The organism is Streptacidiphilus cavernicola (assembly GCF_042510955.1).
In the GTDB taxonomy this organism is placed as follows: Bacteria; Actinomycetota; Actinomycetes; order Streptomycetales; family Streptomycetaceae; genus Streptacidiphilus; species Streptacidiphilus cavernicola.
Window position 1 is genome coordinate 1 of record NZ_JBHFAB010000028.1, and the last position, 106,469, is coordinate 106,469.

The 106,469-nt window shown below is 72.2% G+C and carries 95 protein-coding genes and 1 rRNA gene; 37 read left to right on the plus strand and 59 right to left on the minus strand.

Features of this window, described 5'->3' with window-relative positions:
• From ACEZDE_RS28625 to ACEZDE_RS28645, 5 genes are all read right to left on the minus strand, one after another.
• Positions 1-80, minus strand: a 16S ribosomal RNA gene (locus tag ACEZDE_RS28625); the annotation flags it as partial.
• A gap of 438 nt (positions 81-518) precedes the next feature.
• A complete protein-coding gene (locus ACEZDE_RS28630) occupies positions 519-2,123 on the minus strand; it encodes a hypothetical protein (RefSeq protein WP_380542082.1) in 1,605 nt (534 codons plus the stop codon).
• A gap of 151 nt (positions 2,124-2,274) precedes the next feature.
• A complete protein-coding gene (locus ACEZDE_RS28635; protein ID WP_380542355.1) occupies positions 2,275-3,339 on the minus strand; it encodes a threonine aldolase family protein in 1,065 nt (354 codons plus the stop codon).
• The gene (locus ACEZDE_RS28640) at positions 3,336-4,082 is read right to left on the minus strand and encodes an SDR family NAD(P)-dependent oxidoreductase (RefSeq protein ID WP_380542085.1); all 747 of its coding nucleotides are present in this window, start codon (positions 4,080-4,082) and stop codon (positions 3,336-3,338) included. Before ACEZDE_RS28640 ends, ACEZDE_RS28635 begins: the two co-directional genes overlap by 4 nt.
• Entirely contained in the window at positions 4,079-5,518 is a 1,440-nt protein-coding gene (locus ACEZDE_RS28645; protein WP_380542088.1) for a DUF6421 family protein, read from the minus strand. Before ACEZDE_RS28645 ends, ACEZDE_RS28640 begins: the two co-directional genes overlap by 4 nt.
• 255 nt (positions 5,519-5,773) lie before the next feature.
• On the opposite strand from ACEZDE_RS28645, the gene ACEZDE_RS28650 reads away from it, so the two are divergent.
• The 3 genes from ACEZDE_RS28650 to ACEZDE_RS28660 are packed head-to-tail and all read left to right on the plus strand — an operon-like array spanning position 5,774 to position 8,312.
• Positions 5,774-6,679 (plus strand): ABC transporter substrate-binding protein, encoded by a 906-nt coding sequence (locus tag ACEZDE_RS28650; RefSeq protein ID WP_380542091.1) that lies wholly within the window; start codon positions 5,774-5,776, stop codon positions 6,677-6,679.
• On the plus strand, positions 6,676-7,551 hold the full coding sequence (locus ACEZDE_RS28655) for an amino acid ABC transporter permease (RefSeq protein WP_380542094.1): 876 nt from the start codon (positions 6,676-6,678) through the stop codon (positions 7,549-7,551). Before ACEZDE_RS28650 ends, ACEZDE_RS28655 begins: the two co-directional genes overlap by 4 nt.
• Positions 7,548-8,312, plus strand: coding sequence for an amino acid ABC transporter ATP-binding protein (locus ACEZDE_RS28660; RefSeq protein ID WP_380542097.1), 765 nt, complete (start codon positions 7,548-7,550; stop codon positions 8,310-8,312). Before ACEZDE_RS28655 ends, ACEZDE_RS28660 begins: the two co-directional genes overlap by 4 nt.
• Positions 8,313-8,383: 71 nt before the next feature.
• On the opposite strand, the gene ACEZDE_RS28665 is transcribed toward ACEZDE_RS28660, so the two are convergent.
• Complete coding sequence (locus tag ACEZDE_RS28665; protein ID WP_380542100.1) at positions 8,384-9,118, minus strand: polysaccharide deacetylase family protein; 735 nt, start codon at positions 9,116-9,118, stop codon at positions 8,384-8,386.
• Positions 9,115-10,422 (minus strand): MGDG synthase family glycosyltransferase, encoded by a 1,308-nt coding sequence (locus ACEZDE_RS28670; protein ID WP_380542103.1) that lies wholly within the window; start codon positions 10,420-10,422, stop codon positions 9,115-9,117. The genes ACEZDE_RS28665 and ACEZDE_RS28670 overlap by 4 nt, the downstream gene beginning before the upstream one ends.
• Before the next feature lie 344 nt (positions 10,423-10,766).
• Between ACEZDE_RS28670 and ACEZDE_RS28675 the strand changes: the two genes are divergently transcribed.
• The 3 genes from ACEZDE_RS28675 (at position 10,767) to ACEZDE_RS28685 (ending at position 13,609) form a co-directional block, all read left to right on the plus strand.
• Positions 10,767-11,390 (plus strand): DUF5134 domain-containing protein, encoded by a 624-nt coding sequence (locus ACEZDE_RS28675; protein ID WP_380542106.1) that lies wholly within the window; start codon positions 10,767-10,769, stop codon positions 11,388-11,390.
• A 100-nt stretch (positions 11,391-11,490) separates the two neighbouring features.
• Positions 11,491-12,483, plus strand: a complete 993-nt coding sequence (locus ACEZDE_RS28680; RefSeq protein ID WP_380542109.1) for a M56 family metallopeptidase — start codon at positions 11,491-11,493, stop codon at positions 12,481-12,483.
• 175 nt (positions 12,484-12,658) lie between these two features.
• Positions 12,659-13,609 carry a DMT family transporter gene (locus ACEZDE_RS28685; RefSeq protein WP_380542112.1) on the plus strand — a complete coding sequence of 317 codons (951 nt, stop codon included), beginning with the start codon at positions 12,659-12,661 and terminating at the stop codon, positions 13,607-13,609.
• 53 nt (positions 13,610-13,662) lie between these two features.
• On the opposite strand, the gene ACEZDE_RS28690 is transcribed toward ACEZDE_RS28685, so the two are convergent.
• A complete protein-coding gene (locus tag ACEZDE_RS28690) occupies positions 13,663-14,052 on the minus strand; it encodes a MarR family winged helix-turn-helix transcriptional regulator (protein ID WP_380542115.1) in 390 nt (129 codons plus the stop codon).
• A gap of 87 nt (positions 14,053-14,139) precedes the next feature.
• On the opposite strand from ACEZDE_RS28690, the gene ACEZDE_RS28695 reads away from it, so the two are divergent.
• Complete coding sequence (locus ACEZDE_RS28695) at positions 14,140-15,615, plus strand: MFS transporter (RefSeq protein WP_380542118.1); 1,476 nt, start codon at positions 14,140-14,142, stop codon at positions 15,613-15,615.
• A gap of 44 nt (positions 15,616-15,659) precedes the next feature.
• Here ACEZDE_RS28695 and ACEZDE_RS28700 read toward each other — a convergent pair whose 3' ends face one another.
• Positions 15,660-16,535 carry a helix-turn-helix domain-containing protein gene (locus ACEZDE_RS28700; protein ID WP_380542121.1) on the minus strand — a complete coding sequence of 292 codons (876 nt, stop codon included), beginning with the start codon at positions 16,533-16,535 and terminating at the stop codon, positions 15,660-15,662.
• Positions 16,536-16,950: 415 nt separating this feature from the next.
• Between ACEZDE_RS28700 and ACEZDE_RS28705 the strand changes: the two genes are divergently transcribed.
• Entirely contained in the window at positions 16,951-17,490 is a 540-nt protein-coding gene (locus tag ACEZDE_RS28705; protein WP_380542124.1) for an ATP-binding protein, read from the plus strand.
• A 113-nt stretch (positions 17,491-17,603) separates the two neighbouring features.
• Here ACEZDE_RS28705 and ACEZDE_RS28710 read toward each other — a convergent pair whose 3' ends face one another.
• Positions 17,604-17,846, minus strand: coding sequence for a DUF397 domain-containing protein (locus ACEZDE_RS28710; RefSeq protein WP_380542127.1), 243 nt, complete (start codon positions 17,844-17,846; stop codon positions 17,604-17,606).
• Between the two features lie 388 nt (positions 17,847-18,234).
• On the opposite strand from ACEZDE_RS28710, the gene ACEZDE_RS28715 reads away from it, so the two are divergent.
• Positions 18,235-19,095 (plus strand): sirohydrochlorin chelatase, encoded by an 861-nt coding sequence (locus tag ACEZDE_RS28715; protein ID WP_380542129.1) that lies wholly within the window; start codon positions 18,235-18,237, stop codon positions 19,093-19,095.
• Positions 19,096-19,164: 69 nt separating this feature from the next.
• Here ACEZDE_RS28715 and ACEZDE_RS28720 read toward each other — a convergent pair whose 3' ends face one another.
• From ACEZDE_RS28720 to ACEZDE_RS28750, 7 genes are all read right to left on the minus strand, one after another.
• The gene (locus tag ACEZDE_RS28720; protein WP_380542132.1) at positions 19,165-20,190 is read right to left on the minus strand and encodes a LacI family DNA-binding transcriptional regulator; all 1,026 of its coding nucleotides are present in this window, start codon (positions 20,188-20,190) and stop codon (positions 19,165-19,167) included.
• Positions 20,191-20,259: 69 nt separating this feature from the next.
• Positions 20,260-21,519: an MFS transporter gene (locus ACEZDE_RS28725; RefSeq protein ID WP_380542135.1), complete on the minus strand. Its 1,260-nt coding sequence runs from the start codon at positions 21,517-21,519 to the stop codon at positions 20,260-20,262.
• Positions 21,520-21,676: 157 nt separating this feature from the next.
• On the minus strand, positions 21,677-22,741 hold the full coding sequence (locus ACEZDE_RS28730; RefSeq protein WP_380542137.1) for a LacI family DNA-binding transcriptional regulator: 1,065 nt from the start codon (positions 22,739-22,741) through the stop codon (positions 21,677-21,679).
• 1 nt (position 22,742) lies between these two features.
• Complete coding sequence (locus tag ACEZDE_RS28735; RefSeq protein ID WP_380542140.1) at positions 22,743-24,443, minus strand: glycoside hydrolase family 13 protein; 1,701 nt, start codon at positions 24,441-24,443, stop codon at positions 22,743-22,745.
• A gap of 53 nt (positions 24,444-24,496) precedes the next feature.
• Complete coding sequence (locus ACEZDE_RS28740; protein WP_380542143.1) at positions 24,497-25,411, minus strand: sugar ABC transporter permease; 915 nt, start codon at positions 25,409-25,411, stop codon at positions 24,497-24,499.
• Positions 25,408-26,403 (minus strand): carbohydrate ABC transporter permease, encoded by a 996-nt coding sequence (locus ACEZDE_RS28745; protein ID WP_380542146.1) that lies wholly within the window; start codon positions 26,401-26,403, stop codon positions 25,408-25,410. Before ACEZDE_RS28745 ends, ACEZDE_RS28740 begins: the two co-directional genes overlap by 4 nt.
• A gap of 124 nt (positions 26,404-26,527) precedes the next feature.
• A complete protein-coding gene (locus ACEZDE_RS28750; protein WP_380542149.1) occupies positions 26,528-27,820 on the minus strand; it encodes an extracellular solute-binding protein in 1,293 nt (430 codons plus the stop codon).
• A gap of 218 nt (positions 27,821-28,038) precedes the next feature.
• Here ACEZDE_RS28750 and ACEZDE_RS28755 point away from each other — a divergent pair, with 218 nt between their 5' ends.
• On the plus strand, positions 28,039-29,259 hold the full coding sequence (locus ACEZDE_RS28755) for a homogentisate 1,2-dioxygenase (protein WP_380542152.1): 1,221 nt from the start codon (positions 28,039-28,041) through the stop codon (positions 29,257-29,259).
• Positions 29,256-30,440: a fumarylacetoacetase gene (gene fahA, locus ACEZDE_RS28760; RefSeq protein WP_380542155.1), complete on the plus strand. Its 1,185-nt coding sequence runs from the start codon at positions 29,256-29,258 to the stop codon at positions 30,438-30,440. The genes ACEZDE_RS28755 and fahA overlap by 4 nt, the downstream gene beginning before the upstream one ends.
• 7 nt (positions 30,441-30,447) lie before the next feature.
• Here fahA and ACEZDE_RS28765 read toward each other — a convergent pair whose 3' ends face one another.
• The 7 genes from ACEZDE_RS28765 to ACEZDE_RS28795 form a co-directional block, all read right to left on the minus strand.
• Positions 30,448-31,356 (minus strand): carbohydrate kinase family protein, encoded by a 909-nt coding sequence (locus tag ACEZDE_RS28765; RefSeq protein ID WP_380542158.1) that lies wholly within the window; start codon positions 31,354-31,356, stop codon positions 30,448-30,450.
• A 79-nt stretch (positions 31,357-31,435) separates the two neighbouring features.
• On the minus strand, positions 31,436-33,127 hold the full coding sequence (locus ACEZDE_RS28770) for a glycoside hydrolase family 13 protein (RefSeq protein WP_380542161.1): 1,692 nt from the start codon (positions 33,125-33,127) through the stop codon (positions 31,436-31,438).
• An 84-nt stretch (positions 33,128-33,211) separates the two neighbouring features.
• Positions 33,212-34,105 carry a carbohydrate ABC transporter permease gene (locus ACEZDE_RS28775; RefSeq protein ID WP_380542164.1) on the minus strand — a complete coding sequence of 298 codons (894 nt, stop codon included), beginning with the start codon at positions 34,103-34,105 and terminating at the stop codon, positions 33,212-33,214.
• Between the two features lie 11 nt (positions 34,106-34,116).
• Complete coding sequence (locus tag ACEZDE_RS28780) at positions 34,117-35,067, minus strand: carbohydrate ABC transporter permease (RefSeq protein WP_380542167.1); 951 nt, start codon at positions 35,065-35,067, stop codon at positions 34,117-34,119.
• A 78-nt stretch (positions 35,068-35,145) separates the two neighbouring features.
• Positions 35,146-36,534, minus strand: coding sequence for an extracellular solute-binding protein (locus ACEZDE_RS28785; protein ID WP_380542170.1), 1,389 nt, complete (start codon positions 36,532-36,534; stop codon positions 35,146-35,148).
• A 251-nt stretch (positions 36,535-36,785) separates the two neighbouring features.
• A complete protein-coding gene (locus ACEZDE_RS28790) occupies positions 36,786-37,799 on the minus strand; it encodes a LacI family DNA-binding transcriptional regulator (RefSeq protein ID WP_380542173.1) in 1,014 nt (337 codons plus the stop codon).
• A gap of 138 nt (positions 37,800-37,937) precedes the next feature.
• On the minus strand, positions 37,938-38,819 hold the full coding sequence (locus tag ACEZDE_RS28795; RefSeq protein ID WP_380542176.1) for a hypothetical protein: 882 nt from the start codon (positions 38,817-38,819) through the stop codon (positions 37,938-37,940).
• A gap of 121 nt (positions 38,820-38,940) precedes the next feature.
• On the opposite strand from ACEZDE_RS28795, the gene ACEZDE_RS28800 reads away from it, so the two are divergent.
• Positions 38,941-39,813, plus strand: coding sequence for an SMP-30/gluconolactonase/LRE family protein (locus ACEZDE_RS28800; protein ID WP_380542179.1), 873 nt, complete (start codon positions 38,941-38,943; stop codon positions 39,811-39,813).
• 19 nt (positions 39,814-39,832) lie between these two features.
• Here ACEZDE_RS28800 and ACEZDE_RS28805 read toward each other — a convergent pair whose 3' ends face one another.
• The 7 genes from ACEZDE_RS28805 to ACEZDE_RS28835 all read right to left on the minus strand — a co-directional run bounded on the left by ACEZDE_RS28805 (position 39,833) and on the right by ACEZDE_RS28835 (position 47,429).
• Positions 39,833-40,438, minus strand: a complete 606-nt coding sequence (locus tag ACEZDE_RS28805) for a GTP-binding protein (RefSeq protein ID WP_380542182.1) — start codon at positions 40,436-40,438, stop codon at positions 39,833-39,835.
• A 40-nt stretch (positions 40,439-40,478) separates the two neighbouring features.
• The gene (locus ACEZDE_RS28810; protein WP_380542185.1) at positions 40,479-41,207 is read right to left on the minus strand and encodes a bestrophin-like domain; all 729 of its coding nucleotides are present in this window, start codon (positions 41,205-41,207) and stop codon (positions 40,479-40,481) included.
• Positions 41,204-41,479 carry a hypothetical protein gene (locus ACEZDE_RS28815; RefSeq protein ID WP_380542188.1) on the minus strand — a complete coding sequence of 92 codons (276 nt, stop codon included), beginning with the start codon at positions 41,477-41,479 and terminating at the stop codon, positions 41,204-41,206. Before ACEZDE_RS28815 ends, ACEZDE_RS28810 begins: the two co-directional genes overlap by 4 nt.
• An 812-nt stretch (positions 41,480-42,291) precedes the next feature.
• Positions 42,292-42,879: a DUF742 domain-containing protein gene (locus tag ACEZDE_RS28820; RefSeq protein ID WP_380542191.1), complete on the minus strand. Its 588-nt coding sequence runs from the start codon at positions 42,877-42,879 to the stop codon at positions 42,292-42,294.
• Positions 42,876-43,292: a roadblock/LC7 domain-containing protein gene (locus ACEZDE_RS28825; RefSeq protein ID WP_380542194.1), complete on the minus strand. Its 417-nt coding sequence runs from the start codon at positions 43,290-43,292 to the stop codon at positions 42,876-42,878. The genes ACEZDE_RS28820 and ACEZDE_RS28825 overlap by 4 nt, the downstream gene beginning before the upstream one ends.
• Positions 43,289-46,294, minus strand: a complete 3,006-nt coding sequence (locus tag ACEZDE_RS28830) for a sensor histidine kinase (RefSeq protein WP_380542197.1) — start codon at positions 46,292-46,294, stop codon at positions 43,289-43,291. Before ACEZDE_RS28830 ends, ACEZDE_RS28825 begins: the two co-directional genes overlap by 4 nt.
• 151 nt (positions 46,295-46,445) lie before the next feature.
• The gene (locus ACEZDE_RS28835; protein WP_380542200.1) at positions 46,446-47,429 is read right to left on the minus strand and encodes an alpha/beta fold hydrolase; all 984 of its coding nucleotides are present in this window, start codon (positions 47,427-47,429) and stop codon (positions 46,446-46,448) included.
• Positions 47,430-47,648: 219 nt separating this feature from the next.
• Between ACEZDE_RS28835 and ACEZDE_RS28840 the strand changes: the two genes are divergently transcribed.
• Positions 47,649-49,493, plus strand: coding sequence for an AMP-dependent synthetase/ligase (locus tag ACEZDE_RS28840; protein WP_380542202.1), 1,845 nt, complete (start codon positions 47,649-47,651; stop codon positions 49,491-49,493).
• 42 nt (positions 49,494-49,535) lie between these two features.
• On the opposite strand, the gene ACEZDE_RS28845 is transcribed toward ACEZDE_RS28840, so the two are convergent.
• The 4 genes from ACEZDE_RS28845 to ACEZDE_RS28860 form a co-directional block, all read right to left on the minus strand.
• Positions 49,536-50,360, minus strand: coding sequence for an SGNH/GDSL hydrolase family protein (locus ACEZDE_RS28845; protein ID WP_380542205.1), 825 nt, complete (start codon positions 50,358-50,360; stop codon positions 49,536-49,538).
• 135 nt (positions 50,361-50,495) lie between these two features.
• On the minus strand, positions 50,496-50,912 hold the full coding sequence (locus ACEZDE_RS28850; RefSeq protein WP_380542208.1) for a YjbQ family protein: 417 nt from the start codon (positions 50,910-50,912) through the stop codon (positions 50,496-50,498).
• A 47-nt stretch (positions 50,913-50,959) separates the two neighbouring features.
• Positions 50,960-51,946 (minus strand): M48 family metalloprotease, encoded by a 987-nt coding sequence (locus tag ACEZDE_RS28855; protein WP_380542211.1) that lies wholly within the window; start codon positions 51,944-51,946, stop codon positions 50,960-50,962.
• Positions 51,943-52,329, minus strand: a complete 387-nt coding sequence (locus ACEZDE_RS28860; RefSeq protein WP_380542214.1) for a BlaI/MecI/CopY family transcriptional regulator — start codon at positions 52,327-52,329, stop codon at positions 51,943-51,945. Before ACEZDE_RS28860 ends, ACEZDE_RS28855 begins: the two co-directional genes overlap by 4 nt.
• A gap of 129 nt (positions 52,330-52,458) precedes the next feature.
• Between ACEZDE_RS28860 and ACEZDE_RS28865 the strand changes: the two genes are divergently transcribed.
• A complete protein-coding gene (locus tag ACEZDE_RS28865; protein WP_380542217.1) occupies positions 52,459-53,109 on the plus strand; it encodes a DedA family protein in 651 nt (216 codons plus the stop codon).
• Positions 53,106-53,717: a phosphatase PAP2 family protein gene (locus tag ACEZDE_RS28870; RefSeq protein WP_380542220.1), complete on the plus strand. Its 612-nt coding sequence runs from the start codon at positions 53,106-53,108 to the stop codon at positions 53,715-53,717. The genes ACEZDE_RS28865 and ACEZDE_RS28870 overlap by 4 nt, the downstream gene beginning before the upstream one ends.
• 36 nt (positions 53,718-53,753) lie before the next feature.
• Here the strand turns inward: ACEZDE_RS28870 and ACEZDE_RS28875 are convergent, their stop codons facing one another.
• The 7 genes from ACEZDE_RS28875 to ACEZDE_RS28905 all read right to left on the minus strand — a co-directional run bounded on the left by ACEZDE_RS28875 (position 53,754) and on the right by ACEZDE_RS28905 (position 62,286).
• Complete coding sequence (locus tag ACEZDE_RS28875) at positions 53,754-54,395, minus strand: MBL fold metallo-hydrolase (protein ID WP_380542223.1); 642 nt, start codon at positions 54,393-54,395, stop codon at positions 53,754-53,756.
• Between the two features lie 96 nt (positions 54,396-54,491).
• Entirely contained in the window at positions 54,492-55,586 is a 1,095-nt protein-coding gene (locus ACEZDE_RS28880; RefSeq protein WP_380542226.1) for an ROK family glucokinase, read from the minus strand.
• Entirely contained in the window at positions 55,583-56,422 is an 840-nt protein-coding gene (locus ACEZDE_RS28885; protein ID WP_380542229.1) for an ATP-binding cassette domain-containing protein, read from the minus strand. Before ACEZDE_RS28885 ends, ACEZDE_RS28880 begins: the two co-directional genes overlap by 4 nt.
• A complete protein-coding gene (locus ACEZDE_RS28890; protein WP_380542231.1) occupies positions 56,419-57,459 on the minus strand; it encodes an ABC transporter permease in 1,041 nt (346 codons plus the stop codon). Before ACEZDE_RS28890 ends, ACEZDE_RS28885 begins: the two co-directional genes overlap by 4 nt.
• On the minus strand, positions 57,456-58,484 hold the full coding sequence (locus tag ACEZDE_RS28895) for a sugar ABC transporter substrate-binding protein (protein WP_380542233.1): 1,029 nt from the start codon (positions 58,482-58,484) through the stop codon (positions 57,456-57,458). Before ACEZDE_RS28895 ends, ACEZDE_RS28890 begins: the two co-directional genes overlap by 4 nt.
• 65 nt (positions 58,485-58,549) lie before the next feature.
• Positions 58,550-60,121 (minus strand): PucR family transcriptional regulator, encoded by a 1,572-nt coding sequence (locus ACEZDE_RS28900; RefSeq protein ID WP_380542236.1) that lies wholly within the window; start codon positions 60,119-60,121, stop codon positions 58,550-58,552.
• Positions 60,122-60,261: 140 nt separating this feature from the next.
• Entirely contained in the window at positions 60,262-62,286 is a 2,025-nt protein-coding gene (locus ACEZDE_RS28905) for a M3 family metallopeptidase (RefSeq protein ID WP_380542242.1), read from the minus strand.
• Between the two features lie 253 nt (positions 62,287-62,539).
• Here ACEZDE_RS28905 and ACEZDE_RS28910 point away from each other — a divergent pair, with 253 nt between their 5' ends.
• From ACEZDE_RS28910 to ACEZDE_RS28935, 6 genes are all read left to right on the plus strand, one after another.
• Entirely contained in the window at positions 62,540-63,445 is a 906-nt protein-coding gene (locus ACEZDE_RS28910) for an FAD binding domain-containing protein (protein ID WP_380542245.1), read from the plus strand.
• Positions 63,442-63,930 (plus strand): (2Fe-2S)-binding protein, encoded by a 489-nt coding sequence (locus ACEZDE_RS28915; RefSeq protein WP_380542248.1) that lies wholly within the window; start codon positions 63,442-63,444, stop codon positions 63,928-63,930. The genes ACEZDE_RS28910 and ACEZDE_RS28915 overlap by 4 nt, the downstream gene beginning before the upstream one ends.
• Positions 63,931-63,941: 11 nt before the next feature.
• The gene (gene pucD, locus ACEZDE_RS28920) at positions 63,942-66,335 is read left to right on the plus strand and encodes a xanthine dehydrogenase subunit D (RefSeq protein ID WP_380542358.1); all 2,394 of its coding nucleotides are present in this window, start codon (positions 63,942-63,944) and stop codon (positions 66,333-66,335) included.
• 263 nt (positions 66,336-66,598) lie between these two features.
• Positions 66,599-68,101: an NCS2 family permease gene (locus ACEZDE_RS28925; RefSeq protein WP_380542251.1), complete on the plus strand. Its 1,503-nt coding sequence runs from the start codon at positions 66,599-66,601 to the stop codon at positions 68,099-68,101.
• 56 nt (positions 68,102-68,157) lie between these two features.
• Positions 68,158-69,327 carry an XdhC family protein gene (locus tag ACEZDE_RS28930; RefSeq protein ID WP_380542253.1) on the plus strand — a complete coding sequence of 390 codons (1,170 nt, stop codon included), beginning with the start codon at positions 68,158-68,160 and terminating at the stop codon, positions 69,325-69,327.
• Between the two features lie 76 nt (positions 69,328-69,403).
• On the plus strand, positions 69,404-70,345 hold the full coding sequence (locus ACEZDE_RS28935; protein WP_380542256.1) for a TIGR01777 family oxidoreductase: 942 nt from the start codon (positions 69,404-69,406) through the stop codon (positions 70,343-70,345).
• Between the two features lie 103 nt (positions 70,346-70,448).
• Here ACEZDE_RS28935 and ACEZDE_RS28940 read toward each other — a convergent pair whose 3' ends face one another.
• The 3 genes from ACEZDE_RS28940 to soxR all read right to left on the minus strand — a co-directional run bounded on the left by ACEZDE_RS28940 (position 70,449) and on the right by soxR (position 73,558).
• A complete protein-coding gene (locus tag ACEZDE_RS28940; RefSeq protein WP_380542259.1) occupies positions 70,449-71,891 on the minus strand; it encodes a DUF6879 family protein in 1,443 nt (480 codons plus the stop codon).
• 393 nt (positions 71,892-72,284) lie between these two features.
• The gene (locus tag ACEZDE_RS28945) at positions 72,285-72,635 is read right to left on the minus strand and encodes a hypothetical protein (protein ID WP_380542262.1); all 351 of its coding nucleotides are present in this window, start codon (positions 72,633-72,635) and stop codon (positions 72,285-72,287) included.
• A gap of 362 nt (positions 72,636-72,997) precedes the next feature.
• Complete coding sequence (gene soxR / locus ACEZDE_RS28950) at positions 72,998-73,558, minus strand: redox-sensitive transcriptional activator SoxR (RefSeq protein WP_380542265.1); 561 nt, start codon at positions 73,556-73,558, stop codon at positions 72,998-73,000.
• Positions 73,559-73,617: 59 nt separating this feature from the next.
• Here soxR and ACEZDE_RS28955 point away from each other — a divergent pair, with 59 nt between their 5' ends.
• Positions 73,618-74,346 carry a transketolase gene (locus ACEZDE_RS28955; RefSeq protein WP_380542268.1) on the plus strand — a complete coding sequence of 243 codons (729 nt, stop codon included), beginning with the start codon at positions 73,618-73,620 and terminating at the stop codon, positions 74,344-74,346.
• A gap of 71 nt (positions 74,347-74,417) precedes the next feature.
• A complete protein-coding gene (locus ACEZDE_RS28960; protein WP_380542271.1) occupies positions 74,418-75,317 on the plus strand; it encodes a transketolase family protein in 900 nt (299 codons plus the stop codon).
• 3 nt (positions 75,318-75,320) lie between these two features.
• Here the strand turns inward: ACEZDE_RS28960 and ACEZDE_RS28965 are convergent, their stop codons facing one another.
• The 9 genes from ACEZDE_RS28965 to ACEZDE_RS29005 all read right to left on the minus strand — a co-directional run bounded on the left by ACEZDE_RS28965 (position 75,321) and on the right by ACEZDE_RS29005 (position 86,278).
• Positions 75,321-75,827: a GNAT family N-acetyltransferase gene (locus tag ACEZDE_RS28965; protein ID WP_380542274.1), complete on the minus strand. Its 507-nt coding sequence runs from the start codon at positions 75,825-75,827 to the stop codon at positions 75,321-75,323.
• 168 nt (positions 75,828-75,995) lie between these two features.
• A complete protein-coding gene (locus ACEZDE_RS28970) occupies positions 75,996-76,772 on the minus strand; it encodes a VOC family protein (RefSeq protein ID WP_380542277.1) in 777 nt (258 codons plus the stop codon).
• A 225-nt stretch (positions 76,773-76,997) separates the two neighbouring features.
• Entirely contained in the window at positions 76,998-78,458 is a 1,461-nt protein-coding gene (locus ACEZDE_RS28975; RefSeq protein ID WP_380542280.1) for a catalase, read from the minus strand.
• A gap of 80 nt (positions 78,459-78,538) precedes the next feature.
• The gene (gene alc / locus ACEZDE_RS28980) at positions 78,539-79,774 is read right to left on the minus strand and encodes an allantoicase (RefSeq protein WP_380542283.1); all 1,236 of its coding nucleotides are present in this window, start codon (positions 79,772-79,774) and stop codon (positions 78,539-78,541) included.
• Positions 79,771-81,138, minus strand: a complete 1,368-nt coding sequence (allB, locus tag ACEZDE_RS28985) for an allantoinase AllB (RefSeq protein WP_380542286.1) — start codon at positions 81,136-81,138, stop codon at positions 79,771-79,773. Before allB ends, alc begins: the two co-directional genes overlap by 4 nt.
• 131 nt (positions 81,139-81,269) lie before the next feature.
• Positions 81,270-82,424 carry a glycerate kinase gene (locus ACEZDE_RS28990; RefSeq protein WP_380542289.1) on the minus strand — a complete coding sequence of 385 codons (1,155 nt, stop codon included), beginning with the start codon at positions 82,422-82,424 and terminating at the stop codon, positions 81,270-81,272.
• A gap of 217 nt (positions 82,425-82,641) precedes the next feature.
• Positions 82,642-84,426, minus strand: coding sequence for a glyoxylate carboligase (gcl, locus tag ACEZDE_RS28995; protein ID WP_380542291.1), 1,785 nt, complete (start codon positions 84,424-84,426; stop codon positions 82,642-82,644).
• Position 84,427: 1 nt separating this feature from the next.
• Complete coding sequence (locus ACEZDE_RS29000; RefSeq protein ID WP_380542294.1) at positions 84,428-85,321, minus strand: 2-hydroxy-3-oxopropionate reductase; 894 nt, start codon at positions 85,319-85,321, stop codon at positions 84,428-84,430.
• Between the two features lie 99 nt (positions 85,322-85,420).
• Positions 85,421-86,278, minus strand: coding sequence for a TIM barrel protein (locus ACEZDE_RS29005; protein ID WP_380542297.1), 858 nt, complete (start codon positions 86,276-86,278; stop codon positions 85,421-85,423).
• A 160-nt stretch (positions 86,279-86,438) separates the two neighbouring features.
• On the opposite strand from ACEZDE_RS29005, the gene ACEZDE_RS29010 reads away from it, so the two are divergent.
• The 6 genes from ACEZDE_RS29010 to ACEZDE_RS29035 all read left to right on the plus strand — a co-directional run bounded on the left by ACEZDE_RS29010 (position 86,439) and on the right by ACEZDE_RS29035 (position 90,495).
• Complete coding sequence (locus ACEZDE_RS29010) at positions 86,439-86,717, plus strand: hypothetical protein (protein ID WP_380542300.1); 279 nt, start codon at positions 86,439-86,441, stop codon at positions 86,715-86,717.
• Positions 86,714-87,115, plus strand: a complete 402-nt coding sequence (locus ACEZDE_RS29015) for a helix-turn-helix domain-containing protein (protein ID WP_380542303.1) — start codon at positions 86,714-86,716, stop codon at positions 87,113-87,115. The genes ACEZDE_RS29010 and ACEZDE_RS29015 overlap by 4 nt, the downstream gene beginning before the upstream one ends.
• A 74-nt stretch (positions 87,116-87,189) precedes the next feature.
• Complete coding sequence (uraD, locus tag ACEZDE_RS29020; protein WP_380542306.1) at positions 87,190-87,744, plus strand: 2-oxo-4-hydroxy-4-carboxy-5-ureidoimidazoline decarboxylase; 555 nt, start codon at positions 87,190-87,192, stop codon at positions 87,742-87,744.
• Positions 87,745-87,753: 9 nt separating this feature from the next.
• On the plus strand, positions 87,754-88,071 hold the full coding sequence (gene uraH, locus ACEZDE_RS29025; RefSeq protein ID WP_380542309.1) for a hydroxyisourate hydrolase: 318 nt from the start codon (positions 87,754-87,756) through the stop codon (positions 88,069-88,071).
• A 7-nt stretch (positions 88,072-88,078) separates the two neighbouring features.
• Positions 88,079-88,987, plus strand: a complete 909-nt coding sequence (gene pucL / locus ACEZDE_RS29030) for a factor-independent urate hydroxylase (RefSeq protein WP_380542312.1) — start codon at positions 88,079-88,081, stop codon at positions 88,985-88,987.
• 125 nt (positions 88,988-89,112) lie between these two features.
• Entirely contained in the window at positions 89,113-90,495 is a 1,383-nt protein-coding gene (locus tag ACEZDE_RS29035; protein ID WP_380542315.1) for an 8-oxoguanine deaminase, read from the plus strand.
• Positions 90,496-90,625: 130 nt separating this feature from the next.
• Here the strand turns inward: ACEZDE_RS29035 and ACEZDE_RS29040 are convergent, their stop codons facing one another.
• Positions 90,626-92,362, minus strand: a complete 1,737-nt coding sequence (locus ACEZDE_RS29040) for an alpha-galactosidase D (protein ID WP_380542318.1) — start codon at positions 92,360-92,362, stop codon at positions 90,626-90,628.
• 211 nt (positions 92,363-92,573) lie between these two features.
• On the opposite strand from ACEZDE_RS29040, the gene ACEZDE_RS29045 reads away from it, so the two are divergent.
• Entirely contained in the window at positions 92,574-93,527 is a 954-nt protein-coding gene (locus tag ACEZDE_RS29045) for a quinone oxidoreductase family protein (RefSeq protein ID WP_380542321.1), read from the plus strand.
• 84 nt (positions 93,528-93,611) lie between these two features.
• Here ACEZDE_RS29045 and aceB read toward each other — a convergent pair whose 3' ends face one another.
• Positions 93,612-95,252: a malate synthase A gene (gene aceB / locus ACEZDE_RS29050; RefSeq protein ID WP_380542324.1), complete on the minus strand. Its 1,641-nt coding sequence runs from the start codon at positions 95,250-95,252 to the stop codon at positions 93,612-93,614.
• A 184-nt stretch (positions 95,253-95,436) separates the two neighbouring features.
• Here aceB and ACEZDE_RS29055 point away from each other — a divergent pair, with 184 nt between their 5' ends.
• On the plus strand, positions 95,437-96,237 hold the full coding sequence (locus tag ACEZDE_RS29055; protein ID WP_380542327.1) for an IclR family transcriptional regulator: 801 nt from the start codon (positions 95,437-95,439) through the stop codon (positions 96,235-96,237).
• 12 nt (positions 96,238-96,249) lie between these two features.
• Here ACEZDE_RS29055 and ACEZDE_RS29060 read toward each other — a convergent pair whose 3' ends face one another.
• Positions 96,250-96,867: a nucleotidyltransferase family protein gene (locus tag ACEZDE_RS29060; RefSeq protein ID WP_380542331.1), complete on the minus strand. Its 618-nt coding sequence runs from the start codon at positions 96,865-96,867 to the stop codon at positions 96,250-96,252.
• A 130-nt stretch (positions 96,868-96,997) separates the two neighbouring features.
• Between ACEZDE_RS29060 and moaA the strand changes: the two genes are divergently transcribed.
• From moaA to ACEZDE_RS29075, 3 genes are all read left to right on the plus strand, one after another.
• Positions 96,998-98,044 carry a GTP 3',8-cyclase MoaA gene (gene moaA, locus ACEZDE_RS29065; protein ID WP_380542334.1) on the plus strand — a complete coding sequence of 349 codons (1,047 nt, stop codon included), beginning with the start codon at positions 96,998-97,000 and terminating at the stop codon, positions 98,042-98,044.
• Positions 98,045-98,159: 115 nt separating this feature from the next.
• Complete coding sequence (locus tag ACEZDE_RS29070; protein WP_380542337.1) at positions 98,160-98,975, plus strand: hypothetical protein; 816 nt, start codon at positions 98,160-98,162, stop codon at positions 98,973-98,975.
• A gap of 128 nt (positions 98,976-99,103) precedes the next feature.
• A complete protein-coding gene (locus tag ACEZDE_RS29075) occupies positions 99,104-99,883 on the plus strand; it encodes a hypothetical protein (RefSeq protein ID WP_380542340.1) in 780 nt (259 codons plus the stop codon).
• Between the two features lies 1 nt (position 99,884).
• Here ACEZDE_RS29075 and ACEZDE_RS29080 read toward each other — a convergent pair whose 3' ends face one another.
• Positions 99,885-101,297, minus strand: a complete 1,413-nt coding sequence (locus ACEZDE_RS29080) for a glycosyltransferase family 39 protein (RefSeq protein ID WP_380542343.1) — start codon at positions 101,295-101,297, stop codon at positions 99,885-99,887.
• Positions 101,298-101,583: 286 nt separating this feature from the next.
• Between ACEZDE_RS29080 and ACEZDE_RS29085 the strand changes: the two genes are divergently transcribed.
• On the plus strand, positions 101,584-102,651 hold the full coding sequence (locus ACEZDE_RS29085; protein ID WP_380542346.1) for a DUF2637 domain-containing protein: 1,068 nt from the start codon (positions 101,584-101,586) through the stop codon (positions 102,649-102,651).
• 27 nt (positions 102,652-102,678) lie between these two features.
• Here the strand turns inward: ACEZDE_RS29085 and ACEZDE_RS29090 are convergent, their stop codons facing one another.
• Complete coding sequence (locus ACEZDE_RS29090) at positions 102,679-104,778, minus strand: SpoIIE family protein phosphatase (protein WP_380542349.1); 2,100 nt, start codon at positions 104,776-104,778, stop codon at positions 102,679-102,681.
• Between the two features lie 351 nt (positions 104,779-105,129).
• Here ACEZDE_RS29090 and galE point away from each other — a divergent pair, with 351 nt between their 5' ends.
• Together galE and ACEZDE_RS29100 are read left to right on the plus strand one after the other, a co-directional pair.
• Positions 105,130-106,134 (plus strand): UDP-glucose 4-epimerase GalE, encoded by a 1,005-nt coding sequence (gene galE / locus ACEZDE_RS29095; RefSeq protein WP_380542352.1) that lies wholly within the window; start codon positions 105,130-105,132, stop codon positions 106,132-106,134.
• A 217-nt stretch (positions 106,135-106,351) separates the two neighbouring features.
• On the plus strand, positions 106,352-106,469 hold a 118-nt coding region (locus ACEZDE_RS29100), incomplete at its 3' end, for an urease subunit gamma (protein ID WP_380542361.1).

Sequence of the window (106,469 nt, forward strand, 5' to 3'; positions counted from 1 at the left end):
GAAGGGCTTCACCGTTCGACTTGCATGTGTTAAGCACGCCGCCAGCGTTCGTCCTGAGCCAGGATCAAACTCTCCGTGAATGTCATCACGCAAGAGCGGCACAGCAACCACCGGAATAGGCGGCCCCGTGCACTGCGTCCTCGCTATATAAAACAGTTACTGCCAAATGAAACATTTGGCGTTGACTTTTGGCACGCTGTTGAGTTCTCAAGGAACGGACACTTCCTTCAGGACCCTCACCGGGACCCTCCGGGCGCTTCGTTCTGTTTCAAACCTTAGCGGATTCCAGCTCCACAAGCCAAATCCGCCGATTTCCCGATAAACGGCATAGCAAAACAACACCATGCTGCTTGACCAGGGATTTCGTCGCACCCACACGCTTCACACGTTCACGGGGCAACTCGGAGAACACTACACGCCGCCACGGCAAGGTCCAAATCAGCCGCGCGGCGGCCCCGCCCTCCGGTCGCGAGTGCTACCGGTGGACGGGGCCGCGTGCCGAGCCTGGGGTCGGGGTGTCAGTGGTGAACGCCGGCCCTGCGGCGACGGGTGAACACCACCGCGCCCGCGCCGATGGCGACGGCGGCCGCTCCGGCGATGCCGAGCGGGAGGCTGTCACTGCCGCCGCCGGACTGGGCCAGGTCGCCGCCCTGGGCGCTGGTCGGCGCGGGTGCAGCGGCCGACGCGGATCCGGAAGCCGTGGCTGTGGTGCCCGCCGAGGGCTTGGTCGCCGGGCCGTTGAACACGATCGGCGCCGAGTCGTCGGCCGGGTTCTTGTCCCAGTCGTAACTCGCGGGCTTGCCCGTGATGTAGCTGTATTCGTTGTCGAGGGCGACGGTGCCCTTGGCATCGTGCAGTTGCGCGTCGAGTCGAACCTTGAAGGTCACGAGCTTCTGGTAGCCGGGCCCCTGGACGTAGTCGCTCGGGCAGTTGTAGGGGCCGCGCCCCTTCACCCCGGTCCTGTTGTCGAGGGTGCAGTCCGAAGGGATCTTGGTGACCGTCGCACCGGCCGGGAAGGTCACCTTGTAACCGCCCGTGCCCTCGCCGCCGCTGCGGTCGTAGATCAGCGCGGGACCGTTGTTGCGTGCGCCGACCGTGACCGAGACCGTCTGGCCCTTGTTGCCCTTCAGCGAGGTGCCCACGGCGGCGAAGTCCGCCGTGTTGTCCGCGGTGATGTCCAGCTCGGTGTAGCTGTCACGTGGGTTGATGTCTGCGACCTGCGGCCTGATGGCCGCGCTGACGACGGCCTCCGCCGTCAGCGCGGCACCAGTGCCCTTGGCGTAGCCCCGGGTGTCGGTGTTCGCGTCGCCGGGGGGCAGGACGGCCGCGCTCATCAAGGCGTATCGAGCCTCCTTGGTGACGCCGACCTTGATGTCGCTGGTCAGGCGCAGCGCCTTCCCCGGTGCCAGCGGCTGGTTGACGGTGCACACGGCGGTGACCATCTTCAGGGAGCCGTCCGGCTTGCTGTACAGGCAGTTGCTGAAGCTCTGCTTGTACTGGAGCCCGGCGGTCGTCTGGAAGGTCAGGACGCTGGACGGCGCGGTCTCGTTGCCGGTGTTGGACCACTCGATCGGCTCGCTGAGAGTGGAGCCCACCTTGACGTGGGTCAGCGTCGGAAGCTGCTGGATGGTCATGTCCGCACCCGAGCCGACCTGGATGTCCGAGGAGTCCTCGACGGCGTCGTAGCCGGGTGCGGTGAGCTTGAGCCCGATCGAGCCCTTGGCCCCAGCGGCGGCCTTGGGATCGGCCTTCAGTCCGAGGCCCAGGTACTGCTCAGGCTCGTTGGCGCCGGGCAGGTGCTCCAGCGTGCACGTTCCGGTGCTCCCGCTGTGGGTGCAGTTGGCGGGCCAGTCAACGGTGGCGACCCCGTTGAGCCCGCTGACGTCCACGGTGAGTGTCGCCGTCGGGATCTCACCCCCCTGGTCGTGGGAGGCCCAGACATGCAGCACCTTCTCCACAGAGGTGCCGTTGACCGCGGTGGGCAGGGTGAGTCCGTATTCTCCCTCGCCCATGTTGAGTTGGTCGGATGCGAACGCGGTGCCCGCTCCGACCAGCACCGCGGTACTCGCGGTCGCGACGGCGGCAAGCACACCGAGGGTTCGCCGGATACCTGTCTGTCCCACGTTGGTTCCTTCATTCGCGCTGCTGGTGACAGGCGAACCCTAGGTGCCCGTGAGGCAGGCCATTCCCCGCTCAATCGGACACGACCGATCAAGTGGGGACAAGAATCCTTAGAGGATTGACCAGATAGTTATGAAGATTATGAGTCCCTCGCTACTGCTGCTTCGCCATCTCTTCCCGGATGGCTGCGGCGAAGGCGTCGATGTCGGCCTCGGTGGTGTCGAAGGCGGCCATCCAGCGGACCTCGCCGGTGTGCTCGTTCCAGAAGTAGAAGCGGTAGCGCTTCTGCAGCCGTTCGCTGACTTCACGGGGCAGCAGCGCGAAGACGGCGTTGGCCTGGACCGGGCGGACCAGGGTGACGCCGTCGACCTCGCGGACGGCGGCTTCCAGGCGGCGGGCCATCGCGTTGGCGTGGCCGGCGCTGCGGAGCCAGAGGTCGCCGCCGAGCAGCGCCTCGAACTGCACCGAGATGAAGCGCATCTTCGAGGCCAGCTGCATCGACATCTTGCGCAGGTAGAGGATGTTCCGCACCGCGTCCGGGTTGAGGACGACCACGGCCTCGCCCAGCAGCAGGCCGTTCTTGGTCCCGCCGAAGGAGAGGACGTCGACCCCGGCGTCCGTGGTGAAGGCGCGCAGCGGGAGGTTCAGCGACGCCGCGGCATTGGCCATCCGGGAGCCGTCGACGTGGACCAGCATGCCGCGCTCGTGGGCGTGGTCGCAGATGGCCCGGATCTCGTCGGCGGTGTAGAGGGTGCCGAGCTCCGTGCTCTGGGTGATCGAGACGGCGAGCGGCTGGGCGCGGTGCTCGTCGCCCCAGCCGAAGGCCTGGCGGTCGATCAGCTCCGGGGTCAGCTTGCCGTCCGGGGTGGGCACGGTGAGCAGCTTGATCCCGGCGACCTTCTCCGGGGCGCCGCACTCGTCGACGTTGATGTGGGCGCTCTCGGCCGCGATCACCGCGCCCCAGCGCGGCAGCAGGGACTGCAGCGCGACCACGTTGGCGCCGGTGCCGTTGAAGACCGGGAAGGCCTCGGCCCGCGGGCCGAAGTGGCGCCGGAAGACGTCCTGCAGGTGGACGGTGTAGTCGTCCTCGCCGTAGGCGATCTGGTGGCCCCCGTTGGCGAGGGCGAGCGCGGCCAGCACCTCCGGGTGCACGCCCGCGTAGTTGTCGCTGGCGAACCCCCGTACCGAGGGGTCGTGACGGCGTACCGCGTCGGTCATCGGGGTGTCAGCCACAGGTGCTGTCCGTTCAGGTCGGCTGCGGGTCGGTTCCACAGGTCGGTGATGGTGTCGGCCAGGTCCGCGACGTCCGTGAAGCCGGTGAACTTGGCCTGGGGCTTGGCGGCGCGCATCTCCGGCGTCACCAGGGCCTTGATGACCAGGATGGCAGCCGCGGCGCGCTCGGGCGCCTCCTCGGCGGCGGCGATGCTGCGGAACGAGTCGGCCAGCGACAGGGTCCAGGTCTCGGCGGCGGCCTTGGCGGTGGCGTAGGCGGCGTTGCCCGCGGTGGGCTTGGCGGCGCCGGCCGCGGACACGATGGCGAAGCGCGCGGCCGGGCTGCGCAGCAGCGCGTCGTGGAAGCCGAGGGTGGTGTGCTGCAGCGTGCGGACCAGCTGGTCGTGCAGGAAGTCGCAGTCGGACAGGTCGATGTCGGTGAACTTCTTGCTGCCGCGCCAGCCGCCGACCAGGTGGATCAGGCCGTCGACGCTGCCGTGCTCGGCCTCGATGTGGTCGGACCAGTCGTGCGCGGCCTGCGGGTCGAGCAGGTCCAGGACCTGGCCGACCACGGTCGCGCCGGGGACGGCGCGGCGGGTGCTGTCGAGCAGGGCGTCCAGTCGGCGCGGGTCGGTCCCGGCGCAGGAGACGGTGGCCCCGGCCGCGGCGAGGGCGCGCACGGTGGCGTGTCCGGCCGGGCCGGTCGCCCCGGCGACGGCGACGACGCGCCCGTCCAGCGGCGGCCTCACGCGGCGGTCCCGAGGGTGCTGCCACCGGCGGACCCGGCAGTACCGGTGCCGGCAGCGGAACCGGCGGACCCGGTGGTACCGGTGATCCCGGAGGTGGAGGCGATGACCCCGGAGAGCTTCTTGGACAGCGCCTCGAAGAACATGCTGAGCGGGAACTCGTCCGGCAGGACGGCGTCGCACAGCGCCTTGTTGAGGGCCTTGTTGTCGCTGTGCCCGGTCAGCGGCAGCGCGTCGGCGCCCTTGGCCCAGACCGAGGCCGGGTGCGGGGTGAGGTACCGGGAGACCAGTTGGTACGCGGCGATCCAGTGCGCGGTCTTGGGGCGGTCGATGCCGTCCCGGTAGAGGGTCTCGATCTCGGTGCAGAGGTCGGTGGTGACGGCGGCGACGCGGTCCCAGTCGATCCGGAGCCGGTTGTCGGTCCAGCGCAGCGCGTCATGCTTGTGCAGGTAGGCGAACAGCAGCTGGCCGCCCAGCCCGTCGTAGTTGCGGACCCGGCCGCCGCTGACCGGGAACCGGAACATCCGGTCGAACAGGATCGCGAACTGGACGTTGCGACCCTGCGCGTGGCCCTCCCGCTCCAGCTGGACCGCGGCCTTGAAGGCGGTCAGGTCGCAGCGCAGCTCCTCCAGCCCGTACATCCAGAACGGGCTGCGCTGCTTGATCATGAAGGGGTCGAACGGCAGGTCGCCGTGGCTGTGGGTGCGGTCGTGGACCAGGTCCCAGAGCACGAAGGTCTCCTCGGCCAGCTTCTGGTCCTTGAGCAGCGCGGCGGCGTCCTCCGGGATCTCCAGGCCGAGGAGGTCGACGGCGGAGCTGCTGACCGCGCGGAAGCGGGCGGCCTCGCGGTCGCAGAAGATGCCGCCCCAGGTGAAGCGCTCGGGGGCCTCGCGGACCGAGACGGTCTCCGGGAAGAGCACCGCGGAGTTGGTGTCGTAGCCGGAGGTGAAGTCGGTGAAGGTGATCGGCACGAACATCGGGTTGTCGAAGCGGGTGCGCTCCAGCTCGGCCAGCCAGTCCGGCCAGACCACGTTGAGCAGCACCGCCTCCAGGTTGCGGTCCGGGTTGCCGTTCTGGGTGTACATCGGGAAGACGACCAGGTGCGGCAGGCCGTCCTGGCGCTGCGCGGCCGGCTGGAAGGCCAGCAGCGAGTCCAGGAAGTCGGGGACCGGGTAGCCGGAGGAGCCCCAGCGGCGCAGGTCGGCGCCGACGGCGCGCAGGTAGTCGGCGTCGTGCTCGAAGTGCGGGGCCAGTTCCTCGACGGCGGCGGTGATCTCGGCGAGCAGGGCGTCGGCCTCGTCGCGGGTGCCCGCGCCGCGCGAGTTCAGGTCGATGGAGCCGTCCTTGGACTGGAGCGGACGGAGCGCCTCGACCGCCCCCTTGAGCCGCGTCCAGGCCGGGTTCGCTGCAATGCCCGTGGCATTCGAGAGATTTTGCATGTCAACCCTGTCTGCACCGGAGGAACTGTTGTTAAGACACCGTATATACAGAAGGTTCTTCTGTTCAAGGAGGGGTCGACCGGAACCGCGGCGCCCGCTCTCCCCCACTCTCCCCCGGTTGCCCGCGCCCCGCTCGCTGCCCACGATGCGGGACAGCCGGGGAGCCGTCTGAACTGCGACGGCGCACCCCGGGTACGCTGCGGTAACCGTGGCTCCGGACCTCCGCCGGAAGCCGTCCCCACAGGAGCTGAACTGATGACCACCGCCACCGTCAGAACCCGTGTTGCCGTCCTCTCGGCGAGCGCAGCGCTGCTCGCGCTGGCGGGTTGTGCGCCGCAGGCCGGCAGCACGCAGGCCGGGAGCAGCTCGTCCGCCACCGCCTCGGGCACCGCCTCAGTGGCGGCCTGCGCCAAGGGCGCGCTGCCGACGCACACCTCCGGCACCCTGACGGTCGGCACCGACAACCCGGCGTACGACCCCTGGTTCCAGGACAACAAGCCGGCCAACGGCAAGGGCTTCGAGTCCGCCGTCGCCTACGCCGTGGCCGACCGCCTCGGCTACCCGAAGGCCAAGGTCGCCTGGGCCGTGGTGCCGTTCAACAACGCGGTGACCCCCGGGGTGAAGACCTTCGACTTCGACATCAACCAGGTCTCGATCAGCGCCGAGCGGCGGACCGCGGTGGACTTCTCCTCCGGCTACTACGACGTGCGCCAGGCCGTGGTCACCCTGTCCGGCTCCACGTACTCCGGGATCACCGACGCCGCCGGGCTCAAGGGCGCCAAGATCGGCGCCCAGGTCGGCACCACCGGGCTGACCGTGGCCACCGACGTGGTCAAGCCGAGCACCCACCCCTCGGTGTACGAGACCACCGACCTGGCCGTCGCCGCGCTGAAGAACCACCAGGTCGACGCGATCATCGTGGACCTGCCCACCGCGTTCTACGTCACCTCGGTGCAGGTGCCCGGGGCCAAGGTGGTCGGGCAGTTCCCGGCCGACGCGGCGACCGGCGGCGTCGAGCAGTTCGGCCTGGTGCTCAGCAAGGGCAGCGCGCTGACCTCGTGCGTCTCCCAGGCGGTGGACTCGCTCCGGGCCGACGGGACGCTGGACAAGATCGCCAAGCAGTGGCTGCCGGCGTCCGACACCGCACCGGTCCTGAAGTGACCGCTCCCGACCTGGCGGACCCGCTTCCGTACACCCCCTCGGCACGCCGGATCGCCCGCGAGCAGTACCGCCGCTCGCGGGCCCGGCGGTCCGCAGTGATCGCCACCGTCAGCACCCTGGCCACCGCCGCGGTACTGTACTTCGTGATCACCGGCTCGCCCGGCTGGCAGCGGACCAAGGAGACCTTCTTCTCCTGGCACCATGCCAAGGCGTCGTTCCCGTCGATCATCCGCGGCCTGGTGCTCAACCTGGAACTGCTGGCGGTCTGCGGGGTGTCGGTGCTGGTGCTCGGCCTGCTGATCGCCACCGCCAGGACCCTGCGCGGCCCGGTGTTCCTGCCGCTGCGGCTGCTGGCCACCGCCTATGTCGACTTCTTCCGCGGGCTGCCGCTGATCATCCTGCTGCTGCTGGTGATGTTCGGCGTGCCCGCGCTGCAGCTGACCGGGGTCACCAACGACCCGATCAAGCTCGGCGGCGCGGCCCTGGTGATCAACTACTCGGCGTACGTGGCCGAGGTGTTCCGGGCCGGGATCGAGTCGGTGCACCCCAGCCAGCGTGCCGCGGCCCGCTCGATCGGGCTGAGCAACAGTCAGACCATGCGCTTCGTGGTGCTGCCGCAGGCCGTCCGCCGGGTGGTCCCCGCGCTGCTCAACGACATGGTGTCGCTGCAGAAGGACACCGGCCTGGTGTCCATCGGCGGCGCGGTGGACGCGGTCGCCGCGTCCCGCATCTATGAGGCGAGCACCTTCAACTTCACCTCGTACGTGGTGGCCGGGCTGCTGTTCGTGGTCCTCACCATCCCGATGACCCGTTTCACCGACTGGGTCACCCGGCGGATGGACCGCCGCCGCAGCCAGGGAGGCCTCGCATGAGCAGCCCGTCCGTGACCGAACCGGTGCTGCGGCTGGAGTCCGTCCGCAAGACCTTCGGCGAGAACGTGATCCTGCGTGACATCGACCTGGAACTGCCGCAGCACACGGTCACCGCGCTGATCGGGGCCTCCGGCTCCGGCAAGTCCACGCTGCTGCGCTGCGCCAACCTGCTGGAGCAGATCGACGACGGCGCGATCTTCCTGGACGGCGAGGAGATCACCGACCCGAGGGTCGACCCGGACACGGTGCGCCGCCGGATCGGTGTGGTGTTCCAGGCGTACAACCTGTTCCCGCATCTGACGGTGCTGCAGAACCTCACCCTGGCCCCGCGCCGGGTGCACGGCACGGGCAGGGAGCAGGCCGACGGCCGGGCGATGGAGCTGCTCGAACGGCTGGGCCTGGCGGCCAAGGCCAAGGAGTACCCGGACCGGCTCTCCGGCGGCCAGCAGCAGCGGGTCGCGATCGTCCGCGCCATCGTCGGCGACCCGCGGCTGCTGCTGCTGGACGAGATCACCGCGGCGCTGGACCCGGAGCTGGTCGCCGAGGTACTCGAAGTCGTCCGCGACCTCAAGGAGCAGGGGCTGACCATGGTGCTGGCCACCCATGAGATGGCGTTCGCCCGGGACGTGGCCGACCACGTCTGCTTCCTGGCGGACGGGGTGATCCTGGAGCAGGGGCCGCCGGAGCAGGTGTTCGGCGACCCGCAGCACGAGCGCACCAAGCGGTTCCTCAGCCGGCTGCACGCGGCCGGGAGGATCTGAGCGGGCGGGCGGGATCCGAGCGGGCAGGATCTGGGCGCCCGGGGGGAGGACCCGGGCGCACTACGGATCTGTCAGCGCGCCCGGACCGAGTGGTCCGCCAGCGGGCCGACCTTCCAGCCCCGTTCCTCGCAGTGGTCGAGGATGCGGGGCAGCGCGCTGAGGGTGGCCGTCCAGGAGGCCGGCGCCGCGGTGCAGTCGGAGTCGTGCAGCAGGATCGTGCCGCCGCCGCGGAGGTTGCCGGTGACGGTGTCGTAGACCGTGCTGCCGGTGGCGCTGGCCCGCCAGTCGGCGCCCCAGCTGGTCCACAGCACCGGCTGCATGCCGAGCCGCCGGGCGCTGCGCAGCGCCGCGGTGCTGGCGATGCCGTACGGCGGGCGGTACCAGCGCGGGGTCTCGCCGGTGGCGTCGGCGACCAGGGCGTGCGCCCGGCGCAGGTCGTCCCGGGTCGCGGCGGGGGTGCGCAGCGGCATCGGGCGGTGCAGGTAGCCGTGCACCGCGACCTCGTGCCCGGCGGCGGCGATCTCCCGGCCGAGGCCGGGGTCGCGCTCCAGCATGAAGCCGAGCAGGAAGAAGGTGGCCTTGACGCCGCGGGCCTCCAGCAGCTTCAGGAAGCGCGGGGTGGACAGCGGGTCGGGGCCGTCGTCGAAGGTCAGCGCGATGTGGCCGGGGTCGCCGAGGCCCGCGTAGCGGGGCAGCAGGCGGGTGCGCAGCGGCTCCAGCGGCTGGACCGAGGTGACCGCGGGGGCGGCGTGCGCGAGCGCGAGGCCTCCGGCGAGGGTGGCAGCGGCTTTGACCAACCGGCTCAACGGACGCCTCCCATCGCGACCGGCGCCGCAGCGGCAGCAGCAGCGGGAACGGCGGACGCCGCACCGGCGCCGGGCCGGGCAGCCGCCGTAGCGAGGTGCGCCACCGCGCCGGAAGCGGCACCCGCTGCCGGAGCCGCCGCCGGGTACGGGATGCCCGCGGCTTCGAGCAGGACGCGGGCGGCCTCCCGGGCCGGGAGGGGGAGCACCGACGGGTCGTCCGGGCCGGACCCGGCCGCCGCGCCTGCCGCCGCGCCCGCCTGCGCCTCGGCGAGGGCCTCGGCCAGGTCGCCCTGGTGACGGACCCAGCGGGCGACGCCCGCCTCGTCCAGCGCCGCGGCGTTGGTCAGGCCGTGGCCGGGTATCGAGCGGTAGGTCACCACCGGCAGCCCGCTGGCGACGGCCTCCTGGACGGTCATCCCGCCCGCGTTCTGCACCAGCACGTCCGCGGCGTGCATCAGGCTGGGCATGTCGTCCACCCAGCCGAAGGCGTGCCGGACCCCGGCCGCGAGCAGCCGCTCCCGCAGCGGCTCGTTGCGGCCGCAGACGACCAGGCAGGTCAGGCCGGGGTCGGCCGCCTCCACGTCGTTGACGGTGCGTTCGATCTCACCCGCGCCCCAGGAGCCGCCGACCAGCAGCGCCAGCCTGGCGTCCTGCGGCAGGCCCCAGCGGGCCCGCGCGGCGTAGCGGAGCCGGTCGGTGACCGGGGTGAAGCGGCGGTCCACCAGCGGGGCGATCACCGAGACGTCCTTGCAGCCGATGCCGCGGGCCTGCTCGGCCGGGATCGGGTTGACCGCCAGGTGCGCGTCCACGTCGGGCGAGGCCCAGAGCCGGTGCACCGAGAAGTCGGTGAGGTAGGTGTGGACGGTCTTGTCGACCGTGCCGCGTCTGCGCAGCCGTCCGAGGACCTGGCTGGCGAGCGGGTAGGTGGAGACCACGATCCGGACGTCGTCGTCCGCGACGGCCCTGCGCATCGCCCGTCCGGCCAGGGCCGTGAACAGGCTCGCCTGCATGCTCATCATCCGGTGGTTGTCGAGGCTGCCGTAGAGCAGCTTCCAACTCCACGGGGCCCGGTCCAGCATCCGGTGGTACGAGCCGACCAGGATGCCGCCGGCCGGGCCGGGCAGCAGGTCGAGGAAGTCGTGCCGGTCGACGGCGACGCCCGCCTCCTCCAGCCGCGCGGCCAGCTCCGCCGCCACCGCGTCGTGCCCCGCGCCCACGCTCGCGGACACGATCACGGCGCGCGGCGCGGCCGGAGCCTTCGCTCCGGCACGGCGCTGCATCGGGAGGCGGATCAGTGGGCCCATGGTGAGGTCTCGTCCCTGCTGTGGTCGCTGTGTCACCAGGTGGGACGTTCGCAGGCTCCCCCCTGGAGATTCTGGCCGCTCAAACCTAACGATCACTTTCAGCCGGGTAGACAGACCGGGGGATGATTCACGGCAGCGCGGCACGTAGTCCAGGGGAGGCAGGCGCAGGGCGGCGTACTCCATTCGGAGTACACCGGGGCTCGGGGGCGCCGGACCCCGGGGAGTGCTCCTGCGCTCGTGCGCCCCCTGTTGCGCCCTGTGGCGAACGGGCACTGCGGCGGCATGGTGGTGACTGTCGTACCAGTCCGGCCCCGCCCGGGGCCCCGGGGGCGAGGGGAGCCCGGATGCACGGTTCCGGCACGGTGGGGTGGCTGCTGGTCGGCCTGATGGGGGCTACCGGGCTGTTCTGCCTGGGCCGGACGCTGCGCCCCGGCGCGGCCCCGGCCGAACGGCGGCTGGACGGGTCGGAGGCGCTCAAGGGTCTGGGGATGGCGGCGATGGCGCTCCCCTACGGGCTGGGCCGGGGGGTTCCCGTAGGGGTGTGGGCGGTGCTGTTCGGGGGCGCCGCGCTGTGGTCGCTGTGGGCCGCGGCGCGCGAGGGCGCGGGACACCGCGGGCACCACCTGTACCACGGGGTCGGACACCTGGCGATGGTCTACATGGCGCTGGCGATGGCCGGCGCGGCCGGGATGTCCGGCACGGGCGGCATGGCCGGGATGTCCGGGATGTCCGGCGGGGGCGGCGCGGAGCTGCCGGCGCTGACCGCCGGGCTGCTGGTGTTCTTCGGCGGCTACGCGCTGCTGTCCGGCGTCCGGCTGATCGCCGCCCCGGCGGCGGGCGCGACGGCGACCGGCACGGTGGCGGGCGCCGGATCGGTGGCGGTGCGGCTGCTCGGCGCGCGGGAGCTGCCGCACGCCTGCCGGATGGTGCTGGGGCTCGGGATGTTCACCATGCTGCTGGTGATGTGACGGCCGGTGCGGCGCCGGTGCGTGGTGTGCGTCACGCCCGCAGGAAAGCCGTACCGCCGCGCCCCGGCGGCACATAGGTTGACCCCGTACGCAGAGTCGCGTGCTCCTGCTTCTGTCGGCGGAGGCCCCGTTGAACGCGCTTCCCGCGCTGCTGCTGCTCGCCGTGGTGCTGGCCACGGCCGGCCCCCGGCTGCTGGCACGCGCGCGCTGGGCGGAGCGCGAGCCGGTGCTCGCGCTGGGCGCGTGGCAGTGCCTGGTGGTCGCGGTGCTGCTCTGCTGCGGGATCGCGCTGGTGCTGACGGCCGCCGCGGCCTGGCCCGACGCGCACGCCCTGCTCTTCTCCGGTGCTCCGAACGGCGTAGCGGCGGCCTACGGCTTCCCCTGGGGCCGTTCCTGGGCCGTCGCCGCCGCCTGCCTGTTCGCCGTGGGCGGGCTGCGGACCGCGCTGTCGCTGGGCAGCGAGGTGCGTTCGGCGCGGGCGCTGCGCCGCCGCCGGGCCCGCGAGCTGTCCCGGCAGGCGCCGGAGCTGCCGTCCGGTCTGGCCCGGCCCGCCGGGATCCGGCGGCGCCCGGCCGGGGAGCGCCTGGTGGTGCTGGAGAACGCCCGTCCCGGGGCCTGGTCGCTGCCGGGCCACCGCTCCCGGCTGGTGGTCACCACCGGGGCGCTGCACCGGCTCGGCGACCGCGAACTGGCCGCGGTACTGGCCCATGAGCGCGGGCACGTCCGGGCCAGGCACCACTGGCTGCTGCAGTGCGCGGAGGCGTTGAGCAGCGGTTTCCCCGGGGTGGAGATCTTCCGGCTGTTCCGGGAGCAGGTCGGCCGGCTGGTCGAGCTGGCCGCGGACGACTCGGCGGCCCGGCGGCACGGGCGGATGGCCACCGCGCTGGCCCTGGTCGAGCTGAACACGGCGGTCGGCCCGGACGCGGCCTGCCCGTCCCCGTTCGCCGAGATACCCGGCCGGATCGACCGGCTGATGGCCGACCCGCACCGGCTGCCGGTGCTGCACCGGCTGCGGCTCACCGTGTTCTCGCTGACCGCGCTGGGGGCCCCGGTGCTGCTGGCGTTCGTGCCCGGTCTGCGCGCGATCAGCTGATCCCGGTTTCAAACCTTCGCGGCCGGATCCGTTCGGTCGACGCTCAGGCCTTTCTCAGAGGAGCGCGCTACGCTTCCTCGAGGCGGGTCTGGTATGCCCCGCTGCTTCGAGGGCAGGCGGGACTTGAGGATGTGCGCACGCAACCGAGCCGGTCGGGACCAGAGGTGAACACGCCGTGACGGTTTTCTTGCTCGCGGTGGGCGCGGCCTGCCTGCTCGGTCTCGGGTTCGTGCTGCAGCAGCACGCCGCCCAGCAGGCCCCGCCGTCGGACATGCTCTCCTACCGGCTGCTGCTGCGGCTGATGCGGCAGCGCGAGTGGCTGCTCGGCATCCTGTTCATGATCGGCGGTCAGGTGCTGAGCGCGATGGCGCTCTCGGCCGGGCGGATCTCCCTGGTGGAGCCGCTGCTGGCGACCAACCTGCTGTTCGCGATGGGCCTGGCCCGGAAGATCACCCGGCAGACCCTGGGCCGGTCCGGCTGGGGCGGGGTGCTGCTGCTGGCCGCCGGGGTGACCGTGTTCATCGTCAGCGGCCAGCCGACCGGCGGCGGTACCGAGGCGGGCGCGCTGCGGCACTGGCTGGTCTTCGGCGTGGTCGCCGGGGCCGGGCTGCTGCTGGTCTCCATCGCCCGACGGCTGCCGCTGTTCGAGGAGGCCACCCTGCTGGCCCTGGCCGCCGGACTGCTCTACGGCCTCCAGGACGCGCTGACCCGCACCACCGGACAGCGGTTCGAGCGCGGCGGGATGCTCCTGGTGCTGCACAGCTGGCAGACCTACACGGTGATCGCGATCGGCGTGGTCGGCCTGATCCTGGTGCAGAGCGCGTTCGAGTCGGCGCCGCTGAAGATGTCGCTGCCCGCGCTCACCGCGGCCCAGCCGCTGGCCGGGATCGCCTGCGGCGTGGGCTTCCTCGGCGACCGGCTCCGGGTCACCCCGGGCGCGCTCGCCTGGGAGGCGGTGGGCCTGGCCTGCATCGTGCTCGGCGTGATCGTGATCGGGCGGCACCCGGCGATGCCGGACGCCTGCCCGGAGAAGAACCGCGGCGGCTACCTCCTGGAGGAGACCGTCCGCGCGGCCCAGCAGGCGGCCTCCGCCACCCGGGCGCGGGCCGGAGTCGCCCGCGGCTGATCCGCCGCCCGCGGACGCCGTACAGCGGCGCTCCCGGCCGTTCCGGCCGTTGTTCAGCCCGTCATCATCGAGGCCAGTACCGAGCGGTGGGTGGGCCGCGCCTCCGCATGACGGTCCCGGCCGGCCGGGGTGAGGCAGACGATGACGCCGCGGCGGTCGTCCGGGCACATCGAGCGCTCGACCAGGCCGCCCTTCTCCAGTCGGGCGATGAGCCGGGACAGCGCGCTCTGGCTCAGGTGCACCGAGGTGGCCAGCTCCTGGATCCGCAGCGAGGCGGTGCAGTCCCCCGCCGTGGCCTCGACCAGGCGCTCCAGCACCTCGAACTCGCTCATGCCGAGGCCGTGCCGCTCGCCCAGCTCGCGGTCCAGCGCACAGGCGGTCGCGGCCTGGCGGGCGAGCAGTTCGCGCCAGGCATCGACGAGTTCGGGCTCACCGGTGGTCACGTCGCCACCCTAGCACATGCACAGGCACCTTATGACGAAACATTAAGTTCACTTGCATTGAATGCATGTGCATGTAGTCTCTTGCCCATGACCTCACCGACACCTGCCCCCGCCTGGAGTCCACGCCTCTGGGGCACCCTCGTCGTCCTCTGCGCCGCCCTGTTCCTCGACGCCCTGGACGTGTCCATGGTCGGCGTCGCCCTGCCGTCCATCCGCACCGATCTGGACCTGAGCACCAACGCACTGCAGTGGGTGGTCAGCGGTTACGTCCTCGGCTACGGCGGACTGCTGCTGCTCGGCGGACGCGCCGCCGACCTGCTGGGACGGCGCCGGGTGTTCCTGGTAGCGCTGGCCGTGTTCGCCGTCGCCTCGCTGCTCGGCGGCCTGGTGGACGACGGCGGGATGCTGATCGCCACCCGCTTCGTCAAGGGCGTCGCCGCCGCGTTCACCGCCCCGGCCGGGCTTTCGATCATCACCACCACCTTCAAGGAGGGCCACCAGCGCAACCGGGCCCTCAGCATCTACACCACCTGCGGCGCCAGCGGCTTCTCGCTCGGCCTGGTGCTCAGCGGGCTGCTGACCGAGGTCGGCTGGCGCTGGACCTTCCTGATGCCCTTCCCGCTCGCCCTGCTGGCCCTGTTCGCCGGGATCCGGCTGATTCCGCGGCAGCCCACCCCGCCGCGCGAGGGCCGCGGCTACGACCTGGCCGGGGCGGTCACCGCCACCGGCGGGCTGCTGCTGCTCGTCTACACCGTCACCCAGGCCCAGGGCGTCGGCTGGGGCAGCCTGCGCACGGCGGTCTCGCTGATCCTGGTCGCCGTGCTGTTCACCGCGTTCGTCCGGATCGAGCAGCGGACCGCGCACCCGCTGGTGCGGCTGGGCATCTTCCGCAACGCCCCGGTCGCCCGCGCCAACCTGGGCGCGCTCGCGCTGTTCGGCGCGTACGTCGGGTTCCAGTTCATCGCCACGCTCTACCTGCAGACCCTGCTCGGCTGGTCCGCGCTGCAGATGGCGCTGGGCTTCCTGCCGGCCGGGGTGATCGTCGCGGCCTCGGCCACCAGGATGGGCGCGCTGGTCGACCGCTTCGGGACCACCAAGCTGATGCTGGTCGGCTTCCCGGCCGCACTGCTGGCCTACCTCAACTTCCTCCGGATCGGCGAGCACAGCAGCTACCCGACGGTGATCCTGCCGTCGATGGTGCTGCTCGGGGTGCACTTCGCGCTGGTCTTCCCCTCGCTCAACATCCAGGCCACCTCCGGCGTCGAGGACGCCGAGCAGGGCCTGGCCTCCGGGCTGGTCAACACCGCGATCCAGGTCGGCGGGGCGATCGTGCTCGCCGTGGTCACGGCGGTGGTGACGGCCGGCGCGAGCGGCTCGGGCGGCAGCAGGAGCGGCCAGCTGAGCGGGTACCACCACGCGCTGGGCGTGGTGGCCGGGGTGGCGCTGCTGGGCCTGCTGGTCACCCTGACCGGCACGGTGCAGGACCGGCGGGCGGCCAGGTCGGTGCGCCACCCGGTGCCCGACTACGCGTTGCCGGAGCAGCAGCGGGTCGGCGTCGAGTAGGCCGCACGGCCGAGCAGGCCGAACAGCGGAACGGAGCTGCTGTCCTACATCTCCTTGAGGAGTGCGGACAGCAGCTCCACACTGCCTTCCGGGGTCAGGCTGTCGACGCTGAGCCGCTCCATCACCTGGATGTACTGGTCCACGTCGTCGCGCTTGTCCAGGTAGAGCGCGCTGGTGAGCTGCTCCAGGTAGACCACGTCGGGGAGGTCCTGCTCGGGGAAGCGGAGGATGGTGAAGGCCCCGCTCTCGGCGGCGTGCCCGCCGAATCGGAACGGCATCACCTGGACCACCACATTGGGCATCTCGGCCGCGTCGATCAGCCGCTGCACCTGGAGCTTCATCACCGCGGGGCCGCCGACCGGGCGGCGCAGCGCGGCCTCGTCCACGACCGCCCAGAGCCGCGGGCCGTTGCCGTCGGCGAGCAGCTTCTGCCGCCTGGTGCGGACGTTGATCCGGCGGTCGACCTCGCCGGAGTCCAGGTTGGGGCGGTTGAGCAGCATGATGGCGCGGGCGTACTCCTCGGTCTGCAGCAGGCCGGGGATGAACTGCACCTGGTAGGTGCGGATCAGGGCGGCGGCCTCCTCCAGGCCGACGTAGGTCTGGAACCAGTTGGGCATGGCGTCGCCGAAGCTGTGCCACCAGCCGGCCTGGTTGGCCTCGCGGACCAGGTTCACCAGGGCGGAGCGCTCGGTCTCGTCGTCCACCCCGTAGAGGCTGAGCAGGTCGGTGACGTCCCGCTCCTTGAAGCTGACCCGGCCCAGTTCCATCCGGCTGATCTTGGACTCGGAGGCACGGATGGTGTAGCCGGCGTCCTCGCGGGAGATGCCCTTGGCCTCGCGCAGCCGGCGCAGCTGCGAGCCGAGGAGGATACGGCGCACCATCGAGCCGCTCCCCGAGCCGCCCGGCTGAACAGTGGTCATTCCGTCGAACCTCCACCCGGTGAAATCAGCGCACAGTCTGCCACTGTCCGGTGGCGAAGGGTCCCGAAATGGACACGTCGGTGTCAAGTACCTGAGACCGCAGGGGCCCATCGCTTCCGGCGAGCAACCAAGAGACTACTCCCTGCATATGAATCTGCACGTGCATTTGCTCGTGTCGCACATGCACGTGAATCCACTCTTGCATCTGACGTATGCGGGGAGGACCATGATGCACGTGCACCTGCACACCCACTGGCAGTCCTGCGGGGACGACGCTCCCCCCTCACGCCACGTCGAGAGCACGCCTTCCGCGCAGGTCGCGGGCGAGGCGGTTCCCGGCATAGTGCGCGCGACCCCGACAGGGCCGACACCGGCAGAGATGCCTGTAGCAGCGCCCTTATGGGAGGAGCTCTTCATGGGCCTGAGCCCGGCCCTGGCCGCGGACCCCGACGTGGTCAACTGCGCCCTTGCCCCCCGCCATGAATCCGTGCGCACCGCACGGGAGTTCACCAAGCTCACGCTCAACCGCTGGGGCCTCGGCGGCCTCTTCGACGACATCGCGCTGGTGGCGAGCGAGCTGGTGACCAACGCCCTGCGGCACGCGCTGGCCTCCGCCTCGGTGCCCGAGCAGCGCAGCAGCCCCTGGGGCCGGCGCGGCACCGCCCTGGACGCCGCGTTCAATGACTGTTCGTCACCACTGATACGCCTCAGCCTGGTTCGCCGGGTTCCGCAGGTGGTGTGCGCGGTGTCCGATCCCAGCAGCAACGGCCCGGTGGCCCGGGAGGCCGACTGGGTGGCCGAGTCGGGACGCGGACTGCACCTGGTCGACTCGTTCAGCCACTCCTGGGGCTGGCACCCGGTCGCCGCCGGCAAGGTGGTCTGGGCCACCTTCGAACTGCCCGAGGCAGTACAGCAGCCCCTCAGCCCGCCCGGGAACGACGGGCGGCGGTACTGAGCGGCCGTCCGCCCTCGGTACCGCCGCTCGGAGCTCCACCCCCGCGAAGGCTCAAAAAAAGGCGCGCGCCCCATCCCCTGGGCGCGCGCACAGATCGTTCGGATCCGGACTGTTCAGAGCTGTTCGGCCAGGTGGTCGAACTCACCCTTCTTCACCCCATCGAGCAGGGCCGCTATCTCCGCCCGCGTGTAGATGAGCGCGGGACCCTCCGGGAAGCGGGAGTTGCGGACCGCGACATCCCCGTCGTGCAGCCGAGCCAGTTCGACGCAGTCGCCCTGCGAGTTGCTCAGGCGGCTCTTCTGCCAGACGACCCCGTCGATCTCCGTGGCAGCCATGCCGTTGTACATGCGACCCATTGGTGTCTCCCGGATGTGCGAGCTGTGCAGGATGGGGCAAGAAGAGAGCCTCACTGCACGTAATGATATCGCCTGTGCAGGTGCACGTGCAGGTGCTTATGCGAGTGCACGTGCGTTCACCACATGTGACAACTTCTCCTCCGGACCTGCACATTGACGGATCGAAACGGGCATTTAACGCGCTGGTCGTCGCTCAGGGCTATCACTGCTGCGCTGTCCGATGCGGTCAGCGACCAAGATCCACGGCCTGCGTTTCCGCAGTGACGCACAGTCAGTAATCATGTGCACCATCCATCTATGTGACGCTGCTCACCCTGAGCCGGTTGCATCCCCGCAAAGCGGGTGCCCGGCTTCAGCCCTCCGCACACATGACCTACGATCGTCCGACATGAGCACTGCCGCCTCCTCCAGTACCCCGCTGCCCGTCCGCACGCCCGGCACGCGGGCGGCCCGCGGCCGTCACCGTCGCCCCGAGCGGCACGAGATAGCCGCTGACGCCCCCGCCCTGCTCGTCGCGGTGCCCGCCGAGGCCACCCCGGCCGCCCAGCAGATCGCCGACGAGCTGCTCTCGCTGATCCGCGGCGAGCAGCCCGGCATCAACGCCCGGGTCGGCTACCTGACCTCCACCGGCGACGAGTCGGCCACCCTGGCGACGCAGCTCGCCGAGTCGGTCGCGGCCGGACTGCCCGCCCCGGTGGTCGTGCCGCTGCTGTCCGGCCCGCACGAAGGACTGCAGGCCGCGCTGGCCGAGCTGCAGCTCGGCCTGGAGACCGAACTCAAGGTCACCGACGCGCTCGGCCCGCACCCGCTGCTGGCCGAGGCGCTGCACGTCCGGCTGTCCGAGGCCGGGCTCGCCCGCGCCGACCGGGCCCGGCTGTTCGCCATCAACACCTCGGCCGACGGCATCGTGCTCGGCTCGGTCGGCGGCGCCGAGGCGCTGCGGCTGGCCGAGGTGACCGGGGTGCTGCTGGCCGCGCGGCTGGCTGTGCCGGTGGTCGCCGCGGCGCTGGACGAGCCGGGCGCGGTCGCCGCGGCGGCGGCGCACCTGCGCGAGACCGGTTGTGCGCAGCCCGCGCTGGCGCCCTACCTGTTCGGCCCCGAGGCCGACCCGGAGCTGGTGAAGACCGAGGCGTCGGAGGCGGAGTGCCAGGCGTCCGAGCCGCTGGGCGCCTACCCGACGGTGGCCCGGCTGGTGCTCGGGCTCTACCTGGGCGCGCTGGGTCTGGAGCAGGAGCCCGAACAGGGCTGACCGACAGTCAGGAGAAGGGGTGGGCGGCCCGCGACGGGCCGCCCACCCCTTCTCCTTGTCAGGCTGTGCTCAGTCCCGGGTGCAGGCCGCGCCGGTGGAACCGCGTACCACCAGCTCCGGCTGGAACACGAACTCACCGCGCTGCACCGGGTTTCCGCCGATCTCCTCCAGCAGCACGTTCACCGCCGCCGCGCCCATCGCCTCGACCGGCTGCCGGATCGTGGTCAGCGGCGGGTCGGCGAAGGCGATCAGCGGGGAGTCGTCGAAGCCGACCACCGAGACGTCGCCGGGGACGGAGAGCCCGCGCGAGCGGGCGCCGCGGATCGCGCCGAAGGCCATCAGGTCGCTGCCGCAGACGATCGCGGTGCAGCCGCGGTCCAGCAGCGCACCGGCCGCGGCCTGACCGCCCTCCACGCTGAACAGCGAGTGCTGGACCAGCTCCGCCGCCTCGGCCGCGGTCATCCCCAGCTGGGTCCGCATCGCCTCGTCGAAGCCCTCCAGCTTGCGCTCCACCGGGACGAACCGGGCCGGGCCCACGGCCAGGCCGATCCGCCGGTGGCCGAGCCCGGCCAGGTGCTGCACCGCCATCCGCATCGCGGCCCGGTCGTCCGGCGAGATGAACGGCGCGGCGATCCGCGGGCTGAAGCCGTTGATCATGACGAAGGGGACGCCCTTGCCGGTGAGCCTGGCGTAGCGCTCGGTGTCGGCGGTGGTGTCCGCGTGCAGTCCCGAGATGAAGACGATGCCGGTCACCCCGCGCTCCACCAGCAGTTCCACGAGCTCGTCCTCGGTGGAGCCGCCGGGGGTCTGGGTGCAGAGCACCGGCGTGTAGCCGTAGCGGGTCAGCACCTGCTCGATCACCTGGGTGAAGGCCGGGAAGATCGGGTTGCTCAACTCCGGGGTGATCAGGCCGATCAGCCCGGCGCTGCGCTGCCGCAGCCGGGTGGGGCGCTCGTACCCGAGCACGTCCAGAGCGGCCAGCACCGTCTGCCGGGTGGTGGCGGAGACCCCCGGCTTGCCGTTCAGGACACGGGAGACGGTGGCCTCGCTCACCCCCGCCTGTGCTGCGATGTCCGACAGCCGCGCTGTGTTCAAGAAGACTTCCCCAGTCGTCGTCCCGGCCCCGGGGCCGGCCCCCCGGGAACTGGTGTACAGCATCGCACCTTATTGCACGTGGGCGGCCTCGCCCGACGCTTCGCGAGGTTCCGTGCGCCGAGCCGGTTCCGGTACGGCCCCGGGACCGCCGCCCGGACGCAGCGCCCGGAACCCGGACAGGGCGGTCAGCAGGGCGACCGCGGCCGCCGCGGCCGGGAGCCGGTAGCCGGCGCCCGCGCCGAGGTGCTGCACCGCCCAGCCGCCGGCCGCGGCCCCGGCCGACACCCCCAGCAGCAGCCCGGTGATCGCCCAGCTGAAGCCCTCGGTCAGCTTCGCGGCCGGAACCAGGCCACGGACCAGGCCCATCGCGGTGACCATGGTCGGCGCCGTGGTCAGCCCGGCCACCAGCAGCACCGCCGCCACCAGCGGCAGGCCGTCCGCGAAGGGCAGCGGGACCAGCGCCGCGCTCATCAGCAGCAGGCAGAGCAGCAGCCGCCGGGGCAGGCTGCCCTGGGGCTTCCAGACCCCGAAGACCAGGCCGGAGAGCAGTGAGCCCAGCGCGTAGCAGCCGAGGACCAGGCTGGCCGCCGACTTGTGACCGTGGGCCTGGGCGAAGCCGATGGTGGTGATCTCGATGGTCCCGAACAGGGTGCCCATCGCGAACAGCACCCCGGTCAGCACCCGCAGTCCCGGCGACGCCAGCGCGGAGCCGCGGGCGCCGGGCGTGACCGGACGCACCGGCGGCTCGGTGCGGCGCTGGGCGCAGAAGGAGAGGGTGCCGACCAGGAACAGCAGGACCGCGACCAGGAAGCCGGCCGCCGAGAAGACCGCGGTGGCCAGCACGGTCGCGGCCAGCGGGCCGAGCACGAAGCAGAGTTCGTCCAGGACGGTCTCGAAGGAGTAGGCGCTGTGCAGCGCCGCCTCGTCGCCGTCCAGCATGGCGGCCCAGCGGGCCCGGGACAGGGCGCCGACGTTGGGGCCGAGGCCGGAGCAGGCGGCGCCGACGAACAGGGTCCAGTCGGGGGCGTCCAGGCGGAGGCAGAGCAGCTCGGCCAGGGCCCCGCCGGAGGCCAGCAGTTGGGCCGGAACGGCGACCCTGGCCTGGCCGTGGCGGTCGACCAGCCGGGACAGCTGGGGGCCGGCCGCGGCGACCACCACCAGGACGGTGGCGGAGAGCGAGCCGGCCAGGGCGTAGGAGCCGCGGGCCCCGGTGATCATGAAGACCGCGCCGACCCCGATCATCCCGGTGGGGAACCGCGCGAGCAGCCCGGCCAGGGCCATGGCCGGGCTGCCGGGGGTGCTGAAGAGACTGCGGTAGCTGGAGAGCACGCGGATCCTGACGGGGGTTCAGCGAAAGGGGGGTGGACCAACGATCCTCGCGCCCGCACCCGGCCCCGGTCCAGGGGTTTTCTCCGGACCGCCGCGGGCGCCGGGCGGCGAGGCACCGCCGCCCGGCTCCCACTCCGCCGGCCCCCGGCCGACCGGCCTACCGCGGGGCCGCGCCGGTGGAGCCGCGGACCACCAGTTCGGGCTGGAAGACGAACTCGGCGCGGTGCATCCCGTTGCCGTTGATCTCCTCCAGCAGCGCGTCCACCGCCGCCGCGCCCATCGCCTCGACCGGCTGCCGGATCGTGGTCAGCGGCGGGTCGGCGAAGACGATCAGCGGGGAGTCGTCGAAGCCGACCACCGACACCTCGCCCGGCACCGACAGCCCGCGCTGGCGGACCGCGCGGATCACCCCGAAGGCCATCAGGTCGCTGCCGCAGACCACCGCCGTGCAGCCGGCGTCCAGCAGCGCGCCGGCCGCGGCGTGTCCGCCCTCGACGCTGAACAGGGTGTGCTGGATCCTGCTCCCGCTCTCCTGCTCGGACTGGCCGAGCAGTTCGGCGCAGGCCGCGGTGAAGCCCTCCAGCTTGCGCAACACCGGGACGAACCTGGCCTGGCCCAGCGCCAGGCCGATCCGCTCGTGGCCCAGTTCGACCAGGTGCTGCACCGCCATCCGCATCGCGGCCCGGTCGTCCGGGGAGACGAACGGCGCGGAGATCTGCTCGCTGTACCCGTTGATCAGCACGAACGGCACGCCGCGGCCGGTCAGCCGGGTGTAGCGGTCGGTGTCCGCGGTGCTGTCGGCGTGCAGCCCGGAGACGAAGACGATGCCGGTCACCCCGCGCTCCACCAGCATGTCCACCAACTCGTCCTCGGTGGAGCCGCCGGGGGTCTGGGTGCAGAGCAGCGGGGTGTAGCCGTAGCGGGTCAGCACCTGCTCGATCACCTGGGCCAGGGCCGGGAAGATCGGGTTGTTGAGCTCCGGGGTGATCAGCCCGATCAGCCCGGCACTGCGCTGCCGCAGCCGCACCGGCCGGTCGTAGCCGAGCACGTCCAGGGCTGCGAGCACGGACTGACGGGTGGTCGGGGAGACCCCCGCCCTGCCGTTGAAGACCCGGGAGACGGTGGCCTCGCTCACCCCCGCCTGGGCGGCGATGTCGGCGAGCCGGGCCGTGGGCGGCGCCGGCGGGCCGGCCGGGCCGCCCGCCGGGAGGGGTACGGCCATCTCAGACGGCCCACCAGACGGTGGTGTCCGCGGGCAGCAGCAGTTCCCCGTCCAGCACCGTGACCGGCGCGGAGGCCAGCAGCAGCCGTCCCGGTGCGGCGATCCGCACCGCCTGGTCGGCGGTGTTGGCGGTGCAGGCGAACGCCCCGTCAGCAGCGCTGCGGCGGAAGCCGAGGACCCCGGTCGGGAGGTCGTCCAGCCACTCCACCGCGTCGCCCGCGCCCAGCGCCGGGTGCGCCCGGCGGGCGGCGATGGCGCTGCGGTAGAGCTCCAGGGTGGAGTCGCGGTCGCCGGTCTGCGCCTCGACGCTGAGCTTGGCCCACTCGGCCGGCTGCGGCAGCCAGCTCGGGCCCTCGGCCACCGGGCCGAAGCCGTACGGGGCCTCGGTCCCGGACCACGGCATGGGGACCCGGCAGCCGTCGCGCATGCCCTCCTGGCCCTCGGCGCCGGTGCCCTTGGCCCGGGTGAAGGCCGGGTCCTGGCGGACCCGGTCGGGCAGGTCGAGCACCTCGGGCAGGCCCAGCTCCTCGCCCTGGTAGACGTAGGCGGAGCCGGGCAGCGCCAGCATCAGCAGGGTCGCCGCACGGGCCCGGCGCAGGTCCTGCTCGCGGTCGGCGCCGTCGCCGAGCCGGGTGAGGTGGCGCACCACGTCGTGGTTGGAGAGCACCCAGGTGGCCGGGGCGCCGACCGGGCGCATCGCGTCCAGGGTGGCGTCGACCACCGCGCGCAGCTTCCCGGCGTCCCAGGCGGTGCCCAGGTACTGGAAGTTGAAGGCCTGGTGCAGTTCGTCGGGGCGCAGGTAGTTGGCGGTGCGCTGGACCGTCGGGGTCCAGGCCTCGGCGACGGCGATCCGGCGGGTGGCCGGGTCGGTGCCGTACTCGTCCAGGATCCGGCGCCAGTCGCGGTAGATCTCGTGCACGCCGTCCTGGTCGAAGAACGGCAGCACGTCGTTGCCGAGCAGCCGCAGCTGGTCGTGGGTGCCGGTGTCGGGCAGGCCCGGGGCCTTGACCAGGCCGTGCGCGACGTCGATCCGGAAGCCGTCAATGCCGAGGTCCAGCCAGAACCGCAGCACCGAGCGGAACTCGTCGGCGACGGCGCGGCTGTCCCAGTTGAAGTCCGGCTGCTCCGGGGCGAAGAGGTGCAGGTACCACTCCCCTGGGGTGCCGTCCGGGTTGCCGGTCCGGGTCCAGGCCGGGCCGCCGAAGACGGACTCCCAGTCGTTGGGCGGCAGTTCGCCGTCCGCGCCCTGGCCGGGACGGAAGTGGAACCGGCTCCGCAGCGGGCTGCCGGGGCCCTCGCGCAGCGCCTGCCGGAACCAGGTGTGCTGGTCCGAGCAGTGGTTCGGGACCAGGTCGGCGATCACCCGCAGGCCGAGACCGTGCGCGTCGGCGATCAGCCGCTCGGCGTCGGCGAGGTCTCCGAACATCGGGTCGATCACCCGGTAGTCGGAGACGTCGTACCCGGCGTCGGCCTGCGGGGAGGCGTAGTAGGGGGACAGCCAGACCGCGTCCACCCCCAGCTCGCGCAGGTAGGGCAGCCTGCCGCGGACGCCCTCCAGATCGCCCATGCCGTCTCCGTCCGCGTCGGCGAAGCTGCGCGGGTAGACCTGGTAGATCACCGCGTCGCGCCACCAGCCGTCGGCTCTGCGACCGGCGCCGGTGGCGGCGGGGGCGGTCGGGTCGGCGGGGTGCTGGCTGGTCATGGGGATCCCTTGGAGGGTTGTGGGGCGGTCAGGGACAGGAGGGTGAGGGCTGGTCAGCCCTTGGTGCCGCCGGCGGTGAGGCCGGTCACCAGGTGCTTCTGTACCAGGTAGAAGACGACACCGGCGGGAAGCGCGATCAGTACCGCGCTGGCGGCCATGTAGTTCCACTGCGAGTTGTACTGGCTGATGTAGGTCTGCAGGCCCACGGCCAGCGTGTACTTGTCCTCGGAGAGCATGAAGTGCGAGGCGAAGGCGACCTCGCCCCAGGCGGTGAGGAAGGTGTAGAACGCCGCCACCGACAGGCCGGGACGGGCCAGCGGCACGATCAGCCGCCAGAAGGTGCCGAACGGCGAGAGGCCGTCGATCCGTCCGGCCTCGTCGATCTCCACCGGGATGGTGTCGAAGTAGCCCTTGAGCAGCCAGGCGCAGTACGGCACCGCGGTGGAGCAGTAGATCAGGATCAGGCCCTGGTAGGTGTCCAGCAGGCCGAGCCCGGCCATGATCTTGTAGAGCGGCACCATCAGCACCGACACCGGGAACATCTGGGTCAGCAGGAAGGTGTACATCAGCGGGCGGTGGCCGGGGAAGCGCATCCGCGACACCGCGTAGCCGGCGCTGGCCGCGATCAGCACGCCCAGCAGCATCGTCCCGACGCCGACGACCAGCGAGTTGAGCATCCAGGTGCCGAAGCCGGTGTGGTTCACCACGAAGCTGTAGTTGGACAGCGTCATCCGGCCGAGGATCTTGCCGGGGTGCAGGTAGTCGTTCTCCTGCGAGCCGAGCGAGATGTAGAGGATCCAGAACACCGGGAAGGCGGCGACGAAGGCGGCGACGCTGAGCAGCCCGTGCAGGCCGACCGAGGCCAGCGGGCCGCGCTCGCCGCGGCGCAGCGGCCGGCGGCCGGGACGGGCCCGGTCGGCGTCGGCCGCGGCGGCCGGGGTGTCGACGGTGGTGGTGACGGTGCTCATGCGTTCGCCTCGTTCCGGGAGAGCCAGCGGCGGTAGAAGGCGGTGAAGACCACCAGGATGGACAGGCAGATCACCCCGACCGCGGCCGATCCGGCGTAGTCCTGCGGCATCTGGCCGAAGAACAGCTGGTAGGCGTAGGTGACCAGGATCTGCACGCTGTCCCCGCCGGTCGCGCCGAACAGCAGGTAGATGACGGTGAACTGGTTGAAGGTCCAGATGATGCCGAGCAGGGTGACCGTGCTGCTGACCGGGCGCAGCCCCGGCAGGGTGACCTGGGTGAAGCGCTGCCAGGGGGTCGCCCCGTCCATCTCGGCGGCCTCGTACAGCTCGCTGGGGATGGACTGCAGTCCGCCGAGGAAGGACAGCATCATGAACGGGACCCCGCACCAGGTGTTGACCAGGATCGCGGCGGCCTTCATCGCCAGCGGGTCGCTGAGCCAGTTCGGTTCGGGCAGGTGCAGCGTGCCGAGCAGGGCGTTGACTGCGCCGCCCTCGCTGAGCAGCAGCCGCCAGGAGAAGACGGTGACGAAGGTGGGCACCGCCCAGGGCAGGATCAGCAGGATCCGGTAGAAGGTGCGTCCGCGCATCCTGCGGTTCATCAGCACGGCGAGGCCGAGACCGGTGCTGACGGTCAGTGCCACGCAGAGGAAGGTCCAGGCGATGGTCCAGACGAAGTGCGGGACCAGCTGGTTGTCGTTGCCGGTGAGCAGGTCGACGTAGTTGTGGAAGCCGATCCAGGTGTAGCTGTCGGGGATGTGGTTGACCCCGATGGTCCGGCCGACGTTCAGGCTGTTGGCGTTGGTGAAGGTCAGCAACACGCCCTGGACCAGCGGGTAGCCGACCAGGGTGCCCAGGACCACGACGACCGGGGTGCACATCACCCAGGCGTACCAGTGCTGGTCGTACGAGCGCCGCAGTCGGGCGAGCAGCCCCGCCCGGGGTTCACGGTCGCGGCGCTCCTTGCGGGCTCTGCCCTGGACGGCGACGGTCATCGGTCTGACACCTCTTCGGCTCTGCTGGCGTTGGCTCTGCTGGTCTGGGCTCTGCTGGGTGGGTGGGGCCGCGCAGGGGCCCGGCGGGGCCGCCCGGATGGGACGGCGCCGCCGGGCCGGGGCGTCACGAGGTGGTGTAGTCCGGGAGCAGCTTCTTGGTCGCCGCGGCGACGTTGTCCAGGCCCTGCTGGGTGGACTCCTGGCCGGACAGGATCTTGGTCAGGTCGGTCTGCAGCGGGCCGTAGAGCGAGCTGTACTCGGGCACGGCCTGCCGGGCCACGCCGGCCGCGAGCACCGGCTGGAACGCGGCGATCCCCGGGTTGGCGGTGACCGCCGGGGTGTACGCGTCGCTGCGGGTGGGCAGCGTGGCGTTCTTGGTGGCGATGGTGACCTGCGAGGCGGCCGAGGTCATGAAGGCGATGAACTTCTCCGAGGCGGCCTGGTGGGCCGCGTCCGAGCCGGCGTAGGCGACCAGGTTGTGGCCGCCGACCGGGGCGCCGGCCTTGCCCGCGGAGCCGGCCGGGACCTCGGCCACGCCGAGGTTGGAGGTGTCGCTGAAGGCCGAGCCCTTGAAGACGTTGGTGGTCTCCCACGGGCCCTGGATGATCGAGGCGACCTTGCCGGACTCGAAGGCGTCCATGATGTTGGCGTAGCCGTTGGCGGTGGTGTCCAGCTTCATCGCGCCGGGCGCGGCGAGCAGGCCCTTGATGGTGTCGATGGCCTTGACCGCGGGCGCCGAGTTGATGGTGATCTTCGAGGAGGTCGAGTCGATCATGTCGGTGCCCTCACCGAACAGGAACGGCATCGCGTAGTAGGACTGCGGGTTGAAGGCGAAGCCGTCCACCCCGTCCTTCTGCTTGACCAGCGCCATGTCGGACTTGAGCTCGTCCCAGGTGGTGGGCGCGGCGGTGATGCCGGCCTTGGCGAACAGCGCCTTGTTGTACATCAGGCCGAGGGTGTCGGTGACCTCGGGCAGGCCGTAGAGCTTGCCCTGGTAGGTGGCCTGCTTGATCAGCTGCGGCTCGAACTTGGCGGAGTCGGCGGCGGCGACGGTGCCGTCCAGCGGGAGCAGGTAGCCGGCCTTGGCGAAGCCGGGCAGCCAGCCGACGTCCGCGCGCAGCACGTCGGGGGCGCCCTTGCTGCCCGCGGCGGTCTGGAACTTGGTCTGGGCGTCGGCGAAGGGGACGTTGACGTACTTCACCGTGATGGTGGGGTTGGCCTTCTCGAACGCGGCGACCAGGGCCTTGTAGGTCGGCGCCTCGTTGGTGGCGTCCGAGGTGTCCCACCAGGTGATGGTGACCGGGGCGGCGCTCGCCTTGTCGCCGGAACCACTGCTGGTGCTGGTGCTGCTCCCGCAAGCACTTGCAGAAACCGCTATCGCTGCCGCCAGAACGGCTGCCGCAATGCCACGACGCATTGTGAACTCCTTCAAGGTGAATCCCGGGGATGGGTCGGCACCGGGCTTGGGGAGGAACGTAACAGCGGTGTGAGCACCGAGGAAAGACCTTGCAGCAACTTTCTGAAAGGCTGGTTGATCGTTACATCCGTGTGTCCTGAGCGTTGCCGTATGGTTCAGTGATGCCCTGTCGGGCAACACCCCTGGTCAATGTCGCTCAGGTCGCTCAGGAGGCGAAGGTGGCGTACTACCGCAGCGCGGGCGCGGTCCCCCCGAAGAGGCACACCCAGCACCGGGACCCGGAAACCGGCGGCCTCTACTTCGAGGAGCTGATGGGCGAGGAGGGGTTCTCCTCCGACTCCTCGCTGCTCTACCACCGGCACCTGCCCTCGGCGATGGTGGACAGCCGGGTCTGGCGGCTGCCCGAGGACAAGCCCGAGCCCAACCACCCGCTCAAGCCCTACCACTTCCGGCTGCACGACCTCTTCCCCGGCGAGAGCTGGCGGCAGGCCGACCCGGTCCGCGACCGGCGGACCGTGCTGGGCAACGCCGACGTGCGGATCTCCTACGTCGCCGCCGGCGTCCCCTCGCCGCTCTACCGCAACGGCATAGGGGACGAGTGCGTCTACGTCGAGTCCGGCGGCGGCGTGCTGGAGAGCGTCTTCGGCAGCATCGAGGTCGGCGCGGGCGACTACGTGGTCATCCCCCGGGCCACCACCCACCGCTGGCTGCCCACCGGCGACGCCCCGCTGCGGCTGTACGCGATCGAGGCCAACAGCCACATCACCCCCGCGAAGCGCTACCTCTCCACGTACGGCCAGCTGCTGGAGCACGCGCCGTTCTGCGAGCGCGACCTGCGCGGCCCGGTCGGGCCGCTGCTCGCCGAGGACGTCCCCGGCGAGGACACCGAGGTCTACGTCAAGCACCGGGTCGGCGGCGGGATCGGCGGCACCGTGCTGGTGACCCCCACCCACCCCTTCGACGTGGTCGGCTGGGACGGCTGCCTCTACCCCTACGCCTTCAACATCAGCGACTACGAGCCGATCACCGGCCGGGTGCACCAGCCCCCGCCCGCGCACCAGGTGTTCGAGGGCAACGGCTTCGTGATCTGCAACTTCGTGCCCCGCAAGGTCGACTACCACCCGCTGTCGATCCCGGTCCCCTACTACCACTCCAACGTCGACAGCGACGAGGTGATGTTCTACACCGGCGGCGACTACGAGGCCCGCAAGGGCTCCGGCATCGGCCAGGGCTCGGTCTCACTGCACCCCGGCGGGCATACCCACGGCCCGCAGCCGGGCGCCTACGAGCGCAGCATCGGCGCCGAGTTCTTCGACGAGCTGGCGGTCATGGTGGACACCTTCCGCCCGCTGGACCTGGCCGAGGGCGGCCGGGCCGCCGACGACGGCCGCTACGCCTGGAGCTGGAGCGGACGCGGACCGCAGGGAGACCTCGGGTGAGCTGGGTTCCGGTCCCCGAGGGCTGCGGCTTCACCCTCGACAACCTCCCCTACGGCGTCTTCCAGCCCCGCTCCGGCGGGCCCAGGGTGGGCGTCGCCATCGGCGAGCAGGTGCTCGACCTGGCCGCGATGTGGGCCGGGACCCCGCTCGGCGCGGACCTCGGCACCGGCTCGCTGAACCGCTTCCTGCGCCGCGGCCCGCGCGAGTGGGCCTACGTCCGGCGCGAGGTCCGGCGGATGCTGGAGACCGACGACCGCCGCCGCTTCTGCGAGCGCAACCTGCACCGGATCGACGAGGTGGCGCTGCTGCTGCCGGTCGAGGTCGCCGACTACGTCGACTTCTACGCCTCCGAGGCGCACGCGACCAACCTCGGCCGGATCTTCCGCCCGGACGTCGCCGAGCCGCTGCTGCCCAACTGGAAGCACCTGCCGGTCGGCTACCACGGCCGGGCCGGGACGGTCGTCCCGTCCGGCACCCCGGTCCGGCGGCCCAGCGGGCAGCGCGGGCCCGGCGACTTCGGGCCCAGCCTGAAGCTGGACATCGAGGCCGAGGTCGGCTTCGTGGTCGGCGCCCCGTCCACGCTCGGCGAGCCGGTCGGGACCGGGGCGTTCGCCGAGCACGTCTTCGGCGTGGTGCTGGTCAACGACTGGAGCGCGCGCGACCTCCAGCGCTGGGAGTACCAGCCGCTGGGGCCCTTCCTCGGCAAGTCCTTCGCCACCTCGGTCTCCCCCTGGGTGGTCCCGCTGGCGGCGCTGGAGCACGCCCGGGTGCCCGTCCCCGGGCAGACCGACCCCGAGCCGCTGCCCTACCTGGCCGAGAAGGAGCCCTGGGGGCTGGACCTCCAGCTGGAGGTGCTGCTCAACGGCCGGACCGTGTCCCGGCCGCCGTTCCGCGACACCTACTGGTCGCCCGCGCAGATGCTGGCCCACCTCACCGTCAACGGCGCCTCGCTGCGCACCGGCGACCTCTACGCCTCCGGCACCGTCTCCGGCGCCGGGCCGGACCAGCGCGGCTCGCTGATCGAGCTGAGCTGGAACGGCGCCGAGCCGCTGCGGCTGGCCGACGGCAGCACCCGCACCTTCCTGGAGGACGGCGACACCGTCACCGTCCGGGCCACCGCCCCCGGCCCGGACGGCGGCCGGATCGGCTTCGGCGAGGTCACCGGGACGGTCTCGGCTTGACGGTCTGTCACTTCAGGGCGGCGGCCAGGGTCCCGGCGTCGATGAAGGAGGTGTGGGTGCCCGCCGTGCCGCAGGCGTAGGCGCCGGAGACCTGGCCGGAGCGGACGCAGGTCTCCGGGTCCGCGTCGGCGAACCAGGCGTGCAGGAAGCCGGTCACGAAGGCGTCGCCTGCGCCGTTGCTGTCGACGATCGACCGCCCGGGAAGCGGCTCCACCGCCGGGAAGTGACGGGGCGTCCGGTCGCCGCGGACCAGCAGGTGGCAACCGTCGGCGCCGTCGGTGGCGACCACCAGGCGGGCCCGGCCCCGGTCCAGGATCCCGTGCAGCACCGGGGCCAGCGCGCCCTCCGCCTTGAGGTGCGCGGCGCTCATGAAGACCAGGTCGGAACGGTGCGCGAAGGGGTGGCGGTGCGGGTCGACGCCGTCCCAGGCGTGCAGGTCGGTGGAGACGGTGCGGCCCAGCGCCTCGATGCCGTCGAAGAGGTCGACGTTGTAGTGACTGATCGACACATGGACATGTCGGCTGCGCTGCACGAACGGCAGCGCGAAGGCCGGCGGCATCCGCAGCCCGGCCGGGTGGCGGCCGTCGTAGAAGGAGAACCGGCGGCCGGCCGAGTCGACCAGGTTGACGCTGCGCGGCGTCCCGGCCGGGGCCGGCAGCGAGCTGAAGTCCAGTCCCCGGGCCGCGTACTCGGCGAGGATCAGCTCGCCCTGGGTGTCCTGGCCCAGGTAGTCGATGAACTTGGTGCGCAGCCCCAGCAGATGGGCGCCCAGCGCCGCGCCGTTGCCGGTGTGCGCGATGTAGTCGCGGATCGGCGGGACGTGCACCGAGTCCCCCGGCGGGACCGCCAGTTCGTCCACCCGGACGATGGTGTCGACACCGACACCGCCGATGACCAGGACGTCGTACTCATACATCAGCTGCTCCAGGGAGAGGCGCTCTGAAAGATTGCGCAAACTCTGTCATGGAGTGGTTGCGCCGCACCGCGCGGGACCCTCAACCCGCACGGGGCGGCGCTACCTGGGCGCCGTGCTCCACCAGCGGAGTCCGCAGCCACACCGCCGCATCGGGGGGCAGCAGGCCGCCCGGGGTGGGGCCGCAGGCCAGCAGCACGTCCGAGTGCTCCGGCAGCGGCGCGGGTGCGTCGGAGAGGTTCACCACGCAGGCGAAGTGCGGCCCCCGGCGGAAGGCCAGCACCAGCGGCGCCGACTCCATCCACTCCATCGGCCCGTCGCCGAGCGCGGGCTCGTTCCGGCGGATCCGCAGCGCCCGCCGGTAGAGCGTCAGCATCGAGTCCGAGTCGCCGTCCTGGGCCGCCGCGGTGAGCGCGGACCAGTCCAGCGGCTGCGGCAGCCAGGGCTCGGCGGTGGCGCCGGCCGGGCTGAAGCCGTACGGGGGAGCGCTCCCGTTCCAGGGCAGCGGGACCCGGCAGCCGTCGCGGCCGGGGTCGGTGCCGCCGGTGCGGTGGTACATCGGGTCCTCGATCCGGTCCGCCGGGATGTCCTCGACCTCGGGCAGGGCGAGTTCTTCGCCCTGGTAGAGGTAGACCGAGCCGGGCAGGGCGAGGGTGAGCAGGGCGGCGGCGCGGGCCCGGCGGGTGCCCAGGGCCAGGTCGGTGGGGATGCCGTGGGCCTTGGCGGCGAAATCGAAGCCGGTGCTCTCGCGGCCGTAGCGGGTGACGGTGCGGGTGATGTCGTGGTTGGCCAGGACCCAGGTGGCCGGGGCGCCGACCGGGGCGTGCACGGCCAGGGTGGTGCTGATCGACTCGCGCAGCGCCTCGGCGTCCCACGGGCAGGCCAGGAAGCCGAAGTTGAACGCCGTGTGCAGTTCGTCCGGTCGCAGGTAGCGGGCGAAACGCTCCGGGTCCGGCAGCCAGATCTCGCCGATCAGGGCCCGCGGCTGCGGGTACGAGTCGGCCACGACCCGCCAGGAGCGGTAGATGTCGTGCAGCTCGTCCCGGTCGTTGTAGGGGTGCGGCTCGCCGTCCGGGTGCGCCGAGTCGTAGTCGTAGTCCGGCAGGGCCGGGTCCTTGACCAGCTCGGCGGCGGAGTCGATGCGCACCCCGGCCGCGCCGCGGTCGAACCAGAACCGCAGCACGTCCTCGTGCTCCTGGCGGACCTCGGGGTGGGCCCAGTTGAGGTCCGGCTGCTCCGGCGCGAAGCGGTGCAGGTACCACTCCCCCGGGGTCCCGTCCGGGTCGGTGCTGCGGGTCCAGGCCGGGCCGCCGAACTGCGAGCGCCAGTTGTTGGGCGCCAGCTCGCCGTGCTCCCCCCGGCCGGGGCGGAACCAGAACCGGGCCCGCTCGGGAGACCCCGACCCCGCCTCCAGCGCCTGCTGGAACCAGACGTGGGCGCTGGAGACGTGGTTGGGCACGATGTCGACGATGGTCCGGATGCCGAGGTCGAGGGCTTCCGAGATGAGCTTCTCGGCCTCGGCCAGGGTGCCGAACATCGGGTCGATCTCACGGTAGTCGGCGACGTCGTAGCCGCCGTCGGCGAGGGGCGAGGAGTACCAGGGGGTGAACCACAGGGCATCGACGCCGAGGTCGGCGAGGTAGGGGAGTCTCGCGCGTACCCCGGCGAGGTCGCCTACTCCGTCGCCACCCGCGTCGGCGAAGCTTCGGACGTACACCTGGTAGATCGCGGCGCCGCGCCACCACTGGGGCTCGTGCACGGTAGGGGTCTCCATCTGTTGGGTCCTGACCTGTCGTCAACAGGTCCGGGAGGGTGGTGCTGGACTCCGGCCGGCTGCGGGAGGGTGTCCGACGGGGTGTCAGCCCTTGAGGCTGCCCGCGGTCAGTCCGGCCATGATGTTGCGCTGGAAGAAGAGGAAGAAGAGGATCGTCGGCGCGGCGGAGATGGCCGAGGCGGCGATCAGGACGTTCTCCGGGACGCCCTGGGAGAGCGAGTAGATACCAGCGTTGAGCGTCTGCTTGGTGGGGTCGGGCTCGACCAGCAGCGGCCAGAGGAAGTCCTTCCACACCGCGACCAGGGCGAAGATGGACACCACCGAGACGATCGGCCGCGACATCGGCAGCACGATCGACCACAGGGTGCGCAGCGGTCCCGCGCCGTCGATGGAGGCGGCGTCCAGCAGTTCCTGCGGGATCGAGTCGAAGAACCGCTTCAGCAGGTAGATGTTGAAGGCGCTGGCCACTCCGGGGATCCAGATCGCCCAGGGCGTGTTCAGCAGGTTGACGTGGATGAACGGCAGGCTGATCGCGGTGATGTACTGCGGCACGATCAGCACCATCGCCGGGATCATCAGCGTCGACAGCATCGCGCCCAGCAGCACGTTGCCCAGGGCCGGCCGCAGCTTGGAGAACGCGTAGGCCGCGCTGATGTCCAGGATGAGCTGGAAGAACAGCGCCCCGAACGCGTAGAGCAGGGTGTTCAGCAGCAGCTTCGCCAGGTTCAGCTGGGTCCACGCGGTCTGGTAGGTGCTCGCCGCCACATGGTGCGGGTAGTAGGTCGGCGGGTCCTGGATCGCCTCCTGGGTGGTCTTCAGACCGCCCGTCACCATCATGTAGAGCGGGCCGAGGAAGACCAGGGTGAAGATCACCAGTGTCAGCACCAGGGCGGACCAGTAGATCACCCGGCCGTGCGGGCGGTTGAGCTGGACCCGGGAGACCAGGGTCCTGGTCCCGGTGTCGGTTGCGGTGGCCATGGCGGTCCTCACTAATCCTCTACGCGGCTGACGAGCCGCCGGTAGACAAGGGCGAAGGCCGCCAGGACGATGAGCAGCATCAGCCCCAGTGCGGAGGCCGCGCCGTAGTTTCCGAAGTTGAAGGCGTACTGGTAGACCAGGTACACGATGGTGGTGGTGGAGTTGTCCACGCCCTGGCCGCCGTTGGTGAGGACGAACGGCTCGACGAAGACCTGCATCGTCGCGACGATCTGCAGCATCAGCATCATCGACAGGATCATGCGGGTCTGAGGGATCGTCACATGCCAGACCCGGCGCAGGAGCCCGGCCCCGTCGATCTCGGCGGCCTCGTACAGCTCACCGGGGATCCCCTGCAGTGCGGCCAGGTAGATCAGGGTGCCGCTGCCCATGTTCATCCAGGTGGAGGCGATCACCACCGCGATCATCGACATCTTCGGCGACTGCAGCCACTCCGAGGTGGGCAGGTGCAGCGTGTGCAGGATGTGGTTGAACAGCCCGTAGTCCGGGTTGTAGAAGTACTGGAACAGCACCAGCGAGGCGACCGGGGGAAGCATCACCGGCAGGTAGACCAGCACCCGCATGTAGCCGTTGGCGTGCCGGAACTCGTTCATCACGATCGCGATGAAGAACGGCACCACGTAGCCGAGCAGCAGCGCGAGGCCGGTGAACTCGGCGGTGTTCTCCCACGCCTGGCCGAAGCTGGGGTCGTTCCAGACCTGGACGAAGTTGTGCCAGCCGATCCAGTGCGTCTGGCCGAGCTTCTGCTTCTGGAAGCTCATGATGAACTCCCGGACCATGGGGTACCAGGAGAACAGGGCGAAGACGAGGACCGCGCCGATCAGAAAGCTGTGGGCGGTGAGGTTCCGCTTCAGCTCGCGGAGCAGCGAGTCGCTCGGACGGTGCTTGCGCCGGGGCTTGTGCTCCGGGTCTATCGGGCTCTCCAGTACGGCGGTCGCCGCCATCAGGACTCCTGACAATGCCTGGACGGGGGCGGGGCGGCCGGTCCTGCGGCCGCCCCGCTTCAGTCGGGACCGGTTGGGCTACTTGTTGGCGAGGACCTGGTTGACCTGGGCCTCGGCCGTCGAGAGCAGCTGCGGGATGTTCGCGTTGGGGTTGGTCAGCGCGGACGCCATCGCGGTGTCCAGGACCTTGTAGATGTCCTGGGCGTTGCCCGGCTCGTTGACGCCGGGGACCGCGGCGTCGACGAAGGGCTTGTAGTTGTCGACCGGCATGGTCGAGTTGGCGGCCTTGAGGGAGTTGTCCGCGGCGAGCGAGGCGCCGGTGTAGAACTCCGGCTCCGGCAGGCCGACGGCCTGGCCGCTGCCCTTGGCCCGCTCGTAGTTGAACTGGCCCTGGCCGCTGGTGAGGTAGAGGAAGTTCACCAGCTTGATGCCGGCCTTGATCTGCGCGGGCGTGTCCTTGATGTTGAACATCATGTCGTCGCCGCCGGCCAGGGTGCCCTTGGCCGGGCCGTCGGTGCCCGGGATCGGGCCCATCCCGAAGTCCGAGTACTGGGACTTGAAGGTCTGCACCATGTAGGTGATGTCGTCCGGCGCCGCGATGTACATGCCGAGCTTGCCGGCCGCCATCTGCTTCTGCAGGTCGCCCCACTTGTAGAGCTGGGTCTTGCCCATGGCGTTGTCCTTGAAGCGCAGGTCGTGCAGGTTCTGCAGGACCTGCTTGCCCTGGTCGGTGTTGAACGCGGCCTTCTTGCCGTCCGCGCTCACGACCGGGGCGCCCAGGGCGTCCATCTCGGCGACGAAGTGCCAGCCGCCGTTGTTCCCCGCGCTGTACTCGCCGTAGCCGTTGACGCCGTTGCCGAGGGCCTGGATCTTGGCGGCGTCGGCGGCCACCTCGGCCCAGGTGGTCGGCGGCTGGTCCGGGTTCAGGCCGGCCTGGGTGAACAGCTTGCGGTTGATGATGATGCCCATCGCGTAGTTGGTACGCGGGAGGCCGTAGAGCTTGCCGTCCGACTTCTGGCCGTCGAGCACCGACGGGGCGATGTCGTTCAGCGACGGGACGGTGCTGGTGTTGACGTACGAGCTGATGTCCGCCGCCTGGCCCGAGTCCAGGACCTGCTGCTTGTCCGTGAAGTAGGTGTAGAAGACGTCGGGCTCGGTGTGCCCGGTGAGGGCCGCGGTGAACAGCGCCGGGGTCTCGCAGGGGAACGTGTCGATGCTCTTCACCGTGATGTTCGGGTTTTGCTTCTCGAACGTCGCGATGTCGTCGAACCACTGCTTGCGCGGAACCGGCTTGCTGGTCGGCGGGGCGCAGTCGATGCTGATGGTGACCTTGCCGTCGGCCGTGCTCTTCGGCGTGGTCTTGCTGGACGAGCTGCCGCAGGCGGCAGCGGTGAGGCCGACGGTGGCCGCAAGCAGGAGTGCGGCGGTTCTACGGACACGCGGGCTGGTCAGCCGCTCACTGGTCATTGTGAGGACCCTTCTAGGGTGGCAGGTCTATCTGGCGAGGTTTCCGACTCGGTGTGGCGCGTGCCACTTAACCACTACGAGCAGATGACCACAATATGTCGACGGGAAATTGCAAGATTTCGACTACGTAACGAGAGGGCATGACAAAGGGGTCGGACGATTACCGTCCGACCCCTTGACATCGCAGCGCGTGCCGCGCTCCCCCTCGCGGCGGCCCCGCCAGGCCGTTTCCGAGCTCTGCTGACGCTCTGTCAGCCCCGGGGGCCGACCGGCCCGGTGGAGCCGCGGACCACCAGCTCCGGCTCGAACAGCAGCTCGTCGTGGTTGACCCTGGCCCCGGCGATCTCGCTGGCCAGCAGGTCGACGGCGGCCCGGCCCATGGCCTCGATCGGCTGCCTGATGGTGGTCAGCGGCGGGTCGGTGCAGGTCATGAAGGAGGAGTCGTCGTACCCGACGATGGAGATGTCGCCCGGCACGCTGAGACCGGCCCGGCGCACCGCGCGGACCGCGCCCAGGGCGATCGGGTCGCTGGCGCAGATGATCCCGGTGATCCCGCGCTGCAGCAGCCGTCCGGCCGCCACCTGGCCGCCCTCCAGCGAGAACAGCGCGTGCTCGATGTGCGCGTCGGGCAGCTCGACGCCGGCCCGCGCGGCGGCCGTCCGGGCCGCGGCGAGCTTGCGCCGGGACGGGATGTGGTCCGGCGTCGCCAGCACCAGGCCGATCTTGCGGTGGCCCAGCGACACCAGGTGCCCGAGCGCCTGCTCCACCGCCACCGCGTCGTCGCAGGAGATCTGCGGGAAGCCGAGGCCCTCTATGGCGGCGTTCAGCAGCACCGTCGGCAGCCCGCGCTGGGCCAGCCGCTCGTAGTGCTCGTGCGGGGAGTCCGCCTGGGCGTAGAGGCCGCCGAAGAAGACCACCCCGGAGACGTGCTGCTGCAGCAGCAGTTCCACGTAGTCGGCCTCGGAGACCCCGCCCGCGGTCTGGGTGCACAGCACCGGGGTGAACCCCTGCTGTGCCAGCGCCCCGCCGACCACCTCGGCGAAGGCCGGGAAGATCGGGTTCTGCAGTTCCGGCAGCACCAGGCCGACCAACCGCGAGCGCTCGCCCCGCAGTTGGGTCGGACGCTCATAGCCGAGCACGTCCAGGGCGGTCAGGACGGCGGTCCTGGTGTTCTCGGAGACGCCGGGCTTGTCATTGAGGACGCGGCTGACCGTCGCCTCGCTGACCCCGACTTTCTTCGCCACTTCAGCAAGTCGTCGTGTCATGCCCGCAAGTGTATGTCACAGACCGCAAACTGCTTACGGCTTTCTGCAAAGTTCCGACGAATTTTACAGATGCAGGCCGGGCGGTCCACACCCCTGCCCACGCCGCGCTCCGGGCCCCGCTCCCGGCCTGCTGACGCCTCAGGTCACCATAACGGCCTGGGCCGCCCGCGCGGCAGTGCACGGGGCGAGTTGGGGCGCGGTCCAGGCGGTGAGCGCCCCCGCGTGCACATCGACGAACAGGCAGCCCGCCACACCGCCGGTGCCGATCGCCAGGACGGTGTCCCGCACCCGCCCGGCCGACCCCTGCCCGTCCCGCCACGGATACGCCGCGTGCCAGGGCACCCCGGGCGCCGCCGCCGCCGCGCCCAGCAGCTGCCTGGTCCCGGCCGGGTCGGGGTCGACCGCCTGCTGGGCCGGAGCCAGCCCGTTCAGCCGCATGGCCAGGCCGACCAGCGCCGACGCGCTCCCGGCGGCGTCCTCACTGTCCGTGCCACCGCCGCCTCCGCCGGTGTGGATCGCGGGCTGGACCGGGGCGGTCGGACAGGGCACCTGGCTGCGCGCGGCCGTGGCCGGGGTCGTGCTCCAGTCGAAGTGGTAGCAGGAGGTCACCACCGTGGTGTGATGCCCGCTCAGCACCCCGCTGGTGACGCTGCCCAGCAACCGCACGGTGAGGCCGGTCGGCGCGGCGCCGGGGGCCGCCGGGTAGTCCAGGTCGAGCAGCACTCCCCGCACCGAGCGGACCGCCGCCGCGTAGGCGGCCTCCGGCACCCCGCCGCCCGGCACCGGCAGCGCCCGCAGCGCCGCCTGCAGCGCCGACGCCCGGAACTCGGCGGCCTCCCCGGCTCGGGCGGAATCGTGCGGATCCTGGATCCAGCCCGCGATCTGACCCACCAGCACCAGCGACAGGATGCTGGCCAGCAGCAGCACGAAGCCCATGCCGTAGCGCCAGTGCACCACGCGGCGGCGGGGCGTGCGTCCTTCCTCGGCCTGTGCCGACTGCTCAGCCACGGCCTGGGTCACCGTCCCCCCTCCACCCCCGGATGTGCCACTGCGGTGAAGAACTATTGTGAGCCCCACGAAGCAGGTTTACCGGCGATCGGACCAGACTGGCTGCGTTCTTTCTCCGGCCGAGGGGAGCACCATGCCGCTGGAACTCGTCGACGACTGCCGCCTCGCCCTCGGCGAGGGCGTGGTCTGGGACAGCAGGGCCGAGCGCCTGTACTGGATCGGCATCGCCGACCGGCAGGTCCGCTGGCTGGACCAGGACGGCGGCAAGCCCGGCGCACTGCACCTGGACACCCGCCCGGGGACGCTCGCCCCGTACCGGGACGGCCGGGTGCTGCTCGCCGTGGAGAGCGGCTTCGCGCTGCTGGACACCGCCGACGGGACGCTGGAACCGGTCGCCGCGGTCGAGGCGGACCGGCCCGAGCGCCGGATGAACGACGGCAAGTGCGACCCCTACGGCCGGCTCGTGGCCGGGACGATGACCCTGGACGACCCGCGGGTCGGCGGCCCGCTGTACCGGCTGGAGTACGACGGCGACGGTACGGCGCGGGTGGTGACGCTGCGTGAGGGAATGCTGATCCCCAACGGCCTGGACTGGCCCGAGCCCGACCAGCTGTGGCACATCGACACCCCCACCCGCGCCATTCGCCTGTTCGACTACCCCGAGCACGGCCCGCTGGCCGACCCGGTGCGGACCCTCGACGTCTCCGCTCTCGGCGGCGACCCCGACGGGATGACCCTGGACGCCGAGGGCAACCTCTGGGTGGCGTTCTGGGGCGGCGCGGCCGTCCGCTGCCTGTCGCCCGAGGGCAGGGTACTGGAGACGGTGGAGCTGCCCACCGGCAAGGTCACCAGCTGTGCCTTCGGTGGGCCCGCGCTGGACGTCCTCTATGTCACCACCGCGGGCGGCGGCGAGCCGGGCGCGGACGACGGCGCGGGATCGCTCTACCGCTACCCCGGCCTGACCACCGGCCGTCCGGCCAGGCACTGGGCCGGGCCCGGGTTCTGACCGACCGTCACCGGGTGTGTCAGCTCCGGCCCTGCAACGCCCGCCGCTCGGAGGCGTTCAGGGCCAACTGCACCACCGCGACCAGGACCTCCTTGGCGGACTCCCGGGACCGGGCGTCGCACTGCACCAGCGGGATCCCCGGATCCAGGTCCAGCGCGGTGCGGACCTGCTGCAACGGGTACGTGCCGGCCCCCTCGAAGCAGTTCACCGCCACCACGAAGGGGATGCCGCGCCGCTCGAAGTAGTCCACCGAGGGGAAGCACTCGTCCAGCCTGCGGGTGTCGGCGAGGACCACCGCGCCCAGCGCACCGACCGCCAACTCGTCCCAGACGAACCAGAACCGGTCCTGGCCCGGCGTTCCGAACAGGTAGACCGCGAGGTCGCCGCGGATGTCGATGCGGCCGAAGTCCATGGCCACGGTGGTGGTGGACTTCGCCTCCACCCCGGCCGTCCGGTCCACCGGACGGCCGGCCTCGCTCAGCACCTCCTCGGTGCGCAGCGGCCTGATCTCGCTCACCGCACCGACCAGCGTGGTCTTCCCCACCCCGAAACCGCCGGCGACCAGGATCTTCAGAGCGACGGGCAGCAGGTCGGCGGCGGCGCCGCCGGGGGCTATGGGATCCACGGCGGTGATCCTAGCCCGCGCCGGCCTCCCGTCAGAAGCTTCAGCCGGAAGAGAGTTGGGCGAAGCGGGCGAGGCTCTGGGTGTAGGCGACCGGGGTGACGTGGATCGGCCCGCTGTAGGGGTGGGTCATGTGCAGCACCATGAAGATCCCGAAGCCGACCACCGCCCCGACCAGGCCGAGGGCGATGGACTCTCGCAGGTGGAAGGTGAGTCCGGCGATCGGCGCGTAGAGCAGCACCAGCAGCCCGGTCGCGATCAGCGCCGGGTACAGCGGTGACGGGAGCGAGGACTGGGTGTCGGCGAGGCGGATCTGCCGGGTGGTGTAGACGGCCGTCAGGTCGGTCAGTTCCTGCGACTTGACGGCGGAGTCGGGCAGCGCCTCGACATGCGCCCGGACGGTGTCCAGGTCGCTCCAGGTGGCCGAGCTGGCGCTGCCGTGCTCCATGGTGCCCCACTCGCTGTGGATCACCGAGGTGACGTAGTCCCGCAACAGTGGACGGGTGGTCGGATCGGCGTCGGTGTAGGCCGCGTTGAGCGCGCGGGCCTCGTCGTAGGTGTGCCCGCGGGCGGTGTTGAGGTTGGACCAGGACCCGGCGATGAGGAATGCCGCGACCAGGACGAAGGAGGAGAGCGAGGCCGAGCCCAGGAAGCCGAGCGCGCCCCCGGAGAAGGTGCCCTCACGGGAACGGGTGGTACGGCCGAAGGCGGCCAGGACGCCCACCGCGGCAGCGCCGCCGAGCAGGGCGAAGAGGATGAAGCCGAGAATCAACGGTGCCTCCCGAAGGCGTGGCTGACGTAGCTGGCGCCGGCGGAGACCAGCGCGGGCAGGGTGATGGCGACGAAGACGAAGGTGGCCTCGGGCGAACCGGTCGGAGCGGGCATCGCGGTGTCCACGATGGGCTTCGGCGGGGCGGCCACGGTGACGGCCCGCACGGCCGCGGGCGGCGGCGGGCTGGGCAGGACGGCCCGCGGGTGCGGGGGTGGGGGCGGCGCGGCGACGACGATGTGTGCGGCCGGGTGGGGTGCAGGCGGGGGTTTCACCGGGGGTGGGGGTGGTGGTGGGGGTGGTGGCGGCGGGGGTGGAGGTGGCGGCGGCGGTGTGGGGGGCGGTGTAGGTGGCGGCACCGGGCAGTTCGGCGGCGACGGGAACGGCGGGGACGGCGGGAAGCCGGGGAAGGGGAAGTCGCCGGGGTGGCCCCCGTGGTGGTGCGGCGGATGCGGGACGCGCGGGGGCGTCGGGACGGCGCAAGGGTGCCAGTGCCAGTGCCCGTGGTGGTGCCAGTGGTGGTGGTCGTGATGGCCGTCGTGGTCGTGCCCGTGCGGCGGGGCGGGTGGGCGGAGCGGGGGCGTCGGGTGCGGGACGACGGGCACAACCGGGGCGACCGGGGCCGGTGTGTGGGTGTGGGTGTGCGGCGGCGCGGGCGGGTGGACCGGCGGCCTCAGCTGCGTGGGCGTCGGGGCGGTCGGGGCCGGGGAGTTGGTGTGGGCGTGGGCGTGGCTGTGCGGCAGGGCCGACGGGTGCGGAAGGTTGGCCGGGTCGCGGAGGTCGGTGGGGTGGTGGAGGTTGGCCGGGTGCGGGAGGTTGGCGGGGTCGCGGAGGTCGGTGGGGTGTGGCTGGGTCGGTGTCGGGGCGTGCGGGAGGGTCGGGGCATGGTGGAACGTCGGGGTGTGCTGGTGGGGGTGGGTCGGGCCAGGGGGGTGGCCTGACGGCGACTCCCCCGGGGCCCCTGTGAGACGTGGCATGGCCAGGGACTGCCCGTACGGGTGAGGCGCCAAGTCACAGGGTGGCAAACTCACCCGACCGAGTGGAATTCCCTCGAACTATCGTTCCTGCCAGCCAGAATGACGGAGAGTCACAGCGCCCGCAGGCCCCGGATCACATCCCGCAGCACACTGGTGTCCGGCAGCTCCGCAGTGGGGACCGGGCGGCTGACCCGGATCAGGTCGGCCTCCAGCAGGTCCCCCAGCAGGATCCGGGCCACCCCCAGCGGCAGGTCCGTCCCGACCGCGACCTCGGCCACCGACAGCGGACGCTCCCGCACCAACTCCAGGATCGCCTGGTACTCGGGGCCGTCCGTGCGCTCCGCCGCCTCCGACTCCGCCAGGCCGGTCCAGTCGGCGGCGATGACCTGGGCGATGACGTCGAGCACCGCCCCCTCCGCGTGCCGGGTGCGACCCCGGGTCAGGGTGTACGGACGGACCAGCCGGGACAGTTCCTCGTCCTCCGCCGCCGCGTCGTCCTCGGTCCAGGCGTCCTCGGTCCAGCCTGCTCCGCCGTCGTCGGCGTCCTGGTCCGGGCCCGCGGCCCGGCGGCCCGCGCGCAACCGGTCCGCGACCCGGTCGTACGTCCCGTCGAAGACGGGTCCGCTGCCGAAGCCGGACCCCGACTCCGACCGGCCTCTCCCGTCCGGCTCGGACGGGCCCCCCGTGGCCGCGTTCACCGGACGGTGGGCAGGCCCGCCCTGGGCTCACTGCCCAGGTGCTCCCCAACCCGCTTCACCAGCAGGGCCATCTCGTACGCGATCAGGCCGACGTCGGCCTCCGCCTCGCTCAGCACGGCCATGCAGCTGCCGTCGCCCGCGGCGGTGACGAAGAGGAAGGCGTGGTCCAGCTCGATCATCGTCTGCCGCACCCCGCCCGCCTGGAAGTGCCGGGCCGCGCCCTTCGCCAGGCTGTGGAAGCCGGAGGCGACCGCGGCCAGGTGCTCGGCGTCCTCCCGGGTCAGCCCGGAGGACGCGCCGGTGGCCAGGCCGTCGCTGGACAGGACCACCGCGTGCCGCACTTCGGGCACCCGCCGGACCAGGTCGTCCAGCAGCCAGTTGAGGTCTCCGGTGGGCTTGGTCGCGAGGGTCATCTGACGGTTCCTTCCGCTGAGGGATCGTTGGCGCCGCTCGCACGGGCGGCAGATGGGGCATCGACGGGGGCGGCAGACCGCTCCGCGGGGTCGTCGGCGGGCAGGGGGGTGGCCCGCCCGCGGCTCAGGCCGCGCTGGAACGAGGAGAAGGTGGCCCGCACCTCCTCCGGGGAGCGCTCGCGCTGCGGGGTGGCCTCGTCGGACGGCGGCCGGGGCCGGCCGGGCTCGCCGGTGGCCGCGATGTCCGTGGCCACCCTGAGCTGCGGCGCCAGATTCGCCTGTCGCACCCGCCGCGGCAGCAGCGGGGGCGGCGTGGAGCCGCCACCCGGCTGCGACGGGCCGCCCGGCAGCGGTGGTGCGGCAGCGGGGGCTGACTGCGACGGCGGGGCCTGCTGGGGTGCGGAGCCGGGTTGCGGTGTGAAGCCGGGCTGCGGCATGGAGCCAGGCTGCGGCGTAGAGCTGGGCTGACGGATCCTCAACTCCCGTGTCAGTTCCCCCGAGTCACCACTCGGCCAGGCGGCGCCACCCGCTCCGTCGGCACCCCGGACCCCGCCGGGGGCGGCCGCGCCACCCGCTCCGTCGGCGCCCCGGGCCGCGCCGGGGGCGGCGGCGTCCCCGGCGGAGCCGACGCCTGGGCCGTCGTCGTCCGCTGCGGCTTCGCCGCCCGCGGCGGGGCTGAGCCGGAGGGTGGGGACGCCGGGCGCCGGGCTCCGCTCGGCGGACGCCGGGCCGCGGGCGCTGCCCTCGTGGGTGGCGAGGTAGGCCTCGGCACGGGAGGGAAGCACGGTCGGGCGGCGGCGCGGCAGGGCCGCCACCCCCTGTTCCCCTCCCTCGCCGTCCAGTTGGACCTCCAACGCGGGCGCGGGCACCGGCGCGGCATGCCGCGGGCCGCGCTGCGGCACCGGGCCCCGGCCTCCGCCGCCTCCCCCGCCGGACCCGCCGAGGCCGCCCGATCCATCGGACCCGCCCGACCCATCGCCGGAACCGCCCCGGGGCAGTTCCCGTCCGGCCCGGTGTCGGTTCGGCTCCAGGGACAGCTCGCCCGTCTGCTCGGCGACGCCGCCGCCGGGGGCGTCGACCGGGTCGCCGGACCGCGCGGGCACCTCCGCCAGGAGGTCCCGCGGCAGCAGCACCACCGCGGTGGTCCCCCCGTACGGGGAGCGCCGCAGCGACACCTGGACGCCGTGGCGCGCGCTGAGCCTGCTGATCACGAACAGGCCGAGCCGGTCGGTGTCGGCGAGGTCGAAGTCGCCGCCGGTCGCCAGCCGGTCGTTCGCCGCCGCCATCGCCTCCTCGCCCATGCCGAGGCCACGGTCGTCGATCTCCAGCACGAAGCCGTTGGCGACCGCCTCGCCCTGGATCCGCACCTGCGTGTGCGGCGGCGAGAACACCGCGGCGTTCTCCACGAGTTCGGCGACCAGGTGGACCACGTCCGAGACCGCGCCGCCGGCCACCGCGACCGGCGGCATCCGGTGCACCAGCACCCGGGCGTAGTCCTCGACCTCGCCGACCGCGGCCCGGACCACGTCCAGGATCCGCACCGGGCGGCGCCAGTTCCGGCCCGGGGCCGAGCCGGAGAGGATGATCAGGCCCTCGGCGTGCCGGCGCATGCGCGTGGTCAGGTGGTCCAGCCGGAACAGGTCCTCCAGCTCGTCCGGGTCCTCGACCCGGCGCTCCATCTCGTCCAACAGCGTGAGTTGACGGTGCAGCAGGGCCTGGCTGCGGCGGGCCAGGTTGACGAAGACGGCGGCGATGCCGCGCCGCAGCTCGGCCTGCTCCACCGCGGCCTGCACCGCGGACCGCTGCACCGCGTTGAACGCCCGGCTGACCTGGGCGAGTTCGTCCCGGCCGCCGTCGTTGACCGGCACCTGCGGCACTTCGACCGCCAGGTCCACCCGCTCGCCCTCGCGCAGCCGCCGCATCACCTCCGGCAGCCGGACCCCGGCCAGTTCGAAGGCGGAGTCGCGCAGCCCGGTCAGCTCGCGGACCAGGCGGCGGCCGATGCTCAGCGAGAGCATCAGCGACACCAGGACCGCCAGCAGACCGGCCACGCCGACCGCCGCGTCCTTCCAGACCACGTCCCTGACATAGGACGTGGCGCGGGACCTGGCGAGGGTGACGGTCCGGTAGTCGATGCCGTCGAGCTGGCTGAGGGCCTGGTTGAGGGTGGTCTGCCACTTGGGGCCGTCGATCCGCTGGGCGGCGGACTCCTGGCCGAGGTTGGCCACGGCCGTCTCCAGGCTGCCGAGGTCGCCGTAGACCGGTCCGTTGACGAAGTCCTGGAACAGTCCGGCCTCCGGGGCCGGCAACTGGTCCACGTGTGCCTGGAACAGCAGTTGCTCGCCCTCGCTGCTGGCCAGGAAGGCCTGGTAGCTGGCGGTGTCGAAGGTCCCGTAGGCACGCGCCCCGTACATCAGGGCGTCCTCGCGGGAGATGTACTCGCGGGCGCGGCCCAGCTCGACCAGGTTGCCCGCCTCCCGGGTGAGGTCGCTGGACTGCAGGATGCTGAACTGCACGCCCAGGTCGGTGCCCGGGGTCAGCGCGTCGGTGTAGTCCCGGTAGACGTCCATCCAGCGCACCAGACGGTCTGTCGGCTCGGCCCGCAGCGCGGGCAGCTGCTTGATCCCCTTGAGCACGGCCTTGAGCGCCGTCCGCTGGCCGCTGCTCAGGCTGTTGACCTTGCCGCTGTCGGCGGCGCGGGTGGTGACCAGGGCGGCGACCTGGTCGGTGGCGGCCTCCGCCGTGTGCAGCGCGGCCAGACTGGTCTTGTTGCCGGGCGCGGCCGAGTAGGTGACGGCGGCCAGCCGTTCGTTCTGGAGCACGCCGACCAGTTCCTCCGAGGGGAGGCCGAGCCAGCCGAAGTTGCTGTTGGCCCGGGTCAGGCTCCAGACGTCGTTGACGCTGGTGGCCGTGTTGTAGGCCCACAGGCCGGTCAGCGAGGCCAGCGGGACGAGGAGCAGCGCGATGATTCTCGCGCGAATCGATCTGCTGCGGAAACGCATGGGCTCCTCCGGGCCGACCGCAGGGGTGCACGCGGAGGCGGACGTGACTGGTTGGCTGGATTGTCACCCAGGGCAGGGCAGGGTTCAGTGCGGACTCTGCCCTGAGTTGGGCGAGAGCCTACTACCTGGGGACGCGTCAGTTCGAGCCTCGTCACATCGTGCGGGAATGGCCGGAATGCGTATCTTCTGCAGTCGCAGTCGCAGTCGCCGTCGTCGTCACCGCCGCCGCCGCACAGAGTTCGCGGAGCCGGGCGGTGACCGCGTCCGGGCGTTCGACCAGCAGCATGTGGCCGCAGCCCGGTTCCACCCGGAGCCGGGCGTCCGGGAGCTCCCGCGCCAGTCGGCGGCTGTGCTCGACCGGGGTGAGCCGGTCCAGGTCGCCGACCACGATCTCCACCGGCAGCAGCTTCAGCGCGTCCAGCGCCCCGGCCTTGTCGTGCCGCATCAGCGCCGGGAACCAGTCGGCGACGGCCGCCATCGGGCAGTCGTGGATCATCCGTGCCCCGGCCAGCACCGCCTCCCGGGTGGCGGCCGGGCCGTAGAGGTAGCGCTTGACCAGGTACGGGTTGATCCGCCCGGCCGGTCCGGGCAGCAGGTGGCCGCGGACCCACGTGGAGCTGGTGACGGTCCGTGAGCAGTAGCCGAAGAAGGCCGACTCGGCGTGCCCCAGGGCGCGCTGCCGCAGCGGCGCGTCCTTGCGTCCGCGCGGATCGAGCCGCCCGGCGGAGGTGCTGGTCAGCAGGACGCCGCGGACCCGCTCGGCGACCAGGTCGGGGCGGGCGGCGGCCAGGGCCATGACCGTCATCCCGCCCATCGAGTGCCCGCCGAGGACCAGCGGTCCCTCCGGCGCGGTCTGCCCGATCACCGCGGCGAGGTCCTGGCCGAGCAGGTCGATGCTCCACGGCCGGGTGATGCCGCCGTCGGAGCGGCCGTGCCCGCGCTGGTCGTAGCGCACCACCCGGACCCCGCCGCCCGCGCCGGACGCTCCGGCCAGCGCGCGGGCCTGCTGCTCCCAGGCGCTCGCGTCCAGGGTCCAGCCGTGGGCCAGGACCAGGGTGACCGGGGCGTCGTCGGGACCGTCCGTGTACGCCGCGAGCGCGGCGCCGTCGGCGGCGGTGACAGTGATCCTGGCCATGGGCGGCTTCCTTGCCTGGGCGGAGTTATCTTACCGAGTAGTAAGTTAAGCTAGGGCGGGCCCGCCGCGCCGTCAATACCGCGCACAACCTGCACCTTTTCGTGCGGATTGAGTGGAGATAAGACGCAACCGCACATCGGACCCTGGCTGCGGGTTTAACCGTCCGGTAACTTGCGGGGTCCGGTCGCAACGAGGCGTCGGTCGCGAGGGGAGCTGGACGTGCGGGAGTTCACCGTGCCGGCACTGGTGGAGCCCGCACCCACCGGCGGCCTGGCCGACTCGGTCTACGCCGCGGCGGAGGCCGAACCGGATCTGGTCCAGCTCTCCCGCCGCACCGAGGACGGGAGTTGGGCCCCGGTCAGCGCCCGTGCGTTCCGGGACGAGGTGCTGGCCACCGCCAAGGGGCTGCTGCACCAGGGCGTCCGTTTCGGCGACCGGGTCGCGCTGATGTCCCGCACCCGCTACGAGTGGACCGTGCTCGACTACGCGCTGTGGACCATCGGCGCGCAGCCGGTCCCGGTCTACCCGACCTCCTCGGCCGAGCAGGTCCGCTGGATCCTGGCCGACTCCCGCGCGGTGGCCTGCGTGGTCGAGCACGAGGACCACGCGATGACGGTCGGCTCGGTCTGCGACGCGCTGCCGCAGCTGCGCAGCATCTGGCAGCTGGACGCGGGCGCGCTGCGGATGCTGGAGCTGGCCGGCCGCGCCGTCCCGGACGACCTGGTGCTGCGGCACCGCGCCGCGGTCACCGCGGACACCGTCGCCACCATCGTCTACACCTCGGGCACCACCGGGCGCCCCAAGGGCTGCGTGCTCTCGCACGGCAACTTCGCCGCCGAGACCGACAACCTGGTCGCCCGCTACAGCCATGTGTTCCGCAACAACAACAGCGAGCAGCCGAGCACCCTGCTGTTCCTGCCGCTGGCGCATGTCTTCGGGCGGATGGTGCAGGTCGCGGCGCTGCGCGCGGGGGTGCGGCTGTCGCACGAGCCGAGCCTCGCCCCGGCCGAGCTGATGCCCGCCCTGGCCTCGGCCCGGCCGACCTTCATCCTGGCCGTCCCCTACATCTTCGAGAAGCTGATGCAGCGGGCCAGGGAGGCGGCCGAGGAGGCGGGCAAGCTGCCCGCGTTCGAGAAGGCGGTGGACGCGGCGGTGCGCTACGCCGCCGCGCAGGAGCGGCATGCCTTCGGCGACGGCCCGGGGCCCAGCGCGGGCCAGCGGCTGCAGCACCAGGTCTACGACCGGGCCGTCTACAGCAAGGTCAGGGCGGTGCTGGGGGGCCGGGTGCGGCACGCCATGTCCGGCGGCTCGGCGATGAACCGCGAGCTGGGGCTGTTCTTCGCCGGGGCCGGGATCACCGTCTACGAGGGCTATGGCCTGACCGAGTGCACCGCCGCCGCCACCGCCAACCCGCCGGACCGGCCGCGGTTCGGCACGGTCGGGCACCCGGTGCCGGGGACCACGGTGCTGGTCGCCGAGGACGGCGAGGTCTGGGTCAGCGGCGGCCAGGTGTTCCAGGGGTACCTGGACGACCCCGGCGAGACCGGATTGATCCTCCGTCAGGGCTGGCTCGCCACCGGCGACTTGGGCGAGCTGGACGAGGACGGCTATCTCACCATCACCGGCCGGAAGAAGGAGATCATCGTCACCAGCAGCGGCAAGAGCGTCGCCCCGACCGTGCTGGAGGACCGGGTGCGGGCGCATCCGCTGGTGGCGCACTGCATGCTGGTCGGCGACAACCGCCCGTTCGTCGGCGCGCTGCTGGCACTGGACGCCGAGGCGCTGGCCAACTGGCAGCAGCGGCGCGGCAAGCCGCCGGCCACCGCGGTCGACCTGCGCACCGACCCCGACCTGATGCACGAGCTGCAGCGCGCGGTGGTGGGCGCCAACACGGCGGTCTCCAGGGCCGAGTCGATCCGCGCCTTCCGAATCCTCGCGGGCGAGTTCACCGAAGCCGCCGGGCTGCTCACGCCCTCGCTCAAACTCCGCCGCCGAGCGGTCGCCGAAACCTACGCCGACGACATCGAAGCCCTCTACGCGGAGGCGTCCGGCCCGCCGATGTGACCGGCCGGACGCCCCTGCCCGCTCGGCGCGGACCCGGGAGGGTCAGCCCGCGGCGGCGGTGAAGCCGGGGAGGAAGCCGCCGGACTGGCCCGCGGCGGTGGGGTGGTAGGACTCGTCGATCGGCAGCGTGGTGCTGTGCAGCCACGAGTCGCTGGAGCAGATCTCGTGCCCGGTGAACGCCCCGCGCACGTCGACGAAGCTGAAGCCGGCGTTGGCCGCGCGCTTGGCGATCACGGTGTCCAACTGGTCGGCCGCGCCGTTGATCGCGGTGCGCGAGGTGTCGCTGATGCCGAACAGGCAGCTCCCCGGCACCTGGTAGAGGTGCGGGTAGTCGAGCACCACCACGTGCGCGTTCGGGGCGTGCGCCCGGATCGCCGCGTAGGTGGCGTCCAGCTTGGCCGCCAGCGGGCCGTTGATGAAGGCCTCGGCGGTGCTCACCGCGGACAGGCAGGAGCTGGTGCCGTCCAGCACGCAGGTCTCCATGCTGCTGGCGAACCCGGCGTCGTTGCCGCCGATGCTGATGCTGACCAGACCGGTCGAGCTGTTCAGCCCGGACAGCTGACCGCTCAGCACGTCCGCGGTGGTGGCGCCGGAGCAGGCGACGAAGGTGAACGACGACGGCTGGTGCGCCGCCTGCCACAGGTACGGGTAGGACTTGGTGCTGCGGTCGCAGTCACCGCTGGAGCTGATGTAGCTCCCGGCGCCGACCCCGGAGGAGTACGAGTCCCCCAGGGCGGCGTAGCCGGGCTCGGCCGCTCCCACCGGCGAGGCCGCGGCGACGGCGGCCACGGTGAGGCCGACGGCGGCGAGGAGGGTGGCGAGGGTACGGGTGGTCCTGCGGAGCGGGCGTGCGCTGGGTCGGCGCATGAGGCCTCCACGGCTCTGTGGGTGGCACACGGTGTGATGTGCGCCACGAGATTTATACCGGCCGGTAACCCGCACCGACAGTGTCCATGCCATGAATTTTTCAACGAGCCCGCACCGCGGAGGTCACCCTCGGAATCAGCCCAGGAACGAGAGCCTGACGGTGCGTCGGGGATTGTCCCGGTTGGTGTCGATCAGCACGACCGACTGCCAGGTGCCCAGCGCGAGCCGCCCGCCGATCACCGGCAGGGTGGCGTGCGGGGCGACCAGGCCCGGCAGCACGTGGTCACGCCCGTGCCCCGGGCTGCCGTGCCGGTGCCGCCAGCGGTCGTCGGCCGGGAGCAGTTCCCGCAGCGCGGCCAGCAGGTCGTCGTCGCTCCCGGCGCCGGTCTCGATCACGGCGACGCCCGCCGTGGCGTGCGGGACGAACACGTTGAGCAGCCCGTCGCGCCCCGGCGCGACCTCGCGCAGGAAGGCGTCGCAGCGGTCGGTGAGGTCGAGCGCCGTTTCCGTGGCGCCGGTGGTCAGCTCGAAGGTCAGCGTCTCAAAGGCCATGCGCCCATCCTCGCCGCTGTCAGCGGCCCTGCCGCGCAACCTCGACGTCAGCGGCCCTGCTGCGCAACCTCGACCTGGGCGTGCAGATCCGTCGCCGCGTCCAGCGCCGTGCCCAGCGACAGCCCCAGCGCCGCCACCAGCACCGCCGCCACCAGCACCGCGCCGCGGCGGGAGGTCCTCCGGTCCTGGCCCGCCCCGAGCAACGCGGCCACCCGGCGCGGGACCGGGCCGGCGGCCATCCGCAGCGGCGCGTGCCCGCCGCCGGCCAGCGCCGCGCGGCCGATCGCCCGTGCGACCAGCCTGCGGTCCGCGACCGAGGCGGCGGCCGACTCGTCGGCCCAGCGTTCCACCGCGTAGGCCGCGCCGTCCCGGAGCGGGAGCAGCAGCGGGTGCAGCGCCGCGGAGAGGTCGGCGAGCAGCAGGAAGAGGTGGTGACGGCCGGTCAGATGGGCCCGCTCGTGCGCCAGCAGCACGGTCAGCTCGGCCGGCTCCAGCACCCGCAGCATTCCCCGGGTGACCACGATCCGCCCGGATCGGCGCAGGCCGCCGGGCAGCGCGTAGGCGTCGGGCAGCTCACCCGGCAGCAGCGCCAGGCCGTCAGCGCCGACCGGGTCGGGGTCGGCGACGGCGGGATCGGCGACGGCGGACCCCGGCTGGGCGGCGATCAGCCGCCAGGCCTCGGTCCGCTCGCTGCGGTGCCGCCGCAGCACCCGGGCCGCCCGTCCGACCAGGGCCAGCAGCAGCACGCCCGCCACCGCGCCGGCCGGCACCACCGCGGCCGGGGCGAGGTGCCGGGCGAAGGGCAGGTCCAGATGCCCCAGCGCGGCGACGAAGGGCAGGTGCAGCAGCGCGGTCAGCGCCAGCAGGCCGAGCGCGACCGTCCCGGCCCCGGCCAGGCCGACCGCGGTCCCGGTCAGCAGCCAGGCGGCGAGCCGCGGCGGCAGCCGGTCCGGCAGCGAGCGGACCTGCGGCAGCGCCAGCAGCGGCGCGACCAGCAGCGGCAACAGCAGCGGGGCCCACACCGCGAACCTCACCGCTGCTCCTCCGCCGGGGGCGGGCTCAGCAGGCCGCGCAGCAGCCGCTCGTCCTCGTCGCTGAGGCCGGAGACGAAGCGGGCCAGCACGGTCTGCCGGTCCGCCTCCTTCTCCAGCTCGGACCGCATCCGCCGGGCCGCGAGCCCCGGCGCGTCCTGCGCCTCGTGCGCAGGCGCGTAGGCGAAGGCGCGCCCGACACGCGTGCGCACCAGCACCCCCTTCTCAAAGAGTCGGGTGAGAATGGTGTTGACCGTGGTGCGGGCGAGGTCGCCGCCGAGGGCCCGCTGGATCTCGGCGGGCGCGAGCGGGGCCCCGGCCGCCCAGAGCACGGTGAGGACGTCTGTTTCCAGCTCACCGGGGTGACGGCGCTGCGGCCCGATCACGGGCTTCCGATCAGAGACAAGGGACTCCGCTTCCGACAGAACGACTCCTGGCATCCACTACAGTGGCACAGGTCGACTACAACTTTGTAGACAGTGTCCCACGATGCCACCCGCAGGAGCGTGACCTCCATGATCCCGGATCCCACAGCGCTGACCAGTCTGGCGCTGAATCCGCTGGACGCAAACTCCCTGCTCGCCGCGTTCGGCGCGCTGGGCATCGCGGCCGTGCTGTTCGCCGAGACCGGTCTGCTGGTCGGCTTCTTCCTGCCCGGCGACTCGCTGCTGTTCACCGCCGGGCTGCTCTGCACCACCAGCAAGAACGGGGTCCACCTCAACCTCGCCGAGGTGCTGGTCTGCGCGGTCGTCGGCGCGATCGCCGGAGCCCAGGTCGGCTACATCATCGGCGACAAGGGCGGCAAGGCGCTGCTGGCCCGCAACAAGAACCGGCACCTCCAGCAGGGCGCCGCCAGGGCCGAGGAGATCCTCGCCAAGTACGGGCACGCCAAGGCCATCGTGCTGGCCCGGTTCATCCCGGTGGTCCGCACCGTGCTCAACCCGATGGCCGGGGCGCTCGACGTCCCGGTCCGCACCTTCACGCTGTGGCAGATCGTCGGCGGCCTGCTCTGGACCGTCGGCGTCACCCTGGCCGGCTACGGCCTGGGAAGCAGCATCCCCAACATCGACACCTACCTGCTGCCCATCATCGCCCTGATCGTGGTCCTCTCGCTGATCCCGATCGCCCTGGAGCTGATGCGCAGCCGCAAGGCGGCCCGCTCGTGACCCTGCTCTCCCTCAACGGCGCGTCCATCGACGGCGGCCTCTACCACTGGTTCATCGTCCAGGCGCAGAACGCTCCGCACTGGTTCGACGACCTGGTCTCGTTCTACGCCAGCTACGGCCTCGGACTGTTCGCGCTGATGATGCTCTGGTGCTGGTGGCAGGCCCGGAAGGCACGCAGCGCCGGTTCGATGGCGCTGGCGCTTGCGGTTCCGGTGGCCGTGGTGCTGGCCTATGTCGCCAACGACATCGTCAAGAGCATCTTCGACGAGCCCCGGCCCTGCCAGGTGATCACCTCACCGGCCACGATCCAGCCCTGTCCCGGGATCGGCGACTGGGCCTTCCCGAGCAACCACTCCGCGATCGCGGCGGCGGCAGCGGCGGCGATCCTGATGCTGGACCGCAGGCTCGGCGCGATCGCGGTGCTGGCCGCGCTGGTGATGGGCTTCTCGCGGATCTGGGTGGGCGCGCACTACCCGCACGACGTCCTGGTGGGCTTCGTGGTCGGCGCGGTGGTCGCGGTCCCGCTGATGCTGGCGGCGAAGCGGTTCGGGCCGCCGCTGGTGGTCCGACTGGAGTCCGGCTTCCTCCGGCCGCTGCTCACCGCATAGCGGCTCCGGCCGGGGCTTCGCGGCCGGGGCCCGGTGTCAGCCCAGGTCGGCGGCCTCGCCCGGGGCCAGCCGCTGGTAGCCGGCCTTCGGGGCCAGCATTCCGGCGAAGCGCTCGACCCCGGCCAGGCCGATCGGGCTGAGCATCGCGTCGTGCACCGCGTAGGTCCTGGCCGCGCCCACCGCCACCGCGTACTCGGTCACCTCGGCGGTCTTCGACCAGGGCGCGTGCACCGGGAGCAGCAGGGTGCGGATCGGCCGGTCGGGGACGGTCAGCGCGTCGCCCGGGTGGAACAGCGCGCCGTCGTCCAGGGCGAAGCCGACGTTCTCGATCTGCGGCAGGTCCGGGTGGATCACCGCGTGCCACTCGCCGTGCACCTCGACGTCGAACCCGGCGGCGGTGAAGGTGTCGCCGTGGCCGACCACGTGCACCCGGCCCTTGCCGAGGCCGGACAGTTGCTCGGCGACCGCGCCGTTGGTCCAGATCCGCAGCGCCGGGTTGGCCTCGGCCGCGGCCCGCAGCCGCGACTCCTCGAAGTGGTCGAAGTGCTCGTGGGTGACCAGCACGGCGTCCGCCCCGTCCAGGGCCTCGGCCTCGGTGAACACGCCGGGGTCGAGGACCAGCGTCTGCCCGTCCTTCTCCAGCCGGACACAGGCATGGCCCATCTTGGTGAGACGCATGGCTCCTCCGTAGCTCCTCAGCGGGCGACAATCCACTCTCCCCCATCCTCCCCCTCAACCCGGGGACGGGCACAGGCGGGTGCTGCCGCCCCGCGGTCAGCCCCGGGTCTGCCGCTCCACCCGGCTGCGTTTCACGGTGCGGAAGCGGCGGGCCACCTGGCGGGCCAGGTCGGCCGCGCCGACCAGGCCCGCCTCGTTGCCCAGCTTCGCCAGGACGATGTCGGCCTCCGGCCGGAAGCCGCGGCCGGAGAGGTTGCGCCGGTAGGCCTCCCGGGCCGGGCCGACCAGCAGCTCGCCCGCCGCCGAGACCCCGCCGCCGATCACGAAGCGGCCCGGGTCCAGCGCCGCCGCCAGGTTGGCGATGCCGAGGCCGAGCCAGTGGCCGATCTCCTGGAGCAGCTCGACCGCCACCGCGTCGCCCTGCTGCGCGGCCTCGGTGACCAGCGGCCCGGTGATCGCCAGGACGTCCCCGCCGACCCGTTCCAGCAGCGGTTCGGCCACCGGCGACTCCGCCGCGGCCAGCTCCCTTGCCTCCCTGACCAGCGCGTTCCCTGAGGAGTACTGCTCCCAGCAGCCGCGGTTGCCGCACGGGCAGCGGTGCCCGCCGGGGACCACGGTCATATGGCCGAACTCCGCGGCCATCCCGTACCGGCCGCGTTCCAGCCAGCCGTCGCGGACGATCGCGCCGCCGATGCCGGTGCCCAGGTTCACCATCACCAGGTGGTCCTCGCCCGCACCCGCGCCGAACCGCCACTCGGCCCAGGCCGCGGCGTTGGCGTCGTTCTCCACCACCACCGGGAGCTTCAGCCGGCTGCTGAGCGCGTCCCGCAGCGGCTCGTTGCGCCAGGACAGGTGTGGTGCGAACAGCACCCGGGCCCGGTCGGCGTCGACGAACCCGGCCGCGCCGATGCCCACCGCGTGCACGTCGTGACGGTCCGCCAGCTGCAGCACCAGCTCGGTGATGGTGTCCTCGACCACCTGGGGGCTCTTGCTCCGGTGCGGGGTCTCGGTCCGCAGCTGCTCCAGGATCCGGCCCTCGCCGTCCACCACCCCGGCGGCGATCTTGGTGCCGCCGATGTCGATGCCGACGGTCGGCAGCCGCAGCAGCGAGGGGCGCGGGGCCCCGCCCCTGCGGACGAAGGTGCGCGGTGTCCGCCTGCTGGTCCCGCGTGTGTACGGCGTGCCGCTCACGTTCCGTCCGCTCCACTCTCCGACTCGGGGGGCGCGACCCCGGCCCGCCGCAGCTCATGGCTGAGCTCGGCCAGCTCGGAGCCGCCGGCCATCTCGGCCGTCAGCTGCTCCAGGGTGATCTCCGCCCTGGTGTGGCTGCCTGCCATCCTCCCGCGTTTCAGCAGCAGGAAGCGGTCTCCCACCAGATACGCGTGGTGCGGGTTGTGGGTGATCAGCACCACGCCGAGACCGGCGTCCCTGGCGGCGGCGACGTACTTGAGCACCACCCCGGACTGCTTGACCCCGAGCGCGGCCGTGGGCTCGTCCAGGACCAGCACCTTCGCGCCGAAGTGGATCGCCCGCGCGATGGCCACGCACTGCCGCTCGCCGCCGGAGAGGGTGCCGATCGGCTGGTCCACGTCGCGCAGGTCGATGCCCATCCGCAGCAGCGCGTCCCTGGTGGTGGCGCGCATCGTCGGGACGTCCATCCGGAACCTGCCCAGCTCGGAGCCGAGGAAGAAGTTCCGCCAGACCGGCATCAGCGGGACCACGGCGAGGTCCTGGTAGACGGTGGCGATGCCGCGGTCCAGCGCCTCGCGCGGCGAGGAGAGCCGGACCTCCTCCCCGGCGATCCGGTAGCTGCCGGCGTCATGGGCGTGCAGCCCGGCGATGATCTTGATCAGGGTGGACTTGCCCGCGCCGTTGTCGCCCAGCACGCAGCTGATCGCACCGGCCTCGACCAGCAGCGAGACGTCGCGGAGCGCCAGCACGCTGCCGTAGTTCTTGCCGACGTCGACCAGCTCGACCAGGGGCGCGGCATCAGCCAGGGGCGCGGCATCGGCCGGGGGCGCGTTCACGCGTGCTCCGCCCGGCGTCGGACCCAGGCGTTCAGCAGGGTGGCCAGCAGCAGCATCGCGCCGAGGAAGAACTTGAACCAATCCGGGTCCCACTGCGCGTAGACGATGCCCTTGCCGGTCATCCCGAAGATCGCCGCCCCCAGCGCGGAGCCGACCGCCGAACCGTAGCCGCCGGTGATCAGGCAGCCGCCGATGACCGCCGCCACGATGTAGATCAGCTCATTGCCGACGCCCTCGCCGGACTGCACCGTGTCGAAGGAGAACAGCAGGTGCTGGCCCAGCACCCAGCCGCAGAAGGCCACCCCCAGATACAGCGCGATCTTCGTCCGGGCCACCGGGACGCCGACCGCCCGCGCCGCGCCCGCGTCGCCGCCGACCGCGAAGATCCAGTTGCCGAAGCGGGTCCGCAGCAGGATCCAGCTGGCCGCCAGCACCAGCCCGAGCCACCACCACACGGTCGCCCGGAAGGTCATCCCGCCGACCGTGAACGACCCGGCGAACAGCCAGGCGCAGGAGCGGTAGCCCTGCATGTCGGCGATCGACTTGGTCGCCACCGTCCCGTCCACCAGCTGGGTGACGCCCAGGTTGGCGCCGGTCAGCATCAGGAAGGTGCCCAGGGTGACGATGAAGCTGGGCAGCCGGGTCCGCGCCAGCACCCAGCCGTTGAACAGCCCGATCGCCAGCGTGACCAGCAGCGACACCGCCACCCCGACCCAGGTCACCGCGGTGAGCTGGTACGACACCATGGACGAGGTCAGCGCGGCGGTGGTGACCAGCACCCCGGCCGACAGGTCGAACTCGCCGCCGATCATCAGCAGCGCCACCGGCACCGCCATGATCCCGATGGTGGACGCCGAGTAGAGCACCGTGCCCAGCGCGCCCGCGGTGAGGAAGGTCGAGGTGACCGCGCTGAAGAAGGCGAACACCGCCACCGCGGCCACCAGCGCGCCCAGCTCCGGACGCCCCGTCAGCCGCCGGGCCGCCGAGCGCGGCGCGAGCCGCTCGTCGCCGCCCGCCAGCACCTCCGGCCCGGTCAACGGGTGCCCCGGCCGACGTAGCCGGCCAGGGCCGGGGCGTCCTTCCTGGTGAGGATCTGCGGCCCGGTGGCGACCGGGCTGCCGCCGCCGAGCACGTTCAGGTTGTACTTGTACAGCCACAGCAGGTCGACGCCCTCGTAGCCCTGCAGGTAGGGCTGCTGGTCCACGGCGAAGCCGATGCTGCCGGACTCCAGCCCGGCCACCACCTGGCTGCTGAGGTCGAAAGTGTCCTCCTCGGTGCTCCCCGCGGCCCGCCCGGCGTCGGCGACGCTCTGCAGCGCGGCGTTGGCCAGCGGGGCGCTGAGCGTCAGCACGGTGTCCACCGAGCGGTCCGCCTGCAGCTTGGCGGCGATCGCCGCCCTGGCGTCCGGCAGGTCGGTGCCGTTGACGTAGAGCACCTGCCAGGCGCCGCCGAAGGCCGCCTTGGCGCCGTTGCAGCGCTGCTCCTGCCCGACGTTGCCCTGCTCGTGGATCACGCACAGCACGCTCTTGCGCCCGCGCTGCTTCAGCTCGGCCCCGGCGGCGCGTCCGGCGGTGGCCTCGTCCTGACCGACGTGGGCCAGCGCGCCGAACTTCGCCGAGAACTCCTCGCCGGAGTTGACCGTGATCACCGGGATCCCGGCCGCCTCGGCCTTGGCCAGCACCGCCTTCATCGCGTCGCCCTTGGCCAGGGTGACCAGCAGCCCGTCCACCTTCTGGTCGATCGCCGCCTGCACCAGCTGGACCTGGTTCGCGGTGTTGGCGTCGTTGGAGTAGACGAAGTTCACGTTGTCCTTGGCCGCCGCCTGCTGGGCGCCCTTGCGCACGGTGTCCCAGAACGAGTCGCCGCTGCCGGCGTGGGTGACCATGGCGAAGGTCCAGCGCGGAGTGCTCACCCCGGAGCCGCCCCCGCCGGACGCGGCGGAGCGGGCGGCCTGCTCGGCCCGCAGCCCGCCGGTGCTGCTGCACCCGGCCAGGCCGGCCGTCCCGGCCAGCCCGAGTACTGCCGCCAGTACGGCGGTGAGCAGGAACGGAGGACGGCGCATGGGCCCAGTCTGCGCTGACGGGCGGTCAGCCGCCGGTCAGCCGCGGCCGGGCGGGTGAGCGCCCGTCAGGAGAGCTCCAGAGCCAGGTAGAAGTCCACCCGGTCCTCCAGCCGGCCCAGGTCCCGCCCGGTCAGCTCCTCGATCCGGCCGATCCGGTAGCGCAGCGTGTTGACGTGCACGTGCAGCGCGGCGGCGCAGCGGGTCCAGGAGCCGTCGTAGCGCAGGAACGCCTCCAGCGTGCGGACCAGGTCGGCCTGGTGTTCGAGGTCGTACTCGACCACCTTGTCCAGCAGCCGGCTGCGGAACGCCCGCCGCACCTCGTCCGGCACCGCGGCCAGCAGCAGCACGTGCGAGGCCAGCTCCTCCGGGCCGCTGACGCAGATCCGGCCGACCCGCGACGCGGCGATCCTGCGGGCGTGCCTGGCCTCCTCCAGCGCCCCGCGCAGGCCCCCGGCCGAGGCGGCGGGCGCGCTGGCGCCCAGGGTCAGCCGTCCCTCCGCGCCGAGCCCGGCCCCCAGCGGGCCGAGCAGCGCCCGCAGCCGGTCGGCCATCGCCGTGCCGTCGGCGGCCTCCGGCACCAGCAGCACCGCGCCGCTGCCGCCGCCGCCGATCAGCGAGCGGTCGTCGGCGCCGGTCAGCGCCTCGACCAGGGCCTCGCGGACGGCCCCGTCCGGCAGCCCGACACCCTCGGCCGAGACCACCACCCAGGACTCGGGGCTGCCGGTGCCCTCGGGCCGGGTCATCGCCAGCGAGGCCTCCAGCGCCCGGCGCAGCTCCTCCGGCGGGGCGTCCCGCTGCAGCAGGGTGATCACCTCGTCGGCGAGCCTGCTGCGCAGCCTGCGGCTCTCGTCCCGGCGCTCGCGCTCGGCGGCGGCCAGCCGGGCCAGGTTCTCGGCCAGCTGCTGCCGCTTCGGGGTCCACTCGGTGACGTCGCCCTCGACCGCCAGCAGCCACTGCGCCAGCAGGCCGGTGCCCTCGCCCGCGACCGGCAGCACCGAGAACTCGCGCGCGCCCACCCGGGCCCGGACCGAGGGGCCGGAACGGCGGCGCTGGCCGTCCAGGTGCGCCCGGACCAGTTCCTCCCGTTCGCCCGGATTGAGCCGGTCGGGTGGTCCGGCGACCACCCGGCCGCTGGGGGTGAGCACCCAGCAGTCGAGGTCCAGGTCGCCGCCGAGCAGTTCCAGGACGGCGTCCAGACCGGCCCCGCCGCTGGCCGAGACCAGCGCCCGGTGCCGGTCCACCAGCGCCGACAGGTCGGCCGCCCGGTCGGCCGAGACCTGCCGCACCACGTACTCGGTGAGCTGCGCGAACGCCACGTCCTCGGGCACCGCGAAGAGCGGCATCCGGTGCCGCTCGCAGGCCTCGACCAGGTCCTCGGGGACCGGCCCGACCTCGGCCTCGCCCGCCGCCAGGCCGACCGCCCCGGCCGCGGCGAGGCCGCGGACGAAGCGCTCGGAGTCGGCCTCGCCGGTGCGCCAGAGCATCCCGGTGAGCACCAGTTCGCCGCCCTGGAGGTAGCGGCCGGGGTCGTGCAGGTCGGTGGTCACCACCCCGGAGACCACCCGGTCCAGCTCCCCCCGGCCCGCGAGCAGGCGCAGCCGGGGTGCGGCTGGCGCTAGCAGTGCTCCGATCCGCACGTGCGGTACCTCCGGGACGACCGAGTGTGGCAGGGGTGTTGCCGCACGTTACCCGAACAATCCCCGCGCGCCGCAACCCGAACGGGCCGCGGCGGCGGGGAGTCGGCGCGGAGCACCCCCGCCCGGGGCCGCCCGGCCGGCTACGCCTGCGCCGCCAGCCCCCGGCGCGCCAGCAGCGGCGAGATCTCCGGCGCCCGCCCGCGGAACGCCGCGAACGCCGCCATCGCGTCCGTGCTGCCGCCCTTGGCCAGCAGCTCCCTGCGGAAGATCTCGCCGCTCTCCCGGATCGTCCGGCCGTTCTCCTTGAACCACTCCACCGTGTCCGCGTCCAGCACCTCGGACCAGATGTAGCCGTAGTACCCGGCCGCGTAGCCGCCCGCGAAGACGTGCCCGAAGTACCCGGTCCGGTACCGCGGCGGGATCTCGTCCAGGGCGACCCCGTACCGCTCCAGCGCCGCCGCCTCGAACGCCTCGGCGTCGCCGGGCTCGGCCCCGGCCGGGAGGGTGTGCCAGGCCCAGTCGAGCAGCGTCGCGGCCAGGTACTCGACCGTGCGGAAGCCCTCGCCGAAGGTCTCGGCGGCCTTCATCCGGGCGACCAGCTCGGCCGGCATCGGCTCCCCGGTGACGTGGTGCCGCGCGTAGTTGCCGAGGACCAGCGGCCAGTCCGCCCACATCTCGTTGACCTGCGAGGGGTACTCGACGAAGTCCCGCGGCACCTCGGTCCCAGCCAGCATCGGGTAGCGGACGTCGGAGAACAGCCCGTGCAGCGCGTGGCCGAACTCGTGGAACAGGGTGGTGGTCTCGTCCCAGGTCAGCAGCACCGGGTCGCCGGCCGGGGGCTTGGCGATGTTGAGGTTGTTGACGACCACCGGGAGCTGGCCGAGCAGGTGCGACTGCGACACCAGTTCGTTCATCCAGGCGCCGCCGCGCTTGGACTCGCGGGCGTGGTAGTCGCCGACGAACAGCCCGATCGCGGCGCCGTCGGCGTCGGTGACCTCGAACACCCGGGCGTCGGGGTGGTAGGCGACCAGGTCCGGGCGCTCGGTGAAGCCGACCCCGTAGACCTGGCCCGCGGCGAAGAACGCGCCGTCCCGCAGCACCGACTCCAGCTCCAGGTAGGGGCGCATGACCGAGCCGTCGAAGTCGAAGCGGGCCCGGCGCACCTTCTCGGACCAGAACTGCCAGTCGGCGGCCTCGATCCGGTCCACCCCGGCCTCGGCGGCCAGCGCCTCGGCCTCCCGGCGGGCGTTGGCAACGGCCGGTCCGACCAGGCGTCCGAGCATCTCCTCGACCGCGGCGGTGCTGCCCGCGGTCTGGTCGGCGACCTCGTAGGCGGCATGGCTGGCGAAGCCCAGCAGCGCGGCCCGCTCGGCCCGCAGCACCGCCATCCGGGCGGCGATCTCCCCGTTGGCCCCGCCGCGGGCGAGCGAGGCGGCCAGCAGCCGTCGGCGGACCGTCGGATCGTCCAAGGAGGCCAGCTCGGACTGGTTGGAGAAGTTCTTCAGGCTGATCACGTGCTTGCCGTCGTGGCCCAGCGCCCTGCCGTTCTCGGCGGCGGCGGCGACCGCGTCCGCGGACAGCCCGGCCAGCTCGGCGGCGTCGTCCAGGATCAGCGCGGCTGCCCTGGTGTCGGCGAAGACGTTCTGCTCGAAGGCGGTGGAGGCGGTCGCCAGCTCGGCGTTCAGCTCGCGCAGCCGGTCCTGCTCGGCCGCGCCGAGCCGGGCCCCGGAGCGGACGAAGCGGGCGTGGTAGCGGTCCAGCAGGCGCTCGGACTCCGCATCCAGGCGCAGTTCCGCGCGCTGCGCGTGCAGCGCGTCCACCCGGGCGAACAGGGCGGGGTCCAGGTGGACCGCGTCGCTGTGGGCGGCCAGCCGGGGGGTGACCGCGGCCTCGATCTCCTGGACGCCGGGGGTGGTGTCGGCGGCCGACTGGTTGAAGAAGACCAGCGACACCCGCCGCAGAACCGCGCCCGAGCGCTCCAGTGCCTCGATGGTGTTCTCGAAGGTCGGCGGTTCGGGGCTGCCCGCGATGGCGGCGACTTCGGCCAGCTGTTCACTCATACCGGCCTCGAAGGCGGGGAGGTAGTGCTCCTCGCGGATGTCGGTGAAAGGAGGCAGGTCGTAGGGCAGCGTGCTGGCGGTGAGAAAGGGGTTGCTCGTCGTCATCCGCCAGACACTACGCCGGGTGGTGGCGCGGCATCCCCCTAATTCCGGGGCGGGTCGGCCGGATGGCCGCCCGGTGAACGCAGAGCCGCCACTTGGAGAAACACACAGGCCTCGTGGCCGCTCCGCTCCGGGTCCTCATGCCATCAGTGACTGACGACACACACCCCGACGACGGTCTACTGCTCACAACCGATCGAACCCGGTGCACGACCGGTCGCACGTCACACCGCACGACTGACAAAGGAGTCACCGCATGGAGTTCCTGCGGCCCGCCACCTGGGACGAGGCACTCGCGGCAAAGGCCGAGAACCCGTCCGCACTGCCGATCTCCGGCGGTACCGACGTGATGGTCGAACTCAACTTCGACCGCCACCGCCCCTCCGCCATTCTCGACCTGAACCGCGTCACCGAGCTCACCACCTGGGAGGCCGGCAGCTACGAGGGCCAGGACGGCGAGGTCATCCGCCTCGGCGCCGCGGTCCCGTACGCACGGATCACCAAGGAGCTCTCGGGGCCGCTGCAGGGCCTGTCCATCGCGGGCAACACGGTCGGGTCGCCGCAGATCCGCAACCGCGGCAGCGTCGGCGGCAACCTCGGCGGCGCCTCGCCGGCCGGTGACGCCCACCCGGCCCTGCTCGCGGCCGGCCGCGACGTGTTCGTGGAGGCCGCCTCGGTCCGCGGCACCCGGCTGATCGCCATCGACGACTTCTACCTGGGCGTGAAGCGCAACAGCCTGGAGCCGGACGAGCTGATCCGCGCGATCCGGATCCCGGTCGCCTCGGGCCCGCAGCAGTTCTCGAAGATCGGCACCCGCAACGCGATGGTCATCGCGGTCTGCGCCTTCGGCTTCGCGCTGCACCCCAAGAACGGCACGGTCGGCACCGGCATCGGCTCGGCCGCGCCCACCCCGCGCCGCGCCGTCGAGGCCGAGCAGTTCCTCGCGGACGAGCTGGCCGACCGCGGCCTGTGGCAGAGCGGCGGCCTGATCGGCCCGGCCGCCACCCAGCGCTTCGGCGAGCTGGTCTCCGCCGCCGCATCCCCCATCGACGACGTGCGCGGCAGCGCGGCCTACCGCCGGCACGCGCTCGCGGTGATGGCCCGCAGGACCCTGACCTGGACCTGGAACGAGTACACGCAGTCCCTGAGGAGCGCAGCATGAGGGTGACCTTCAACGCCAACGGCCGCCCGGTCGAGGCGGACGACGTCTGGGAGGGCGAGAGCCTCCTCTACATGCTGCGCGAGCGCCTGGGCCTGCCCGGCTCCAAGAACGCCTGCGAGCAGGGCGAGTGCGGCTCCTGCACGGTCTACCTGGACGGCGCCCCGGTCTGCAGCTGCCTGGTCGCGGCCGGACAGGTGCAGGACCGCGAGGTCCGCACGGTCGAGGGCCTGGCCGACCCGGAGACCGGGCTCGACCCGGTGCAGCAGGCGTTCATCGACGCCGGGGCCGTCCAGTGCGGCTTCTGCACCCCGGGGCTGCTGGTGCAGACCCACGACCTGCTGGAGCGCGAGCCGCAGCCCAGCGACAACGACATCCGCGAGGCCCTGTCCGGCAACCTCTGCCGCTGCACCGGGTACGAGAAGATCATGGACGCGGTCCGGCTCGCCTCCGCCCGCACCTGTCACGCCACGGAGGTGTCCCAGTGACGACCAAGACCATGCGCGGTGAGAAGAACCTGCAGGACATCACCACCGCGCACCCGGACGGCATCGGCGGCTCGCCGCTGCGCCCGGACGGCACGCTGAAGGTCAAGGGCGAGTTCGCCTACTCCTCCGACCTGTGGCACGAGGACATGCTCTGGGGCATGGCGCTGCGCTCGCCGCACGCCCACGCGCGGATCCTCTCGGTCGACATCTCCGAGGCGCTCACCCAGCCCGGCGTCTACGCGGTGCTCACCCACGAGGACATCCCCGGCAGCAAGTTCTACGGCCTGGAGATCCAGGACCAGCCGGCCCTGGCCATCGACAAGGTCCGCTACCACGGCGAGGCCGTGGCCGTCGTCGCCGCGGACCACCCGGAGACCGCCCGCAGGGCCCTCGCCAAGATCAAGGTCGAGTACGAGGTACTCCCGCCGATCACCACCGAGGAGCAGTGCCTCGACCCGGAGACCCACGGCTACGTCCACTCCCCCGAGGAGTACAAGGGCCACGCCTCCGGCAACATCGTGCACCAGCAGAAGGTGGTCTCCGGACTCGGCGTGAACGACGACGTCCGGGCCCTGGCCGACGTGGTCGTGGTCGGCGAGTACGAGGTCGGCATGCAGGACCAGGCCTTCCTCGGCCCGGAGTCCGGCCTCGCCGTCCCGGCCGAGGACGGCGGCATCGACCTCTACGTCGCCACCCAGTGGCTGCACGTGGACCGGCAGCAGGTCGCCCCGGTGCTCGGACTGCCCGAGAACAAGCTGCGGCTCACCCTGGCCGGGGTCGGCGGCGCGTTCGGCGGTCGCGAGGACCTGTCGATGCAGATCCACGCCTGCCTGCTGGCGCAGCGCACCGGAAAGCCCGTCAAGATCGTGTACTCCCGCGAGGAGTCCTTCTTCGGGCACGTCCACCGCCACCCGGCGAAGATGCGCTACGAGCACGGCGCGACCCGGGACGGCAAGCTGGTCTACATGGACGCCCGGATCGTCCTGGACGGCGGCGCGTACGCCTCGGCCTCCCCCGCCGTGGTCGGCAACGCCTCCTCGCTGAGCGTCGGCCCGTACGAGATCCCCAACGTCAACGTCCTCGCCGTCGCGCTCTACAGCAACAACCCGTCCTGCGGCGCGATGCGCGGCTTCGGCGCGGTGCAGGCCTGCTTCGCCTACGAGACCCAGTTGGACAAGCTGGCCGCGAAGCTGGGCATGGACCCGGTGGAGCTGCGCCAGCTGAACGCGGTCTCGCAGGGCTCGTCCCTGCCGACCGGCCAGGTGATCGACGCCCCGGCGCCGGTGGCCGAGCTGCTGCAGAAGGTCAAGGACCTCCCGCTGCCGCCGGTCCTCGACACGACCCACCCGTCGCCCGCCGCCACCCTTGACCGAGGCGCTACGCGCCGCCCCCCCGGTTTGGACATCCGAGACCTGCCCGGCGCGCTGTCGAACACCTCGCACGGCGAGGGCATCGTCCGCGGCGTCGGCTACGCGGTCGGCCTGAAGAACGTGGGCTTCTCCGAGGGCTTCGACGACTACTCCACCGCCCGGGTCCGGCTCGAGGTCATCGGCGGCGAGCCGGTCGCCATGGTGCACACCGCGATGGCCGAGGTCGGCCAGGGCGGCGTCACCGTGCACGGGCAGATCGCCCGGACCGAGCTGGGCGTCGAGCGGGTCACCATCCACCCGGCGAACACCGAGGTCGGCTCGGCCGGCTCCACCTCCGCCTCCCGGCAGACCTACATGACCGGCGGCGCGGTGAAGCTGGCCGCCGAGGCGGTCCGCAACGAGCTGTTCAACCTGGGGCGCTCGCGCTACGGCTGGACCTACAACGACCTCTCGCTGATCGGCGGCAAGGTGGTCTCGGCCTCGGCCGGGGTGCTGATCTCCATGGTCGACCTGCTCGGCGACAGCGCCATCGACCTGACCCGGGAGCACCACCACCGTCCCACCGTCCCCTTCGACAAGGAGACCGGGCAGGGCTTCGGCCACGTCCAGTACACCTTCTGCGCGCACCGCGCAGTGGTCGACGTGGACGTGGAGCTGGGCCTGGTCAAGGTGGTCGAGCTGGCCGCCTGCCAGGACGTCGGCAAGGCGCTGAACCCGCTGTCGGTGATCGGCCAGATCCAGGGCGGATCGACGCAGGGGCTCGGGCTCGCGGTGATGGAGGAGATCATCACCCGGGACGGCAAGGTCAGGAACCCCTCCTTCACCGACTACCTGATCCCCACCATCCTGGACACCCCGCCGCAGCCGGTGGAGATCCTGGAACTGGCCGACCCCAACGCCCCGTACGGGCTGCGCGGCGTCGGCGAGGCGCCGACCCTCTCCTCCACCCCGGCCATCGTCTCGGCCATCCGCGCCGCGACCGGCCTGGCGCTGAACCGGGTCCCGGTCCGTCCCGAGCACATCACCGGGACCTGACGGTACGTCACCAGACTTCCCCGGGGCGGCGTCCTGTCTTCCCCACCGCCCCGGGGACGCACCAAAGATAGAAGCTCCAAGGATTGAAGCAGTGCCATGCACGACCGGATCAGCACGACGTTCCGTACACCGCCCTCGCCGGGGCCGTACGGAGCGACCAGCACGTCAGCGAGCCGAACCGTCCCCTGCACTCCCTACCTGACGGGTTTCAGGACGGCCGCGAGCCCCACCCCAACCCCCTTTGAACCTTGGGAGTGGAACCCGTGACCCAGATCCCCACGGAATCCAGATACACCGGCGACGGCGAGTCCACCGAGACCGAGCCGTACGCGACGCCCGCCGCACCCCCCACCCCGAAGAACGCGCTGGACGCGTACTTCAGGATCAGCGCCCGTGGCTCGTCCATCGGCAACGAGATCCGCGGCGGCCTCACCACCTTCATGGCGATGGCCTACATCCTGCTGCTGAACCCGATCATCCTGTCGGTCGGGGACGTCAACGGGCACCATCTGAACGCGGGCCAGGTCACCACCGCCACGGCCCTCGCCGCCGCGGTGACCACCATCCTGCTCGGCGTCGTCGGCAACGCGCCGCTCGCCGCCGCGGCCGGACTGAGCGTGTCCAACACGCTGGCCGCGGTCATGGCGCCACATGTCACCTGGCCACAGGCCATGGGACTCTGCGTCATCTATGGACTTCTGATCGTCATCATGGTCGTCAGCGGCCTCCGCGAGATGGTCATGAACGGCATCCCGCTGGCGCTGAAGCACGCCATCACCATCGGCATCGGCCTGTTCATCGCGCTGATCGGGCTGGTCAACGCCGGCTTCGTGACCCGGGTGCCGGACGCCAACCACTCGGACACCCCGGTGCAGCTCGGCTCCATCGGCAGCCTGGCCGGCTGGCCGGTGCTGATCTTCAGCATCACCCTGCTGTCGATCTTCGTACTGCAGGTCCGCAAGGTCCGCGGCGCGATCCTGATCGGGATCGCCTTCGGCACCGTGATCTCGCTGATCGTCCAGGCCGCGCTGAACCTGCCCGCCTCCGAGTGGGGCCTGTCGGTGCCCAAGTGGCCCGGCAACCCGGTCGCCGCGCCGAACTTCGGCCTCTTCGGCCACGTCGACCTGTTCGGCGCGTTCGGCAGCAACGGGATGGGCGCGCTGGGCGCCGGCTTCGCGGTCTTCGCCCTGGTCCTGGCCGGGTTCTTCGACGCCATGGCGACCATCATCGGCATCGGCACCGAGGCCGGCCTGGCCGACAAGCAGGGCCGGATGCCGGGCCTGTCCAAGGCGCTGTTCATCGACGGCGCGGGCGGCATGATCGGCGGTGTGGCCGGCGCGTCCGGGCAGACCGTCTTCATCGAGTCGGCGACCGGCGTCGGCGACGGCGCGCGCACCGGCTTCTCCAGCGTGATCACCGGCGCGGTCTTCGCCTTCATGCTGTTCTTCACCCCGCTCGCGGGCATGGTACCGGGCCAGGTGGCAGCCGCCGCCCTGGTCGTCATCGGCTCGATGATGCTCTCGCAGGCCCGGCACATCGACTGGGCCGACCGCGAGGTCGCCATCCCCGCGTTCCTCACCATCGCGCTGATGCCGTTCACCTACTCCATCACCGCGGGTGTCGGCGCCGGCGTCATCTCCTACGTCGTCATCAAGGCCGGCGCGGGCAAATGGCGCGAACCGGGCATATTGATGTGGGCGCTCAGCATCGTGTTCGTGGTGTTCTTCGCCCTGCACCCGCTCAAGGACTGGCTGGGCATCCACTAGTCCCCCCCCTTCCCCTCTCCTCCACCCACCCCCTCTGACGCACGAAGGAGCCACCCATGCAGGACATCGCCGAGCAGCTCAACGCCTGGCACTCCGCGGGGCGCTCCTTCGCCGTGGCCAGCGTGGTGTCCGTCTCCGGGAGCGCCCCGCGCGACCCGGGGGCGGCGCTGGCCGTGGACGCGGACGGTGAGGCCGTGGGCAGTGTGTCCGGGGGGTGTGTGGAGGGGGCGGTGTACGAGCTGTGCCAGGAGGTGCTGGCCAGTGGCGTGCCGGTGTTGCACCGGTTCGGGTTCAGTGACGAGGACGCGTTCGCGGTCGGGTTGACCTGCGGCGGTGTCATCGACGTCTACGTCCAGCGGGTGGTTCCGGGGGCCTGCGACGGGATGGACGCCGCCCTGGCGTTCATCCGTTCGGGCTCCCCGGTCGCCCTGGTCCGCGTCATCGCGGGGCCCGCCGACCTGATGGGCGGCGGTGCGCTGGCGGTGACGGCGGACACGTACCACGGGACGTTGCGTCGTCCGGTGTTGGAGGCGGCGGCGGTGCTGCAGGCGCGGGCGATGCTGGACGCGGGGCGTACCGGGCAGTTCGCGTTGACCGCGGACGGGCGGCCCTGTGATCCGTCGGCCGAGGGCGGGATGGTGACATTCTTCGTGGAGGCGCAGGTGCCGGCGCCGCGGATGATCGTGTTCGGGGCGATCGACTTCGCGGCGGCGGTGGCCCGGATCGGGTCCTTCCTGGGTTACCACGTCACGGTCTGCGACGCCCGCCCGGTCTTCGCCACAAAGCGCCGCTTCCCCTCCGCGGACCAGGTCGTGGTCGACTGGCCGCACCGCTACCTCGACACCGAGGCCGCCGCCGGGCGGATCGACGGGCGGACCGCGCTGTGCGTGCTGACCCACGACGCCAAGTTCGACATCCCGCTGCTGGAACGCGCCCTGCGGATGCCGCTGGCCTTCGTCGGCGCGATGGGCTCACGCCGCACCCACCAACAACGCCTGGACCAACTCCGCGACGCCGGACTGACCGAGGTCGAACTCGCCCGCCTGCGCTCACCCATCGGCCTGGACCTCGGCGCCCGCACCCCCGAGGAGACCGCCGTCGCCGTCGCCGCCGAGATCACCGCCCACCGCCGCGGCGGCACCTGCCTCCCCCTCAGCGCCCACAACGGACCCATCCACCACGACCACCCGCTGCACGCAGACGCCGTCCCGCGCCGCATCGCCTGACCGGGCCGCCGTTCCGATACTTTTGAACATGTTCAACTTCTTGGGTTAAGCTCTCCCCGAAACGAGGGAGAGCACGATGAAGGCAGTCATACCCGGGGGCACCGGTCAGGTCGGCAGCATCCTCCACCGCGCGCTGACCGCGGCAGGCCATGACGTCGTGGTGCTGACCCGGCAGCCGTCCCGACCGCACGAGATCGCCTGGGACGGCCGGACGCTCGGCCCCTGGGCCGAGGCGGTCGACGGCAGCGACGTCGTGATCAACCTGGCCGGACGCAGCGTGAGCTGCCGCTACACCCCGGACAATCTGCGGGCGATGATGGACTCCCGGGTGGAGTCCGCTCGCGTCGTCGGCGAGGCGATCGCCGCCGCCGCGCGACCGCCCCAGGTCTGGCTGCAGATGAGCACCGCCACCGTCTACGCCCACCGCTTCGACGCGGCCAACGACGAGGCCGACGGCGTCATCGGCGGCGCCGAACCCGGCGTCCCCGACTACTGGGCCTACAGCGTGCAGATCGCCCAGGCCTGGGAGCAGGCGCAGCAACAGGCCACAACCCCGGACACCCGGAAGGTCGCGCTGCGCAGCGCCATGGTGATGAGCCCGGACCGCGGCGGTGTCCTCGACGTGCTGCTCCGACTGGCCCGGCTCGGCCTCGGCGGGCCGGTCGCGGGCGGCGAGCAGTACATCTCCTGGATCCACGACGTGGACTTCGTCCGCGCGGTCGACTTCCTGATCGACCGGGAGGACCTGGCCGGACCGGTGAACCTGGCCGCGCCCGAGCCGCTGCCGCAGCGGGAGTTCATGCGCACCCTGCGGGACGCCCGGGGCATCCCGGTCGGACTGGCCGCGACCCGGTGGATGGCCGAGCTGGGCGCGTTCGCGCTGCGCTCGGACACCGAACTGCTGCTCAAGAGCCGCCGCGTCGTCCCTGGGCGACTGCTGGACGCGGGCTTCCGCTTCGACCACCCCGACTGGCCGGACGCGGCGGCAGACCTGACCCGCCGCGTCCGCCTCCGGTGACCGGTGACGACCATCCGGACCTGGGCGCCGGTCGGCGCGGATGTGTCGAGGCAGCGTGTACGGCAGCGCCCGCTCGCTGGGGCCACTGCTGCAAGGACTGCTCCTACTGGCAGGGCGGGGCGAGGACGGCGATCTCACGCGCGAAGTAGTCGGCCAGCGGTTCGCCGGAGGCGTGCAGCCGCTGGATCAGTGCCCGGACCCCGGCGACCAGCGTCGGATCCGTGAACCGCCGCGCCCCGTCCGGCAGGCCGTCACCGGTGTAGAGCACCTCGTACACCGCGTCCGCGCCCAGCACCACCAGTTCGGGCAGCGGTCCTTGCTGCTCCAGCCCGGCGACGTCCGCGGCCGGGACCACCCGCACGTCCTCCCCGCACTGGTCCTTGGCCCGGAGCACGTGCAGTTCCCACTGCAGATAAGGGGTCACCGGACGTTCCACCACGCGGACCCGGTGATGACTGAACCCGGCCGCGAAGATGCGGTCCAAGTGCTTGGTGTAGTCCTGGCGCTGACGCTCGATCAGATCCAGTGACCTGACCCAGTCGCCGTCGCGCAGGAGCTCCCAGCTCTCCACACCGGGCTCCTGGAAACTCTGCCCGCGCTCCAGTTTCCAGAAGCCCTCGCTGCCGATACTCCAGAACCGCTCGTCGAAGTCGGCAACGTAATCGGCGAAGTCCAGGCGTCGGCCTTCGGCATTGTCGAGGATTCCCAGCATGTGCTTCCGCCTACTTCCACTTGTCAGCTGATGACCTGGCGCGCCACCGGGTGACCACCCACAGGCCGTGGACCGTGCCCAGCACGGCGAGTACCACCGCTCCGTCCGCGACCTGCCAACCGTCACGGCCGGTCCGGAGCTGCCGAAGGGCCCCATGAACAGGCTGATGTCGACCGGGAGCGTGAAGGCCGCCATGACGCCCAGGCACACGCCGCAGCCGAGCACCAGGACGGCGCTGTAGAGCCGGACCGCACGCCGCTCGCCTGCGGGCAGCCCGAGGCTCGGATCGGGGACCGCCACGGCGTCGCCCTGCGGCCGGGGCGGCAGAGCCTGCCCGGCGGCACTACGCCCAACCCGCCGCACGGTCCGCAGCGCTGCTCCGGCCAGGTAACGGGCGTATGCACGACCGTCACCGTAGAGGTCGCGGCAACGGGTCAGGTCCTGCAGGACGAAATACACGTCCGTACGTAGGAACACCATGAGTTCGAAGGTCAGCGGCAACAGCGACCAGAGCACCAGGATGGAAAGCAGCCGCCGGGTGAGTGAGTGATCACCCACCGGCCCGGCCGCCAGCAGCAGCACCGCCACGGCGGCCGTGGCCAGGTTGAACCCCATACCCGCGAGGTATGCGGTGAGCCGCTGCCGCCGGGGGGCGAACTCGATCCCGCTGATGTCGGTCTGCAGGACCAGGAACTGCAGCCTGGTCCCGAAGCGGATCCGGCCCGGCACACCGACCGCACGTGCCACCGCGAGGTGCGCGCACTCGTGCAGCAGGAGCAGTTCCCAGACCCAGCCGTCGGGGTCCTCGATCTCCGCGCCGATGCCGTGCACCACGCTGCCGATCCGTACGTTCCCCCTCAGTGGTTCGGTAGGGCCGGTGCTCCGGTTTCACCCGCAGGCGAGCGCTCACCCCGATCGTCCCCGTCGCCCGTTCTGCTCCCGACTTGCCGTTACATCCCGTCACTGAAACACCACTTGACATTCTCATCACTGGCGTGACCCTTGGCAAGGTCAGGTCAAGAGCCGTCCTTCGAAGGAGTTGCCATGGCAGCGCAGATCAAGATCCGACCGCTGGGGAAGAAGGAAACAACCGGCCACAGCCAGGGCGACAGCAACTAACCGCAGGCGCACAGGGGCGGGATCCGAATTCCCCGGACCCCGCCACTGTCGCCTTTGGAGTCAAGGTCTGAGGCAGGCGGCGGGCCCGGCCCGTCGGCGGGTGCCGGGCTATCTGCAGTTCCCCCAGGCCTTGGCGATGGCGGTCGGGATCGCGCCGACGCAGCCGGGGGTCGCCGGGAAGGTGTCGCTGCTGACGTACCGCCAGCCGGCGCCGCCGGTGCGTTCGAAGAACTTGCGGGCGGATCCCTCGTCCTGCATCGCCACCCGCTCCTGCTCGCTCGCACCGGGGGTGGGGGTGAACTGGGTCAGGGCGTACTCGGTCCCGTCGCAGACACCGTAGTAGAACGTGCCGGGGAGAGTCTCGATGCGCGTGAGGTAGGGGAACCTGGCCTGGTAAGCGGCGGTGACAACGGCCTTGGCCGCGGCGGTCGCCGGCAGGTTCCGGCAGCCGGAGGGCACAGCCGCGGACGCCGACGGCCCGGTCGTCGGCTGAGCGCCGGGGCCGGAGCTCGCGGCGCTCGAAGACGAGGGGGCGGACGTCGCCGGAGCAGCGGCAGACGTGGAGGTGGAGGCGGAGGTGGCCGCAGGCCCAGGCGCTCCTGCCGAGGACGCGGCCGAGGACGCGGACCCGGACGGCGCTCCGGCCGCGGACGTCCCGCCGCCCCCGCCATGGCAACCGCCGACGAACAGCACCGCCGAAAGCGCGACGGCCGCTGTGGCCGCAGTACGCACGGAATGGTTCACGTCTTCCCCTGATCCGGTCGGCCACGTCGGCCCCCGACGACGGCTGGTGAGTACTCACTCACCAGCACCGACGCGCGCTACCCGTCCGCGGTTCGCCGCTTCGCCCCGGAGTTCTTCGCCCCGGAGTTCTTCGCCCCGGAGTTCTTCGCCCCGGAGTTCTTCGGTTCGGACTTCTTCGGCGATTCGGGCGGTGTGTCGCCGAGCAGATAGCGCGCCCCCGCGCCGCGCTCGGCCGCGGTGTCGTCCGGGTTGTACAGCGCGCAGGTCCGCAGCGAGAGGCAGCCGCAGCCGATACACCCACCCAACTTCCGCCGCAGCAACTGCAGTTCGGCGATCTGAAGGTCAATACGGCGCTGCCAGGCCCGCGCCACCGGCGCCCACTCGGTGGCCGTCGGCGCATGGTCGCGGGGCAGCCCGGCCAGCGCCTTGCCGACCTCCTCCAGCGACAGCCCCACCCGCTGCGCGGCGCGTACGAACGCGACCCGGCGCAGCATGGAGCGCGGGTAGCGGCGCTGGCCGCCCGCCGTGCGCTCGGCGGTGATCAGCCCGAGTTCCTCGTAGTAGCGCAGCGCCGAAGCCGCGATCCCGCCGCGCGCAGCGAGTTCTCCGATCGTCAGATGCTCTCCGAGAGCCGTCATTTCCCTCCCCCCGATTTTCCGCTTGACTTCAAGTGCGCTTGAAGTTGCAGCCTAGTCCCATGACATTGACCAGGCAATATTCCGAACCCTCGTACGCCGCCCCCGACACCGCGTACGGCTGGGCCGACCTTCCCGGGCTGATCGGCCTGATGACCGGCGCCGAGAAGCACGGGCCCGCCGCGACCTCCACCCTGGACGCGCTGTGGGTGCTCTACGACCGGGTGCTGCGGGTCTCCCCCGACCGCCCCGACGCTCCGGGGCGGGACAGGTTCCTGCTCTCCAAGGGCCACGGGCCGATGGCGTACTACGCCGTGCTGGCCGCGAAGGGCTTCATCGACCCGGCGCTGCTGCCCGGCTTCGGCGGCTTCGACTCCCCGCTGGGCCACCACCCGGACCGCACGCTGATCCCCGGGGTCGAGATCGGCAGCGGCTCGCTGGGCCACGGCCTGCCGCTCGGGGTGGGCACCGCACTGGGCCTGCGCGCCCAGGGACTGACCGACCCGGCGGTCTGGGTCCTCATCGGCGACGCGGAGTTGGACGAGGGCAGCAACCACGAGGCCCTCGCCTACGCCGGGGCGGCCGGTCTCGACCGGCTGCACGCCGTGGTCATCGACAACCAGTCCGCCACCCACGGCTGGACCGGCGGCATCGCCTCCCGCTTCGCCGCCGCGGGCTGGTCCACCAGCACCGTCGACGGGCGCGACCACACCGCCCTGCACCGGGCCTTCACCCAGCCCCACCCCGGCCGCCCGCACGTGGTCGTCGCCGTCGTCGAACCCAAGGGCTGACCGGCCCCCGTCCCGCGCCCCACTCGTCGCCGCTCCCACCACGCCCCAACCTCCGCAAAGGACCCATCGCCATGCGTGACCGCTTCATCTCCACCGCCACCGCCCTGCTCGACGAGGACCCCCGGGCCGCCCTCGCCCTCGCCGACATCTCCGCGGCCGGCTTCCAGGACGCGGCCCGCGCCCACCCCGACCGGGTGATCAACGTGGGCATCCGCGAACAACTGCTGATCGGCGTGGCCGGCGGGCTGGCCCTGACCGGGTTGCGCCCGATCGCGCACACCTTCGCCAGCTTCCTGGTCGAGCGCCCCTTCGAGCAGATCAAGCTCGACCTGGGCCACCAGGGCGTGGGGGCGGTCCTGGTCAGCGCGAACGCCTCCTACGACTGGCCGGCCGGTGGCCGCACCCACATGGCCCCCGGCGACGTGGCCCTGCTGGACACCCTGCCCGGCTGGACGGTCCACGTCCCCGGCCACCCGGACGAGGCCGAGACGCTGCTCCGCGACGCGGTGGCGGCCGACGGCCTGGTCTACCTCCGGCTCTCCGCCCAGACCAACCGAGCCGCGCAACCCATCTTCCCCGGACGCTTCCTGACGATCCGCCAGGGTACTGGCCCGGTGGTCCTGGCAGTCGGCCCGGTCCTGGACGACGTACTCGAGGCAGTCGAGGGCCTGGACGTCACCGTCCTCTACGCCGCCACCGTCCGCCCCTTCGACACCGCCGCCCTGCGCGCCGCGCTGAGCGGCCGGAGCACGGCGGACGTGGTCCTGGTCGAGCCCTACCTGGCCGGCACCTCCGCCCCGTTCGTGGCCGAGGCCCTGACCGACACCCCGCACCGCCTGCTGAGCCTCGGCGTCGCCCGCGAGGAACTGCGCCACTACGGCACCATCGCCGAACACGTCACCGCCCACGGCCTGGACCCCCGCTCCCTGCGCACCGCCATCACCACCTGGCAGCCCGGCGGCCGGCCCTGACCGTCAACTCGCGGCGGGGCGGTGCATGGTGACGTCGACGGGGTCCTCGGACTCGACGGTGAAGCCGTGGCGTTCGTAGAGGCGGCGGGCCGGGCTGCCTTGGAGGACGTCGAGGCGGACGTCCAGGCGCTGGGCGTCGGTGGTGGCAAGGAGGGTGCGCAGCACGGACGCGCCGAGGCCCCGGCCCTGGTGACGCGTTGCCAGGTAGAAGTGCTCCAGCCACTGCCCGGCCGCGACGGGGCGGAGGGTGACGCAGCCCGCGAGCGCGCCGTCGACCTCGATCGCCGAGGTGTGCCGGAATGAGAGGGAGTCCCGCAGCCGCTGGCGCACCCGGTGCTCGTCGTAGCGGCCCAGTCGCTCCAGGTCCGCTCGCATGACCTCGGCCCGTAGCTCGGTCAGCACCTCGACGTCCACCGGCAGGACCGGCCGCAGGGCCCAGCGCGGGCCCGGGGTGTCGATCGCGGACACCGGCCCCTGTTCCGACTCCCGCACCACCGCTTGCTCCAGCATCTCGTCGAGGCCCTCCGGGCGTACGGATGAACGATACCCGCTGTTCAGAGCGGTCGGGTCAGGAGTTGGAGCCGCCGCCGACGAGCCCTCGGGGCCGGGAAACCATGTGGTTCCCGGCCCCGAGGGCTCTGGACGGGCGGGAGGCGCTTCAGGCCGGAGCGCCCGGCCTCAGGCCGGAGCGTCCATGGCCTCGATGACGGCGAAGGTCGCGCCCCACGGGTCGCTGAGCACGGCCATCCGGCCGAACGGGGTGTCCGCGGCGGGCATCAGCAGGTTCGCGCCCCGCTTGACCCCGGCGTCCACCGTGCTGTCGGTGTCGTCGACGCAGAAGTAGGTCAGCCAGTGCGACGGCACCGCCGGGTCGAACGGCGGGTCGGTCATCTTGTTGAGGCCGCCGACCGGGCGGCCGCCGACCTGGAGGGTCTTGTAGACCATCTCGCCCGGCATGTCCTCGACGCCGACGCCGAAGGCCGCGGCGTAGAAGCCGGCCGAGGCGTCGATGTCCCGGGAGTTGCACTCGTTCCAGGCGATGCTGCCGGCCTCGTTGACCAGCTGCGCGCCGATGAAGTCCTTGGGCTCCCAGACGCCGAAGACCGCGCCGGCCGGGTCGGCGGCGACGAACATCCGGCCGAGGGTCATCACGTCCATCGGCGGCATCATCACCTGGCCGCCCGCCTTGGTGATCGCCGCGACGGTGGCGTCGGCGTCGGCGCTGGACAGGTAGGTGGTCCAGACGGTGGGGGTGGCCGGGTCCATGGTCGGGCCGATGCCGGCGACCGGGAGGCCCTTGTAGGTGCAGACGGCGTAGCCGCCGGTCTCGGCCGGGCCGGGCTCGCCCTGCCAGCCGAACAGGTCGCGGTAGAAGTCCAGGCCGGCCTGCTGGTCCGGGACCATCAGGTCGACCCAGCACGGGGTGCCGGGTGTGTAGGCGGTGATTTCGGGCATCGGAACGGGCCTCTCAGGGTGGAAGCGTGCGGAGAGATTCCCCCCAGGGGCGGCAGCCCCTGCCGTCCACTCTTCACCCTGCGGGGTCGCCCCGCTACCCGGTTGCGCCAACCCGGAGGGCGGGCCCCGGTGCGACGCTGCACCGGGGCCAGCCCGCTCCCCTCCGAAGTGGCCGGTCCCCTTCCCGCGGGGCCGTTCCCCTCCCCGCGAGGGGAGGTCCTTCCGCTACGCCTCGTCGGCGTCGCGGATGGCCTCCACCGCGGCCTGGAGCCGGCGGCCGTAGTCGGCGTCGGCGGCGTGGAAGAACGGCAGGACCCGCTCGACCACGTCGTCACGGGTGACCGAGCCGAGCGCGCCGGCCAGGTTGGCGATCAGTCGGCCCTGCTCCGCCGCCGACATCAGCCGGTACAGCTCACCGGCCTGGAAGAAGTCGTCGTCCTTGCTGTGCTCGGCCGCGCTGTGGGTGCCGGTCCAGCCGTGCACGGCGGTGGGGGCGGCCAGCGCCTGGTCGGTCTGCCGCGGCCCGTCGTACGAGTTGGGCTCGTAGTTCTTGGCCCGGCCCGCGGGGTTGACCGCGCCGAGGCCGTCCCGGCCGTAGTTCTGCGCGGTGGTGGCCTTGGGGGCGTTGACCGCGAGCTGGGTGTGGTTGACGCCCAGGCGGTAGCGGTGCGCGTCGGCGTAGGCGAACAGCCGGCCCTGCAGCATCTTGTCCGGCGAGGCGCCGATGCCGGGGACGAAGTTGTTCGGCGAGAACGCCGCCTGCTCGACCTCGGCGAAGACGTTCTCCGGGTTGCGGTTGAGCACCAGCCGCCCGATCTTCTGCAGCGGGTAGTCCGCGTGCGGCCACACCTTGGTCAGGTCGAACGGGTTGAAGCGGTAGTCGGCGGCGTCGGCCACCGGCATCAGCTGCACGTGCACGGTCCAGGACGGGAAGATCCCGCGCTCGATCGCCTGGTGCAGGTCGCGCTGGTGGCTGTCGGCGTCCTGCCCGACCAGCTCGCCGGCCTGGGCCGCGTCCAGGCTGCGCACGCCCTGGTTGGTCTTGAAGTGGTACTTCACCCAGTAGGCGGCGCCGTCGGCGGCGGTCCACTGGTAGGTGTGCGAGCCGTAGCCGTTCATGTGCCGGTAGGACGCCGGGATGCCGCGGTCGCCGAACAGCCAGGTGATCTGGTGCAGCGACTCGGGCGAGTAGGACCAGTAGTCCCAGACGTTGTCGGCTTCCTGGATGCCGGTGTACGGGTCGCGCTTCTGCGAGTGGATGAAGTCGGGGAACTTGATCGGGTCCTTGATGAAGAACACCGGGGTGTTGTTGCCGACGAGGTCGTAGTTGCCCTCCTCGGTGTAGAACTTCAGCGCGAAGCCGCGCGGGTCGCGCACCGCGTCGCCGGCGCCCAGGTTGCCCGCCACGGTGGAGAAGCGCAGGAAGACCTCGGTGCGCTTGCCCACGGCGCCGAGGAAGTCGGCCTTGGTGTAGGCGGTGACGTCGTCGGTCACCTCGAAGTACCCGTACGCGCCGGAGCCGCGGGCGTGCACCACCCGCTCCGGGATGCGCTCGCGGTTGAACCGGGCCAGCTTCTCTATCAGCTGCTGGTCCTGGATCAGCACCGGGCCGCCGATGCCGGCCTGTGCGGAGTTCTGGTTGTCGGCGACCGGTGCGCCGGACTCGGTGGTCAGGATTTTGGACATCGCTAAACCTCGGTGATGGCTCGAAGGGGGAGAAGTCGAAGGAAGAGGGTTGGGTGGCAGCTGCTGGGCGGGCCGTCGTCTCAGACGCCCAGCAGCCGCCAGATCGCGGCCCGGCGGCGGGTGGTGTCCGCACCGTCGGGGGTGTCCTGCGGCTGCAGCGCGTCGACCGTCGCCCGTGCTGACGCAGCGTCAGCGAACGGCCGGGCTGCGCTGACTGACGCTGCCTCAGCAGCGGAGAGGCCCGCTTCGGCGAGCGCCTGCTCCGCCTCGGCGGCCGGGACCAGGTTCAGCCAGCGCAGCGCCAGCGCGGCGCGTCCGGCCTCGGTCAGCCGGCCGGTCAGCCGCAGCCGGGCCACGCCGCCGTCCGGGAAGACGTTGAGCCGGGCCTCGGTGACCGGGCGCTGCGGGGTGACCCGGAGCCGGTGCCGGGTGTCCGGCTGGAGCCGGGTGCGCGGCAGCAGGTCGAACCACTCCCCCGACCCGTCGCGGCCCGAGACCGAGGCCCAGCCGGGGCAGTTGGCGACGAAGTGGGTGGTGTCGACCTCGACCGCGAGTACCTCGCCCTCGCCCGCCAGCTTCAGCTCGACCCAGTCGTGGTCCTTGTTGCGGCGGCGCCGGGTCTCCCAGCCCTCGCCCATCACCGCGGCCCGGCCGAGCGAGTTGAGGTTGTGCGGCGAGGAGAAGTAGCGGTCGGACGCGCCGGTGGCGACGCCGCCGGACTCCTGCGCGGCCAGGTCGAAGGTCAGCCCGTCCAGGTCGCGCGGGTCGGCGACGACCTCCCCGTACACCCGGAGCCGGGCGACGCCGCCGTCCGGCCAGATGTTGAGGCGGACGTGGGTGAAGCGCTGCTCCAGCTCGACCGGGAACTCGTGCGCGGTGTCGCCGCGCAGCGTGGTCCGCGGGACCAGCTCGGTCCACTCGGCCGCGGCCAGTTCCTCGGGCGACGGGGCGCCGGGCACGGACGCGCCCTCGACCGAGCCGGTCTCCGGGTAGTTGCCGGTGAAGTGGGCGGTGTCCACCACCACGCCGCGGACCACGCCCGCCACCCCGAGCCGGACGATCGCCCAGTCGTGGTCGGCGTCGGTCGGGTGCGGCTCGTCGGCGCCCGCGCCGCGGCGGCGGCGAGTCTCCCAGCCGTCCATGATCTGGCCCTTGTGCCCGAAGGTGTGCGGCCGGAACTCGGCGGGGGCCGCGACGATCAGGTTCTCCTTCTCGGCGAACAGCTCGTCGTTGGCGGCGACGACGCCGGCGCCGAGGGTCCGGGCGGCGAGGTTGACCAGCTCGGTGAAGGCGGCGGGGCTCGTGGTGTCGGTCATGCTTCTCCTCGGGCGATCAGGCGGCCGAACGGCTGGGCGTCAGCGTCAACGTTCACCACCCGGCCGCGAAGCCAGGTGGTGCGGACGGCGCCGGTCAGCGTGCGGCCCGCGTACGGGGTGACGGGGTTGCGGTGGTGCAGTGCCTCGGCCTCGACCGTGAACGGGGCGTCCGGGTCGAAGGCGACCAGGTCGGCGTCCAGGCCGGGGGCGATCGCACCCTTGCTGCCGAGGCCGGCCAGGGCGGCCGGGCCCGCGCTCATCCAGCGGACCACGTCGGCCAGGGCGAAGCCGCGGGCACGGGCCTCGGTCCAGATGGCCGGCAGGCCGAGCTGGAGCGAGGCGATCCCGCCCCAGGCGGCGGCGAAGTCGCCGTCGCCGCCGTAGCGGGCCAGGTGCTTGAGGTCCGGGGTGGACGGCGAGTGGTCCGAGACCACGGCGATGAACTCGCCGTGGGCCAGGGCCTGCCAGAGCAGGTCGCGGTTGGTCTCGTCACGGATCGGCGGGCAGCACTTGAAGGCGGTGTCGCCGTCCGGCACCTGCTCGGCGGCGAGGGTCAGGTAGTGCGGGCAGGTCTCGGCGGTGACCTGGACGCCGTCGGCGCGGGCCTGCCGCAGCAGCGGCAGCACGGCGGCCGAGGAGACGTGCAGGATGTGTACCCGGGCGCCGGTGCGGCGGGCGGTCGCCAGCAGTCCGGCGACCGCGGTCGCCTCGGCGTCGTCCGGGCGGGAGGCCAGGAAGTCGGAGTACTGCGGCCCGGGGCGCTGCGGCGCGGCGTCGAGCACCGCCGGGTCCTCGGCGTGGATGATCGCCAGGGCGTCGAGCCGGGCCAGTTCGGTGAGTGCCTCCGTGAGTTGATCGCCCGTCAGGTGCGGGAACTCGTCCACTCCGGAGGGGGCCAGGAAGCTCTTGAAGCCGAACACCCCGGCCCGGTGCAGCGGCTCCAGGTCGCCGGTGTTGCCGGGGATGGCGCCGCCCCAGAGGCCGACGTCCACGAAGGTCTGTCCGTCGGCGACCTTCCGCTTGGCGTCCAGGCCGGCGAGCGTGGTGGTCGGCGGGACCGAGTTGAGCGGCATGTCGATGATCGTGGTGACCCCGCCGGCGGCGGCGGCCCGGGTGGCGGTGGCGAAGCCCTCCCACTCGGTGCGGCCGGGCTCGTTCACATGGACGTGGCTGTCGACCAGGCCGGGCAGCAGGGCCAGCCCGCCCAGGTCGACCAGTTCGCCGTCGAAGCCCGGCCCGGCGCCCTCGCCGTACGGCAGCACCTCGGTGATCTTCCCGTCGCGGACCACCACGTCGGCGGCGCGGGGGCCGTCCGGGAGGACGGCGTTCCTGGAGCGGAACACGGTGTACGACGAGGCGGTCAACGAAACCTCCGGGCTGGTGCGGCTGGGAAAGCCGCAGGCGGTGCGCTGCGACCGGAACAGCCGGGCGGTTCAGACAGGGCGAGCCTAAGGCTGCCTTCAACAAAACGTCAACGTTCGACGGGCCGTGCCGGTCACGCCCGCAGGAACTCCTCGGCGATCCGCTCCCCCGCCAGCTCGGCCAGCTCCCCGGCCCGGGTCAGGCTCTCGCCCTCCGCCGCGTCCGGGCCCGCCAGCTGCTCCAGCGCGTAGGCGGCGGCGAAGCCGGCCCCGCGCCAGGCAGGCTCGTCCAGCTCCAGTCGGCCGGCCACGGCGGCCACCGGGACCCCCGCCCCAGCAGCCGCCGCGGCGACCCCGGCGGGCGCCTTGCCGTGCAGCGTCTGCACGTCCAGGCAGCCCTCGCCGGTGACGACCAGGCGTGCTCCCCGCACGGCCCGGTCGAACCCGAGGAGTTCGAGCAGCAACTCGATCCCGGGCTGCATACGGGCCCCCAGCAGGGCCAGCGCGCCGAAGCCGAGGCCGCCGGCCGCGCCCGCGCCGGGTGTGTCCCTGAGGTCGGCGCCGGTCAGCGCGGCGACCGCGTCGGCCCAGCCGGTCAGCGCGGCGTCCAGCGCGGCCACCTGCTCCGGGCTCGCGCCCTTCTGCGGGCCGTAGACCGCCGCCGCGCCGCGGCTGCCGAGCAGCGGGTTGTCCACGTCACTGGCGATCACCACCTCGACGGCGGCGAACGCGTCCTTGATGCTGCCGAGGTCGAGCAGGCCCAGCCGGGCGAGGGCTGCGCCGCCGGCCGGGAGCCGGGCGCCGTCGGCGTCGTGCAGCGTCGCGCCGAGGGCCTCGGCCATCCCGGCCCCGCCGTCGGTGCAGGCGACGCCGCCGAGGCCGAGCACGATCCTGGTGCAGCCGAGGTCCAGCGCGTGCGCGATCAGCTGGCCGGTGCCGTGGCTGCTCGCGGTCAGCGGGGCCTTGACCCCGCCGGGGAGCAGGGTCAGCCCACTGGCCTGCGCTGCCTCGACCACGGCGGTGCCGTCCTTGACCGCGATGGCGGCCGGGACCGGCTCGCCGGTCGGACCGCTGACGGTCAGCTCCACCCGCTGGTAGCCCGCGGCGAGCGCGGCCAGCACCGTCCCCTCGCCGCCGTCGGCGACCGGGAGCAGCCGGATGTCGGTGCCGGGCGCGGCCCGGAGGACGCCCGCGGCGATCCGCTCGGCGGCTTCGGCAGCGCTCAGGCTGCCCTTGAACTTGTCCGGGGCGATGACCACATGACCGGTCGTGACCTGCTGCTGTGTCATCGCGTCGTCCTTAGCTCGTGGATGAATCCTCCCGGCCCTGCGGGCACGACCGGATCTTCCCAGCATCGGGATGGGTCACAGGGCCGGGAGGAAATCAGCGGGTCGCGCGCGGCGCGCCCTTGGAAGGGTGGCGGCGGGCGACGGGGTGGGCCTCCCCGCGACGACGGGCACGACCGGATAAGGACAGCCGTCGCGGGGAGGAGTACAGGGGGTCGGGTCAGGGCAGGGTGTTCAGGATCGCGCTGGGCGCGTCCGAGGCGTGCTCGGCGAGCAGCTCCCACTCGTTGACCTGGTCGATCCCGCCGCCGGACATGGAGACGTTGGTGACCCGCTCCAGGATGACCTCGACGATCACCGGCACCTTGAACTCGGCGGTGAGCTTCTTGGCCTGCTCCAGCGCCGCGCCCAGCTCGTTCGGGTCGAAGACCCGGATCGCCTTGCAGCCCATGCCCTCGGCGACCTTGACGTGGTCCACGCCGTAGCCGTTGACCTCGGGCGCGTTGACGTTCTCGAACGAGAGCTGGACGTGGTAGTCCATGTCGAAGGCCCGCTGCGCCTGACGGATCAGGCCCAGGTAGGCGTTGTTGACCACGACGTGGATGTAGGGGATCTGGAACTGCGCGCCGACGGCCAGTTCCTCGATCATGAACTGGAAGTCGTAGTCGCCGGAGAGCGCGACCACGGTGCCGTCCGGGTCCGCCGTGGCGACGCCCAGCGCGGCCGGCAGGGTCCAGCCCAGCGGACCGGCCTGGCCGGCGTTGATCCAGTTGCGCGGCCCGTAGACGTGCAGCATCTGCGCGGCCTGGATCTGCGACAGGCCGATGGTGGTGACATAGCGGGTGTCACGGCCGAAGGCCTTGTTCATCTCCTGGTAGACCCGCTGCGGCTTGACCGGGACGGTGTCGAAGTCGGTCTTGCGCAGCAGCTGGCCCTTGCGCTCCTGGCAGCTCGCCGCCCAGGCGCCGCGGTCCTTGAGCTGCCCGGCGGCCTTGCGCTCCCGGGCCACCTCGACGAACAGCTCCAGCGCGGCCTTCGCGTCCGAGACGATGCCGAAGTCGGGGGCGAAGACCCGCCCGATCTGGGTCGGCTCGATGTCGACGTGGACGAAGGTGCGTCCGGCGGTGTAGGCGTCGAGGGTGTTGCCGGTGTGCCGGTTGGCCCAGCGGTTGCCGATGCCGAGGACGAAGTCCGACGCCAGCAGCGTCTCGTTGCCGTAGCGGTGCGAGGTCTGCAGGCCGACCATGCCGGCCGCCAGTTCGTGGTCGTCCGGGATGCTGCCCCAGCCCATCAGGGTCGGCACCACCGGAATGCCGGTCAGCTCGGCGAACTCCACCAGCAGGTCGGACGCGTCGGCGTTGATGACTCCGCCGCCGGAGATGATCAGCGGCTTCTCGGACGCGGCCAGCAGGTCCAGCGCCTTCTCGATCTGCGCCCGCGACGCCGACGGCTTGTAGACCGGCAGCGGCTGGTACGTCTCGACGTCGAACTCGATCTCGGCCATCTGCACGTCGATCGGCAGGTCGATCAGCACCGGGCCGGGACGGCCCGAGCGCATCAGGTGGAACGCCTGCTGGAACGCGCCGGGGACCTGGGCCGGCTCCAGGACGGTCATCGCCATCTTGGTGAGCGGCTTGGCGATCGAGGTGATGTCGACCGCCTGGAAGTCCTCCTTGTGCAGCTTGGCCACCGGCGCCTGGCCGGTGATGCACAGGATCGGGATGGAGTCCGCACTGGCCGAGTAGAGGCCGGTGATCATGTCGGTCCCGGCCGGGCCGCTGGTGCCGATGCAGACGCCGATGTTGCCGGCCTTGGCGCGGGTGTAGCCCTCCGCCATGTGCGAGGCACCTTCGACGTGCCGGGCCAGGACGTGGGTCAGCCCGCCGTTGGTCCGCATCGCGGAGTAGAACGGGTTGATCGCGGCGCCCGGCAGGCCGAACATGTGGGTGACGCCCTCGGCCTTGAGAATCTCAACGGCCGCCTGGGCTGCGGTCATACGTGCCATGTCAGTTGACCTTCCGTCCGGCGAGGCGCTCGACGCCGCGGAGCAGCGCCGAGTGGTCCAGCGAGCCGTCACCGTTGGCGCGGGCCGAGGCGACCAGCTGGGCGACCAGCGAGCCGACCGGCAGCGGGGCCTCGACGGCGCGGGCGGCGGCGGTGACGATGCCCATGTCCTTGTGGTGCAGGTCGATCCGGAAGCCGGGGGCGAACTGGCGGTCGACCATGTTGGCCTTCTTGCGGTTCAGCACGGTGGAACCGGCCAGCCCGCCCGCGAGCACGTCCAGTGCGGCCGGGAGGTCCACGCCCGCGTTCTCCAGGAAGACCACGGCCTCGGCCACGACCTGGATGTTGACCGCGACGATCAGCTGGTTGGCCGCCTTGACGGTCTGTCCGGCCCCGGCCGGGCCGACGTGGATGACCGTGGTGCCGAGCGCGTCGAACAGCGGCTTGGCCTCGGCGAAGTCGTCCTCGCCGCCGCCGACCATGATGGAGAGCACGGCCTCGACCGCACCGGCCTCGCCACCGGAGACCGGGGCGTCCAGGGTGCGGATGCCCTTCTCCTGCGCGGCGGCGGCGACCTTGATCGAGGTCTGCGGGGTGATGCTGCTCATGTCGATCACGAGCGTGCCGGGCTTGGCGTGCTCCAGCACCCCGCCCTCGCCGAGGATGACCTGCTCGACCTGCGGGTCGGCCGGGACCATGGTGATGACGACCTCGGCGTCGGCCACGGCCGCCGCGATGCTGTCGGCGCCCTTGCCGCCGTCGGCGACCAGCTTGTCGATGGCGGCCTGTCCCAGGTTGAACCCGGTCACCACATGCCCGGCCCTGACCAGGTTGGCAGCCATCGGGCTGCCCATGATCCCGAGGCCGATAAACGCGATCTTGCGCGAAGCGCTCATGCCGAAAACTCCCAATCCAAAAGCAAACGAAGTAGATGCAGCCCCTCAGGGGCGCGGGGAACTGCGCGGAAGACCACCGCAGCGCCCAGGTGTCCGCACTCAGCCCCGGCTGCTCCCACGCAGCTCACGGGGCAGCCACCCGAAGCTGTCCGCGCTGGCGACGCCCGCCACCGGCTTGTACTCAAGGCCGATCCGCCCGCTGTACCCGACGGCGTCCAGACGGCTCGTCAGGTCCGCGAAGTCGAGCTCTCCGGTCCCCGGCTGGTTCCGTCCCGGCGTGTCCGCGATCTGCACGTGGCCGATCCGGTCCGCGTAGGTCTCGATGACGGCCGCCAGGTCCTCGCCGTTGCGGGCCAGGTGGTAGAGGTCGCAGAGGAAGAAGGTGTTGCCGAGGCCGGTGGCCGCGTTCACCTGGTCCACCACGGCCACCGCGTCCTTGCTCGAAAGCAGCGCGTACTGCGGGGCCTCCGGCGCGTTCAGCGCCTCCACCAGCAGCGTCGCGCCGATCCCGTGGGTGGCGTGGGCGGCCAGCGCCAGGTTCTCCAGGGCGAGTTCGTCCTGCACCCGGGTGTCCAGGCCCTCGACGCGGTTGCCGTAGAGGGCGTTCAGCGACGTGCAGCCGAGCGAGTCGGCGAGCCCGACCGCCACCGCGATGTTGTCGCGGAACTGCTGCGAGTCGGCGGGACGGGAGAGCAGCCCCTTGGACCCGGCGGCCATGTTCCCGGCGTCGAAGTTGAGCCCGGTGAGCTGCACGCCCGCGTCGGTGAAGGCCGCGCGCAGCGCGTCCAGGTCGCGGTCGGGCGGGGTGGGGCCGTCCAGGGTCCACCACAGCTCCGCGGCGTCGAAGCCGGCCGCGGCCGCCGCGGCGGGGCGCTCCAGCAGCGGCAGCTCGGTGAAGAGGATCGAGAGGTTGACGGTCCAGCGCTGGTCGAGCCAGTTGCGTGCGGCGGCGGTCATGCGGTCACCCATCCAATTCCACAATGCGGAAGCAAGTTTCTGCTTGATGGAACTATCGCATGAGGGTGCGCCGGACTGTCAAGACCGTCCGCAACATTTTGTTGAAGTTACTCTCGCCTCGACCGGGCCGCCGCCGCAACCGTCGGATACGCTGCGACGCGTGCGATTGAAGGTGGAGTTCACGACAGAGCCGTTCGCCCTCGACGGCTTCCCCGAGCATGCGAAGGCCGCCCGGCGGGCCATGGACCTGGCCGGTCTCGCGGTCGACGTCGGCCCGTTCGGGACCAGCGCCGAGGGCTCGGCCACCGATGCCCTGGCCGCGATCACCCGACTGCTCCAGGACAGCCTGGCCAGCGGGGCGACCAGGATCTCGCTGCAGGTCAGCACCCTGGGCGAGGACGGCCTGCCGATAGCGGACCGCGAGGAGGACTCCCAGTGACCACCGTCGAGCGCTCCGACCCGGCGCACCCGGAGCCGCCGCACCCGCTGGCCCTCGCCATCAAGCCGCTGCTGGACGCCGTCGGCGCCAGCGCGGTCAGCCCGGCCGACGCCCGCCCGGACGACGTGCTGCTGGAGTGGGACGAGCAGCCCGCGGTCGCGGTGCGGCTGCCCGGCATGGAGAGCGCGATGGACCGGCTGCTCGGGGAGGTCCGCCGGCAGTTCGGCGGCGGGGACCTGCGCGCGCTGGACCGCGCCAGCAAGCAGCGGGTGGTGGCCCAGCTGGAGGAACGCGGGGCGTTCACCATCCGACACGGGGTGGAGACGGTCGCGGCGGCGCTCGGCGTCAGCCGGTTCACCGTGTACAACTACCTGAACCGGCAGCAGGCCAAGGACTGAGCTTCAACAAACTGTTGACGCGATGGAGTCGCTGGGCCTAGCTTTTGGATGGCACCCCCGTAGGAGGTCATCCCGTGGCTCAGAACCGCCCACCCGTCACCCACCGCCGCCCTTCTGGCGAGGCGCTTCGCGCCACACCTACCGTTCTCGCCCGGCTCAACGCCCTCGGCGACGACGACCTAGACGCCCAGCTCGTCGAGATCTGCAGCAGCCCCACCTGGGCGAAGCTGGTCCGCACCGCCCGCCCCTGGGCCGACGACGACGCCGTCCACGCCGCCAACGCGGCGGCGATGGCACAGCTCGGCCCGGCCGACCTGGACGACGCGATGGCCGGGCACGCCCGGATCGGCGAGCCCAAGGCCGGCGACGCCACCTCGCAGCGCGAGCAGTCCGGCGTCCACGGCGCCGGTGACGCCGTACTGGACGAACTCCAGCGGGCGAACGCCGACTACGAGGCCCGGTTCGGCCACGTCTTCCTGATCTGCGCCACCGGGCGCACCGCGGACACCATGCTCGACGCCCTGCGCGCCCGGATCGGCAACACCGCCGACACCGAGCGGGAGACCGTCCGCGGCGAGCTGCGGAAGATCAACGACATCCGGATCGACCGCCTCCTGAACGAGAACTGACGGAGCATCATGACCTCCCTCTCCACCCATGTGCTGAACACCAGCACCGGCCGCCCCGCCCAGGGGGTCCCGGTCGAGCTGGCCCAGCGGCAGCCGGACGGGCGCTGGGCCGTCCTGGGCGCGTCCAGCACCGACGCCGACGGCCGCTGCAAGGACCTGCCGGTGCCCGACACCGCCGCCGGCACCGTGCTCCGGCTGACCTTCACCACCGCGGGCCCGTTCTTCCCCGAGGTCTCCATCGTCATCGACGTGGACCCGGCCCAGGCCCACTACCACGTACCCCTGCTGCTGAACCCGTTCGGGTACTCCGTCTACCGAGGAAGCTAGAGAACCCATGGCTCACGTTCTTGGCCAGAACCAGTACGGAAAGGCGGAGACCCGTGTCGTCCGCATCTACCGTGACTCGACCCGCCACGAGATCAAGGACCTGAACGTCTCGGTCGCGCTCTCCGGCGACCTGGACGACGTCCACCTCACCGGCTCCAACGCGCACTGCCTGCCGACCGACACCACCAAGAACACGGTGTACGCGTTCGCCAAGGAGCACGGCATCGAGTCCGCGGAGGCCTTCGGGGTCCACCTCGCGCGCCACTTCGTGGACAACAACGAGCCGATCCACCGGGCCCGGATCCGGATCGAGGAGTACGCCTGGGACCGCATCCGCACCCCGGACAACTCGGCCCGCTTCATCGGGTCCGAGGAGGTCGGCCACTCCTTCGTCCGCAGCGGCGGCGAGATCAGGACCGCGCAGATCACCTACGACGGCGACAGCTTCCAGGTCATCTCCGGCCTGAAGGAGCTGACCGTGATGAACTCCACCAACTCGGAGTTCTGGGGCTACATCAAGGACAAGTACACCACCCTCAAGGAGGCGTACGACCGGGTCCTGGCCACCGAGGTGACCGCCCGCTGGGCGCACTCCTGGAGCGGCGCCGGGGACCAGCCCAACTGGGAGCGCTCGTACACCCACGTCCGCCGGCACCTGCTGGAGGCGTTCGCCGAGACCTACTCCTACTCGCTGCAGCAGACCCTGCACGCGATGGGCAGCCGGGTGCTGAACAACCGCGCCGAGGTGGACGAGGTCCGCCTTGAGCTGCCGAACAAGCACCACTTCCTGGTCGACCTGGAGCCCTTCGGCCTGAAGAACAACAACGAGGTCTACTTCGCGGCCGACCGGCCGTACGGTCTCATCGAGGGCACGGTTCACCGCGAGGGTGTCGTGCCGGTCATTCCCGTGGCATGATTCTCCGCTAAGACTGAGCCTTCTTAGGCTAAGACTGGCCCCAGGGATTCTTCCGCCGTCCCGCCCTGGGCAGCTCCACCCGACGGCGGTTTCCCCAAACCGCTACCGTCGAGGAGCTTGAACCCATGAGCACCCTGCCTCCCCCCGCTGACGAGCGCATCGTCATCGAGAACGCGGCCATCGCCACCGTGGACGCCGCCGACAACGAGTACACCCGCGGCCATGTGGTGATCGCCGGGAACCGGATCGAGTCGGTCGGCGAGGGCCCGGCCCCGCAGTGGCTGCAGGGCGTGGTCCGGCGGATCAACGCCGAGGGCCATCTGGTCACCCCCGGCCTGGTGAACACCCACCACCACTTCTACCAGTGGATCACCCGCGGGCTCGCACAGGACAACATCCTGTTCGACTGGCTGGTCGCGCTCTACCCGACCTGGGCCCGGATCGACGACAAGCTGGTCCACGCCGCCGCGCAGGGCTCGGCCGCCGCACTGCTGAAGTCCGGCTGCACCACCGCCAGCGACCACCACTACGTCTTCCCGCAGGGCGGCGGCGACATCCTCGGCGCCGAGATCGAGGCGGTGGCCGAGCTGGGGATGCGCTTCACCGCACTGCGCGGCTCGATGGACCGCAGCAAGAAGGACGGCGGCCTGCCGCCGGACCACGCGGTGGAGAAGACCGAGGACATCCTGATCGCCTCCGAGGCCGCCGTGGACCGCTACCACGACGCCTCGTTCGACTCGATGCTGCAGATCGCCATCGCGCCCTGCTCGCCGTTCTCGGTCTCCACCGAGCTGATGCGCGAGGCGGCCGTGCTGGCCCGGCGCAAGGGCGTACGGCTGCACACCCACGGCTCGGAGACGGCCGAGGAGGAGCAGTTCTGCAAGGAGCTGTTCGGGATGGGCCCCACCGACTACTTCGAGTCCACCGGCTGGCTCGGCGAGGACGTGTGGATGGCGCACTGCGTCCACATGAACGACTCCGACATCGCCAAGTTCGCCGAGACCGGCACCGGCGTGGCGCACTGCCCGTCCTCCAACGCCCGGCTCGCGGCGGGCATCGCCCGGGTCCCCGACATGCTCAGGGCCGGCGTCCCGGTCGGCCTGGGCGTGGACGGCACCGCCTCCAACGAGTCCGGCGAGCTGGGCACCGAGCTGCGCAACGCGCTGCTGATCAACCGGCTGCACGGCTACCCGGACGCGCTCACCGGCCGCAAGGCGCTGCGCCTGGGCACCATGGGCGGGGCCCGGGTGCTCGGCCGGCAGAACGAGATCGGCTCGATCGAGGTCGGCAAGCTGGCCGACCTGGCGCTGTGGAAGGTCGACGGGATCATGCACTCCTCGATCGCCGACCCGGTCGCCGCGCTCACCCTCGGCGCGCTCCCGCCGCTGGCGCTGCTGCTGGTCAACGGCCGCCCGGTGGTCGAGAACGGCAACCTGACCACGGTGAACGAGGACCGCATCGCCAAGGCCGCCGCCGACGCGGCGCGCGAGCTGGCCGCCCGCGCCTAGCGCCACCCCGAACTCCGGGCGCCGCTGGACGGTGTGCCGCCCGGACTCCCCTGAGCGCTCGCGCTCCGGGGACCGCTGCCCCGGATCCACGGCGAGGATCCGGGGCAGCGGTGTCGCTACCGCTGCCCGGTCACTGGACGGTGATCACGTCCAGGTCGGGCGCGTAGGCGGTGTCGTTGTGGAACCTGACGGTGTTGGCGCCCGCCTTGACGGTGATCGGGACGCTGGCCGTGTACACCGTGGAGAAGCTGCTGCCGGTGAGGTTCACGGTGGTGTCCGGGCCGCCGTTGACGCTGATCGAGAAGCTGCGGCTGCCGGAGAGCAGATAGCTGAAGGTGAGCGTCCGCGCACCCGCTGACGCCTCGTTGATTCCGTTGACGGTCAGGTAGTCCGCCGCGCCGTCGCCGATGTAGCCGACCTTGGTCCCGCCGGAGCAGCCGCTGCAGCTCGCCGTCCTGGTGGCGCCGGCCAGGGTGTTGCCGGAGGACTCGGCCTCGATCCGGACCGCGCGGCTGCCGCTCGGCACCGCCCGGATCAGCCGGACCGCGCCGGGGGCCAGGGTGACGCTGTAGGCGCCGCTGACGGTGCCCAGCGAGCCGCCGGTCCACAGGTCGGTCGCAGCGGCGCTGCCGCTGATCCCGGCACTGGCCAGCGGGACGGTCACGGTGGTGCTCGCGGTGCCGCTGTAGTTGAACAGGCCGAGGATCACGTCGCCGTTCGGCTCGGTCTTGCTGTACACCTGCTGGTCGCCGTTGTTGACGAGGCGTGCGGCGTCGATGCCGTCCTGGTCCACCGCCAGCACCCGGCTGTTCTTGAGGTAGCCGAGGTCGGTGGGGTCCAGGTTCGTCAGGTCGGTGCCCAGGACCAGCGGGGCCGCGCCCATCGCCCACAGGCTCATCTGCGACTGCCGCTCCGGCGCGGTCAGTCCGTCGTCGGCTCCGTTGCCGACCTCCAGCGAGTCGTAGTCGTTGTAGCCGCCGGGTCCGCCGTACGGCTGCCAGGCGGCGACCTGCGCGAACCGTGACTGCACGCTGGACCACTGGGTCAGCGGGTAGCTGCTGCCGCCCGACTCGCAGCCGTAGCACTCGATGTCGCCGCCGGTGCGCCAGCCGTTGGCGTACTGCGCCCAGGTCGCCGCGCTGCCGATGGCCAGGCTGTTGGACAGCTCCAGGTGGATCGGCCGACCGGTCTGCCGCAGTGCCGCCGACCAGGCCTGGATGTCGGCGACGTCGCCGGTGCCGACCCCGTCGATCTTGACGTAGTCCACGCCCCAGGCGGCGAACTCGTTCGCCCAGGAGTTGATGAAGGCCTGCGCGCCGGGCTTGCCGTAGTCGATGCCGACCATGCCCGAGCAGTTGTAGTTCTTCTCCGCGGTCGTGGTGGCGATGTCGTCGGCGTGGTAGCTCGTGCCCTGGATCGCGGTGTTCTGGCTGACCGCCTGCTTGGAGATGCCGGGGGTGACGTACAGGCCGAACTTCAGCCCGTCGCCGTGCACGTGGTTCGCCACGGCCTGGATGCCGTCGGTGGAGCCCGACGCCGGGAACTTCGCGGGGTCGGTGACCCAGCGGCCGTACTGGTCGACGTTCGGCCCCTGGCTGCCGGGGCACTGGTACCAGAAGTCGTCCAGGTTGACGTAGTCGAAGCCGACCGCGGCCAGGCCGCTGCTCTTCATGGCGTCCGCCTGCGCGTCGATCTTGGCGGCGCTGGGGGCCTTCCTGATGAAGCTCCAACTGCTCCAGCCCAGAACGGGCTTGAGGCCGACGCCGTTGTTCTCGGCGCGGGCGGACGGGGCGGCCAGCAGGACCGCGGCGACAGCGGCGGCGGTGACCGCCAGGACGGCGGTCAGCTGTGGGGCTCGGTGGCGCATGAGGTTCTCCATCCTCTGGAGGTGCCATGACATGTCCAGGGCGAGGGAACTCAACTACCGAGCGGCGGCGAAGTCAATATCTGTTGCAGTCTGAGCGAAACTTGGGTCGGAATTGTTGGTTCGCTTGGCTTTGCCGACCCCACTGCCGCCACCACATACCGACCGGTATGTTGGTCGGGAAACGTGTTACCCACTGGTAGGGAGAACAGCGATGCGGGCGATCCAGATCACCGAGTTCGGCGGGCCCGAGGTCCTGCGCCTGGCCGAGCTGCCCGAACCGGTGGCCAAGCCGGGGCAACTGCTCATCGACGTGGCCGCGGCCGGGGTGAACTTCGCCGACACCCACGCGGTCGAGGACTCCTACCTCTCCCGCAGCTCACTGCCGATGGTGCCCGGCGGCGAGGTCGTCGGCCGGACCGCGGACGGACGCCGGGTGGTCGCCCTGACCGCCACGGGCGGCTACGCCGAGAAGGCCGTGGCCTGGGCGAACATGGCCACCGAGGTGCCCGAAGGGGTCTCCGACGGGGCCGCGCTGGCGCTGGTGGTGCAGGGCCTGACGGCCTGGCACCTGCTGCGCACCTCGGCCCGGATCGCCCCGGGCGAGTCGGTGGTGGTGCACGCCGCGGCCGGCGGCACCGGCTCGCTGGCGGTCCAGCTCGCCAAGCGCTTCGGCGCGGGCCGGGTGATCGCCACCGCCTCCAGCAAGGAGAAGCGGGAGCTGGCGCTGGAGCTGGGCGCGGACGTCGCGGTCGCGGCCGACCCCGAGGGCCTGAAGGAGCGCCTGGTCGAGGCGAACGGCGGGCAGAAGGTCGACGTGGTGCTGGAGATGACCGGCGGCCCGGTGTTCGACGCCTCGCTGGCCGCCCTCGCCCCGTTCGGCCGCCTGGTCGCCTACGGGATGGCCTCGCGGCAGGAGCCGAAGCCGGTCACCGCGGGCGCGCTGATGGGGCACTCCACCGCCGTGGTCGGCTTCTGGCTGATGCACTGCGTCGGAAACCCGGCCCTGCACGCCGAACCGATGGCCGAGCTGTTCCGGATGGTGGCGGACGGCGAGCTGACCCCGCTGGTCGGCGAGGCCTACCCGCTGTCCGAGGCAGCCCGCGCCCACCAGGACCTGCGAGCCCGACGCACCTCGGGCAAGCTCATCCTGGACCCCAGCCGGTAGTGCAGGCGGTGGTGACCGGGAAGGACCTCCCCAGGTATTCCCCGGTCACCACCACCGGTCTGTGTGCCCGGTGCTGACCGTGCGTCAGCCGAGCAGGGCGTAGCCGGGCAGGGTCAGGAAGTCGACGAACTCGTCGGCCAGCGCGACCTGCTCGAACAGCCCGGCGGCCTCGGTCCAGCGCCCGGCTTCGTAGGCCTGGTCGCCCAACTCGGCGCGCAGCTCCGCCAGTTCGGTGGCGACCAGGTCGCGCACCAGGTCCGGGGTGACCTTGGCACCAGTATCCAGGACGACCCCGTTGTAGATCCACTGCCAGATCTGCGAGCGCGAGATCTCGGCCGTCGCGGCGTCCTCCATCATGTTGAAGATGCCCACCGCGCCGAGCCCGCGCAGCCACGCCTCGATGTAGCGGACGCCGACCTGGACCGCGTTGTGCAGCCCGGCGGCGGTGCAGCTGCCGCCCGCCCCGGCGATGTCCAGCAGTTCGGCCGCGGTCACCTCGCCCGCCGGGAGCACGTCCTTCTGGTGCGGGCGGTCGCCGAGGACGGCGTCGAAGGAGGCGCGGCAGACCGGCACCAGGTCCGGGTGGGCCACCCAGGAGCCGTCGAAGCCGTTCCCGGCCTCGCGCTCCTTGTCAGCGGTGACCTTCTCCATCGCGGCGGCGTTGACCTCGGGGTCGCGCCGGGACGGGATGAACGCGGCCATCCCGCCGATGGCGTGGGCGCCGCGCCGGTGGCAGGTCTGCACCAGCAGCTGGGCGTACGCGCGCATGAACGGCGAGGTCATGCCCACGGAGTTGCGGTCGGGGAGGACGTAGCGCTCGCCCGCGTCGCGGAGGTTCTTGATGATCGAGAACAGGTAGTCCCACCGTCCGGCGTTCAACCCGGCGGCGTGGTCCCGCAGTTCGTAGAGGATCTCGTCCATCTCGAAGGCCGCGGTGATGGTCTCGATCAGCACGGTGGCCTTGATGGTGCCGTGCTCGACGCCGAGCGCCTGCTGCGCGTGGGTGAAGACCTCGTTCCAGAGCCGGGCCTCCAGGTGGCTCTCGGTCTTGGGGAGGTAGAAGTACGGGCCGGAGTTGGGGTCCTCCGCGCCGCGGGCCAGCAGCCGGGCGGCGTTGTGGAAGAAGTACAGGCCGAAGTCGACGAACGCCCCGGCCACCGGCTCGCCGTCGACCAGCAGGTGCGCCTCGTCCAGGTGCCAGCCCCGCGGGCGGACCACGACGGTGGCCAACTCGGCGTCCGGGCGCAGGGCGTAGGACTTTCCGGCGTCGCTGGCGAAGTCGATCCTGCGCTCGAAGGCGTCGATCAGGTTGATCTGGCCGTCCACCACGTTGTGCCAGGTCGGGGCGCTGGCGTCCTCGAAGTCGGCAAGCCAGACCCTGGCACCGGAGTTGAGGGCGTTGACCACCATCTTGCGGTCGGTGGGGCCGGTGATCTCGACCCGGCGGTCCTGCAGCGCGCGCGGCACCGGGGCGACCTTCCACTCCCCGGCGCGGACGGCGGCGGTCTCGGGGAGGAAGTCGAGGGCGCCCTCGGCGGCGATGCGGGCGCGGCGCTCGCGGCGCAGCGCCAGGAGTTCGCGGCGGCGGGGTTCGAAACGGCGGTGCAGTCCGGCGACGAAGGCGAGCGCCTCGGTAGTGAGCACTTCCTCACCCCGGTCGACCGGGAGACCCGCGACGACGATGGAGGAGAGGTCTGCGTCCTGGGTTCCCTGCGGTCCGGCCATGGTCCTGAAGCTCCTTCAAGCTGGGGAGGTCACGTGATGCACTTGATCGAAAAGCGTTCTCGACGGCGTTGCGCTTCTGTAAGGTGGAGGCTAGTTTCCGCGATACAGAAATTCAACACATTGTTGATGTTGCTCGCGGCACACCATACCCCTGCTCCGGCACGTCCTTCAGGAAGGTAGTCCTGTGGCCGCTCCCCCCGCATCGGTCGACGCCCCCGCAGCCGACCGTTCCGGCGGCGTCCAGTCCGTCGAACGCGCCTTCCACCTGCTCGAAGTCCTGGCCGACGCGGGCGGGGTGAGCACGCTCAGCGATCTCGCGACCGCGTCGGGGCTGCCCATGCCGACCATCCACCGGCTGATCCGCACCCTGGTCCAGCAGGGGTACGTCCGACAGGACACCGCCCGCCGCTACACGCTCGGCCCGCGGCTGATCCGGCTCGGCGAGACCGCGGGGCGGCTGCTCGGCAGCTGGGCCCGGCCCTACCTGGCCGAGCTGATGGAGGCCACCGGCGAGACCGCGAACCTGGCGGTGCTGGAGGCGGGCGAGGTCGTCTACGTGGGGCAGGTGCCGTCCCGGCACTCGATGCGGATGTTCACCGAGGTCGGCCGGCGGGTGCAGCCGCACTGCACCGCCGTCGGCAAGGTGCTACTGGCGCAGCTGCCCCGGCCGGAGGCGGCCGGGGTGCTCGGCAGCGCGCCGCTGCCCGCGCACACCGAGTACACCGTCACCGAACCGGCCCGGCTGCTGGCGCAGTTCGACGCGGTACGGACCGGCGGCTACGCGGTGGACGACCAGGAGCAGGAGGTCGGCGTGCGCTGCATCGCCGTCCTGGTGCCGGGCGCACCGACGCCGACCGCGCTGTCCATCTCCGGACCGGAGGCCCGGGTCAAGGCCCTGGAGGCGCGGAGCGGGCGGGGCGGGCTGATCCCGCAGATGCAGGAGATCGCCACCAGGCTCGGCCACGCCCTCGCCACCAGCGGCTGACACCCCGCGGCGTCAGCCGGACCACCGGGACCAGGCTTCCGGGGTGTCGATGTCGTCCGGGCGGGCGACGTCGCCGCACTCCACCAGGGTCAGCTCCGCGGCCCGCGCCGCCAGCAGCGTCCGCGCGCCCGCGTCGCCGACCGCGCCCCTGGCCGCCTCGGCCCAGTACTCGGCGCCGATCAGCACCGGGTGCGCCCGCCGTCCCCGGTACGCCGCCGCGGCCAGCCTCGCGCCGTGCTGATACGCCGTCAGCATCCGGGCCACCGCCGCCGGGCTCACCCCGGGGGTGTCCACCAGCGAGACCAGCGCGGCCGGCGCCCCCGGCGCCGCCGCCGGGAGCGCGGCAAGACCGGCCCGGAGCGAGGAGCCCATCCCGGACTCCCAGTCGGGGTTGCGGACCACCGTGCAGCCGCCCAGCTCGGCCCGCGCGCCCACCTCGTCCGCCGCCGCGCCCAGCACCACCAGCACCTGCCGGCAGCCGCCGTCCCGCAGCACCGCGACGGCGTGCTCCAGCAGCGGTCGGCCGCGGTAGGGCAGCAGCGCCTTCGGCCCCAGGCCGAGCCGTCGGCCGCCCCCGGCGGCGAGCAGCAGCGCGACCGGGCGGGGGGCGGGTACCAGGGAGGAGGTCACGGGACCAGTCTGGCCCGCCGACCGCCGCAGCAGTCTTGTACGAAACTACAGCCGCATCCGGCGGCCCCGTCGCGTTCGCCGGGGCTTCACCCGCTGGACCGGCCACCGACCCGCCCGCTCTACTGGGCAGATGTCCAGCACCGCCGCCACCCCGCTCGCCGCCCCGCAGCCCGCGGCCGACCCCGCGCCCGCCCCGCTGACCGACCGCCTCGGCCGGGTGCACACCGACCTGCGGGTCTCGCTCACCGACCGCTGCAACCTCCGCTGCACCTACTGCATGCCGGAGGAGGGCCTGGCCTGGCTGCCGAAGCCGGAGCTGCTGACCGACGACGAGGTGGTCCGGCTGGTCGACGTCGGCACCCGGCGGCTGGGCATCCGCTCGGTCCGGCTCACCGGCGGCGAACCGCTGCTCCGCCGCGGCCTGCCGGGCCTGATCGCGCGGCTGACCGCGCTCCCGTACGCCCCCGAACTCTCGCTCACCACCAACGGCGTCGGCCTGGCCCGCAGCGCCGCCGCCCTGCGCGACGCGGGCCTGCGCCGGGTGAACGTCAGCCTGGACACGCTGCGCCCCGAGCGCTACACCGAGATCACCCGCCGGGACCGCCTCGCCGACGTACTGCTCGGCCTGGCCGCCGCCCAGGCGGCCGGGCTCGCCCCGGTGAAGATCAACGCGGTGCCGGTGCGCGGCGTCAACGACGACGAGATCGCCGACCTGACCGCCTTCGCCGCCGAGCACGGCTACCGGATGCGCTTCATCGAGTCGATGCCGCTGGACGCCCAGGGCGCCTGGGACCGGGAGCGGATGGTCACCGCCGACGAGATCCTGGCCCGGCTGGGCGAGCGCTTCACGCTCCGGCCGCTGCCGCGCGAGGGCAACGCCCCGGCCGAGGAGTGGCGGATCACCGGCACCGACGCCGTGGTCGGGGTGATCGCCAGCGTCACCCGCCCGTTCTGCGGCGGCTGCGACCGGGTCCGGCTCACCGCCGACGGACAACTGCGCAACTGCCTGTTCGCCACCCGGGAGTCCGACCTGCGCGGGCTGCTCCGCTCCGGCGCCGACGACGCCGCGGTCGAGGCCGCCTGGCGGGCCTCGGTGGCCGGCAAGGCCCCCGGCCACGCCATCGACAGCGCCGACTTCCGCCGCCCCGAGCGGCCGATGTCGGCCATCGGCGGCTGAGGAGCCGGCCCGACACCTCTCACCGCTTCCTGTCTGCAAAGGGACCTCCCGATCGGCGTGGATCAGGGACGATGGGACGCAGAGCTGGACAACCCTCAGGAACGGACGGTCCGTGATGCCTGGTACGACCACACGCCCGGTGCGCTGCCCGGCCTGCCGCAGGGAGCACGCCTACGAGCCCTCGGTGTTCCCCTGCGCCTGCGGGGCCCGGCTGCGGATCCCGCTGCTGCACGGCGGCATCCCGGTCCAGGTGCGGTTCCGCTCCTGGGAGGACTCCTGGCTGAACATGCGCTGCCCGACCTGCGGCCGGTCCGAGCAGTGGCCGCAGCCCGAGTTCACCTGCGACTGCGGTGCACAGGTCCGGCTGCCGGTGGACGCCGCCCGCAGCCCGGTCCCGGTGCCGCCCGCGGTCCAGCCGCCGCCGCCACCGGCCCCGGCGCAGCCCCGGAGCGCGCCGCCGTCCCGTCCCGCCGCCGGGGCCGGACGCCCGGCGCAGCCGCCGCTCCCGCAGCCGCCGACCCGGGCGCGGGCCGTGCCGCCGCGCAGCCCCTTCGTCCCGCACCCGGTCCGGACCTCGGACGACGCCATCCTCGCCGCCGCCCGCTACCTGGAGTGGCTGGGCTTTGGCGAGCTGGAGGTCTCCGACTCGCAGGACCGCGAGGGCGTCTGCCTGCTCGGCAGCACCGTGGTCGCCCAGGTGGACACCTGGACCGAGCCGGCCGACCTGCGCGCGGTCGAGTGCCTCTGGCTGAACACCCTGCACGCGGACGAGCTGCAGCCGGTGATGTTCACGCTGGCCGGCTACAACCAGGAGTCCCGCAACCGGGCCGACCAACTGCTGGTCGCGCTCTTCGAGTTGGATCTGGCCGGGATACCGCAGCCGGTCAACTCGGCCGCCCGCGAACTGCTGCGCACCGGCGGCGTCAGCTGACGGCCCATCAGCAGGTGGGGGCCGGTAAAAAGAGATCCCAACTGGTACCGCCGTTGATCTGGCGCGGCTCCCCGACCACGTGTTGGAATTCCGTCACCACCGGCCAGCAGCACGGAGGGGAGCCGTCCTTGTCGGACCATCGAACGGCGTCGGAGCACCGCACGGCCCGGATCGACGACTCGCGCGACGGCACCGCCGCAGGTCCCGCACCGGACACCGTCTGGCTGCTGCGCTCGCGCGGCTGCTGGCAGGCCGCCGCCGACCTGCTGGAGCCGCAGGCCACCCGCTCCCCCGAGGCCGCGCTGAGCCGGGCCGAGCTGCTGATCGAGCGCTCGCTGTTCGAGGGCGACGGCTGGGGCGACGCCGAGAACGCGCTGCGGCTGGCCGAGAGCGGCGCGCGCAGCGACACCGAACGCGCCGCCGCCGCCTGCGCCCGCGGCTACCTCGCGTACTGCTCCACCCTGCTGCGGGTGCACGACCGGCTGGACGAGGCGCAGGCCGCCCTGGGCCGCGCCTCCGCGCTGCTCGCGCCGGGCGCCCCGGGACGGCCGCTGCTGGACTTCCGCCGCGGCCTGGTCGCCGAGGAGCTGCTGCTCGACCCGGTCGCTGCCCGCGCCGCCTACCGCCGCGCCCACGCCGGGGCCGAGCAGCAGCAGGACGACCTGCTGCTCTCCTACACCTGGCGGCACCTGGCCATCATCGCCCAGCAGGACGGCAACCTGGCCGGAGCCAGGCACGGCTTCGCCGAGTCGCTGCGGCTGCGCGAGCTGACCGGCTTCGCGGTCGGCATCGCCCCGGCCCTGGCCTCGCTCGCGGACGTCTCGACGGCCGCCGAGGCGGTCCAACTCCGCTCCCAGGCGGACCGGCTGGCCGGCGTGTTCGGCGGGGTGCCGGTGCCGCGGGGCTGACTCAGCAGTGCCCCGGCCGGGCGTAGGCGGTCACCAGCAGGCCGCGGACCGAGCGCTGCGCGCAGACCTGGAAGCCGGCCGCCAGCACCCGCTTCTTCGCCAGGTCCTGGCCGGAGGCCGGGTCCGCGGTGCTGCCGGGCGCCACCCGGACGGTGACGATCCGGTCCGCCCCGCGCAGCCGGCCCGGCACCGCGGCCGAGGGCACCTCGGTGCCGCTGAGGTTGCCCAGCGACGGGCCGTCCTGGAGCAGCGCCAGGTCACGCAGCCCGGTGTAGTCGCGCGGCAGCGCCAGCGCCGACTGCCGCAGCGAGGACGGCAGGAACAGCACGCCGTCGCCGGGCCGCGCCAGCGCCCGCACCGCGTGGGCGGCGCCGGCCAGGTCGTTGCCCCGGCTCTGCGGGGTGCGCAGGTGGAGTTCGAGCGGAAGCAGGAGCAGCAGCGCCGCCGGGACGGCCAGCAGCGCGCGCCAGCCGAGCCGCGGCAGCGCCCGGCCTGCGGCGTCCAGCGCCGCGCCGACCAGCAGCGCGAGACCGGCGTACTCGAACAGGACGTAGCGGTCCAGGTAGACCGGGGTCCAGCAGAAGCTGACCAGCAGCAGCGCGCCCTGCGGCAGCAGCAGCACCGGCAGCGCCAACGCCCGCAGGCTCGGGGGCGGTATCCGCTGGTCCGATATTCGCTGGTCCGGCCGCGGCGGCACCCGGACCAGCGCGCAGAGCACTCCGACCAGCGCCAGCCCCGCGCCGAACAGCACCGTCCCGGTCCCGGGTTCGGCTATCCAGGCCACCTGCCCGGCCTGTTCCGCGCCGCGCAGCACCAGCGGCAGCATCGCCACCGCCGCGGCGCCGGTCGCCAGCGCCCAGCCCGCGCGCACCCGGCGCGGCTGCCGACCCGTCAGCAGGGTCAACCCCTGCGCGGCGACCGCGAGTACGGCGTACTCGTGCAGCAGGCCGGTGGCCAGCGCGGCGAGGCCGTAACAGGCCCAGCGGCCGACCGTGGGACGCTCGACCGCCCGGAGCAGCAGCAGCCAGGACCCCACCACCACCGCGCAGACCAGGGCGTAGGAGCGGCCCTCCTGGGCGTAGTACTGCACCGCAGGGAAGGCCGGGAAGGCGAGCCCGGCGGCGAGCCCGGCCCGCGGCGAGGCCAGTCTGCGGCCGACCAGCGCGATGCCGCCGGCCGCGGCGGCGGTGGCCAGCACCGAGGGGGTCCGCAGCAGCACCGCGCCGCCGTCGTGCAGCCGGAACAGGCCGTGCAGCAGCAGGTAGTAGCAGCCGTGCACTGCGTCGACGTGCTGGGTGAGCCGCATGATCCGGCCGGTGTCGCGGTGCGCGACCTGCAGGCTGACCGCCTCGTCGCCCCAGAAGCTGCCGCCACGGCCGATCCCCCAGAAGCCGAGCAGTAGCGCCAATACCACAGGTGGGACTGCGACCGCCAACCCGCGGAGCCGGTCCCGAGCGGTTTCCGGCCGGGTTGCCGGGCCCGGCGCCGGACGGGATTTCACCAGGTCACCATGAGTATGTGGGGCGACCATGCGGCAACTGTACACACCGTGCGTACCAGCACGGACAGCCGCCCCACTTACACCCGTCCCGGTGTATCGGTCCCAAAAGCACCATCCGCCACCGGTGTTTGGGCAAGTATGGTTCCCACTTCGGCCGCGGTCGGGGTATCCGGGCACAGGCCGAGCTTTGGACGAGGGCATGAGACTTTCCGACATCACGCTGGGGTGGGGCGTCGCCGCCGTCGCGGCCCTCCTGCTCGTCGCCGGGCTGGCGACGCTGCTGCGGGCACGCGGTTCGGCGGCACGCGACAGCACCGACTCCTGGGAGCGCGGCGAGGAGCGGCGGCGCAAGAAGGAGGCCCTCTACGGGTCGGCCTCCTACGTGCTGCTGTTCGCCTGCGCCTCGGTCGCCGCCGCGCTGTCGTTCCACGGCCTGGTCGGCTTCGGCCTGCAGAACCTCGGCCTGTCCGGCGGCTGGGAGTACCTGGTCCCGTTCGGCCTGGACGGCGCGGCGATGTTCTGCTCGGTGCTGGCGGTGCGCGAGGCCAGCCACGGCGACGCGGCGCTCGGCTCCCGGCTGCTGGTGTGGTTCTTCGCGGGCGCGTCCGCCTGGTTCAACTGGGTGCACGCCCCGCGCGGCATCGACCACCACGGCGCCCCGCAGTTCTTCGCCGGGATGTCGCTCTCGGCCGCGGTGCTGTTCGACCGCGCGCTGAAGCAGACCCGCCGGGCCGCGCTGCGCGAACAGGGCCTGGTGCCGCGGCCGTTGCCGCAGATCCGGATCGTCCGCTGGCTGCGCGCGCCGAGGGAGACCTACGCGGCCTGGTCGCTGATGCTGCTGGAGAACGTCCGCTCACTGGACGAGGCGGTGGACGAGGTCCGCGACGACAAGCGGCAGCGGCTGCTGGACCGGGACGAGCAGCGCCGGGCCTCCCGGCACGAGCGGGCCGAGCTGCGCGCGCTGAGCAGCCGGGGCTGGCCGCGCGGCGGCCGTCCGGCGGCGGAACTGCCCGCCCCCGCCGCGCACCGCACCGCGGCGAACGAGCGCCAGCCGGTCCCCGCGGAGCCCGCCATAGCCGACGCCCTGGCGGCAGACGTCCTGGCCGACGCACTGGCCGACGGCGAGCCGGTGGCGGAGCTCCCGGTGCGTCCGCGCCCGGCGGAGGAGCGGACCTTCGACCTGACCGCGGAGGACGACACGCTGACCCTGCCCCGACTGGACTCGCTGGAGCAGAAGCTCAAGGACCTGGAACGGCTCTACGGCTGACGGTGGATCAGCTTGCCGCGCCGAGCCTCAGGGCTGACGGTGGATCAGCTCGAACCACATCCGCTTGCCGGTGCCCCGCGGGTCGACCCCCCAGGCATCGGCCAGCGCCTCGACCAGCATCAGCCCGCGTCCGGAGGACGCCTGCTCGCCGGGCGTGCGGCGCTTGGGCCAGAGGTCGGACTCGTCGTCCACCTCGACCCGGAGCCGGGCCGGTCCTTCGGGGCCGCCCTCCCGGTAGAGGCGGGCGGTCAGCAGCGCGTCCCGGTCGGTGTGCACCAGGGCGTTGGTGACCAGCTCCGAGGTCAGCAGCTCCACCGTGTCGGCCAGCTCGCCGACGCCCCAGCGGCGCACCGCGTCGCGCAGTTCCCCACGCACCTCGGCGACCTGCTCCAGGTCGGCCTGCGGGATGCGGCGGCGCAGCTGACGGGGTCTGGCCTCGGCCGGGCCGTCCCAGCGGAGCAGCAGCAGGGCGATGTCGTCGTCCCGCTCGTGGCTGTCCGCGGCGGCGTCGGCGATCCGGTCGGCGAGCGCCTCAAGCGCGCCGGGCCCCTGCAGCTCCCGGCCGCCGACGGCGTGGCGCAGTTGCTCCATGCCCTCGTCGATGTCCACGGTCCGGGTCTCGACCAGGCCGTCGGTGCAGAGCAGCAGCATCTCGCCGGGGTCCAGGGTGAACCGGGTGACCGGGTAGGAGTTCTCCGGGTCGATGCCCAGCGGCAGCCCGCCCGCGACCGGCTGCACCGCGCTGCTGCCGTCGGCCCGGCACACCAGCGGGTCCAGGTGCCCGGCGCGCACCGCGTAGACCGCGCCGTAATCGACGTTGACCTCGGCGTAGAGGCAGGTGGCGAAGTGGCCGGTGTCGAGGTCGGCGAGGAAGCGTGAGGCACGGGTCATCACCGCGGCCGGCGGGTGGCCCTCGGCGGCGTAGGCGCGCAGCGCGATCCGCAGCTGGCCCATCACCCCGGCGGCGTGCACGTCATGGCCCTGGACGTCGCCGATGACCAGGCCGACGTGCCCGCCGGGGAGCGGCACCACGTCGTACCAGTCGCCGCCGATCTGCAGCCCGGTCCCGGCCGGGAGGTAGCGCACCGCGCTGGTGAAGCCGGGCAGCGGCGGCACCCGCCGGGGCAGCATCACCCGCTGCAGCCCGGCCGCCAGCTCGTGCTCGGCGTCGTGCAGCCGGGCACGGGCGAGGGACTGCGCGACCATCCCGCCGAGGGTGCTGAGCAGGGTCCGGTCCTCGCTGTCGAGGGCCCGGTCCTCGTAGAAGCTGGCGACGCAGACGCCGATCGGCCGGCCCCCGGCGACCAGCGGCAGAAAGGCCCAGGCGCTGCGGGTGGTGTCCGAGACCCGCTCCCAGACCGCGGGGAAGCGCTCCTGGTACTCGCGCCTGCTGCCCAGGAAGACCGGGGTGCGGGTGCGCAGGGCCAGCGCCGCCGGATGGTCGGAGTCCAACGGGACGTGGTCCGGCGGCGCCGGGGCCTCCGGACGGTAGCCGGTGGAGCGGAGGATCTGGATCCGGCCGCTGTCCAGGACCGCGAGGATCAGCCCGTCCGGGGGGATGCCGGGCAGCGGCAGCTCGGTGAAGACCCGGGCCACGTCCTGCATGGTGGTCGCCTCGGAGAGGGCGCGGGCCGCCTCCTTGATGAACCGGGTGCGTTCCTCCCGGACCATCGCCAGCCGGTCCGCGCGGACCCGCTTGTGCAGCTCGACCGTGGCGTCCCAGACGAAGCCGACCATGTGCGAGGGCTTCCCCTGCTGGTCGGCGAGGACCCGGGCGCGGAACCGGACCGCGTGCATCTCGCCGTCCGCGAAGACGGTGCGGTAGTAGGCGCCGCACTGGCCCAGCTCGGCGACCGCGCGCTGGACCCGGTCGCGCACCACCGGCGCGTCCTCGGCGTGCAGCAGGGCCAGGAAGCCCTCGGAGTCCAGCGGCGGCAGCTCGGGGTGCTCGGCCGGGTCGTCGATGCCCAGGATCCGGCAGGCGCGGGCGTCCCCGACGATCACGTCGGTACGCAGGTCCCAGTCGAACGAGCCGATGCCGTTGGCGGCCATGGCGGGTTCGAGGGCCACCGGCGGCTCCAGCGCGGCAGGCGCGGACGGGCGTGGCGACGGGGGTGTGGGCGCCACTGCGTCTCCTGCCGGTCTGCTGGTGGGTTCGGTGGGTTCGGTTCGGTGGGTTCGGTGGGGTCTGGTTCGGGTGGGGTCGGGGCCACCGGGGGCGTGTGTACTGCTCAGGCCCGGGGACGGCCCCCACGGGCGGGGGTCAGGACTTCATCCTGTCGGATGAAGCGACCAACGGCAATGCCGGGGTATACCCCGGCGGCGCGTGGCGGGACGACGCGATCCATTACTGTTCGGCCACTGTCGGGTCACGGAACCATCTCGACCGGCTGATCGTCCGTAGCTGCGTATCCATTTCACACTCATGTTCACATTGCGTGTTCACATCGCATGTTCACAACGAGGGCGGGACGACAGATGAAGGTTCTGATCACCGGCGGCGCGGGTTTCATCGGCAGCACCATCGCCTCCGCCTGCATGGACGCTGGGATCATCCCGGTCATTCTGGACAACCTGGTGACCGGAAGGCGTGAGTTCACCGAGGGGCGGGTCTTCTACGAGGGCGACATCGCGGACGGCGTGCTGGTCGACCGGATCTTCGCCGAGCACCCGGAGATCGAGGCCGTGATCCACTGCGCCGCGCTGATCGTGGTCCCGGAGTCGGTGGAGCAGCCGCTGCGCTACTACCAGGAGAACGTCGCCAAGACCATCGCCCTGCTGGACCACCTGCAGCGCAACGGCTGCGAGCGGCTGCTGTTCAGCTCCTCCGCCTCGATCTACACCCCCGGCGCGGACTTCGCGGTCGACGAGGATTCCGCGCTCGACCCGCTCAGCCCCTACGCCCGCACCAAGATGCTGATGGAACTGGTCTTCAAGGACACGGCGGAGGCGACCCCGCTGCGGGTGCTGTCGCTGCGCTACTTCAATCCGGTCGGGGCGGACCCGCAGTTGCGCACCGGACTGCAGACGCCGCTGCCCTCGCACGCCCTCGGCAAGCTGATCGAGGCCCGTCGCAGCGGCGGGACGTTCCGGATCACCGGCACCGACTGGCCCACCCGCGACGGCAGCGGCATCCGCGACTACGTCCACGTCTGGGACCTGGCCCGCGCGCATGTCGCCGCGCTGCGCCGGTTCGACCTGGCGCTGCCCGCGGACGGGGCCGAGTCCTACCTCGTGGTCAATCTGGGCACCGGGGACGGCACCACCGTCCGCGAACTGGTCGCCGCGTTCGAACGGGTCACCGGGGATCCGCTCCCGGTCGAGGAGACCGGCCCCCGCCCCGGCGACAACGCGGGGGCCTTCACCCGCGGCGACCGGGCGGCCACGCTGCTGGACTGGCGGCCGGAGCTCAGCCTGGACCAGGGCATCGCCGACACCCTCGCCTGGTTCGCCCGCCGGGAGGCACTGCTCGACCTGGCGTGACGGTGATCGCGTGACCGTGATCGGTGGTGACGTGCTTGGTGGTGTGACGCGCTTGGTGGTGTGACGCGCTTGCTCTGTCCGGTCGCCTGACCGTCGCGCCGCCGTGCGTCCGGGGCTCGCCGCGGCCAGGCTGGACAGCGCAACGGGACGGGGGGTTCAATACGGAACAACGTTTGAACGCCGTTCTAAAACTTCTCCGGACGAGGCGACGAGCACTGTGCGACTTTCACCTACTGAGCGGGATCGGTTGTTGTTGTTCACTGCGGCGGAGTTGGCGCGGGCGCGGCGGGCGCGGGGGGTGCGGTTGAATGTGCCCGAGGCGACGGCGTTGATCG

What these genes read in the sequence shown, in the direction of transcription:
- pucL (WP_380542312.1), top strand. Translation starts at nt 88,079, where the DNA reads ATGGCTCACGTTCTTGGCCAGAACCAGTACGGAAAGGCGGAGACCCGT.
- ACEZDE_RS28650 (WP_380542091.1), top strand. Translation starts at nt 5,774, where the DNA reads ATGACCACCGCCACCGTCAGAACCCGTGTTGCCGTCCTCTCGGCGAGC.
- alc (WP_380542283.1), bottom strand. Translation starts at nt 79,774, where the DNA reads ATGACCGACACCACGAGCCCCGCCGCCTTCACCGAGCTGGTCAACCTC.
- ACEZDE_RS28660 (WP_380542097.1), top strand. Translation starts at nt 7,548, where the DNA reads ATGAGCAGCCCGTCCGTGACCGAACCGGTGCTGCGGCTGGAGTCCGTC.
- ACEZDE_RS29085 (WP_380542346.1), top strand. Translation starts at nt 101,584, where the DNA reads ATGAGACTTTCCGACATCACGCTGGGGTGGGGCGTCGCCGCCGTCGCG.
- ACEZDE_RS28915 (WP_380542248.1), top strand. Translation starts at nt 63,442, where the DNA reads ATGAGGGTGACCTTCAACGCCAACGGCCGCCCGGTCGAGGCGGACGAC.
- ACEZDE_RS28960 (WP_380542271.1), top strand. Translation starts at nt 74,418, where the DNA reads ATGCGTGACCGCTTCATCTCCACCGCCACCGCCCTGCTCGACGAGGAC.
- ACEZDE_RS29035 (WP_380542315.1), top strand. Translation starts at nt 89,113, where the DNA reads ATGAGCACCCTGCCTCCCCCCGCTGACGAGCGCATCGTCATCGAGAAC.
- ACEZDE_RS28845 (WP_380542205.1), bottom strand. Translation starts at nt 50,360, where the DNA reads ATGCGCCGACCCAGCGCACGCCCGCTCCGCAGGACCACCCGTACCCTC.
- soxR (WP_380542265.1), bottom strand. Translation starts at nt 73,558, where the DNA reads ATGACGGCTCTCGGAGAGCATCTGACGATCGGAGAACTCGCTGCGCGC.
- ACEZDE_RS28695 (WP_380542118.1), top strand. Translation starts at nt 14,140, where the DNA reads ATGACCTCACCGACACCTGCCCCCGCCTGGAGTCCACGCCTCTGGGGC.
- ACEZDE_RS28800 (WP_380542179.1), top strand. Translation starts at nt 38,941, where the DNA reads ATGCCGCTGGAACTCGTCGACGACTGCCGCCTCGCCCTCGGCGAGGGC.
- pucD (WP_380542358.1), top strand. Translation starts at nt 63,942, where the DNA reads ATGCGCGGTGAGAAGAACCTGCAGGACATCACCACCGCGCACCCGGAC.
- ACEZDE_RS28635 (WP_380542355.1), bottom strand. Translation starts at nt 3,339, where the DNA reads ATGACCGACGCGGTACGCCGTCACGACCCCTCGGTACGGGGGTTCGCC.
- ACEZDE_RS28825 (WP_380542194.1), bottom strand. Translation starts at nt 43,292, where the DNA reads ATGACCCTCGCGACCAAGCCCACCGGAGACCTCAACTGGCTGCTGGAC.
- ACEZDE_RS28930 (WP_380542253.1), top strand. Translation starts at nt 68,158, where the DNA reads ATGCAGGACATCGCCGAGCAGCTCAACGCCTGGCACTCCGCGGGGCGC.
- ACEZDE_RS28965 (WP_380542274.1), bottom strand. Translation starts at nt 75,827, where the DNA reads ATGCTGGAGCAAGCGGTGGTGCGGGAGTCGGAACAGGGGCCGGTGTCC.
- ACEZDE_RS28705 (WP_380542124.1), top strand. Translation starts at nt 16,951, where the DNA reads ATGGGCCTGAGCCCGGCCCTGGCCGCGGACCCCGACGTGGTCAACTGC.
- ACEZDE_RS28790 (WP_380542173.1), bottom strand. Translation starts at nt 37,799, where the DNA reads ATGACACGACGACTTGCTGAAGTGGCGAAGAAAGTCGGGGTCAGCGAG.
- ACEZDE_RS28910 (WP_380542245.1), top strand. Translation starts at nt 62,540, where the DNA reads ATGGAGTTCCTGCGGCCCGCCACCTGGGACGAGGCACTCGCGGCAAAG.
- ACEZDE_RS28875 (WP_380542223.1), bottom strand. Translation starts at nt 54,395, where the DNA reads ATGCGTCTCACCAAGATGGGCCATGCCTGTGTCCGGCTGGAGAAGGAC.
- ACEZDE_RS28710 (WP_380542127.1), bottom strand. Translation starts at nt 17,846, where the DNA reads ATGGGTCGCATGTACAACGGCATGGCTGCCACGGAGATCGACGGGGTC.
- ACEZDE_RS28850 (WP_380542208.1), bottom strand. Translation starts at nt 50,912, where the DNA reads ATGGCCTTTGAGACGCTGACCTTCGAGCTGACCACCGGCGCCACGGAA.
- ACEZDE_RS28955 (WP_380542268.1), top strand. Translation starts at nt 73,618, where the DNA reads ATGACATTGACCAGGCAATATTCCGAACCCTCGTACGCCGCCCCCGAC.
- ACEZDE_RS28750 (WP_380542149.1), bottom strand. Translation starts at nt 27,820, where the DNA reads ATGCGTCGTGGCATTGCGGCAGCCGTTCTGGCGGCAGCGATAGCGGTT.
- ACEZDE_RS28675 (WP_380542106.1), top strand. Translation starts at nt 10,767, where the DNA reads ATGCACGGTTCCGGCACGGTGGGGTGGCTGCTGGTCGGCCTGATGGGG.
- ACEZDE_RS29000 (WP_380542294.1), bottom strand. Translation starts at nt 85,321, where the DNA reads ATGAGCGCTTCGCGCAAGATCGCGTTTATCGGCCTCGGGATCATGGGC.
- ACEZDE_RS28715 (WP_380542129.1), top strand. Translation starts at nt 18,235, where the DNA reads ATGAGCACTGCCGCCTCCTCCAGTACCCCGCTGCCCGTCCGCACGCCC.
- ACEZDE_RS28670 (WP_380542103.1), bottom strand. Translation starts at nt 10,422, where the DNA reads ATGGGCCCACTGATCCGCCTCCCGATGCAGCGCCGTGCCGGAGCGAAG.
- ACEZDE_RS28700 (WP_380542121.1), bottom strand. Translation starts at nt 16,535, where the DNA reads ATGACCACTGTTCAGCCGGGCGGCTCGGGGAGCGGCTCGATGGTGCGC.
- moaA (WP_380542334.1), top strand. Translation starts at nt 96,998, where the DNA reads ATGTCCAGCACCGCCGCCACCCCGCTCGCCGCCCCGCAGCCCGCGGCC.
- ACEZDE_RS29045 (WP_380542321.1), top strand. Translation starts at nt 92,574, where the DNA reads ATGCGGGCGATCCAGATCACCGAGTTCGGCGGGCCCGAGGTCCTGCGC.
- ACEZDE_RS28745 (WP_380542146.1), bottom strand. Translation starts at nt 26,403, where the DNA reads ATGACCGTCGCCGTCCAGGGCAGAGCCCGCAAGGAGCGCCGCGACCGT.
- ACEZDE_RS28780 (WP_380542167.1), bottom strand. Translation starts at nt 35,067, where the DNA reads ATGGCGGCGACCGCCGTACTGGAGAGCCCGATAGACCCGGAGCACAAG.
- ACEZDE_RS28865 (WP_380542217.1), top strand. Translation starts at nt 52,459, where the DNA reads ATGATCCCGGATCCCACAGCGCTGACCAGTCTGGCGCTGAATCCGCTG.
- ACEZDE_RS28785 (WP_380542170.1), bottom strand. Translation starts at nt 36,534, where the DNA reads ATGACCAGTGAGCGGCTGACCAGCCCGCGTGTCCGTAGAACCGCCGCA.
- ACEZDE_RS29070 (WP_380542337.1), top strand. Translation starts at nt 98,160, where the DNA reads ATGCCTGGTACGACCACACGCCCGGTGCGCTGCCCGGCCTGCCGCAGG.
- ACEZDE_RS28905 (WP_380542242.1), bottom strand. Translation starts at nt 62,286, where the DNA reads ATGACGACGAGCAACCCCTTTCTCACCGCCAGCACGCTGCCCTACGAC.
- ACEZDE_RS28735 (WP_380542140.1), bottom strand. Translation starts at nt 24,443, where the DNA reads ATGACCAGCCAGCACCCCGCCGACCCGACCGCCCCCGCCGCCACCGGC.
- ACEZDE_RS28740 (WP_380542143.1), bottom strand. Translation starts at nt 25,411, where the DNA reads ATGAGCACCGTCACCACCACCGTCGACACCCCGGCCGCCGCGGCCGAC.
- ACEZDE_RS29005 (WP_380542297.1), bottom strand. Translation starts at nt 86,278, where the DNA reads ATGACCGCCGCCGCACGCAACTGGCTCGACCAGCGCTGGACCGTCAAC.
- ACEZDE_RS28730 (WP_380542137.1), bottom strand. Translation starts at nt 22,741, where the DNA reads ATGGCCGTACCCCTCCCGGCGGGCGGCCCGGCCGGCCCGCCGGCGCCG.
- ACEZDE_RS28765 (WP_380542158.1), bottom strand. Translation starts at nt 31,356, where the DNA reads ATGTATGAGTACGACGTCCTGGTCATCGGCGGTGTCGGTGTCGACACC.
- ACEZDE_RS28935 (WP_380542256.1), top strand. Translation starts at nt 69,404, where the DNA reads ATGAAGGCAGTCATACCCGGGGGCACCGGTCAGGTCGGCAGCATCCTC.
- ACEZDE_RS29040 (WP_380542318.1), bottom strand. Translation starts at nt 92,362, where the DNA reads ATGCGCCACCGAGCCCCACAGCTGACCGCCGTCCTGGCGGTCACCGCC.
- galE (WP_380542352.1), top strand. Translation starts at nt 105,130, where the DNA reads ATGAAGGTTCTGATCACCGGCGGCGCGGGTTTCATCGGCAGCACCATC.
- uraH (WP_380542309.1), top strand. Translation starts at nt 87,754, where the DNA reads ATGACCTCCCTCTCCACCCATGTGCTGAACACCAGCACCGGCCGCCCC.
- gcl (WP_380542291.1), bottom strand. Translation starts at nt 84,426, where the DNA reads ATGGCACGTATGACCGCAGCCCAGGCGGCCGTTGAGATTCTCAAGGCC.
- aceB (WP_380542324.1), bottom strand. Translation starts at nt 95,252, where the DNA reads ATGGCCGGACCGCAGGGAACCCAGGACGCAGACCTCTCCTCCATCGTC.
- ACEZDE_RS28895 (WP_380542233.1), bottom strand. Translation starts at nt 58,484, where the DNA reads ATGCGCCGTCCTCCGTTCCTGCTCACCGCCGTACTGGCGGCAGTACTC.
- ACEZDE_RS28775 (WP_380542164.1), bottom strand. Translation starts at nt 34,105, where the DNA reads ATGGCCACCGCAACCGACACCGGGACCAGGACCCTGGTCTCCCGGGTC.
- ACEZDE_RS28975 (WP_380542280.1), bottom strand. Translation starts at nt 78,458, where the DNA reads ATGTCCAAAATCCTGACCACCGAGTCCGGCGCACCGGTCGCCGACAAC.
- ACEZDE_RS28970 (WP_380542277.1), bottom strand. Translation starts at nt 76,772, where the DNA reads ATGCCCGAAATCACCGCCTACACACCCGGCACCCCGTGCTGGGTCGAC.
- ACEZDE_RS28645 (WP_380542088.1), bottom strand. Translation starts at nt 5,518, where the DNA reads ATGCAAAATCTCTCGAATGCCACGGGCATTGCAGCGAACCCGGCCTGG.
- ACEZDE_RS28835 (WP_380542200.1), bottom strand. Translation starts at nt 47,429, where the DNA reads ATGGCCAGGATCACTGTCACCGCCGCCGACGGCGCCGCGCTCGCGGCG.
- ACEZDE_RS28830 (WP_380542197.1), bottom strand. Translation starts at nt 46,294, where the DNA reads ATGCGTTTCCGCAGCAGATCGATTCGCGCGAGAATCATCGCGCTGCTC.
- ACEZDE_RS28990 (WP_380542289.1), bottom strand. Translation starts at nt 82,424, where the DNA reads ATGACACAGCAGCAGGTCACGACCGGTCATGTGGTCATCGCCCCGGAC.
- ACEZDE_RS28770 (WP_380542161.1), bottom strand. Translation starts at nt 33,127, where the DNA reads ATGGAGACCCCTACCGTGCACGAGCCCCAGTGGTGGCGCGGCGCCGCG.